This window comes from Methylobacterium sp. WSM2598 (genome assembly GCF_000379105.1).
GTDB lineage: Bacteria > Pseudomonadota > Alphaproteobacteria > Rhizobiales > Beijerinckiaceae > Methylobacterium.
The window spans coordinates 1-110,492 of sequence record NZ_KB900609.1 but is presented as its reverse complement, the minus strand read 5'-3'; the positions used below and the strand labels follow the sequence as shown (position 1 = coordinate 110,492).

109 protein-coding genes and 1 pseudogene (1 of these 110 running past the window's edge) are annotated in these 110,492 nt (G+C 72.8%); 73 read left to right on the top strand and 37 right to left on the bottom strand.

Going from position 1 to position 110,492, the window contains the following annotated elements:
* The 9 genes from MET2598_RS0100560 to MET2598_RS0100520 form a co-directional block, all read left to right on the top strand.
* Positions 1–946, top strand: partial view of a zinc-binding dehydrogenase gene (locus tag MET2598_RS0100560; RefSeq protein WP_012334576.1) — the 3' portion only. The gene continues 77 nt to the left of window position 1, outside the view; 946 of the gene's 1,023 nt are visible here — the last part of the coding sequence; the start codon falls outside the window, past its left edge; the stop codon is at positions 944–946.
* A gap of 101 nt (positions 947–1,047) precedes the next feature.
* Complete coding sequence (locus MET2598_RS0100555; RefSeq protein ID WP_012334577.1) at positions 1,048–2,052, top strand: lipid A biosynthesis lauroyl acyltransferase; 1,005 nt, start codon at positions 1,048–1,050, stop codon at positions 2,050–2,052.
* A 7-nt stretch (positions 2,053–2,059) separates the two neighbouring features.
* On the top strand, positions 2,060–2,800 hold the full coding sequence (locus MET2598_RS0100550) for a DUF1223 domain-containing protein (RefSeq protein ID WP_012334578.1): 741 nt from the start codon (positions 2,060–2,062) through the stop codon (positions 2,798–2,800).
* Positions 2,801–2,988: 188 nt separating this feature from the next.
* A complete protein-coding gene (locus tag MET2598_RS0100545) occupies positions 2,989–3,462 on the top strand; it encodes a MarR family winged helix-turn-helix transcriptional regulator (protein WP_012334579.1) in 474 nt (157 codons plus the stop codon).
* Positions 3,459–5,498 carry an FUSC family protein gene (locus MET2598_RS0100540; protein ID WP_018259514.1) on the top strand — a complete coding sequence of 680 codons (2,040 nt, stop codon included), beginning with the start codon at positions 3,459–3,461 and terminating at the stop codon, positions 5,496–5,498. Before MET2598_RS0100545 ends, MET2598_RS0100540 begins: the two co-directional genes overlap by 4 nt.
* Positions 5,498–5,701 (top strand): DUF1656 domain-containing protein, encoded by a 204-nt coding sequence (locus tag MET2598_RS0100535; protein WP_018259513.1) that lies wholly within the window; start codon positions 5,498–5,500, stop codon positions 5,699–5,701. The genes MET2598_RS0100540 and MET2598_RS0100535 overlap by 1 nt, the downstream gene beginning before the upstream one ends.
* 48 nt (positions 5,702–5,749) lie before the next feature.
* Positions 5,750–6,703 carry an efflux RND transporter periplasmic adaptor subunit gene (locus tag MET2598_RS0100530; protein WP_012334582.1) on the top strand — a complete coding sequence of 318 codons (954 nt, stop codon included), beginning with the start codon at positions 5,750–5,752 and terminating at the stop codon, positions 6,701–6,703.
* 114 nt (positions 6,704–6,817) lie between these two features.
* Positions 6,818–8,155 carry an MFS transporter gene (locus tag MET2598_RS0100525; protein WP_018259512.1) on the top strand — a complete coding sequence of 446 codons (1,338 nt, stop codon included), beginning with the start codon at positions 6,818–6,820 and terminating at the stop codon, positions 8,153–8,155.
* Positions 8,156–8,349: 194 nt separating this feature from the next.
* Complete coding sequence (locus MET2598_RS0100520) at positions 8,350–8,568, top strand: hypothetical protein (protein ID WP_018259511.1); 219 nt, start codon at positions 8,350–8,352, stop codon at positions 8,566–8,568.
* Positions 8,569–8,690: 122 nt separating this feature from the next.
* Here the strand turns inward: MET2598_RS0100520 and cbiB are convergent, their stop codons facing one another.
* A complete protein-coding gene (cbiB, locus tag MET2598_RS0100515; RefSeq protein WP_018259510.1) occupies positions 8,691–9,701 on the bottom strand; it encodes an adenosylcobinamide-phosphate synthase CbiB in 1,011 nt (336 codons plus the stop codon).
* Here cbiB and cobD point away from each other — a divergent pair.
* The 5 genes from cobD to MET2598_RS0100490 all read left to right on the top strand — a co-directional run bounded on the left by cobD (position 9,700) and on the right by MET2598_RS0100490 (position 16,682).
* Complete coding sequence (gene cobD / locus MET2598_RS0100510; protein WP_012334586.1) at positions 9,700–10,689, top strand: threonine-phosphate decarboxylase CobD; 990 nt, start codon at positions 9,700–9,702, stop codon at positions 10,687–10,689. The two genes, cbiB and cobD, sit on opposite strands and share 2 nt — an antisense overlap.
* 207 nt (positions 10,690–10,896) lie before the next feature.
* Complete coding sequence (locus tag MET2598_RS0100505; RefSeq protein WP_012334587.1) at positions 10,897–12,198, top strand: capsule polysaccharide transporter; 1,302 nt, start codon at positions 10,897–10,899, stop codon at positions 12,196–12,198.
* A gap of 11 nt (positions 12,199–12,209) precedes the next feature.
* The gene (locus MET2598_RS0100500; RefSeq protein WP_018259508.1) at positions 12,210–12,464 is read left to right on the top strand and encodes a hypothetical protein; all 255 of its coding nucleotides are present in this window, start codon (positions 12,210–12,212) and stop codon (positions 12,462–12,464) included.
* A gap of 131 nt (positions 12,465–12,595) precedes the next feature.
* The gene (glgX, locus tag MET2598_RS0100495; RefSeq protein WP_018259507.1) at positions 12,596–14,869 is read left to right on the top strand and encodes a glycogen debranching protein GlgX; all 2,274 of its coding nucleotides are present in this window, start codon (positions 12,596–12,598) and stop codon (positions 14,867–14,869) included.
* A 178-nt stretch (positions 14,870–15,047) separates the two neighbouring features.
* Complete coding sequence (locus MET2598_RS0100490; RefSeq protein ID WP_018259506.1) at positions 15,048–16,682, top strand: hybrid sensor histidine kinase/response regulator; 1,635 nt, start codon at positions 15,048–15,050, stop codon at positions 16,680–16,682.
* A 185-nt stretch (positions 16,683–16,867) separates the two neighbouring features.
* Here the strand turns inward: MET2598_RS0100490 and MET2598_RS0100485 are convergent, their stop codons facing one another.
* On the bottom strand, positions 16,868–17,545 hold the full coding sequence (locus MET2598_RS0100485) for a DJ-1/PfpI family protein (protein WP_018259505.1): 678 nt from the start codon (positions 17,543–17,545) through the stop codon (positions 16,868–16,870).
* Between the two features lie 74 nt (positions 17,546–17,619).
* Between MET2598_RS0100485 and MET2598_RS0100480 the strand changes: the two genes are divergently transcribed.
* Positions 17,620–18,585 carry a GlxA family transcriptional regulator gene (locus MET2598_RS0100480; protein ID WP_036270638.1) on the top strand — a complete coding sequence of 322 codons (966 nt, stop codon included), beginning with the start codon at positions 17,620–17,622 and terminating at the stop codon, positions 18,583–18,585.
* Between the two features lie 129 nt (positions 18,586–18,714).
* Here MET2598_RS0100480 and gluQRS read toward each other — a convergent pair whose 3' ends face one another.
* Positions 18,715–19,554, bottom strand: a complete 840-nt coding sequence (gene gluQRS / locus MET2598_RS0100475) for a tRNA glutamyl-Q(34) synthetase GluQRS (protein WP_018259503.1) — start codon at positions 19,552–19,554, stop codon at positions 18,715–18,717.
* Between the two features lie 40 nt (positions 19,555–19,594).
* On the opposite strand from gluQRS, the gene MET2598_RS0100470 reads away from it, so the two are divergent.
* Together MET2598_RS0100470 and MET2598_RS0100465 are read left to right on the top strand one after the other, a co-directional pair.
* Positions 19,595–20,278 carry a DNA-3-methyladenine glycosylase family protein gene (locus tag MET2598_RS0100470; RefSeq protein WP_012334594.1) on the top strand — a complete coding sequence of 228 codons (684 nt, stop codon included), beginning with the start codon at positions 19,595–19,597 and terminating at the stop codon, positions 20,276–20,278.
* A gap of 65 nt (positions 20,279–20,343) precedes the next feature.
* Complete coding sequence (locus MET2598_RS0100465) at positions 20,344–21,027, top strand: alpha/beta hydrolase (RefSeq protein WP_012334595.1); 684 nt, start codon at positions 20,344–20,346, stop codon at positions 21,025–21,027.
* Positions 21,028–21,060: 33 nt separating this feature from the next.
* On the opposite strand, the gene MET2598_RS0100460 is transcribed toward MET2598_RS0100465, so the two are convergent.
* Positions 21,061–21,846, bottom strand: a complete 786-nt coding sequence (locus MET2598_RS0100460; protein WP_018259502.1) for an HpcH/HpaI aldolase family protein — start codon at positions 21,844–21,846, stop codon at positions 21,061–21,063.
* Between the two features lie 374 nt (positions 21,847–22,220).
* Here MET2598_RS0100460 and purC point away from each other — a divergent pair, with 374 nt between their 5' ends.
* Entirely contained in the window at positions 22,221–23,015 is a 795-nt protein-coding gene (purC, locus tag MET2598_RS0100455; RefSeq protein WP_026190434.1) for a phosphoribosylaminoimidazolesuccinocarboxamide synthase, read from the top strand.
* Positions 23,016–23,075: 60 nt separating this feature from the next.
* Here the strand turns inward: purC and MET2598_RS0100450 are convergent, their stop codons facing one another.
* Genes MET2598_RS0100450 through MET2598_RS0100435 form a run of 4 tightly spaced genes read right to left on the bottom strand, consistent with a single transcriptional unit; the run spans position 23,076 to position 27,783 of the window.
* Positions 23,076–24,656, bottom strand: a complete 1,581-nt coding sequence (locus MET2598_RS0100450) for a glycosyltransferase family 2 protein (protein WP_018259501.1) — start codon at positions 24,654–24,656, stop codon at positions 23,076–23,078.
* Between the two features lie 43 nt (positions 24,657–24,699).
* A complete protein-coding gene (locus tag MET2598_RS0100445) occupies positions 24,700–26,661 on the bottom strand; it encodes a glycosyltransferase family 2 protein (RefSeq protein ID WP_018259500.1) in 1,962 nt (653 codons plus the stop codon).
* A 12-nt stretch (positions 26,662–26,673) separates the two neighbouring features.
* Positions 26,674–27,267, bottom strand: a complete 594-nt coding sequence (locus tag MET2598_RS0100440) for a hypothetical protein (protein ID WP_012334600.1) — start codon at positions 27,265–27,267, stop codon at positions 26,674–26,676.
* 15 nt (positions 27,268–27,282) lie between these two features.
* The gene (locus tag MET2598_RS0100435) at positions 27,283–27,783 is read right to left on the bottom strand and encodes an invasion associated locus B family protein (protein ID WP_012334601.1); all 501 of its coding nucleotides are present in this window, start codon (positions 27,781–27,783) and stop codon (positions 27,283–27,285) included.
* A 213-nt stretch (positions 27,784–27,996) separates the two neighbouring features.
* Between MET2598_RS0100435 and MET2598_RS0100430 the strand changes: the two genes are divergently transcribed.
* On the top strand, positions 27,997–28,368 hold the full coding sequence (locus tag MET2598_RS0100430; RefSeq protein ID WP_018259499.1) for a hypothetical protein: 372 nt from the start codon (positions 27,997–27,999) through the stop codon (positions 28,366–28,368).
* A gap of 186 nt (positions 28,369–28,554) precedes the next feature.
* Here the strand turns inward: MET2598_RS0100430 and MET2598_RS0100425 are convergent, their stop codons facing one another.
* On the bottom strand, positions 28,555–29,298 hold the full coding sequence (locus tag MET2598_RS0100425) for a M48 family metallopeptidase (RefSeq protein ID WP_026190433.1): 744 nt from the start codon (positions 29,296–29,298) through the stop codon (positions 28,555–28,557).
* Positions 29,299–29,361: 63 nt separating this feature from the next.
* Positions 29,362–30,636, bottom strand: coding sequence for a polyhydroxyalkanoate depolymerase (locus MET2598_RS0100420; RefSeq protein WP_018259498.1), 1,275 nt, complete (start codon positions 30,634–30,636; stop codon positions 29,362–29,364).
* A 254-nt stretch (positions 30,637–30,890) separates the two neighbouring features.
* Between MET2598_RS0100420 and MET2598_RS0100415 the strand changes: the two genes are divergently transcribed.
* Together MET2598_RS0100415 and MET2598_RS0100410 are read left to right on the top strand one after the other, a co-directional pair.
* Positions 30,891–32,276, top strand: coding sequence for an ActS/PrrB/RegB family redox-sensitive histidine kinase (locus tag MET2598_RS0100415; protein WP_018259497.1), 1,386 nt, complete (start codon positions 30,891–30,893; stop codon positions 32,274–32,276).
* Positions 32,277–32,317: 41 nt separating this feature from the next.
* Positions 32,318–32,914 carry an ActR/PrrA/RegA family redox response regulator transcription factor gene (locus MET2598_RS0100410; protein ID WP_012334606.1) on the top strand — a complete coding sequence of 199 codons (597 nt, stop codon included), beginning with the start codon at positions 32,318–32,320 and terminating at the stop codon, positions 32,912–32,914.
* 146 nt (positions 32,915–33,060) lie between these two features.
* Here the strand turns inward: MET2598_RS0100410 and MET2598_RS0100405 are convergent, their stop codons facing one another.
* On the bottom strand, positions 33,061–34,659 hold the full coding sequence (locus MET2598_RS0100405; protein WP_018259496.1) for a gamma-glutamyltransferase family protein: 1,599 nt from the start codon (positions 34,657–34,659) through the stop codon (positions 33,061–33,063).
* A 179-nt stretch (positions 34,660–34,838) separates the two neighbouring features.
* On the opposite strand from MET2598_RS0100405, the gene MET2598_RS0100400 reads away from it, so the two are divergent.
* Both MET2598_RS0100400 and MET2598_RS0100395 read left to right on the top strand, forming a co-directional pair.
* A complete protein-coding gene (locus MET2598_RS0100400; protein WP_198293045.1) occupies positions 34,839–35,027 on the top strand; it encodes a hypothetical protein in 189 nt (62 codons plus the stop codon).
* A gap of 7 nt (positions 35,028–35,034) precedes the next feature.
* Positions 35,035–36,591 (top strand): glucan biosynthesis protein, encoded by a 1,557-nt coding sequence (locus MET2598_RS0100395; protein WP_018259495.1) that lies wholly within the window; start codon positions 35,035–35,037, stop codon positions 36,589–36,591.
* A 104-nt stretch (positions 36,592–36,695) separates the two neighbouring features.
* On the opposite strand, the gene MET2598_RS0100390 is transcribed toward MET2598_RS0100395, so the two are convergent.
* The gene (locus tag MET2598_RS0100390) at positions 36,696–37,559 is read right to left on the bottom strand and encodes an MBL fold metallo-hydrolase (protein ID WP_018259494.1); all 864 of its coding nucleotides are present in this window, start codon (positions 37,557–37,559) and stop codon (positions 36,696–36,698) included.
* 185 nt (positions 37,560–37,744) lie between these two features.
* Between MET2598_RS0100390 and MET2598_RS0100385 the strand changes: the two genes are divergently transcribed.
* The 8 genes from MET2598_RS0100385 to MET2598_RS0100350 are packed head-to-tail and all read left to right on the top strand — an operon-like array spanning position 37,745 to position 44,820.
* The gene (locus tag MET2598_RS0100385; protein WP_018259493.1) at positions 37,745–38,491 is read left to right on the top strand and encodes a substrate-binding domain-containing protein; all 747 of its coding nucleotides are present in this window, start codon (positions 37,745–37,747) and stop codon (positions 38,489–38,491) included.
* Positions 38,488–39,165, top strand: coding sequence for a cytochrome b/b6 domain-containing protein (locus MET2598_RS0100380; protein WP_018259492.1), 678 nt, complete (start codon positions 38,488–38,490; stop codon positions 39,163–39,165). Before MET2598_RS0100385 ends, MET2598_RS0100380 begins: the two co-directional genes overlap by 4 nt.
* Positions 39,162–39,887: a molybdopterin-dependent oxidoreductase gene (locus MET2598_RS0100375; RefSeq protein ID WP_018259491.1), complete on the top strand. Its 726-nt coding sequence runs from the start codon at positions 39,162–39,164 to the stop codon at positions 39,885–39,887. The genes MET2598_RS0100380 and MET2598_RS0100375 overlap by 4 nt, the downstream gene beginning before the upstream one ends.
* 2 nt (positions 39,888–39,889) lie before the next feature.
* Complete coding sequence (locus MET2598_RS0100370) at positions 39,890–40,621, top strand: TIGR04282 family arsenosugar biosynthesis glycosyltransferase (protein ID WP_012334614.1); 732 nt, start codon at positions 39,890–39,892, stop codon at positions 40,619–40,621.
* Positions 40,618–41,955 carry a DUF2029 domain-containing protein gene (locus tag MET2598_RS0100365; protein ID WP_018259490.1) on the top strand — a complete coding sequence of 446 codons (1,338 nt, stop codon included), beginning with the start codon at positions 40,618–40,620 and terminating at the stop codon, positions 41,953–41,955. The genes MET2598_RS0100370 and MET2598_RS0100365 overlap by 4 nt, the downstream gene beginning before the upstream one ends.
* Positions 41,955–43,010, top strand: a complete 1,056-nt coding sequence (locus MET2598_RS0100360) for a radical SAM/SPASM domain-containing protein (protein WP_012334616.1) — start codon at positions 41,955–41,957, stop codon at positions 43,008–43,010. Before MET2598_RS0100365 ends, MET2598_RS0100360 begins: the two co-directional genes overlap by 1 nt.
* On the top strand, positions 43,007–43,696 hold the full coding sequence (locus tag MET2598_RS0100355; RefSeq protein ID WP_018259489.1) for a glycosyltransferase: 690 nt from the start codon (positions 43,007–43,009) through the stop codon (positions 43,694–43,696). Before MET2598_RS0100360 ends, MET2598_RS0100355 begins: the two co-directional genes overlap by 4 nt.
* Positions 43,693–44,820 (top strand): pyridoxal phosphate-dependent aminotransferase, encoded by a 1,128-nt coding sequence (locus tag MET2598_RS0100350; protein ID WP_018259488.1) that lies wholly within the window; start codon positions 43,693–43,695, stop codon positions 44,818–44,820. Before MET2598_RS0100355 ends, MET2598_RS0100350 begins: the two co-directional genes overlap by 4 nt.
* 96 nt (positions 44,821–44,916) lie before the next feature.
* Here the strand turns inward: MET2598_RS0100350 and MET2598_RS0100345 are convergent, their stop codons facing one another.
* Together MET2598_RS0100345 and MET2598_RS0100340 are read right to left on the bottom strand one after the other, a co-directional pair.
* On the bottom strand, positions 44,917–46,095 hold the full coding sequence (locus MET2598_RS0100345; RefSeq protein ID WP_018259487.1) for a pyridoxal phosphate-dependent aminotransferase: 1,179 nt from the start codon (positions 46,093–46,095) through the stop codon (positions 44,917–44,919).
* Between the two features lie 17 nt (positions 46,096–46,112).
* Positions 46,113–46,319, bottom strand: a complete 207-nt coding sequence (locus MET2598_RS0100340; RefSeq protein ID WP_012334620.1) for a hypothetical protein — start codon at positions 46,317–46,319, stop codon at positions 46,113–46,115.
* A 208-nt stretch (positions 46,320–46,527) separates the two neighbouring features.
* Here MET2598_RS0100340 and MET2598_RS0100335 point away from each other — a divergent pair, with 208 nt between their 5' ends.
* Complete coding sequence (locus MET2598_RS0100335; protein WP_018259486.1) at positions 46,528–48,339, top strand: IlvD/Edd family dehydratase; 1,812 nt, start codon at positions 46,528–46,530, stop codon at positions 48,337–48,339.
* 51 nt (positions 48,340–48,390) lie between these two features.
* Here MET2598_RS0100335 and MET2598_RS0100330 read toward each other — a convergent pair whose 3' ends face one another.
* Positions 48,391–50,430, bottom strand: coding sequence for an NAD(+) synthase (locus MET2598_RS0100330; protein ID WP_018259485.1), 2,040 nt, complete (start codon positions 50,428–50,430; stop codon positions 48,391–48,393).
* A 75-nt stretch (positions 50,431–50,505) separates the two neighbouring features.
* Positions 50,506–51,342, bottom strand: coding sequence for an MFS transporter (locus tag MET2598_RS0100325; protein WP_018259484.1), 837 nt, complete (start codon positions 51,340–51,342; stop codon positions 50,506–50,508).
* Positions 51,343–51,651: 309 nt separating this feature from the next.
* Between MET2598_RS0100325 and MET2598_RS0100320 the strand changes: the two genes are divergently transcribed.
* The 3 genes from MET2598_RS0100320 to MET2598_RS0100310 all read left to right on the top strand — a co-directional run bounded on the left by MET2598_RS0100320 (position 51,652) and on the right by MET2598_RS0100310 (position 57,211).
* Entirely contained in the window at positions 51,652–55,308 is a 3,657-nt protein-coding gene (locus MET2598_RS0100320) for a DNA translocase FtsK (protein WP_018259483.1), read from the top strand.
* Positions 55,309–55,435: 127 nt separating this feature from the next.
* Positions 55,436–56,377 (top strand): outer-membrane lipoprotein carrier protein LolA, encoded by a 942-nt coding sequence (locus MET2598_RS0100315; protein ID WP_018259482.1) that lies wholly within the window; start codon positions 55,436–55,438, stop codon positions 56,375–56,377.
* A gap of 24 nt (positions 56,378–56,401) precedes the next feature.
* Positions 56,402–57,211, top strand: a complete 810-nt coding sequence (locus MET2598_RS0100310; RefSeq protein WP_012334626.1) for an exodeoxyribonuclease III — start codon at positions 56,402–56,404, stop codon at positions 57,209–57,211.
* Between the two features lie 101 nt (positions 57,212–57,312).
* On the opposite strand, the gene MET2598_RS0100305 is transcribed toward MET2598_RS0100310, so the two are convergent.
* The gene (locus MET2598_RS0100305) at positions 57,313–58,143 is read right to left on the bottom strand and encodes an IclR family transcriptional regulator (protein WP_012334627.1); all 831 of its coding nucleotides are present in this window, start codon (positions 58,141–58,143) and stop codon (positions 57,313–57,315) included.
* A gap of 170 nt (positions 58,144–58,313) precedes the next feature.
* On the opposite strand from MET2598_RS0100305, the gene MET2598_RS0100300 reads away from it, so the two are divergent.
* From MET2598_RS0100300 to MET2598_RS0100275, 6 genes are all read left to right on the top strand, one after another.
* Positions 58,314–59,174 carry a fumarylacetoacetate hydrolase family protein gene (locus MET2598_RS0100300; RefSeq protein ID WP_012334628.1) on the top strand — a complete coding sequence of 287 codons (861 nt, stop codon included), beginning with the start codon at positions 58,314–58,316 and terminating at the stop codon, positions 59,172–59,174.
* A 4-nt stretch (positions 59,175–59,178) separates the two neighbouring features.
* A complete protein-coding gene (locus MET2598_RS0100295; RefSeq protein WP_012334629.1) occupies positions 59,179–59,925 on the top strand; it encodes an SDR family NAD(P)-dependent oxidoreductase in 747 nt (248 codons plus the stop codon).
* A 167-nt stretch (positions 59,926–60,092) separates the two neighbouring features.
* Positions 60,093–61,418, top strand: coding sequence for an MFS transporter (locus MET2598_RS0100290; RefSeq protein ID WP_018259481.1), 1,326 nt, complete (start codon positions 60,093–60,095; stop codon positions 61,416–61,418).
* A 199-nt stretch (positions 61,419–61,617) separates the two neighbouring features.
* Positions 61,618–61,887, top strand: a complete 270-nt coding sequence (gene rpsO / locus MET2598_RS0100285) for a 30S ribosomal protein S15 (protein WP_012334631.1) — start codon at positions 61,618–61,620, stop codon at positions 61,885–61,887.
* A gap of 310 nt (positions 61,888–62,197) precedes the next feature.
* A complete protein-coding gene (gene pnp / locus MET2598_RS0100280; protein ID WP_012334632.1) occupies positions 62,198–64,375 on the top strand; it encodes a polyribonucleotide nucleotidyltransferase in 2,178 nt (725 codons plus the stop codon).
* A gap of 193 nt (positions 64,376–64,568) precedes the next feature.
* Positions 64,569–64,808, top strand: coding sequence for a YgaP family membrane protein (locus MET2598_RS0100275; RefSeq protein WP_012334633.1), 240 nt, complete (start codon positions 64,569–64,571; stop codon positions 64,806–64,808).
* Positions 64,809–64,909: 101 nt separating this feature from the next.
* Here MET2598_RS0100275 and MET2598_RS0100270 read toward each other — a convergent pair whose 3' ends face one another.
* The 3 genes from MET2598_RS0100270 to MET2598_RS0100260 all read right to left on the bottom strand — a co-directional run bounded on the left by MET2598_RS0100270 (position 64,910) and on the right by MET2598_RS0100260 (position 66,252).
* Positions 64,910–65,443, bottom strand: coding sequence for an AP2/ERF family transcription factor (locus MET2598_RS0100270; protein ID WP_012334634.1), 534 nt, complete (start codon positions 65,441–65,443; stop codon positions 64,910–64,912).
* 75 nt (positions 65,444–65,518) lie between these two features.
* Positions 65,519–65,872 (bottom strand): hypothetical protein, encoded by a 354-nt coding sequence (locus tag MET2598_RS0100265; protein WP_018259480.1) that lies wholly within the window; start codon positions 65,870–65,872, stop codon positions 65,519–65,521.
* Positions 65,873–65,988: 116 nt separating this feature from the next.
* A complete protein-coding gene (locus tag MET2598_RS0100260) occupies positions 65,989–66,252 on the bottom strand; it encodes a GlsB/YeaQ/YmgE family stress response membrane protein (protein WP_012334636.1) in 264 nt (87 codons plus the stop codon).
* 178 nt (positions 66,253–66,430) lie between these two features.
* Here MET2598_RS0100260 and MET2598_RS0100255 point away from each other — a divergent pair, with 178 nt between their 5' ends.
* The 9 genes from MET2598_RS0100255 to MET2598_RS0100215 all read left to right on the top strand — a co-directional run bounded on the left by MET2598_RS0100255 (position 66,431) and on the right by MET2598_RS0100215 (position 73,133).
* Positions 66,431–66,778 (top strand): RidA family protein, encoded by a 348-nt coding sequence (locus MET2598_RS0100255; protein ID WP_012334637.1) that lies wholly within the window; start codon positions 66,431–66,433, stop codon positions 66,776–66,778.
* A gap of 1 nt (position 66,779) precedes the next feature.
* Positions 66,780–67,877 (top strand): polyamine ABC transporter substrate-binding protein, encoded by a 1,098-nt coding sequence (locus MET2598_RS0100250; RefSeq protein ID WP_018259479.1) that lies wholly within the window; start codon positions 66,780–66,782, stop codon positions 67,875–67,877.
* A gap of 170 nt (positions 67,878–68,047) precedes the next feature.
* Positions 68,048–68,680: a response regulator gene (locus MET2598_RS0100245; RefSeq protein ID WP_012334639.1), complete on the top strand. Its 633-nt coding sequence runs from the start codon at positions 68,048–68,050 to the stop codon at positions 68,678–68,680.
* A gap of 201 nt (positions 68,681–68,881) precedes the next feature.
* Positions 68,882–69,247 (top strand): septal ring lytic transglycosylase RlpA family protein, encoded by a 366-nt coding sequence (locus MET2598_RS0100240; protein ID WP_012334640.1) that lies wholly within the window; start codon positions 68,882–68,884, stop codon positions 69,245–69,247.
* A gap of 141 nt (positions 69,248–69,388) precedes the next feature.
* A complete protein-coding gene (locus MET2598_RS0100235) occupies positions 69,389–70,114 on the top strand; it encodes a hypothetical protein (protein ID WP_018259478.1) in 726 nt (241 codons plus the stop codon).
* Positions 70,115–70,275: 161 nt separating this feature from the next.
* Positions 70,276–70,665, top strand: a complete 390-nt coding sequence (locus MET2598_RS0100230; protein ID WP_026190428.1) for a Rap1a/Tai family immunity protein — start codon at positions 70,276–70,278, stop codon at positions 70,663–70,665.
* A gap of 136 nt (positions 70,666–70,801) precedes the next feature.
* Positions 70,802–71,137, top strand: a complete 336-nt coding sequence (locus tag MET2598_RS0100225; protein WP_012334643.1) for a hypothetical protein — start codon at positions 70,802–70,804, stop codon at positions 71,135–71,137.
* A 264-nt stretch (positions 71,138–71,401) separates the two neighbouring features.
* Positions 71,402–72,289 (top strand): EamA family transporter RarD, encoded by an 888-nt coding sequence (rarD, locus tag MET2598_RS0100220; RefSeq protein ID WP_012334644.1) that lies wholly within the window; start codon positions 71,402–71,404, stop codon positions 72,287–72,289.
* A gap of 76 nt (positions 72,290–72,365) precedes the next feature.
* Positions 72,366–73,133: a 50S ribosomal protein L11 methyltransferase gene (locus MET2598_RS0100215; RefSeq protein WP_018259476.1), complete on the top strand. Its 768-nt coding sequence runs from the start codon at positions 72,366–72,368 to the stop codon at positions 73,131–73,133.
* A gap of 120 nt (positions 73,134–73,253) precedes the next feature.
* On the opposite strand, the gene MET2598_RS0100210 is transcribed toward MET2598_RS0100215, so the two are convergent.
* Entirely contained in the window at positions 73,254–73,694 is a 441-nt protein-coding gene (locus MET2598_RS0100210) for a DUF1489 family protein (protein ID WP_012334646.1), read from the bottom strand.
* A gap of 72 nt (positions 73,695–73,766) precedes the next feature.
* Positions 73,767–74,633, bottom strand: a complete 867-nt coding sequence (locus MET2598_RS0100205; protein ID WP_012334647.1) for a hypothetical protein — start codon at positions 74,631–74,633, stop codon at positions 73,767–73,769.
* Between the two features lie 104 nt (positions 74,634–74,737).
* Between MET2598_RS0100205 and MET2598_RS0100200 the strand changes: the two genes are divergently transcribed.
* From MET2598_RS0100200 to MET2598_RS0100180, 5 genes are all read left to right on the top strand, one after another.
* Positions 74,738–75,973 (top strand): MFS transporter, encoded by a 1,236-nt coding sequence (locus MET2598_RS0100200; RefSeq protein ID WP_018259475.1) that lies wholly within the window; start codon positions 74,738–74,740, stop codon positions 75,971–75,973.
* 14 nt (positions 75,974–75,987) lie between these two features.
* On the top strand, positions 75,988–77,172 hold the full coding sequence (locus tag MET2598_RS0100195; RefSeq protein WP_018259474.1) for an ABC transporter permease: 1,185 nt from the start codon (positions 75,988–75,990) through the stop codon (positions 77,170–77,172).
* A gap of 56 nt (positions 77,173–77,228) precedes the next feature.
* Positions 77,229–77,999 (top strand): ABC transporter ATP-binding protein, encoded by a 771-nt coding sequence (locus tag MET2598_RS0100190; RefSeq protein WP_012334650.1) that lies wholly within the window; start codon positions 77,229–77,231, stop codon positions 77,997–77,999.
* A 51-nt stretch (positions 78,000–78,050) separates the two neighbouring features.
* Positions 78,051–79,130, top strand: a complete 1,080-nt coding sequence (locus MET2598_RS0100185; protein ID WP_012334651.1) for an MlaD family protein — start codon at positions 78,051–78,053, stop codon at positions 79,128–79,130.
* Between the two features lie 122 nt (positions 79,131–79,252).
* Positions 79,253–79,849: an ABC-type transport auxiliary lipoprotein family protein gene (locus MET2598_RS0100180; protein ID WP_012334652.1), complete on the top strand. Its 597-nt coding sequence runs from the start codon at positions 79,253–79,255 to the stop codon at positions 79,847–79,849.
* Positions 79,850–79,939: 90 nt separating this feature from the next.
* Here the strand turns inward: MET2598_RS0100180 and MET2598_RS0100175 are convergent, their stop codons facing one another.
* The 5 genes from MET2598_RS0100175 to MET2598_RS0100155 all read right to left on the bottom strand — a co-directional run bounded on the left by MET2598_RS0100175 (position 79,940) and on the right by MET2598_RS0100155 (position 84,860).
* Positions 79,940–81,262: a pilus assembly protein TadG-related protein gene (locus tag MET2598_RS0100175; RefSeq protein WP_018259472.1), complete on the bottom strand. Its 1,323-nt coding sequence runs from the start codon at positions 81,260–81,262 to the stop codon at positions 79,940–79,942.
* 286 nt (positions 81,263–81,548) lie between these two features.
* Complete coding sequence (locus MET2598_RS0100170) at positions 81,549–82,169, bottom strand: helix-turn-helix domain-containing protein (protein WP_012334654.1); 621 nt, start codon at positions 82,167–82,169, stop codon at positions 81,549–81,551.
* 115 nt (positions 82,170–82,284) lie between these two features.
* Positions 82,285–83,088 (bottom strand): bifunctional hydroxymethylpyrimidine kinase/phosphomethylpyrimidine kinase, encoded by an 804-nt coding sequence (gene thiD / locus MET2598_RS0100165; protein ID WP_018259471.1) that lies wholly within the window; start codon positions 83,086–83,088, stop codon positions 82,285–82,287.
* Positions 83,085–83,786 (bottom strand): thiamine phosphate synthase, encoded by a 702-nt coding sequence (thiE, locus tag MET2598_RS0100160; RefSeq protein WP_012334656.1) that lies wholly within the window; start codon positions 83,784–83,786, stop codon positions 83,085–83,087. Before thiE ends, thiD begins: the two co-directional genes overlap by 4 nt.
* Before the next feature lie 90 nt (positions 83,787–83,876).
* Positions 83,877–84,860, bottom strand: a complete 984-nt coding sequence (locus MET2598_RS0100155; protein ID WP_012334657.1) for a DMT family transporter — start codon at positions 84,858–84,860, stop codon at positions 83,877–83,879.
* 215 nt (positions 84,861–85,075) lie between these two features.
* Between MET2598_RS0100155 and MET2598_RS0100150 the strand changes: the two genes are divergently transcribed.
* Positions 85,076–85,981: a metallophosphoesterase gene (locus tag MET2598_RS0100150; protein ID WP_018259470.1), complete on the top strand. Its 906-nt coding sequence runs from the start codon at positions 85,076–85,078 to the stop codon at positions 85,979–85,981.
* Complete coding sequence (locus tag MET2598_RS0100145) at positions 85,978–87,090, top strand: glycosyltransferase family 4 protein (protein WP_018259469.1); 1,113 nt, start codon at positions 85,978–85,980, stop codon at positions 87,088–87,090. The genes MET2598_RS0100150 and MET2598_RS0100145 overlap by 4 nt, the downstream gene beginning before the upstream one ends.
* Before the next feature lie 95 nt (positions 87,091–87,185).
* Here MET2598_RS0100145 and MET2598_RS0100140 read toward each other — a convergent pair whose 3' ends face one another.
* Positions 87,186–87,662, bottom strand: coding sequence for a MucR family transcriptional regulator (locus MET2598_RS0100140; protein ID WP_012334660.1), 477 nt, complete (start codon positions 87,660–87,662; stop codon positions 87,186–87,188).
* Between the two features lie 402 nt (positions 87,663–88,064).
* Positions 88,065–88,664 (bottom strand): DUF2147 domain-containing protein, encoded by a 600-nt coding sequence (locus tag MET2598_RS0100135; protein ID WP_012334661.1) that lies wholly within the window; start codon positions 88,662–88,664, stop codon positions 88,065–88,067.
* A 291-nt stretch (positions 88,665–88,955) separates the two neighbouring features.
* On the opposite strand from MET2598_RS0100135, the gene MET2598_RS0100130 reads away from it, so the two are divergent.
* From MET2598_RS0100130 to MET2598_RS0100100, 5 genes are all read left to right on the top strand, one after another.
* Positions 88,956–89,138 (top strand): hypothetical protein, encoded by a 183-nt coding sequence (locus tag MET2598_RS0100130; protein WP_018259468.1) that lies wholly within the window; start codon positions 88,956–88,958, stop codon positions 89,136–89,138.
* A gap of 80 nt (positions 89,139–89,218) precedes the next feature.
* Entirely contained in the window at positions 89,219–91,042 is a 1,824-nt protein-coding gene (gene ybaL / locus MET2598_RS0100125; RefSeq protein ID WP_018259467.1) for a YbaL family putative K(+) efflux transporter, read from the top strand.
* A 146-nt stretch (positions 91,043–91,188) separates the two neighbouring features.
* On the top strand, positions 91,189–91,452 hold the full coding sequence (locus tag MET2598_RS0100120) for a hypothetical protein (RefSeq protein ID WP_012334664.1): 264 nt from the start codon (positions 91,189–91,191) through the stop codon (positions 91,450–91,452).
* Between the two features lie 89 nt (positions 91,453–91,541).
* Positions 91,542–91,748, top strand: a complete 207-nt coding sequence (locus MET2598_RS0100115) for a hypothetical protein (protein ID WP_012334665.1) — start codon at positions 91,542–91,544, stop codon at positions 91,746–91,748.
* Positions 91,749–92,531: 783 nt separating this feature from the next.
* Positions 92,532–92,873, top strand: coding sequence for an Arm DNA-binding domain-containing protein (locus MET2598_RS0100100; RefSeq protein WP_018259465.1), 342 nt, complete (start codon positions 92,532–92,534; stop codon positions 92,871–92,873).
* Positions 92,874–92,898: 25 nt separating this feature from the next.
* Here the strand turns inward: MET2598_RS0100100 and MET2598_RS0100095 are convergent.
* Positions 92,899–93,798 (bottom strand): annotated as a pseudogene (locus MET2598_RS0100095) (IS3 family transposase); the annotation flags it as partial.
* A 43-nt stretch (positions 93,799–93,841) separates the two neighbouring features.
* On the opposite strand from MET2598_RS0100095, the gene MET2598_RS0100090 reads away from it, so the two are divergent.
* The 3 genes from MET2598_RS0100090 (at position 93,842) to MET2598_RS0100080 (ending at position 95,383) form a co-directional block, all read left to right on the top strand.
* Positions 93,842–94,036 (top strand): hypothetical protein, encoded by a 195-nt coding sequence (locus MET2598_RS0100090; protein ID WP_018259463.1) that lies wholly within the window; start codon positions 93,842–93,844, stop codon positions 94,034–94,036.
* 89 nt (positions 94,037–94,125) lie between these two features.
* Positions 94,126–94,350 carry a hypothetical protein gene (locus MET2598_RS0100085; protein WP_018259462.1) on the top strand — a complete coding sequence of 75 codons (225 nt, stop codon included), beginning with the start codon at positions 94,126–94,128 and terminating at the stop codon, positions 94,348–94,350.
* A 274-nt stretch (positions 94,351–94,624) separates the two neighbouring features.
* Positions 94,625–95,383 carry an SDR family oxidoreductase gene (locus MET2598_RS0100080; protein ID WP_018259461.1) on the top strand — a complete coding sequence of 253 codons (759 nt, stop codon included), beginning with the start codon at positions 94,625–94,627 and terminating at the stop codon, positions 95,381–95,383.
* A gap of 187 nt (positions 95,384–95,570) precedes the next feature.
* Here MET2598_RS0100080 and MET2598_RS0100075 read toward each other — a convergent pair whose 3' ends face one another.
* Positions 95,571–97,652, bottom strand: a complete 2,082-nt coding sequence (locus tag MET2598_RS0100075; protein ID WP_157182058.1) for a calcium-binding protein — start codon at positions 97,650–97,652, stop codon at positions 95,571–95,573.
* 583 nt (positions 97,653–98,235) lie between these two features.
* Between MET2598_RS0100075 and MET2598_RS0100070 the strand changes: the two genes are divergently transcribed.
* The 7 genes from MET2598_RS0100070 to MET2598_RS35770 all read left to right on the top strand — a co-directional run bounded on the left by MET2598_RS0100070 (position 98,236) and on the right by MET2598_RS35770 (position 104,423).
* Positions 98,236–98,679, top strand: coding sequence for a globin domain-containing protein (locus tag MET2598_RS0100070; RefSeq protein ID WP_018259459.1), 444 nt, complete (start codon positions 98,236–98,238; stop codon positions 98,677–98,679).
* The gene (locus tag MET2598_RS0100065; protein ID WP_018259458.1) at positions 98,676–99,737 is read left to right on the top strand and encodes a DUF1176 domain-containing protein; all 1,062 of its coding nucleotides are present in this window, start codon (positions 98,676–98,678) and stop codon (positions 99,735–99,737) included. The genes MET2598_RS0100070 and MET2598_RS0100065 overlap by 4 nt, the downstream gene beginning before the upstream one ends.
* Positions 99,738–99,788: 51 nt before the next feature.
* Positions 99,789–100,520, top strand: a complete 732-nt coding sequence (locus MET2598_RS0100060) for a response regulator (protein ID WP_018259457.1) — start codon at positions 99,789–99,791, stop codon at positions 100,518–100,520.
* A gap of 146 nt (positions 100,521–100,666) precedes the next feature.
* The gene (locus MET2598_RS0100055; RefSeq protein WP_018259456.1) at positions 100,667–101,374 is read left to right on the top strand and encodes a response regulator transcription factor; all 708 of its coding nucleotides are present in this window, start codon (positions 100,667–100,669) and stop codon (positions 101,372–101,374) included.
* Between the two features lie 25 nt (positions 101,375–101,399).
* On the top strand, positions 101,400–103,352 hold the full coding sequence (locus MET2598_RS0100050) for a hybrid sensor histidine kinase/response regulator (protein WP_018259455.1): 1,953 nt from the start codon (positions 101,400–101,402) through the stop codon (positions 103,350–103,352).
* A 127-nt stretch (positions 103,353–103,479) separates the two neighbouring features.
* Positions 103,480–104,043, top strand: coding sequence for a hypothetical protein (locus tag MET2598_RS0100045; protein WP_018259454.1), 564 nt, complete (start codon positions 103,480–103,482; stop codon positions 104,041–104,043).
* Positions 104,044–104,069: 26 nt separating this feature from the next.
* Positions 104,070–104,423, top strand: coding sequence for a hypothetical protein (locus tag MET2598_RS35770; protein ID WP_157182057.1), 354 nt, complete (start codon positions 104,070–104,072; stop codon positions 104,421–104,423).
* Positions 104,424–104,595: 172 nt separating this feature from the next.
* Here MET2598_RS35770 and MET2598_RS0100035 read toward each other — a convergent pair whose 3' ends face one another.
* From MET2598_RS0100035 to MET2598_RS0100015, 5 genes are all read right to left on the bottom strand, one after another.
* Positions 104,596–105,795, bottom strand: coding sequence for an IS256-like element ISMtsp13 family transposase (locus MET2598_RS0100035; RefSeq protein WP_018259452.1), 1,200 nt, complete (start codon positions 105,793–105,795; stop codon positions 104,596–104,598).
* 365 nt (positions 105,796–106,160) lie between these two features.
* Positions 106,161–106,553 (bottom strand): hypothetical protein, encoded by a 393-nt coding sequence (locus MET2598_RS0100030; RefSeq protein WP_018259451.1) that lies wholly within the window; start codon positions 106,551–106,553, stop codon positions 106,161–106,163.
* Positions 106,554–106,584: 31 nt separating this feature from the next.
* The gene (locus tag MET2598_RS40580; RefSeq protein WP_157182056.1) at positions 106,585–106,929 is read right to left on the bottom strand and encodes a hypothetical protein; all 345 of its coding nucleotides are present in this window, start codon (positions 106,927–106,929) and stop codon (positions 106,585–106,587) included.
* A 397-nt stretch (positions 106,930–107,326) separates the two neighbouring features.
* Positions 107,327–108,397 carry an IS630 family transposase gene (locus MET2598_RS0100020; RefSeq protein ID WP_018259449.1) on the bottom strand — a complete coding sequence of 357 codons (1,071 nt, stop codon included), beginning with the start codon at positions 108,395–108,397 and terminating at the stop codon, positions 107,327–107,329.
* 258 nt (positions 108,398–108,655) lie between these two features.
* Positions 108,656–109,159, bottom strand: coding sequence for a hypothetical protein (locus MET2598_RS0100015; protein WP_018259448.1), 504 nt, complete (start codon positions 109,157–109,159; stop codon positions 108,656–108,658).
* A 196-nt stretch (positions 109,160–109,355) separates the two neighbouring features.
* Here MET2598_RS0100015 and MET2598_RS35765 point away from each other — a divergent pair, with 196 nt between their 5' ends.
* The gene (locus MET2598_RS35765) at positions 109,356–109,703 is read left to right on the top strand and encodes a dihydrofolate reductase family protein (protein ID WP_018259447.1); all 348 of its coding nucleotides are present in this window, start codon (positions 109,356–109,358) and stop codon (positions 109,701–109,703) included.
* Positions 109,704–109,824: 121 nt separating this feature from the next.
* Here the strand turns inward: MET2598_RS35765 and MET2598_RS0100005 are convergent, their stop codons facing one another.
* Positions 109,825–110,286 carry a hypothetical protein gene (locus MET2598_RS0100005; RefSeq protein ID WP_157182055.1) on the bottom strand — a complete coding sequence of 154 codons (462 nt, stop codon included), beginning with the start codon at positions 110,284–110,286 and terminating at the stop codon, positions 109,825–109,827.
* Between the last annotated feature and the right edge of the window lie 206 nt (positions 110,287–110,492).

The following is a 110,492-nucleotide window of genomic DNA, read 5'->3' as shown; positions in this document are numbered from 1 at the left end:
CGAGGTCGAGGTGCGGATCCGCGCGGTCGGCCTCAACTTCATCGACGTCTGGGGCTTCCGCGGCATGGCCTTCGCCAAGCGGCGGCTCCCGCTCACCGTGGGGGCGGAGGCCGCGGGCGAGGTCGCGGCGGTCGGCGAGGGCGTGGCGGGGCTGAGGGCCGGCGACCCGGTCGCCCTCTACGGCGCCCTCACCTGCGGGCATTGCCGCGCCTGCCGGGAGGGCCGGGACAACCTCTGCGAGGAGGTCGGCGGGGTGATGGGCTTCCACATCGACGGCTTCGCGCGCGAGCGCGTGGTGATGCCGGCCCGGCTCGTCGTGCCGGTCCCGGCGGGGGTCGGCCTCGTCGAGGCGGCCTGCGCGCCGATCGCCTTCGGCACCGTGCAGCACATGCTGTTCGACAATGCCCGCCTGGAGCCTGGCGAGTCGATCCTGGTCCATGCGGGCGGCTCGGGCATCGGCACCGCGGCGATCAAGATGGCGAAGGCGATCGGCTGCACGGTCTTCACCACGGTGGGCGACGACGCCAAGGGCGAGAAGGCCAGGGCGCTGGGGGCCGACCACGTCATCAATTACCGCCGCGAGCGCTTCGAGGGCGAGGTGCGGCGGCTGACCAGGCGCAAGGGCGTCGACGTGGTCTTCGAGCATGTCGGGGCCGAGACCTGGAACGGCTCGCTGCTCTGCCTGAAGCGCGGCGGGCGGCTGGTGACCTGCGGCTCGACCTCGGGCGTCTCCGCCACCATGAACCTGATGCAGCTCTTCCAGCAGCAGTACCGGATCACCGGCTCGTTCGGCTGCCGCCTCGCCAACATCGCGGAGGCGCTGGCCAAGATGGCGGCCGGCCTGACCCCGGTCGTCGACACGGTGCTGCCCCTGGCGCGGTTCGAGGAGGGGCTCGCCCGGCTCGAATCCCGCCAGGTTTTCGGCAAGATCATCGCCACCCTGTGAGGCCCGGGGCGCGTCTTCCGCGCGCCCGACCCGCCCCTCTCTGAGCCCGTGCGGCGGACAGGCACCGGCCGGTCCCGCCGCCCCGACCTGCGAGTTCCCCCGTGCTGCGCCTGAAGTTGAGGCTGTACCGCACCGCCTCCCGCCTCGCCGAATGGCCGATGATCGCGCTGGTGCGCCTGCTCTTCGGCATCGCGAGCCTGCTCGGGCCGCGGCGGGCGGGCGGCTTCGGGGCCTGGCTCGGCCGGACGCTCGGGCCGCGCCTGCCCGCGCACCGCACCGCCCTCGACAACCTGCGCCAGGCCTTTCCGGAGCGCAGCGAGGCGGAGATCGCCGCCCTCGCCCGCGGGGCCTGGGAGAATCTCGGCCGCACCGGCGCCGAGTACGCCCATCTCGGCGAGATCTTCGATTACGACCCGCAGGCCCCGGCTCCCGGCCGGATCGAGGTCGAGGGCATCGAGCACTTCTTCGCGCTGCGCGACGACGGCCGGCCGGGCCTGATCTTCTCCGCGCACCTCGGCAACTGGGAATTGCCGGCGATCTGCGCGGCGCGCTTCGGCCTGGAGGCGAGCGCGGTCTTCCGCCCGCCCAACAACCCGGCGGCCAAGCGCCTCGTCGCCGAGGTGCGCCGGGCCACGATGGGCGGCCTCACCGCGGCGGGCCCGGGCGCCGCCTTCGCCATGCAGGGCGTGGTCGAGCGCGGCGGCCATCTCGGGATGCTGGTCGACCAGCACTTCACCCGCGGGGTGGTGGTCGAGTTCTTCGGCCGGCCGGTCCTGGTCAACCCGCTCCTGGCCAAGCTCGCGCGCCACTACGAGTGCCCGGTCCACGGCGTGCGGGTGATCCGCCTCGGCGCGGACCGCTTCCGGCTCGAACTCACCCCGGCCCTCGACCTGCCCCGCGACGCCGCCGGGGCGGTGGACGTCCGCGGCGCCATGCAGGCGATGACGCGGGTGATCGAGGGATGGGTGCGCGAGCATCCCGACCAGTGGATGTGGATGCACCGGCGCTGGCGGCCCGCGATGCTGCCGCGCACGGAGCAGCCGGGCGTGTCCTCGGCCCCGGCTCAAGCTAACGTGACTTCCGTCGGGCCGATCACGGGGGCTTGATGATCGCATGACGCGCGCGGCGGTTCTCCGATGGCTTCTCCCGGCGCTGCTCCTCACCGGGGCGCCGCCGGCCGGCGCGGGCGAGGAGCCGCGGGCGGTGATCGAACTCTTCACCAGCCAGGGCTGCTCGGCCTGCCCGCCCGCCGACCGCATCATCGGGGACCTGTCGCGGGACCCGAGCGTCATCGCCCTGAGCCTGCCCGTCACCTACTGGGACTATCTCGGCTGGAAGGACACCCTCGCCCACGCGGCCTTCACGGAGCGCCAGCGCGCCTATGCGGGGGTGCGCGGCGACCGGCAGGTCTACACGCCGCAGGCCGTGATCAACGGCGCCTCGGCGGTGGTCGGCTCCGACCGCAGCGCCCTCGAGCACACCATCCGCGATCCCGGGACGGCCGTGAGCCTGCCGGTGCCGATCCGCTCCGTGGTCGAGGACGACCGCATCCGGATCGAGGTCGGGGCGGCGCCGGATGCCGGCCGCACCGCCGAATTGTGGCTGCTGCCGGTGTCCCGCTCGCGGGAGGTCGCCATCGCGCGCGGCGAGAACCGGGGCAAGACCGTCACCTACCGCAACGTGGTGCGCGGCATGCACCATGTCGGCCACTGGACCGGCGCGCCCGCCCGCTACGAGGTGCCGCGCGGCCTGCTCCAGGCCTCGGGCGACGCGGATTCCTACGTGCTGGTGCTGCAGGCCGAGTATGGCGGGCCGGGGCGGATTCTGGGAGCCGCCAAGGGCCCGGGCCTGTGAGCGGGCCGGCCGCGCCGCTCGCCGCCCGAGGATCCCGGGCCGGCCCGTCCCTTCCGCCGGCGCATGCGACGTCGCCCGGCTCCGGTGAGGGCGGCGCGCAGCGCATGACCCGGTCGTTGCCGCGCAATCGTTAGGACCCTACTTATCAGCCTCCGCAACGGTCGCCCGGGCCGTCGCAGCGAGGTGCCATGCGCCGGATGCTCCTCCAGACCCTGACCCTCGGCCTCGTGCGGGCCGGCCGCGCCTGGCGGCGCGCCGCCGACGAGGTCGTCACCGCCTTCGGCCTCACCGAGGCCACCGCCCTGCCGCTCCTGATGGTCGGGCGCCTCGGCGGCGAGCCGCGCCAATCGGCCCTGGCCGAGGCGCTCGGTGTCGAGGGACCGACGCTCGTGCGCCTGCTCGATCAGGTCGAGGAGGCGGGCCTGGTGACCCGGCGGGAGGACCCGACCGACCGGCGCGCCAAGGTGATCAGCCTCACCGAGGAGGGCCGGGCCCGGGTCGGCGCGATCGAGGCGGAGTTCGACCGCCTGCGCGGGCGCCTCTTCGCCGAGGTGCCGGACGAGGACCTGCGCGCGACCCTGCGGGTGCTGAGCGCCCTGCGCGAGGGCGCCGGCGAGCGGCTCGGCCCGGCGATCCTGCCCGCCGCGAGGGCCGCCTCATGACCCTGCCCGGCTGGCGCGCGTGGCTCTTCGCGGGCAAGACCGCGGGCGCCGCCCTGCTCGCGCTCTGGATCGCCCTCTGGGTCGACCTGCCCCGCCCCTACTGGGCGATGGCGACGGTGTTCATCACGGCCCAGGCGCTGTCGGGGGCGACCCGCTCGAAGGCCCTCTACCGGGTCGGCGGCACCCTGATCGGCGTGGCGGCGGCGGTCGCCCTGGTGCCGAACCTCGTCGACGCCCCGGAACTCCTCACCGCCGCCCTCGCCCTCTGGACCGCCGGCTGCCTCTACCTGTCGCTCCTCGACCGGACGCCGCGCAGCTACCTGTTCATGCTCGCCGGCTACACGGCGGCCCTGATCGGCTTCCCGGCGGTGACCGACCCGGGCTCGATCTTCGACACCGCGGTGGCGCGGGCCGAGGAGATCACCCTCGGCATCCTCTGCGCCGCCCTGGTGTCGAGCCTCGTTGTCCCGCAATCGGTCGCGCCGGTGGTGGCGCAGCGCATCGCGGCCTGGCTCGGCGAGGCCGGGCGCTGGACCGCCGAGGTGCTCTCGGGCGCCGCCGAGGACCCGCAGGTGCGCGCCCGGCGCCTGCGCCTCGCGGCCGACGCGGGCGAGATCGACGTGCTCGCCTCCCACCTCGCCTACGACACCTCGCGGCAGGCCGCCGCCGCCCCCTGGGTGGCGACGCTGCGGGCGCGCATGCTCCTGCTCCTGCCGGTGCTCTCCTCCCTGGCCGACCGGATCGCGGCCTTGCGGGCCGTCTCGGGCCTGACCGCGGACCTGCGCGACCTGATGGCGGCGCTCGACGCGTGGTCCGAGGCCGGGGCACCGGCCGAGGGCATGGCCGCGCTGACCGCCCGGATCGAGGCCGCCGAGCGCGGGCTGCCGGCCGATCCCGACTGGACGCTGCTGGTGCGGGCGAGCCTGCTCGACCGGCTGCGCGAGCTCGTCGCCCTGTCGCGGGATTGCCGCACCCTCGAGGGGCACATCGCGCGCGGCGGCGGCCCGCTCGCCGCGCCCCTCGCCTACGGGGGCGAGTTCGCGGCCCGCCCGCCCCGCCACCGCGACCACGGCATGGCGCTGCGCTCGGTCCTCGGCCTGCTGGTCTCGGCGGCACTCTGCGTCGGCCTGTGGATCGCCACGGCGTGGCCGGACGGCGCCACCGCCGCCATGATGGGCTTCGTCCTCTGCTGCCTGTTCGCCGCGCAGGACGACCCCACCCCCTCGATCCTCGGCTTCGCGCAATGGTCGGCCGTGGGCGCGGTCGCGGCGGGCCTGCTGCTGTTCGGGGTTCTGCCTCGGGTCCACGACTTCGTCATGCTGACGCTCGCCGTCGGTCCCCCGCTCCTCCTGTGCGGCCTGCTGATGGCGCATCCGCGCACCGCCGCGGCCGGGATCGCCCTCGGGGTCAACGGCAACGCGCTCCTCGCCATCCAGGACAGGTACGATGCGGAATTCGCCGCCTTCGTGAATTCCAGCGTGGCGCTGATCGCCGGGATCTGGATCGCCGCCCTCGTCACCGGCCTGACCCGGTCGATCGGCGCCGAGCAGGGAGGGTGGCGCCTGCTGCGGGCGAGCCGCCGGGACCTCGCCCGGGCCGCCGCGCGGCGCGGGCGCGGCGACCGGGTCGCCTTCGCGGCCCTGATGCTCGACCGCCTCGGGCTGCTGGTGCCGCGCATCGCCGCCGCGGCGCCGGACAGCGCGCTGCGCCGGGTCGACACCCTGGCGGAACTGCGCGTCGGGATGGTGCTGGTCTTCCTGCGGCGCGCCCGCCACGGGCTCCCGGCCGACCACGTCGCCGCCCTCGACCGGGTGCTCGACGGCGTCGCCCGCCACTATCGCGGCGGCCCGGACACGGCCGATCCGATGCTCCTCGTGGAGATCGACGCGGCCCTGCAGCGGATCGGGGCCGATCCCGGGCCGGAGGGGCGGCGCGACGCCCTGCTCGGCCTCGCGGGCCTGCGGCGCGCCCTGTTCCCCGACGCGGCGCCCTATGGGCCGCCCCGCCGTCGCCTCTCCCTCCCGGAGGCCGCCTGATGCCCGATCTCGACCTCTACGGCGTCTTCCTGCCGGCGCTCCTGGTCCAGGCCGTGATCGCCTTCGCGCTCAGCCTGGTCCTGCGCCGCCTCATCGCCCGGGCCGGGCTCTACCGCCTCGTCTGGCACCGCCCCCTCTTCGACGCCGCCCTCACGGTGACCTGCCTGGGCGCCGTGGTCGCCCTCGCCCCGCGCTTCGCCTGAGTCCCGCCGAGTCCCGCCGAGTCCCGCCGAGTCCCGCCGAGTCCCGCCATGACCCGCTTCCTCGCCTTCCTCGGCCGCTTCGCCGTCACGGGCCTCCTGGTCCTGGTCGCGCTGGTGGTCGGCGCCGCCCTCTGGGACTATTACCTGGAGGCCCCCTGGACCCGCGACGGGCGCGTGCGCGCCGAGGTGGTCGGCGTCGCCCCGGACGTGTCCGGGCTGGTCCGCGACGTCGACGTGAAGGACAACCAGGAGGTGAAGCGCGGCGACCTCCTGTTCCGCATCGACCCGGAGCGCTTCACCCTGGCCCTGCGCCAGGCCGAGGCGGTGGTGGCGGGGCGCAAGGCGACGCTGACCCAGGCCGAGGCCGACCTCGCCCGCTACCAGCAGCTCAGCGACAACGTCGTGTCGCAGCAGCGGCTCGAACAGGCGCTCGCCACCGAGCAGGGTGCCCGCGCGGCCTACGACCAGGCGGTGGCGGACCGCGACCTCGCCAAGCTCAACCTCGCCCGCTCCGAGGTGCGCGCCTCGGTCAACGGCCGCATCTCGAACCTCGAACTGCGCCCCGGCAGCTACGTGGCCACCGGCAAGGCCGTGCTGGCGCTCGTCGACCGCGACACGCTCCACGTGGAGGGCTACTTCGAGGAGACGAAGCTCGACCGCATCCGGGTCGGCGACCCGGTGAGCATCCACCTGATGGGCGGCGGCCGCGACCTGGCCGGGCGCGTCGAGAGCGTGGCGGCCGGCATCGAGGATCGGGAGCGCAGCGCCGGGGCCAACCTCCTCGCCAACGTGAACCCGACCTTCGCCTGGGTGCGGCTTGCCCAGCGCGTGCCGGTGCGGGTCACCCTCGACCCGTCCCCGGCGCTGGCGCAGCTGACCGTCGGGCGGACCGCGACCGTGGTGGTGCGGGGCCGCGGCGAGGGCGAGCCGCGCCCCCTCGACGGGCTCTGGCAGCGCTGGCAGGCCCTCCGGAGCACGCTCGCCACCAGCCGCAAGGGTTGACGGGCGAGAAGGGTTGACGGGTTAGGCCTTCTCGCATAGGCGGCATCTCAACCCAAAAGGGGGGGTGCGGCCGCGCGTCGCCCCCTCGGGACAACGGTCCGGGAGGGACGCCCCATGCCTCACGACGCGCCGCAGGCGGCGTCCGACGCGCTCGGCGCGCGCGCGCTCGACCGCATCACCCGCCGACTGATGCCGCTCCTCGGCCTGATGTACCTCATCGCGTATATCGACCGGCAGAACGTCTCCTACGCCAAGCTGCAGATGGTGGGCGATCTCGGCCTCAGCGAGGCCGCCTACGGGCTCGGGGCGTCGCTGTTCTTCATCGCCTACTTCCTGTTCGAGGTGCCCTCCAACGTGATCCTGGAGCGCGTCGGGGCGCGGCTCTGGTTCACCCGCATCATGGCGACCTGGGGCCTGATCACGGTGCTGCTCGGCTTCACCCAGGGCACGGCGATGTTCTACGTGCTGCGCTTCCTGCTCGGCGTGGCGGAGGCGGGATTCTTCCCCGGCGTGCTCTTCGCCCTGACGCTGTGGTTCCCGCAGAGCCACCGCGGCCGGATGGTCGGCTGGTTCATGATCGCGAGTGCGGTGGCCAACATGATCGGCGCGGCGATCGGCGGCGCGCTCCTCGACCTCGACGGCCTGCTCGGCCTGCGCGGCTGGCAATGGGTCTTCGTGGCGACCGGGGTCCCGGCCCTGCTGCTCGCCGTGGTGGTGTTCTTCATCCTGCCGGAGGGGCCGGAGCGGGCGCGCTGGCTGCCGGCCGAGGAGAAGAGGTGGCTGGCGGACGCCCTCGCCCGCGAGGCCGCCGCGACGGCCCATACCGACCATTCCAACCCGTTCCGGATCCTGCTCGACCGCCGGGTGATGATCCTCGCGCTCCTCTACGTGGCCTTCCCGCTCGCGGCCTACGGCCTGAGCTACTGGCTGCCGACCGTCGTGAAGGGCTTCGGCGTCTCCAACACCGTGAACGGCCTCCTCAACGTGATCCCCTGGGCGGTGGTCGGGCTCGCGCTCTGGTGGGTGCCGCGCCACGCGGCGCGGACCGGCGAGACGACCTGGCACATCGCGGGCCCCGCCCTGGTCGGGGCGCTCGCCCTGACGCTCAGCGTGGTGGTGCCGGGCTCGGCCCTGAAATTCGTCTGCCTGTGCGTGGCGGCGGCCGGGATCTTCTCGGGCCAGCCGGTCTTCTGGTCGCTGCCGCCGACCTTCCTGCGCGGCGCCACCGCGGCGGCCGGGATCGCGGCGATCAACTCGGTCGGCAATCTCGGCGGCTTCATCGCCCAGAACGCCGTGCCGTGGATCCGCGACCGCAGCGGCAGCGACCTCACCCCGATGCTGTTCCTGGCCGCCTGCCTGCTCGTCGGGGTCGCGATGGTCTTCGTCGCGCAGGCGATCCTGCGCCGCCCGGCCCCCGAGGCGGCGCCCGCCGCGACCCTGGCGCGCCGCTAGGGCGGCGCCCCATTATCCCTTTTCGGACGCGAACCGGCCCGCGAAGGGATGATCCCTGTTTTCGCAATCGCTTGCATGCGGCATCGATGATGCGCTCGGCCGCCCGGTCCCCGACATGGACGGGCGACCGGACGGCGAAACGGGCATGCGCGGTGTCATCGCGTGGAGCGGCGAGCAGGCTCGCCAACGCGCGGATGCCGAGCAGGTCTTCTGAGGATCGCGCCCCGCTCAAGCGCGCCCGCGATGCAGCCCAGGCGCGCCTGATCGCGCATTTCCTGGCGACGCGCCTGCCGGGCCCGCGCTTCGACGACCCGGCCCTCGGCGCGATGGCGCGCGCGATGCGGGACCATGCAGGGCGGATCCTCGCGGAACCGGAGCCCGAGGGCCCGGGACGTCTCGATCCCGACGGGTGATCCGGGCTCCGCTTGATCGCAGCGGATCCCGTATCCCAATCCCGCGCGGCGCCTGAGCGGCGACGACATCCGCCATCCCGAAGGGACCAAGCGGATGTGGCATGACCCCGCCCCTCGCGCGCTCACGGCCCGGCGGCTCGCCACGCCCAGGTGCCGAGAACCAGCACCACCACCAGCCCCCAGAGCAGCCCGAGCGCCGTCCGATAGAGCGCGAGCGCCCGTTCGATGTCGTCGGCGCCGGCCTCCGCCCGGCCGTCGCCCATCCAGTGATCCTCGACCCGCACCGCGCCGTAGACCCGCGGCCCGGCGAGCGCGAGGCCCAGCGCCCCGGCCATCGCGGCCTCCGGCCAGCCGGCATTGGGCGAGCGGTGTCGCCGCGCGTCCCGGCGCACGGCCCGCAGCGCCCCCCCGGCCGAGCAATCCGTCCGCAGGGCCGCGGCGGCCACGATGAGCGCCGCGGTGAGGCGGGAGGCCGGCAGGTTGACGAGGTCGTCGAGCCGCGCCGCGGCCCAGCCGAAGGCCCGGTGCCGCGCCGTGCGGTGGCCGATCATGCTGTCGGCGGTGTTGACCGCCTTGTAGAGCGCCCCGCCCGCGAGCCCGCCGACCCCGGTCCAGAGGGCGGGCGCGACGATCCCGTCGGAGAAATTCTCCGCCAGGCTCTCGATCGCCGCCCGGCACACCGCCGCCGCGTCGAGGCTCTCGGGGTCGCGCCCGACGATCATCGCGACCGCCCGGCGACCGCCCGGCAGCCCTTCCCGGCGCAGGCCCTCGGCGACGCGGGCGACGTGCTGGTCGAGGCTGCGCTGCGCCGGCAGGCTCGCCGCCAGGAGGCCGCAGGCCAGGAGTCCCGCCCAGCGCCCCGCCCCCGCGGCGGCCAGGGCCAGCGCGAGCGCGGCCGCGCCGGTCGCCGCGAGCACGAGGGCGAGGGCCAGGATCCCGGCCGCCCGCCGCAGGGCCGGCGGATCCTCCTCCCGGTTCAGCCCCCGGTCGAGGGCCGCGATCAGGGCCCCGATCCAGGTGACAGGATGGCCGAGGGCCCGGTAGAGGCGGTCGGGATAGCCGAGGGCCGCCTCCGCCGCGAGGGCGAGGGCGAGCACGAGGAGGCTGTCGGGCGGATGGAGCGTGGCGGGCATGGGGGCTTTCGCGGGGATCCGGCACGGGGGCGACCTCGGCGAGGCGCGGCGGCTCTTCCCCGACGCGCCCCAGCCGTGGTTCGACCTCTCGACCGGGATCAACCCGGTCCCCTATCCGTGCCCGCCCCTCGACGCCAGCCTCCTCACCCGCCTGCCCGCCCCGGCGGACCTCGCCGCCCTCGACGCGGCCGCCGCCGCCGCCTACGGGGCGGACCCGGCCGAGATCGTGGCGGCGCCCGGCACCCAGGCGCTGATCGCGTGGCTGCCGCACCTGCGCCCGGCCGGCCGGGTGGCGGTGGTCGGGCCGACCTACGCCGAGCACGCGGCGGCGTGGCGGCGGGCGGGCCACGCCGTCGCGACCGTGCCGGATCTTCCCGCGGCGGCCGACCACGACGTCGCCGTCGTGGTCAATCCCAACAACCCCGACGGGCGGGTGACGGGGCGCCCGGCCCTCGCGGCCGCGGCCGCCCACCTCGGCGCCCGGGGCGGCCTCCTCGTGGTCGACGAGGCCTTCGCCGACCTGGAGCCGGTCGAGAGCCTCTGCGGCGGCGTGCCGGAGGGCGCCGTGGTGCTGCGCTCCTTCGGCAAGACCTACGGGCTCGCGGGGCTGCGCCTCGGCTTCGCAGTGGCCCCCGCCCCGTTCGCCGCGAGGCTGCGGGCGGCGCTCGGGCCCTGGGCGGTGTCGGGGCCCGCCCTCGCGGCCGGGATCGCCGCCCTGTCCGACCGGCGCTGGCGCGAGGAGGCCGCCGCGGCCCGGCGGGCGGATGCGGCGCGGCTCGACCGGCTGCTCGCGCGCGCGGGCGGGCGACTCGTCGGCGGCACCGCCCTGTTCCGCACGGCGGATTTCCCGGACGCGCCGGCCCTGTTCGACCGGCTCGGCCGGGCGGGGCTGTTCGTGCGCCGCTTCGAGGAGCAGCCGTGCCGGCTGCGCTTCGGCCTTCCCGCCGCGCCGGATGCCTGGGAGCGGCTCGAAGGCGCGCTGGCGTGACACGCCGGACACGCGGGCGCCATCAAAAAGGCCGAAAAAACCGGGATCCCGACCTCGGCCGACAGGGCCGGCCTCGCCCCGCGTCCGGTCCCGGACGCACCTCGTTGACCCCCGCCAGGGTTGGGCCGCATAAGGCCGGCTTGGCCGCACGAGCGGGTCCGGGACGGCGAGGATCGGCCGGGCGAGCGGAAGCGGGGACCAGACGGGATGAGCGTGGACGAGGTCAAGCGGCGCGACAGGCTCGGCGGCGTCATCGCATTCGCGCGGCGCTCGCTGCCCGAACTGCGCCGGGACGCCGAGACGATCCTGCCGGTCGACGCGCCGCGCTCGCGCCGCGCGCTGCAGCTCCTCAACCCGCTGCGCTGGACCCGGCTCACCCGGCCGGAGGTCGACCCGCGCCCCCGCCGCATCGGCGCCGGCCTCGTGCGCAACTTCGTGATCTTCGTCGTCGCGCCGACCTTCGTGTCCGGAATCTACCTGTTCCTGCTCGCCTCCGACCAGTACGTGGTCGAGAGCCGCTTCGCCGTGCGCGGCGAGACCCTGCCGCTCGGCGAGGTCAGGATCGGCGAGTTCTCCGGGCTCATCCAGAAGAACAACAACCAGGACACCTATATCGTCGCGGAGTACATCCGCAGCACGCCGATGCTGGAGAGCGCCCAGCAGGCCCTCGACGTGCGCGCCATGTTCACCCGCCGCGAGGCCGATTTCTGGGCGCGCTACTCCGGCAAGACGCCGATCGAGGAGCTGCTGAAGTACTGGCGCAAGCACGTCCAAACCAGCATCGACCTGGTCTCGGGCATCATCACCCTGAAGGTCGCGGCCTTCACGCCCGAGGACGGCGTGCGGATCGCGCAGCACATCGTCGGCCGGGCCGAGGCCCTGATCAATGGGATCTCGGAGCGCGCGCAGGAGGACATGCTGCGCCACAGCCGCGAGGAGGTGCAGAAGGCGAGCGACCGGCTCACCCAGGCCTACGTCGCCCTGCGGGAATTCCGCAACCGCTGGGGCATTATCGACCCGATCAAGTCGGCCGAGGCGACCTACACCACGATGATCGAACTCCGGAAGGAGAAGATCAAGCTCGAGAACGACCTCCAGGTCTTGCGGTCCTCCTCCCTCGACGAGAAATCCCGCTCGATCCAGGCGATCGTCGCGAACATCGCGGCCCTCGACCAGCAATTGAAGCACCTGCAGGAGAGCCTGACCAGCGACGCGATGGCGGGGGACGCGCCGAACGCCGCCCGGGCCCTGCTCGAATACGAGCGCCTGGTGATCGAGCGGACCGTGGCCGAGCGCCTGCACGAATCGGCGGTCGGCATGCTGGAGCGCGCCCGCATCGCGGCGGGCAAGCAGTCGGTCTACCTCGCGACCTTCGTGCCGCCGGCGCAGCCCCAGTACGCGACCCTGCCGGAGCGGCCCGAGACGCTGTTCGTCATCTTCTTCTGCCTCCTCGTCGCCTGGGGGAGCGCGACCCTGCTGATCGAGGGTGTGAAGGACCACAACATCTGAGGCCCGAGGTGATGGCGGACTCGGATTTCATCGACCTCGTCGCGCGGGCGATCTCGCCCACGATGAGCCGCGAGGAGCGCGAGGCGGTCTACCAGGTCGTGCGCCAGGCGGTGCAGCGGCTGCAGGCGCGCGAGGGGCTCTGCCGGGGCGACCCGCGCACCGAATTGCAGATCCACCTGATCGAGGAGACGATCAGCGAGGTGGAGGGGATGGTCACCCGCTTCATCGCCCGCCGCACCATCGACACGGCCGCGGCCAGGACCTGAGGCGGCACCTGCGCGGGGCGGCCCGCCCGGAGGCGCCGCAGGGGAAAAAATCCGGCCTGGCGGACCCGGAGGGCGGGCGGCGCGTTCAGCGTGCTGTCAGGCTTTGCCCCCGCGACGGATCCCCGCCCACCATGAGCAAGACCAGCCCCGCGACGCCCTCCCTGCCGGAACCCGCCGTTGCGCGCCGCCCGCGGATCCGGGAGGGCCAGCCGTTTCCGCTGGGGGCGACCTGGGACGGGCTCGGCGTCAACTTCGCGCTGTTCTCCGGCCACGCCACCCGCGTCGAACTCTGCCTGTTCGACGATTCCGGCGAGACCGAGATCGCGCGCGTCGACCTGCCCGAGTACACCGACGAGGTCTGGCACGGCTACCTGCCCGACGCGCGCCCGGGCACGATCTACGGCTACCGCGTCCACGGCCCCTACGAGCCCGACGAGGGCCACCGCTTCAACCCCCACAAGCTGCTCCTCGACCCCTACGCCAAGGCCCTGGTCGGGTCGATCACCTGGGACCCGGCCCTGTTCGGCTACCGGCTCGAGAGCGGCGACGACCTCACCTTCGATGACCGCGACAGCGCCCCCTTCACCCGCAAGGGCCGGGTGATCGACCCGGCCTTCACCTGGGGCCGGGACCAGAAGCCCGACGTGCCGTGGGACCGCACGGTCATCTACGAGGCGCACGTGAAGGGCCTCACCAAGCTGCATCCGGGCGTGCCCGAGCGCCTGCGCGGCACCTACGCCGGCCTCGGGACGAAGCCGGTGCTCGACTACGTCCGCAGCCTCGGCGTCACCGCGGTCGAGCTCCTGCCCGTGCACTCCTTCGTGCAGGACGACTACCTGCGCCAGAAGGACCTCTGGAACTACTGGGGCTACAACACGATCTCGTTCTTCGCCCCGGCCCGCCGCTACGCCGCGGTCCCGGACTTCGCCTTCTCCGAGTTCAAGGAGATGGTCGCGCGCCTGCACGGGGCCGGGCTCGAGGTGATCCTCGACGTGGTCTACAACCACACCGCCGAGGGCAACGAGCGCGGGCCGACCCTGTCCTTCAAGGGCATCGACAACGCCTCCTACTACCGGCTGCTGCCGGACCAGAAGCGCTACTACATCAACGACACCGGCACCGGGAACACCGTCAACCTCTCGCATCCGCGGGTGCTGCAGATGGTGACCGACTCCCTGCGCTACTGGGCCACCGAGATGCGGGTCGACGGCTTCCGCTTCGACCTCGCCACCATCCTGGGCCGCGAACCCTACGGCTTCGACGAGGGCGGCGGCTTCCTCGATTCCTGCCGCCAGGACCCTGTCCTCTCCTCCGTGAAGCTGATCGCGGAGCCGTGGGATTGCGGGCCGGGGGGCTACCAGGTGGGCGGCTTCCCGCCGGGCTGGGCGGAGTGGAACGACCGCTTCCGGGACGACGTGCGGGCCTATTGGCGCGGCGACGAGGGCCTGCTGCCCGCCCTCGCGGCGCGCTTCACCGGCTCGGCCGACAAGTTCAACAAGCGCGGCCGGCGCCCCTGGGCCTCGGTGAACTTCCTGACGGCACATGACGGGTTCACGCTGGCCGACACGGTCTCGTACGCCGAGAAGCACAACGAGGCGAACGGCGAGGAGAACCGGGACGGTCACTCGCACAATCTCTCGTCGAATTACGGGGTCGAGGGCCCGACCGCGGATCCCGAGATCCGGGCGGTGCGGTTCCGGCAGATGCGCAACATGCTGGCGACGTTGTTCCTGGCGCGGGGCACGCCGATGCTGCTGGCGGGGGACGAGTTCGCGCGCACGCAGCAGGGCAACAACAACGCCTATTGCCAGGACAACGAGATCTCCTGGCTCGACTGGCAGGCGATCGGGCCGGACGAGCGCCAGCAGGCCGAGTTCGCGCGCCGCCTCCTCACCCTGCGCAAGGCCCTGCCGATGCTCGGGCGCGGCCGCTTCCTCACCGGCGCCTTCGACGAGGAACTCGGCGTCAGGGACGTGACCTGGCTCACCCCCTCCGGGGAGGAGATGACCCCGGAGAACTGGAACGACGGCGAGGCGCGGGCGCTCGCGGTGCTGCTCGACGGCCGCGCGCCGATGAGCGGCCTCCGCCGCCGCGGCTCGGAGGCGACGCTGCTGCTCCTCCTCAACGCCCACCACGACCTCGTGCCCTTCACCCTGCCCGAGGTGGTGGGCGGCCATTCCTGGCTGCGCCTGATCGACACCAACCTGCCGGAATCGGAGGAGGCCGAGCGCTTCGAGATCGGCGAGACCTACGAGGTGACCGGGCGCTCGCTGCTCCTCTTCGTGCTCCGGCCCGACGAGGCCGACCACGCCAGCGAGACGTGGCGCTCCTTCCGGCACGTGGTCCAGGCCTTCGAGCGGGCGACCTCGGATTCCGTCGCCTTCCCGCCCGACGAGGACGGGTGAGGCATCCGGCCCGCGCCGGCCGGGTTGCGGCGCGCCGTCGCGCGCGCCCCGCCGGCCCTCGACCGGCGTGGATGCGCATATACTTGGCGGGGAAACGAGTCGGATCGGCAGCCCGGACAGGCGCGCTTCCGTCCTCTGGGGAACGCACCGCACGGCACCGGGAGCCACCGAGACCGCGATGACGACGACGCCCGAGCTGCCGCCGCCCGGACGCGCACCGACCGTGAAGGACGGCCCGACCGTCCAGGACGGCGCGTCCGGCGAGGTCGCGGATCACCGCAGCGACATCTTCTTCGCCGCGGTCGAGACGACCCGGATGCCGATGATCGTCACCGACCCGCGCCAGCCCGACAACCCGATCATCTTCGCCAACCAGGCCTTCCGGGCCCTGACGGGCTACGACCCGTCCGAACTGATCGGCCGCAATTGCCGCTTCCTGCAGGGTCCCGAGACCGACCCGCAGACGATCGCGGAGGTGCGGCGCGCCATCAAGGAGCGGCGCGAGATCTCGACCGAGATCCTCAATTACCGCAAGAACGGCTCCTCCTTCTGGAACGCGCTGTTCGTCTCGCCGGTCTACAACGACGCGGGCGACCTCGTGTACTTCTTCGGCTCGCAGCTCGACGTCTCGCGCCGCCGCGACGCCGAGGACGCCCTGCGGCAGGCGCAGAATATGGAGGCGCTCGGCCAGCTGACCGGGGGCATCGCGCACGATTTCAACAACCTGCTGCAGGTGGTGGTCGGCTACGCCGACATCCTGCAGGCGGGGCTCGCCCATCCGCGGCCGGATCCCGGCCGGCTGCTGCGGGCGGCGGAGAACATCCGCGGCGCCGCCGACCGGGCGACGACGCTGACCCAGCAGCTCCTCGCCTTCGCCCGCAAGCAGCGCCTGGAGGGGCGCACCGTCAACCTCAACGGCCTCGTCGAGGGCATGCGCGACCTCGCCAACCGCACCCTCGGCGACGCGGTCACGGTCGTCACCGAGCTGGCCCCCGACCTGCGCAACGCCCGGCTCGACCCGACCCAGACCGAGGTCGCGCTCCTCAACGTGCTGATCAACGCCCGCGACGCGATGCCGTCCGGCGGCACGGTCACGATCCGCACGGAGAACCGCGAGATCGGCCCCGACGAGATCGGCCCCGGCCTGCCCCCGGCCGGCCGCTTCGTCGCGATCAGCATCACGGATACCGGCACCGGCATGCCGCCCGAGGTGCTCGCCCGGGTGACGGAGCCGTTCTTCACCACCAAGGAGGAGGGGCGCGGCACCGGCCTCGGCCTGTCGATGGTCTACGGCTTCGCCAAGCAGTCGGGCGGCACCCTCCAGATCGAGTCGCGGGTCGGCGAGGGCACCCGGGTGCGGCTGATGTTCCCGGCCGCCGGCGAGGACGAGCGCCCGGCGCCGGTGCGCCTGCGGGGGACCGAGCGCCCCGGCACCGAGACGATCCTGATCGTCGACGACCGCCAGGACGTGGCCGAACTCGCGCGCACCATCCTGCAGGATTTCGGCTACACGGTCCTGACGGCCGCCAACGGGCGCGAGGCCCTCGACGTGCTCGACGGCCACCGCCGGGTCGACCTGCTGTTCTCCGACCTGATCATGCCGGGGGGCATGAACGGCGTGGTGCTGGCCCGGGAGGCCCGCCGCCGCCAGCCCCGGCTCAAGGTGCTGCTCACCACCGGCTACGCGGAGGCGAGCCTGGAGCGCACCGATGTCGGGGGCAGCGAGTTCGAGGTGATCAACAAGCCCTATCGCCGCCTCGACCTGGTGCGCCGCGTGCGGGCCGTGCTGGACGGCCCGAACGGGGTGAGCTGACGCGGGCCGGTCATCCGACATCCGACGGATCGCGTCGCCATGCGGATGTCGGCTTCGCTCAGGCACCGCGCGGGCTTGGCATTTCGGCTTCGCTCAGGCACCGCGCGGGCTTGGCATTTCGGCTTCGCTCAGGCGCCGCGCGGGCGCGTCATGCGCGTCCCGGACGTGATCGTCCGGACAGCGGATCAGCCGATCCGCGGCAGTCGGGCCAGGATCGCCTCGCGGGCCGCCCGCGATCCGGAGAGCCTGTCCCGGACGAGGGCGACGATCTCCGGCGGGGCCTCCCGCGGCGTTCCGGCCGAGAAGGGCGGCGCCGGCGCGTATTCGAGGGCGAGCTGGATCGCCTCCGCCTGGTCCCGGCCGCGCAGGGCCGCCACCAGTGCGAGACCGAAATCGATCCCCGCCGTGACGCCGCCCGCGGTGATGAGGGACCCGTCCCGCACGATCCGCGCCTCGACCGGCGTCGCGCCGAAATGCGCCAGGAGATCGAGGGCGTTCCAGTGCGTGGTGGCCCGCTTGCCGGCGAGGAGCCCGGCCGCGCCGAGGACCAGCGCCCCGGTGCAGACGGAGGTCACGAAGCGCGCCCCCGCGGCCCGGTCGCGCAGGAAGCCGATCACCTCCGCATCCTCCAGGAGCGCGTTCACGCCCGCCCCGCCCGGCACGCAGAGCACGTCGAGGGGCGGACATTCCGCGAGGGTCGTCGTCGGCGCGAGGATCAGGCCCGTGGCGGAGGTCAGGGGCCGGCGATCCTTCCAGAGCAGGTGGACCTCCGCGTCGCCCGCCGAGGCGAAGACCTCGTAGGGACCGGTCAGGTCGAGCTGCTGGACGGCGGGGAAGGCGAGGATTCCGAAGCGCAGGGGCATGGCGGGGCTCCCGGTTGACGCTCGCGATCTTGCCGGGCCAGGATCTGGCGCAGGCGCCATTCATCCCTCCGATCATGCCAATCCCGCGACGCCGCGTCGAGATCCTGGCCTTCCCGGACGTCCAGCTCCTCGACGTCGCCGGGCCGCTCCAGGTCTTCGCCTCCACCAACGACGAGGCCGGGCCTGACCGGCCCTACGATCCCGTCGTGGTCGCCCGCGAACCCTGCGTGACGGCCTCGGCGGGCCTGGGCCTGGTCGCGGCCCCGCTGCCCCGGGCCGACGCCCCCCTCGACACGCTCGTGGTGGCCGGCGGCCGCGGGGTCGAGGCCGTGAGCCGCGACCCGGCGATGCTCGCCTTCGTCCGGCAGCGCGCCGCGGCGGCCGCCCGCACCGCCTCGGTCTGCACCGGGGCCTTCGTGCTCGCCGCGGCCGGGCTCCTCGACGGGCGCCGGGCCGTCACGCATTGGGACCATTGCGGCCTCTTCGCCGAGCGCTTCCCGCGGGTGCGGCTCGATCCCGATCCGATCTTCGTGCGGGACGGCGCCGTCTGGACCTCGGCCGGCGTCACGGCGGGAATCGATCTCGCCCTCGCGATGGTCGAGGAGGATCTCGGCCGGGCGGCGGCCCTCGCGGTCGCCCGGCGCCTCGTCGTGTTCCTCAAGCGCCCCGGCGGGCAGGCGCAGTTCAGCACCGTGCTGGCCCTCCAGGCCGAGCCGGGCCGCTTCGACGGGCTGCATGCCTGGATCGCCGGCCACCTGCGCGGCGACCTCTCCCTGCCGGTCCTAGCCGCCCGGGCGGGGATGAGCGCCCGCAGCTTCTCGCGCCACTACCGGCAGGCGACCGGCCGCACCCCCGCCCGCGCCGTCGAGGCGATCCGGGTCGAGGCGGCCCGGCGCCTGCTGGAGCAGGGCGCGCCGGTCGCCCGGGCGGCGGCGCGCTGCGGCTTCGGCTCCGAGGAGACGATGCGGCGCGGCTTCCTGCGGGTGCTCGGCACCGCGCCCCGGACCTACCGGGAGCGCTTCGCCGGGCCGTCCGCCTGATCCGGGATCCGCTTGCTCAAGCGGATCCCGGATCACGAGCCCGCGCGGCGCCTGAGCGAAGCCGACATCCGCATGGCCGAAAGGGGAGATGGCGACGCAACCGATCGGATGTCGTACGACGCGCCCGCCTCAGGCGAGGCCGAGCCGCGCGCGCAAGCCCTGCGGCGTCGCGCCCCGCGCCCGCAGGGACGCGAGCGGCTCGGAGCCGCGCGACTTGGCGAGCTTGCCGCCCTCCGGATCGAGGATCAGCCCGTGATGGTGGTAGAGCGGCGCCGGCAGGCCGAGCAGCGCCTGGAGCAGGCGGTGCAGGTCGGTGGCCGCGTCGAGATCGGCGCCCCGCACCACGTGGGTCACGCCCTGGAGGGCGTCGTCGTGGACCACCGCGAGGTGGTAGCTCGCCGGCACGTCCTTGCGGGCGAGGACCGCGTCGCCCCAGCGCTCCGGCCGCGCCTCGCGGTGCGTCACCGCGCCCTCCGGGTCGAAGCTCGCGACGAGGAGCGGCTCCGGGCAGGCGGCGCGGGCGCGCACCATGTCGAGGCGCCAGGCATGGGGCTCGCCGGCGGCGATCCGTGCCGCCGCGTCCGGGCGCCCGCGGCAGGTGCCCGGATAGAGCGGCGCGCCGTCGGGATCGCGCCCCGTGCTCGTTCCCGCCACCTCCCGGCGCGTGCAGAAGCAGGGATAGACCAGGGAGCGCGCGCGCAGGCGCGCGAGGGCGGCCGCGTACTCGGCGAAATGCGCCGACTGGCGCCGGACCGGCTCCTCGAAGGGGAGGCCGAGCCAGCGCAGATCCTCGATCGTCGCGGCCGCGAGCTCCGGCCGGCAGCGCGTGACATCGATGTCCTCGATCCGCAGGATCAGGCGGCCGCGCATCCGCGCCGCGAGGGCGGCGTTGAGCAGGGCCGAGTAGGCGTGACCGAGATGCAGCCGGCCGTTGGGGCTCGGGGCGAAGCGGAAGACCGGAGGGGACACGGGCGCGATGGGGCGGGTCGAGCGTGAGCCTGAGATGGGGATGGCGGGCCCCCGCGTCGATGCCGGCGGGCCGCCGACGCGGCTCCTCGACTCGGAGGCCGTGCTGCGGGAGGGGGTCGCGGCGCTGACCCGGTGCGACCCGCTGATGGCGCGCCTCGTGGCGGAGGGGGCGACCCCGCCCCTGCGCAAGCGCCCGCCGGGCTACGAGGGGCTCGCCGGCATCATCGTGGCCCAGCAGCTCTCGACGGCGAGCGCGGGCGCGATCTGGGGCCGGCTCAGGGCGCTGCTGCGGGACGTGACCCCCGAGACCGTCGCGGCGGCGGCCGAGGCGGATCTCAGGGCCGCCGGCCTGTCCGGGCCGAAGATCCGCACCCTGCGGGCGGTGGCGGAGGCGGTCGCGGCGGGCGACCTGCCGCTCCCCGCGCTCCACACCCTGCCGGCCGACGAGGCGCATCGCCGGATGGTGGCGGTGCGCGGCATCGGGCCCTGGACCGCGGACGTCTACCTGCTGTTCTGCCTCGGCCACCCGGACGCCTTCCCGGCGGGCGACCTCGCGCTCCAGGAGGCGGCGCGGCTGGCGGAGGGGCTCGACGCGCGCCCGAGTGCCGCGGCGCTCGCCGCGCGGGCGCAGGCGTGGCGGCCCTGGCGCGGGGTCGCCGCCAAGGTGCTCTGGGCGTATTACCGCGTGGCCAAGGCGCGCGACGGCGCGCCCCTTGCTCCCTGAGGCGCCGCGGCGCGCCGGTCACCACCTGACGCGCGACGGCGCGCTCCTGCTCCCGAGGTGCCACCATGACGACGCTCACCGGCCCGCGCCTGCCTCCCCGCTCCGGCCGGGCGCCGCGCCAGCTTGTGGTCCTGCTGCACGGCTTCGGCGCGGACGGCAACGACCTGATCGACCTCGCCCACGCGTGGCAGCCGCTGCTGCCGGACGCCGCCTTCGTGTCGCCGCACGCCCCCGAGCCCTGCATCCAGGGCTTCGGCCGGCAATGGTTCTCCCTCACCTTCCGGGACCCGCACGAGCGCTGGCGCGGGGTGAACCGGGCGGCGCCCACCCTCGACGCCTTCCTGGACGCCGAACTCGCGCGGGCCGGGCTCGACGAGAGCCGCCTCGCCCTGGTCGGATTCAGCCAGGGCTGCATGATGGCGCTGCATGTGGGGCTGCGCCGGCCGCGCCGCCTCGCCGCCGTGGTCGGCCTGTCGGGCATGCTGGTGATCGAGGAGGGCAAGGGTAGCGAGAGCTTGGGTCCCGAGAGCCTCAAGCCCGCGATCCGCTCCGTGCCGCCGATCCTGCTGGTCCACGGCGACCAGGACGAGGTGATCCCCGTCGAGGCGCTCTTCCTCTCGGCCGATCTCCTGGCGGCCGCGGAGGTGCCGGTGGAGTGGCACCTCTCGGCGGGCACCGGGCACGGCATCGACGAGGGCGCCCTGCAGCATGCGGGGCTGTTCCTCGCGAGCGGCTTCGCTGGAAGGTAGGGAGGACGCGGGAAGTCCCGGGCCCCGCCCGTCTCACCCCCGCACCTCGTTGAGCGCCGCCTGGGCGCCGAGCCGCAGCAGCGCCCCGTCGCCCATCAGCGCGACGAGGTCGAAGCCCTCCTGCACGTTCTCGCGCCCGCGGGCCGGCGAATGGGCGTAGACGCCGATCCGCTTGCCGGCCGCGCGCGCCCGCGCCTTGGCGTGGTCGAGGGCCGCGCGCACCACGCTGCCGCCCGGATCGAGGGCGGCGCCGCCCGAGAGCGCGATCGAGAGGTCGGAGGGGCCGATGAAGATGCCGTCGATGCCCTCGACCGCCAGGATCGCGTCCACCGCGTCCAGGGCCTCGCGGGTCTCGACCATCGCCAGCGTCAGGCAGAAGCCGTTCGCCTCCTTGAGGTAGTGATCGCCCCCGAGACCCGACAGGGCGAGGGCCGGCAGCGGTCCCCAGCTGCGTGCGCCGAGCGGCGGGTACTTGGCGAAGGTGGCGAGCATGGCCGCCTCCTCGGCGCTGTTCACCATCGGGGCGATCACCGCCGAGACGCCCGCGTCGAGCACCCGCGACACCGTGTTGAAGGCCGCCACCGGCACCCGCGCCAGGGTCGGCTTGCCGCGGGCTGCCACGAGCGGAACCGTGCGCGCGACCGCCGCCTCGTCGAACCCGCCGTGCTGCATGTCGAGCGTGATCGCGTCGAAGCCGGGCTCCGCCGCGAGGAGCCCGGCCACGGCCGGCTCGGGGATCCCGCACCAGGCGGAGACGAGGGGCGTGCCCTCCCGCATCCGCGCCGCGAGCGCCGCCACCGCCCCACCCCGTTCCGCCATGCCGTTCCTCCCCTGCGCCGCCCGCCGCTCCGGGCCGGTCCGGCGGCGAGCTTACGATTGCCCCGCCCGCCCCGTCGAGGCCGGGCGCCCGCCCGCGCCGCGGCTTGATCCGCCGCGACATCCGGCGATTCTTGACAGACGCGGCGCCCGGGACCACATCCCGGAGATTGCAGCGCACGCCAGGGACGGCGGCCCCCTCTCCGCCGGCAGCGAACCCGCAGACCGGCCGCAGAGTCGCGGCCCGGTCGATGCGTTGTGCTGCCTTCCCGCTTCGGGTACTTTGCGACCGGCTGCCGGGACGATGCGTCCCCGGCCCGACCTGGTTTCGGGTCGCCGCGCCGCGGGCCTCACACGTTTTTTGGAGCCACGGCCCCATGGATTTCCTCAAACCACGGTACACGCCTATGAACCGCCGCCGTCGCATCTACGAGGGCAAGGCGAAGGTCCTCTACGAGGGACCGGAGCCGGGCACGCTCATCCAGCACTTCAAGGATGATGCGACCGCCTTCAACGCTAAGAAGCACGAGGTGATCGATGGCAAGGGCGTGCTGAACAACCGGATCTCCGAGTTCGTGTTTCAGCATCTCAACGACATCGGCGTGCCGACTCATTTCATCCGCCGCCTGAATATGCGCGAGCAGCTGATCCGCGAAGTCGAGATCATTCCGCTCGAAGTCGTGGTGCGCAACGTCGCGGCCGGATCCCTGGCGACGCGGCTCGGCCTGGAAGAAGGCACGCAGCTCCCGCGCTCGATCATCGAGTTCTACTACAAGAACGACCAGCTCAACGACCCGATGGTGTCGGAGGAGCACATCACGGCGTTCGGCTGGGCGACGCCCCAGGAGATCGACGACATCATGGCCCTGGCCATCCGGGTCAACGACTTCCTGTCCGGCCTGTTCCTCGGCGTCGGCATCCGCCTCGTCGACTTCAAGATGGAGACGGGCCGGCTCTGGGAAGGCGACCTGATGCGGATCGTCGTCGCCGACGAGATCTCCCCCGATTCGTGCCGCCTCTGGGACATCAAGAGCCAGGACAAGCTCGACAAGGACCGCTTCCGCAAGGATCTGGGCGGCCTGATCGAGGCCTATTCGGAGGTGGCGCGCCGCCTCGGCATCCTGGGCGAGAACGAGAAGGTGCAGAGCGGCGGTCCCCGCCTCGTCCAGTAGGCGACGGCGGGCATCGGCGATCCGGAGCGGGGCCGCCCCTCGGGCGGCCCCGCTTCGCGTTCAGCGGGGGCCGGCGCCGGGCGCGGGGCGCAGCCGCGTGTAGGTCGGGGCCTGCGGGTCGAAGGCCGGATGGTACCAGGGATCGGCGGCGAGCGCCGCCCCCCAGCGCGCCCGCAGGGAGGCGACCTCGGCGGCGTGGCGCCGCGCGGCCTCCGGCGTCCAGCGCCGGCTCGCCGCCTCGCGGTGGTGCAGCACCGCGCCGGGCACGATCAGGGTGCGGTAGCCCGCCCGGTCGAGGCGCAGGCAGAGGTCGACGTCGTTGAAATCGACCGCGAAGGCTGCCTCGTCGAAGCCGCCGACCTCGGCGAATTTGCGCGCCTCGACCACGAGGCAGGCGGCCGTCACGGCGGCGACCCGGTGGGTCGCGGCGAGGCGGTGCAGGTAGCCCGGCGCGTCCCCGGGGAAGTGGCGATGGGCGTGGGTGACGAGCCCGCCCGTGCCGAGCACGATGCCGCCGTGCTGGACGCGGCCGACCGCGTCGAGGAGCTTCGCCCCGACCGCGCCCACCTCCGGCCGCAGCGCCTCCTCGGCCATCCGCCGCAGCCAGTCCGGCCGGAACGCCTCGACGTCGTTGTTGACGAAGCCGAGGAGCCGCCCGCGGGCGATCCCGGCGGCCCGGTTGTTCATCGCCGCGAAGTTGAACGGCCCCGGGCAGGGCAGCACCCGGGCCGCGCCCGCCTCCTCCAGCGCCCGCAGATAGGCGAGGGTCTCGGGCTCGCGGCTGTCGTTGTCGCAGACGATGATGTCGAGGCCCGGCCAGTCCGTGCGGGCGCGCAGGCTGTCGAGGCAGGTGCGCAAGAGGTCGAGCCGGTCGCGGGTCGGCACGATCAGGCTCACGAGCGGCGGCTCGGGGAGCGGGCGGCGCAGGGTCAGCACGCCGCACGGCCCGGTCTCGATCCCCGCCTCCGGCGCGCGGGCGCGGGCGAGCGCCCGGCGGGCTTGGCGGGAGGCGTCGCCGGAGGCGGCCGCGAAGGGCCGCCACAGGGAGAGCACGCGGGGCAGGTGGCGGACGGCGCCGGGGCCGTGCCGATCGTGCAGCCGCAGCAGGAGCGCCGGGACGTCGTCGCCCGCCTCCCCCCGCACCGGGTCGCGCAGGGCGACGACCGGGCCGACGTAATCGACCGCGAGCAGGAAGTCGGGGTCGAAGGCGGGCCGCAGCAGCGGCAGCAGCGGGCGGTCCCCGGGGCCGAGCACCAGCGCGTCGCCGTAAAGGGCCCTCAGGCCCGGATCGCCCGCGAAGGCCTCGGCGACCGCGGCGGCGGCCCCCTCCGCGAGGCAATGCCCCTCCGGGCACAGGATCACCGGGCCGTGCCCGGCGGGCGCGGCCGCCCGCGCGGCGGGCGCGCCCGCGACGGGGCGCGGGCGCAGGCGCGGGTGCGCCCCGAGGAGCGCGGCGGCGCGGTTGCGGGCGCGCACGCGCTTGCCCGTGAGCCACGCCCAGCCGATGGCGAGGGCCTCGCGCGGGTGCGCCAGCAGCCCCGGCAGCGCCGCGAGGGCGTCCCGCCCGGAGCCGCGCAGCGGCTCGGCGAAGCGCAGGGCGTCGAGGGCGGGGGATGGGGGGAAGCGGCGCGCGCGCGTCACGCGGGCCGCCCCGGCGCCCCGGTCCGGGGAGAGCGGGCCTTCCTCACTCCAGATCCTCCCCGAAGGTCGTGACCGAGAAGGCCGGATGATAGTACGGGTCGTCGCGGATGACCGCCCGCCAGCGCGCCGTGAAGCGGGCCGCCTCCGCCTCGAACCGCGCCCGCGCCGGCCCGACCGAGGGGCCGCGGCTCACCGATTCGTGGTGGTCGAGCACCGCGTGCGGGCACCAGAGGTTGCGCAACCCCGCCTCCCGCAGGCGCAGGCAGAAGTCGATGTCGTTGAAATCGACCGCGAAGGCGGCCTCGTCGAATCCGCCGACCCGCTCGAAACCGGCGCGCGTCACCGCGAGGCAGGCCGCGGTGACGCCCGCCACCTCGTGGGTCACGCGGAGCCGCCCGAGATGGCCGGGCGTGTCGGCGGGCCGGTTGCGCAGCGTGTGGCCGGCCCGCCCGCCGAGGCCGACGACCACGCCGGCATGCTGCAGGCGCCCGTTGCCGTAGAGGAGCTTGGCCCCGACGGCGCCGATCCCGGGCCGCACGGCGAGGCGGACCATCTCGGCGAGCCAGCGCGGGTCGCGCACCGCCACGTCGTTGTTGAGGAGCACCACGACGCTGCCGCGCGCGGCCGCCACCCCGGCATTGACCAGGCTGGAGAAGTTGAAGGGGCCGGGCCGGTCGATCCGGCGCACCCGGGGATCGCCCGACAGGTCCGCGTAGAAGGCGTGGACGGCGGGATCGACCGAGCCGTTATCGACGAGGACGAGGTCGAGGGCCGGGTAATCGGTCTCCTCCAGCACGCCGCGCACGGCGGTGCGGATCAGGTCCGGCCGGTCCCGGGTCGGGATCACCACCGAGGCGAGGGGCGGCGGATCGGGGAGCGGCCAGAGCAGATCGGGGGCGCCGCCCTCCTCGCGCACCCGGGCGGGGGAGCCGGCGCGCCGCAACGCCTCGCGCAGCAATCCGGGCTCCGCCGCCTCGGGGCCGGCCGGCCGGCGGCACAGGATGCGGGGGACGTGGCGCACCCGCTCGGGCGCGACGGCCAGGAAGGCGGCGGGGGCCAGCGCGCCCGTCCCCTGCGCCTCCTCCCAGCCGCAGCGCGCGAGGAGGTCGCGGGCGAGCAGCATCGGCCGGCCCGGATAGCCGGTCGCGAGGGCGAGGTCGGGGCTCCAGGCCGGCTTCAGGCGCGGCGCGAGGCCGGAGGGCGTCTCGACCTCCTCGTCCGCGTAGGCGAGGTCGGCGCCGTCGAGGGCGCGGGCGAGCTGGGCGAGGGCGTCCGGGGCGAGCACGTCGCCCGGGTGCAGGAGGCCCACGGCCTCGACCACCTCCGGGAAGGCCGCGCCCTCGCCGATCCGGGGATCGCGCGGCAGCCCGGCCGGCGGCGCGCCGCGCCAGGACAGGGCGAGGCGCCAGTCGCGGTGGCTCTGGGCGAGGAGCGAGGACAGGCTCGTGCGCAGCGCGGCCTCCTCGCCGGGCGCGGCCGCGAGCAGGAGGCCGATCCGCCGCGGCACCGGGACGAGGCGGTCGAGGGCGGGCTCGAAGGGCCGGGCGCGCTCGGCCCGCCAGGCCGGGTAGGCGGAGAGCGGCGTCACCGCCGCGGCGATGCGCAGGGTGTTGCGGAAGCGCCGCCCGTCGCGCTGGGCGGCGCGGAGCAGCGCGACCGCGAGGGTCGCGGGCCGCCGCCGCGCCGCGCGGGCGAGCACGGCCGGGAGCCCGAGGAGCCGCGCCGCCTCGACCCGGAACCCCGCGGGCGGGGCGGCGAGCAGGATCGCCGTCGTGCCCGGCGGCACCGGCCCGAGCCACGCGGCGCGGCCGAGCACCGGCCCGGGCAGCAGCGCCTCCGACGGGTCGGGGCCGAGGAAGCGCAGCATCGGCCGCGGCGCCGGGGCGAAGCGGTCGGCCGCGTAGGTGAGCGAGAGCCAGCGCCCGCCGGGCGCGCCCGGCAGGACCAGGCGGCGCGTGAAATCGGGGTCGTCGTGGGGTTCGAGGCGAACAGGGGGCGGGGACACGTGGCCGGCGGCTCAGCCCGCCGGTGCGGAGCCGGCCCCGCGGCCGCGCTTGGCGGGCTTGCCCGCGCCGCCGAGCCCGACCTCGATCTCGAACTCGTTCGCCGCGCGGGCCGGCACCGTGATGCCGTCCTCCACGACGGCGAAGCTCGCGCTGGCGGCGCCTGCCGGGATCGTCACGCTCGCCCGCCGGGTGCGGCGGGCGAAGACGGTGCCGCCCTGCTTGACCGTGACGGTCACGGGCGCCTCGAACCGCCCCGGCGCGCCGGCCGGGCCGAGGAGCACCCGTCCCTGGACGCCGACCTTGACCAGGACGGAGCCGCCCGGCCCGGGGCCGCATTCGCGGCTCACCTGCGCCAGGGAGATCTGGTGGCGGATGCCAGTCCCCGTGCCCGACTGGATCGAGGAGCCGCCCTCGGTGATGTCGATGATCGGGCAGTAGACGTCGTCGGGGTTCGCCGGCGCCTCGGGCGGCTTGGTGGTGCCGCCGTAGCGGAAGATGTTGAGGAGCGGGTTGCTCCCGTCATCCTCCTGGGCCGCGGCCGGCCCGGCCAGGGCGACGGCGCAGAGCAGGACCGCGCAGCCTCTCAGGGATGTGCCTGCTGTCACGATGGCGGCTCCCGGCTATTGCAGCTTGTCGAACCCGGCCGCGAAGCCCTTGAGCGAGAGCGGGATGCCCACGCCCTCCTCGGGCGTCTGGAAGACGATGAAGGTGGCCTGCTGGCCGGTCTTGAGCTGCCGGATCAGGTTCTCGTCCATCACCACCTCGGCGACGCAGCCGGTGGTCAGGCAACGCACGAACAGGGTGCGGCCGATATCGGCCTGATCGATCTTCAGGCCGAGGCCGGAGGGAAGCAGGATGCCGAGGGGCGCCACCACGCGCAGCAGGGTGCCGCGGTTGTCGGCCGTCCTCAGCACGATGACCGCGAGGGTGAGGTTCGGCCGGTCCTCGGCGGCGACGTACTGGACGAGGGCGCATTGCTCGGCCTTGGCGCCGGCGGGCGTCTCGCAGCGCAGCTGCCAATCCTCGAAGGTCTGCTTGACCGCACCCTGGGCGGCGGCCCGGCCGGCCGGGAGGCCCGCCGCGAGCAGGAGGGCCGCCAGGAGTACGGCCCGTCGCACCATGTCTCGCACCCTCGCCGGCTCCTTCCCGCGCCCCCGTCGAGCGCCACGACCCGCGGCTTCCGACCACGGGGAGTCGTGGCTGTCAAGCGACGCCGCGTCACGGCCCCGAAGACACAGGCGGGCCGCGACCCGTCCCGGTCGCCGCGGAACGGCTTCCTCCCGGGCCGGCTCGGCCCTAGATTTGCCGGGATCCGTCCGACCGAAGGACCGCCGATGCGCCCGCCCCTGAGTGCCGTCTCCCTCGCCCTGCTGCTCCTCGCCCCGCTCGCGGCGCGGGCCGAGCCCCTGCCGATGGAGGAGACCACCTACGTCGAGCGCTCGCTCAACCGCTACGGCCCGCTGACGATCGAGCACCCGCCGGTGCAGCGCAACCCGCGCGGGCGGCGCGCCTCCCGCTCGGCCGCGATCGCCGGCTTCTGCCGCGAGGGCGGCGTGATCCGCCGCCACGACGAGGCCGGCGTGGTGATCATCCGGCAGCGCGAGGTCTGCGACGCGATCGCGCCGCGCACCCTCGCCCCGGGCCAGGTCGATCCGCGCCCGACCTGGCCGGCGGTCACGCGGGTGGTGGTGCGCAGCAGGGGCTGATCCGGGATCCGGTCGATCACAGCGGATCCCGGATCACCAGCCCGCGCGGCGCCTGAGCGACGCCTACATCCGCCATCCCGAAGGGATCGAGCGGATGTGGGATGAGCCCGGCGCGGCGCCGCCCGGCCGAGCGGCGCCGGCATCGCGAGCGGGGCGCCGGGGCGGTTTCGCCGAGGCGCCTCCCCCTCACCCGTAGCGGTGCAGCTCGGTCCCGTGCCGCTTGAGCCAGCGCTCGGCCTCCTCGACGCGGGGGTAGAGGCGGTCGAGCAGGGACCAGAAGCGGTCCGAGTGGTTCATCTCCGCGAGATGGGCCACCTCGTGGGCGGCGAGGTAGTCGAGCACGAAGGGCGGCGCCAGGATCAGCCGCCAGGAGAAGTTGAGGTGCCCGCTCGCCGAGCAGGAGCCCCAGCGGCTGCGCGTGTCGCGGACGGTGAGGCGCCTCGGGCCGCGGCCGAGGGCCCGGGCATGCCGGGCCACGGCCTCGCGCAGGTCGCCGCGCGCCTCGGCTTCCAGGTAGTCGCGCACCCGGCGCCCCACATGCGGCACCTGGCAGGCCACCGCGATCACCGGCGCCTCCTCGGCGTCCCGGGTGGCGACGGTCGCGCCCCCGGCCAGCGACCAGTGCAGGATCCGGTGCGGCACGCCCCGCAGCGGAACCAGGGCCCCCGGCTCCAGGGCGACCCGGGCCGGCACCCTGGCGACGCGGGCCGCGACCCAGTCCGCGTGCGCGTCGGCGAAGCGCTGGGCCACCGACACCGCCGTGCGCTCGGGCAGCGTCAGCACGACCTCCCCGGTCGCGCTCGACACCCTGAGCGTGATCCGCCGGGCGCTGGCGCGCCGCCGCATCGCCACCCGGAAGGTGGTTCCGTCGTGCGCGACCGTCAGGTGAGTGGGATCGGGCGCCGACCGGCGCAGCAACGCGACTCGCATGGCGCCACTCTAGGCGGTCGGCGGGCCTGCTGCCAGCGTGCCGGTCGCGCTCCCTTCGCCACCTCAGCTCGCCTGAAGCAGCCGCGGCGGCGCCATCGTGGTGCCCTGCATCTCGTGCATGAAGGCGGAGATCCGCGGCAGGATCTGCGCCCGGAAGCGCGAGCCGTTGAACACCCCGTAATGCCCCACCCCCTGCTGCAGGTGGTAGAGCTTGCGCGCGTCCGGCAGGTTCGGGGTGAGGTCCAGGGCCGCCTTGGTCTGGCCGACGCCGGAAATGTCGTCCTTCTCGCCCTCGACCGCCATGATGGCGCAGCGGCGGATCGCCGTCGGGTCGACCGGCGCACCGTGATGGCGCATCTCGCCCTTCGGCAGGGCGTGCTGGACGAACACCGTCTCGACCGTCTGCAGGTAGAAATCCGCCGTGAGATCCATCACGGACAGGTACTCGTCGTAGAATTCGCGGTGCTTCTCGGCCGAGTCGCCGTCGTTGCGCACGAGGTGCTTGAACATGTCCCAGTGCGCCGTCAGGTGACGGTCGAGGTTCATGCCCATGAAGCCCGAGAGCTGGAAGAAGCCGGGATAGACCTGGCGCCAGGTGCCGGGATAGCCCGGCGGCACGACCGTGATGCAGTTGCGCTTGAACCACTCGATGCCGCGCTCGGCCGCGAGGCAGTTCACCGCGGTCGGCGAGCGGCGGGTGTCGATCGGGCCGCCCATCAGGGTCATGGAGGTCGGCACGCCGGGCATGCCCTCCGCCTCCATCCGGGCCACCGCCGCGAAGACCGGGACCGCGGGCTGGCACACCGCCATCACGTGCAGGTCGGGACCGAGATGCTGGAAGATCTCGATCAGGTAGTCGATGTAGCTGTCGAGGTCGAAGCGCCCGACCTCGAGCGGCACCATGCGGGCGTCGATCCAGTCGGTGATGAAGACCTCGTGGCCGGGCAGCAGCGCCTCGACGGTGCCGCGCAGCAGCGTCGCGTAGTGGCCCGACATCGGGGCGACGACCAGCACCTTCGGCTGGGCCTGGGCGGGCGGGAGGCGCAGCGCCCGCTCGAAGGCGACGAGCCGGCAGAAGGGCTTCTCCCAGACCACGCGCTCGCTCACCGCGACCGTCATGCCCTCGACCACCGTCGTCGGGAGCCCGAAGGCGGGCTTCCCGTAGCGCCGGGTGGTGCGCTCGAACATCTCGCAGGCCGCCGAGACCGTGCGGCCATAGGGCGTGTAGGAGATCGGATTCACCGGGTTCTGGAACACGAGCTGCGTCGCGTCCGCCGCGACCCGCGCCGGCGTCAGCATCCAATGCGCCGCTTCGTACAAGAAATAAGACAGATCCATGCCGCACCGCCCGTTCTCGGATCCGGCGGCGCCGCAGCGCCGCGGGAGACGCCCGCATCCAACCGACTGTCAGAGGTTATGGTTCCGGTCGGCGCACGCAAGGGCATCCCGTTGACCCAAAGTGCAATATGATACCAAAGAAAGCGGGCTGTGCCATTTTGGTCGCAGGGCTGCCCGGAAAAGTGGCATTATCTTGCAGGGGGCGCGGGGGGCCGGGGCCTGGGCAGAGCCCCGTCGCGCGCTATCGTGGTGGCATGACGAATGAGGCTTCGCCGATCGACCTGGTGCACGACGCGCGTCACCTGCGCCTGGACACGCTCGTGCGCCTGCGCTGGCTCGCCATCACGGGCCAGAGCGCCGCGGTGGCGGGCGCGCATCTCGGGCTCGGCCTGCCCCTGCCCTTCGGCTGGTGCTTCCTCGTCATCGCGGCCTCCTCCTGGCTGAACCTCATCCTGCGGGTGCGCTTCCCGGCGAGCTACCGGCTGAGCGACACGTCGGCGGCGCTGCTGCTCGCCTTCGACATCGTCCAGCTCGCCGCGCTCCTGTTCCTCACCGGCGGGCTGCAGAATCCCTTCTCGCTCCTCTTCCTCGCCCCGGTCCTGATCTCCGCGACGGCCCTGCCCCCGGCCCACACCCTGGCCCTCGGCCTGTTCGCGGTCGGCCTGTCGACGCTGCTCGCCCTCGTCCACCGGCCGCTGCCGTGGTTCTCGGCGGAGCGGATGGAGATCCCCTTCCTCTACGTCTCGGGGGTCTGGACCGCGATCCTGCTCGGCATCGCCTTCACGGGCGTCTACGCGTGGCGGGTCGCCGAGGAGGCGCGCCAGCTCGCCCAGGCGCTCGCCGCGACCGAGCTGGTCCTCGCCCGCGAGCAGCACCTGTCGCAGCTCGACGGGCTCGCGGCGGCGGCCGCGCACGAACTCGGCACGCCGCTCGCCACCATCACGGTGGTGGTCAGCGAACTCGACCGGGCGCTCGGCCCCGCCGCCACGCCCGCGGTCGCCGAGGACCTGAAGCTCCTGCGCGAGCAGGTCGAGCGCTGCCGGGGCATCCTGTCGAAGCTCACCTCCCTGGACGAGGACCAGTCGAGCTTCCTGGAGACGATCTCGCTCAGCCACCTCGTCGAGGAGCTGGTGGCGCCCCAGCGGGCGCTCGGGATCATCCTCGACGTCTCGACCCGCGGCGAGGGGACGGAGCCCCGCTGCCGGCGCAATCCCGGCGTGCTCTACGGGCTCTCGAACATCGTCGACAACGCGGTGGACTTCGCCGAGAGCCGCGTCGTCATCGAGGCGCGCTGGAGCGCGGACCGGGTCTGGCTGGAGATCCGCGACGACGGCCCGGGCTTCGCCCCCGACGTGCTGCTGCGGGTCGGCGAGCCCTACGTCACGACGCGGGGCGCCGGGCGCTCGGGCAGCGGCGAGGAGGGCGGATCGGGGCTCGGGCTCGGCCTGTTCATCGCCAAGACCCTGATCGAGCGCTCGGGCGCCCAGATCGCCCTCGCCAACGCGGCCGATCCCTCGACCGGCGCCATGGTGCGCATCGCCTGGCCGCGTCACGTTTTCGAGAGGGACGTGGCGGCGCGCAAATTCGGGGGAACGAGCGGCGCTCTCCCCCTGACGACGGCCCGCGACGTTCCTATATAACGTTTTGAAGAGACTGAACGAATAGTGAGGAGCGTCTCTTGATGACGCAGTACGGAACCCAGACTCCACCGAGCTCCGGACTCGTACCGGAAGGCGATCCGCTCGCGGCACACGCGGATCGCAGCCTGCTGATCGTGGACGACGACAAGCCGTTCTCGACGCGGCTCGCCCGCGCGATGGAGGCCCGCGGCTACCAGGTGCAGGTGGCCGAGAGCGTGGCGGAGGGCGTCTCGCTCGTGGACGCGCATCCGCCGGCCTTCGCGGTGATCGACATGCGGCTCGCCGACGGCAACGGCCTCGACGTGATCGCCCGGCTCAAGGAGCGCCGCCCGGAGGCGCGGGGCGTGATCCTGACGGGCTACGGCAACATCGCGACGGCGGTGACGGCCGTGAAGCTCGGCGCCTTCGACTACCTGGCCAAGCCCGCCGACGCGGACGAGATCCACGGCACGCTGATGGCCCAGCCGGGCGAGCGGGCGGACCCGCCCGAGAACCCGATGTCCGCCGACCGGGTGCGCTGGGAACACATCCAGCGCGTCTACGAGCTGTGCAACCGCAACGTCTCCGAGACGGCCCGCCGCCTCAACATGCACCGCCGCACCCTGCAGCGGATCCTCGCCAAGCGCGCGCCGCGGTAGGCGCGCGTGACTCCGGGGGACGAGCCACCCCGCTCCCGCGCGCGCCAGTTCCGCGCGCGGGAGCGGGGTTTTTGGTGCCGGCGGCGAGGCGGCGCACCCTCCTCATCCGAGATCCGCACGGACGCGTCGCGCGGGCCTGCCCCGCGTCAGATCCCGGCCGCCCCGCCGTCCGAGCGCGGATCATGGGTCGCCTCCACCCGCCCGTTGCCGGGATGGCGAACCAGCAGCCCGGCATGGCCGAGGGAATCGACGTAGGCGCCGCCGAGCTCCTCGATCTCGTGGCCGCGGCGGCGGAGCTCCGCGATGCAGGACGGGTCGAAGCGGTCCTCGACCTTGACGGTCATCGACTCGGCGCCCCAGGTGCGGCCGAACAGGAGCCGCGGCGCGTCGACCGCCTCGGCCACGCCCATCCGGTGGCCGGCGTAGCGGGTGAAGACCTGGGCCTGGAATTGCGGCTGACCGTCCCCGCCCATGCTGCCGTAGGAGAGCACCCGCCCGTCGTCGAGCACGGCGAGCGCCGGGTTGAGGGTGTGGAAGGGCTTGCGGCCTGGCTCGAGCGGGTTCGTGGCCTTGGGATCGAGCGAGAAGGAGGTGCCGCGGTTCTGCCACGCGATGCCGGTCGCCGGCAGGACGAGGCCGGAGCCGAATTCCCAGTAGACCGACTGGATGTAGGAGACGGCGAGGCCCGACCCGTCGATCGCCCCCATCCAGACCGTGTCGCCGTCGCCGAGCGGGCGCAGGGGGTAGGGGGCGGCCCGGTCCATGGCGATCGCGGCGGCCTCGCGGGCGAGGCGGTCGGGGGTCAGGAAGGCGGCGGGATCGTGCCGCAGCCGGTCGAAGTCGGTGACGACGCCGTCGCGCACCCGGAAGGCGCGCTTCGTCGCCTCGATCAGGGCGTGGCACCAGGCGGGTGATTCGGGCGGCAGCCTGCCGAGCCGCTCGACGATCCCGAGGATCATCAGGGCCGCGAGCCCCTGGGTCGGCGGCGGGCAATTGAAGACGGTGCCCTGGGCGAGCCGCACCGACAGGGGGGCCCGCCGCACCGCCCGGTAGGCGTCGAGGTCGGCGCGGGTCACCGGGCTGCCGGCCCGGTCGAGATCGGCGGCGATCTCGCGCCCGACGTCGCCCCGGTAGAAGTCGTCGAGCCCCGCATGGGCGAGCTGGTCCAGGGTCGCGGCCAGGGCCGGCAGGGCGCGGACCGCGCCGGCGGCGGGCGCCTTCCCGCCGATCAGGAAGGTCCCGGCGAAGCCCGGCTGATCGTAGAGCGTGTCGAGTTCCTTGGGGACGTAGCGGGCCTCCGAGGCCGACACCGCGACGCCCTCCCGGGCGAGGCGGATCGCGTCGCCGAGCAGGACCGGGAGGGGCAGCCTGCCGCCAAGGGCGGCGGCGAGATCGCGCGCCAGGGCCCAGCCGCCGACCGCGCCCGCGACCGTGACGGCGGCATCCGCCCCGCGGTCGGGGATCCGCTCGTGGCCCTTGTCGCGGTAGCGCCGGATCGTGGCGAGCCGGCCGGCGGGCCCGCAGGCCTCGATGGCGTGGACCCGCCCGCCGGGCTCGCGCACGAGCCAGAATCCATCGCCGCCGATGCCGTTCATGTGGGGGTAGACGACCGCGATCGTGGCCGCCATGGCGAGCATGGCTTCGACGGCGTTGCCGCCCTCCGCCAGCACGGCGCGGCCGCTCGCGGCGGCGAGGTGGTGGGGAGCCGCGCAGGCGGCGTGGTCGAAGACGGGGGTCTCGGGCATCGGGCTCGGGGGATGGCGTGACGATGGGGCCGGTTGCGCCCCGGGGGGCCTTCAGGCTATCGCCCGCGGGCGCCGAACGGAATATGGTCCGGCCCCCTCGTCCCACAGCCAAGGTCCCGCCCGTGCCCGCCAGCTCCGGCTCCCTCAGCACCCGCAACCTCGTCACGCTCCTCAGCATCATGGTGCTGGTCGGCACGGAGGTGTTCGGCGTCGCGATCGCGGCCGGCTGGGCCATCGCCGGCCTGTTCGAGCTCGGCGACCTCGTCGGCCACGTCCTGATGGGCGCCTTCAGCCTGGTCGCGCTCTCCATCATGGTCCAGCTCTGGCGCCGCGCCTCCAGCATCGAGCCGGTCCGCCCCCGGCGCTGAGACCGTCATGCTCGACCGCCGCCGCTTCCTCGCCGCCGCCGCGCTCCTGGCCGGCGGCCTCCCCGCCCGCGCGGCCGGCCTGCCGCTCGGGGCGCCGAGCCCCTTCGACTTCGAGGCGCTGAAGGCCCGCGCCCGCGACCTCGCCGCCGCGCCCTACCGGCCCCCGGCGATCCCCGACCGGGAGGTGCTGCAGGCGATCGACTACGACGCCCACGGCAAGCTGCGCTTCAAGCCCGACCACGCCCTCTGGGCCGAGGGCCCGGGCGCCTTCCCGGTGACCTTCTTCCATCTCGGCCGCTACTTCCAGAAGCCGGTGCGGATGCACCTGGTCGAGGGGGGCGAGGCCCGCGAGATCGTCTACGTCCAGGACGCCTTCGAGATGCCGGCGGATTCGCCCGCCCGGCGCCTGCCGCCGAATCCCGGCTTCGCGGGTTTCCGCTTCCAGGAGCGGCGCGGCGGCGCCCTCGACTGGCGGCGCAACGACTGGGTGGCGTTCCTCGGCGCCTCCTATTTCCGGGCGATCGGCGAACTCTACCAGTACGGACTCTCGGCGCGGGGCCTCGCCCTCGACACCGTGATGCCGGACCGGCCGGAGGAGTTTCCCGACTTCACCCATGTCTGGTTCGAGACGCCGGCGCCGGATTCCGACACCGTCACGGTGATGACGCTCCTCGACGGCCCCTCGGTGGCGGGCGCCTACCGGTTCCGGATGCGGCGCGGCAAGGCCGTGGTGATGGAGATCGAGGCGCGGCTGCACCTGCGCCGGGACGTCGGCCGCTTCGGGCTGGCGCCGCTCACCTCGATGTACTGGTTCTCCGAGACGGCCAAGCCCAGCGCCGTCGACTGGCGCCCCGAGGTGCACGATTCGGACGGGCTGGCCCTGTGGACCGGGAGCGGCGAGCGCCTCTGGCGGCCCCTGCGCAACCCGCCCCGGACCATGGTCTCGGCCTTCGTGGACGCGCGGCCGCGCGGCTTCGGGCTGATGCAGCGCGACCGCCTGTTCGACCATTACCAGGACGGGGTCTACTACGACCGCCGGCCCTCGCTCTGGGTCGAGCCGCTCGGGGATTGGGGCCGGGGCAGCGTGCAGCTCATCGAGAACCCGACCGACGACGAGATCCACGACAACGTCGTGGCCATGTGGGTGCCGGAGGAGCCGGCCCGGGCCGGCTCCGTGCACGACCTCGCCTACCGGCTGCACTGGGTGGCCGACGAGCCCTATCCGTCCGCGCTCGCGCGCTGCGTCGCGACCCGCGAGGGCAATGGCGGGCAGGCCGGGACGGAGCGCCCGAAGGGCCTGCGCAAGTTCGTGGTGGAGTTCCTGGGCGGGCCGCTGGCGCAGCTCCCCACGGGCGTGAAGCCCGAGCCGGTGCTCAGCGCCTCCCGCGGCAGCTTCCCGCTCGCCCGCACGGAGGCGGTGCCGGACGACGTGCCGGGCCATTGGCGCGCCGAGTTCGACCTCGCGGTCACCGGGTCCGAGCCGGTGGAATTGCGGCTCTTCCTGCGCCAGGGCGACCGCACGCTCAGCGAGACCTGGACCTACCAGGTCATCCCGGCGACCTGACCGCGGGATCGGGGCGATCCTGCGCCCCTCGATCGACCGCCGCGCGTCGCCCCCTCCGGGGAAGGGTGCGCGCCGGCGCGAGGGCGGGGCCGCCCGTCCGGGCGCTACCCGAGTTCGGCGAGCGGCACCGGATAGGCGTGCGGCCGCCCCGCCAGCATCGAGTCGATCAGGGCCAGCACCTCGCGCCGGCCGACATTCGCGGCCTGCTCGAAGGGCGTCCAGGTCTGGACGAAGTCGAGGCCGGCGAAGACCTCCCGGTAGCGCCGCAGCTCGGCCGGGGTGAGCGGCACGCCGCGCACGAAGGCCTTGTGGGCGGAGATCGTCAGCGCCCGGCGCGGATCCTCCGGATCGAGTTCGAACTTGAGCGCGTCGCCGCAGAACAGGATCCCGCGGGCGCGGTCGAACAGCACGGCGTGGCCGTCGAAATGGCCGGCCGTGCGGTGCAGGACGAGGCCCGGCAGCGGCTCCAGCTGGTCGTCGTAGGGCCAGGACACCCGGAGGGCGGCGCTCCAGGCGAAATCCGCCGCCGGCAGGGCGAGTTCGGGGTCGAAGCGGTCCTGGAGCTGCGGCAGCGCGGCGTAGCTGTGGGGATGCGAGGCCGAGAGCACCGCCACGCCGCCGAGCGCCGCGACGTGGTCGAGCGCCGCGTCGCTGAGCACGGTGCAGCCCTCGAAGCCCAGATTCCCGTGCGGGGTGGTCACCAGGTAGGCGCTCGGCCCGATCCCGGTCACCGGGTCGTTCCAGAACTTCCACACGCCGGGCTCGACCTCGGCCCAGTGACACGGGAAGGCGGCCTGCGCCTCCGCGACGGTGCGGAAGCGCCAGCCCTGCTGCGGCACGACGTGGCGGGCGTCCAGGCAGAGCGGGCAGGCGGGCGGGGCCGCGACGTGCCGCTGCCAGAAACCGCAATTGTCGCACAGGAAGGCCGGGAGCTTGAGCGCGCCCGCGAAGGGCAGGTAGCCGGGCAAGGTCGGGTCCTGGTCAAGAGGGCTGGGCAGACAGCGCTCGGCGGGAGATAGTGCGGCGGCCGCACGGGTCGATCTCCGGCGGGTTCTCGAAGCCGCGGCGTAACCGCCGGGCGGGCGGCGGCGAAACACGGGGCAACGGTCAAGGCGGCGGGCGGGCGCCCGGCGGCACGATCGGGGGGACCCGCATGACGCTTCTTCGCCGACGCCTCCTCCTCAGCCTCCCGCTCCTCTCGCTGGCCGCCGCCAAGCCCCAGAGCAAGCCCCAGAGTCCGGGAGGAGAGGTCACCACCACCGACCTCGTCCTCAACTGCGACACGGCCCTGGGCCCGGTCCTCGCCCGGGCGGCGGAGAGGTTCCGGTCCGTCTCGGGCGTCACGGTCCGGGTCTTCCCGACCAGCCCCGGCCTCCTGGTCCCGCAGCTCGCCCGCAAGGTCCAGAACGACCTCCTGGTCACCCAGGACGGGATCGTGGCGCAGGCGGCCGCCGCCGGGCTGATCGACGGGGCGCCGGTCGGGGCGTGGCGCAACCGCCTCGTCGTCGCGGCCCGCAAGGGCGCCGCCGCCGACGCGCTGAGGGGCCGGATCGCGGTCTGCGACCCGACCCCGGCCGCCGACATGGACGGGCCCGGGATCCTGCGAGCCCTGCAGCTCGGCGAGAGGAGCGTCGTCGGCGTCCTCGACACGGACGAGGTGCTGGACCTCGTCCTGCGCGGCGAGGCGGAGGCGGGGTTGCTGCACGCGAGCGACCTCGCGCAGCGCCCCGCGCTCGAGGTGATCCGCCCGGTCCCGGAGCGCGTCGCGCCGCCGATCACCTACCGGGCGGCCGTGACGCGCCTCGCCCGTCGGCCGAATCCGCGGGCCTTCCTCGACTTCCTGACCTCGCCCGCCGGAAGCGGAGCGCTCGCCGCGCAGGGACTGGAGACGACCGCATGAGCATGCACGGCGTTCAGACCCATGCCTGGCCGGTGCGGATCGCGCACTGGACCATGGCGGGCGCGATCCTGGTGATGATCGGCAGCGGCTGGCGCATCTACAACGCCGAGCCGATCCTGCCCTTCCGCTTCCCGCTCTTCGCCACGCTCGGCGGCGACGTCGAGGCGGCCCTCGCCCGGCACGGAGACCCGGGCGTCGCCACCGCGATCGCGTGGCACTTCGCCGGCATGTGGGTCCTCGCCGGCGCCTACCTGCTCTTCGTCGGCTACGGCCTCGCCTCGGGCCATTTCCGCCGCGACTTCCTGCCGGTGGGGCCGCGCAGCGTCCTGCGCGACCTCGCAGCGGCGCTGCGCTTCCGGCTGGAGCACCGGCTCGGCGAGTACAACGCCGTGCAGAAGCTGTTCTACTGGGGCGTCCTCGCGGCGGTCCTGGTCGTCATCCTGTCAGGCGTCGCGATCTGGAAGCCGGTGCAGACCTACCCGCTCGAACTCGCCTTCGGCGGGTTCCAGGGCGCGCGCGTCGTCCACTTCCTGGCGATGACGGCGATCGTCGGCTTCCTCGTCATCCACCTCGCCCTGGTCGCCCTCGTGCCGAGCACGCTCGTGGCCATGATCACCGGCCGCTCCGGCCGGCCCGCTTCGGACACGTCCCTCGGGACCGGAGACGCGGCATGACCCTGCTCCCGCGCGACTTCACCTTCGACCGGCGCCGCCTCCTCGGCGGCAGCCTCACGCTCGGCGCGCTCACCCTGCTCACCGGCTGCGACGTGAGCGACGGCGACGCGGTCCAGGCGGCGCTCGCCCGGGTCTCGGCCTGGAACGACCGCGTGCAGGCGAGCCTGTTCGGCCCCGACCGGCTCGCCCCGACCTTCCCGGATGCCCTGGCGGTGAAGGATTTCCGCTACAACGCCTGGTACGGGCCGCAGGATGCGCCCCGCCTGGACCCGGCGACCTATCGCCTGCACCTCGCGGGCCGGATCGCCGACAAGCGGCCCTGGACCGTGGATGCCCTGGCGGCGCTCCCCCAGGTCACCCAGGTGACGCGCCACGTCTGCGTGGAGGGCTGGAGCATGATCGGCCAGTGGAGCGGCACGCCGCTGCGCACCTTCCTGGAGCGCGTCGGCGCCGACCTGACGGCCCGCTACGTCGGCTTCGAGTGCGCGGACGGCTACTACGAGGGCCTGGACATGCCGACGGCGCTGCACCCGCAGACGCTGATGGCCTTCCGCCTCCACGGCGAGACGCTTCCGGTCCGCCACGGCTTCCCGTTCAAGCTGCGGGTGCCGACCAAGCTCGGCTTCAAGAACCCGAAATTCGTCACCACGGTCTACGTCACCGACAAGCAGCCGCGGGGCTACTGGCCGGACCGGGGCTACAATTGGTTCAGCGGGCTCTGAACATGGGCCGCCCCGCCTCCTCCACCTGCGCCGTCGGCGTCATGGCGAAGGCGCCGCAGGCAGGCCGCTCGAAGACCCGCCTCTGCCCGCCGCTCACGCCCGCGCAGGCCGCCGCCCTCTCGGCCGCCTTCCTGCGCGACACGACCGCCGCGCTCGCGCGCGCCGCCGCGCGGGCGCCGATCGCGCCCTACGCGGCCTACGCGCCCCGCGGCGCGGAGGATGCCGTGCGGGCCGGGATCGCCCCCGGCACCGCGCTGATCCTGGCGGACGGCTCGCCCCCGATGCCGCCCGGCGTCGAGGGGTTCGGGCGCTGCCTGCTCCACGCCGTCGACGGGATGCTGGCGCGGGGGCACCCGGCCGTGGGCGTGCTGAGCTCCGACTGCCCGACCCTGCCCGCCTCCGTCCTGGTCGAGGCCGCGCGGCTGCTGCTCGCTCCCGGCGAGCGGGCCGTGCTCGGGCCCTGCGCGGATGGCGGCTACTACTTCCTGGGGCTGAAGGGACGGCACCCGGCGCTCTTCGCGAACATCGCCTGGAGCACCGGGACCGTGGCGCAGGCGACCCGGGCGCAGGCGCGGCGGATCGGGCTCGCCCTCGTCGAACTGCCCGAATGGTACGATGTCGACGACGCCGACGCGCTCGCGCGGCTGCGCGGCGAGGCGGGCGCCGGGTCCCCGGCGACGGCGGCGGCGCTCGCGCGGCTCGCCGCCGCCCCGCGGGCGGAGCCGGCCGCGTGAGGACCCCGCTCGCCCGCCTCGCCCTGCTCGCCGGGCTCCTCGTCGCGCTCACCCTCGGCGGCCTGTCCCTCCATGTTCCGGGCGCCGACACGGTGGGCACGCCGCTGCGGGCGCAGATCCTGGTCGGGCTGCTCGCCGTCTCGGTGGGGATCTACCTCCTGGCGGTGCGGCTCGTCCTGCGGGGAAGCGTGCCGGCGCGGGCCCTCTGGCTGGTGATCGGCGTCGCCCTCCTGCTGCGGCTCGCGCTTCTGCCCGCCCCGCCCTTCCTGTCGAGCGACATCTACCGCTACGTCTGGGACGGGCAGGTCCAGGCCGCCGGGATCAACCCCTACCTGTACGTCCCGGCGGACCCGGCCCTGGCGCAGCTGCGCGACCCCGCCATCTTCCCGCTCATCAACCGGGCCGACTACGCCCGGACGATCTACCTGCCCGCCGCGCAGCTCGCCTTCGCGGCGGTCGGGCGGCTGAGCGCGAGCGTCACCGGCATGAAGGCGGCGATGCTCCTGTGCGACGGCGTCGCGATCCTGTGCGTCCTGCGCCTCCTCGGGGGCGCCGGCCTGCCCCCCGCCCGCGTGCTCATCTACGCCTGGAATCCGCTGGTCCTGTGGTCCTTCGCCCTCGACGGCCACGTGGACGCGCTCGCGGTCGGCCTCCTCGCCCTCGCGCTCCTCGCCCGGGCGCGGCACCGGGAGGGCCTCGCGGGCGCGCTCCTCGCCGCCGCGAGCCTCGTGAAGGTGCTGCCCGTCGTGGTGGCGCCGGCCTTCCTGCGCGGGGGCGGCTTCGGGCGCCCGGCCGCGGCGGGCCTCGCGACCCTGGTCGTCCTCTCCCTGCCCTACCTTTCGGCCGGCCCGCTGATCCTCGGCTTCCTGCCCGCCTACGGGGCCGAGGAGGGTTTCGACACCGGCCGGGGCTTCTGGCTGCTCGCCGGACTGGCGCATCTCGTGCCGCTCCCGGCGGCGGCGGGCCGCCTCTACGGCCTGTGCGCGGCGCTCGGCTTCGCGGCGCTCGCCGCCTTCGTGGCCACGCGGCGCGCCGGGCCGCCCGACGCCGTCCGCCTCTGCCGCGACGCCGGCCTGCTGGCGGCCGTCGCCACCGCGGCGGCGAACCCGCACTACGCCTGGTACTATCCGTGGCTCGCGCTGCCGGCCGCGATCGCCCCGACGCCCGCCGTGATCTGGCTCTCGGCGGCGCCGGTGCTGTTCTTCATCGACCCCTTCAACGAGCGCTTCGTCTGGCCGGGCCTGGTCTTCGGTCCGGCCGTCATCCTCGCCCTGCGCGACCTGCGCCGGGCCCGCAGCACGGCGCTCGCCCTCGCGCCGAAAGGAGCGTCCTGATGTCGGCCTCCCCCGGGATCGCGAATCCGCGCCGCTACTTCGAGGCGGTCGGCGACGCCCGCGACGCGGTCGCGACCGCGCCGCCCGTCTGCCTCTACCTGGAGGTGACGAACCGCTGCAATCTCCTCTGCGAGACCTGCCCGCGCACGTTCGAGACGCTCGAACCCCCGGCCGACATGAGCTGGGACCTGTTCACCCGCATCGTCGATCAGGTCCCCGGCATCGCCCGGGTTGTGCTGCACGGGGTCGGCGAGCCGATGCTGGTCGACGACCTGCCGCGGATGATCCGCCACCTCAAGGCGCGGGGCACCTACGTGCTGTTCAACACGAACGGCACCCTGATGCAGCCCAAGCGGTTCCGGGACCTGATCGAGACCGGGCTCGACGAGCTGCGCGTCTCCCTCGACGCGGCCGACCGCGCCTCCTACAGGCGGGTGCGCGGCAAGGACTTCTTCGATCGCATCGTGCGCGACGTCGGCCGGTTCACGGCCTTCCAGAGGGAGGCGGGCGCCGCGACCCCGAGGGTCTCGCTCTGGCTCACCGGTCTCAAGGAGACGATCGACCAGTTGCCGGACTTCGTGCGCCTCGCCGCCCGGATGGGGGTGCGCGAGGTCCACCTGCAGCGGCTCGTCTTCGACGAGGCCGGCTACGGCATGGCCCGCGCCGACCTCTCGCTGTTCGAGCGCGCGCGGGAGGAGGAGCATGCCGCCATCGCGGCCGCGCAGGCGATCGGGGCCGAACTCGGCGTCAGCCTGGACGCGTCGGGCGCCACCGAGCCCGGCCTCAGCCTCAGGCGGCAGGCCGAGGACCGGCCCTGGGCGACCTGCCGGCGGCCGTGGTCGCTGATGTACATCACCGCCCACGGCCGCGCCCTGCCCTGCTGCATCGCGCCCTTCTCGGTGCGGGGCTACGACAGCTACACGCTCGGCGACGCGACGCAGGCGAGCCTGCGCGAGATCTGGAACGGCGAGGCCTACCGGGACTTCCGCCGCGCCCTCCTGTCCGAGGCGCCCCCGGCGCCGTGCCGGAATTGCGGGCTGCGATGGAGCCTGTGAGCGTCGTCATCCCGACCCTCGACGAGGGGGAGACGATCGGCGCCGTGTTGCGCGAGATCCCGCGCGCCTACGCGGGCGACCTCATCGTGGCGGATGGCGGCAGCCGCGACGACACCCGGGCGATCGCGGGGGCGGCCGGCGCCCGGGTGATCGAAGCCGGGCGCGGCTACGGCCGGGCCTGCGCGGCGGGTGCGGCGGCGGCGCGGCCGGAGAGCCGGGTCGTCGCCTTCCTCGACGGGGACGGCGCCGACCGGGGCGACCTGATCGCGCGGATCGCCGACCCGGTCCTGCGGGGGGAGCGGGACCTCGTCCTCGCCTCGCGCACCCGCGGCGCGCGCGAGCCCGGCGCGATGCTCTGGCACCAAGTGCTGGCCGGGCGGCTCGCCGGCCTCGGCATCGGGGCGCTCTACGGGGTGCGCTACAGCGACATGTGCGCCTTCCGGGCGATCGGCCGGGACGCCCTCGCGCGGCTGAACCTGCGGGAGATGACCTATGGCTGGAACATCGAGATGCAGATGCAGGCGGCCCGCGCCGGCTACCGCATCGCCGAGGTGCCGGTTCCCTATCGGTGCCGGGCGGGCGGCCGGTCGAAGGTGGCGGGATCCCTGACCGGGACGCTTCGGGCGGGCAGCCGGATCGTCTCGACCTTCCTGCGCGTCGCGGCCGGGCCGGCGCCGCCGCCATGACCGAGGCCTTCCTCCTCGCGGACTACCTTGCGCGCTGGTCCGGCGAGGCGCCGAACGACCTCGCCGCCTCGGATTCCGAGACGCTGCCGGTGGCCTCGCTCCTGGCCCTCGCGGACGAGGAGGATCGGCGCCGCTGGAACGCCCTCGATCTCGGCTACGCGGATCCGCGGGGCGCCCCCTGGCTCCGGGCCGCCGTCGCCTCCCGCTACGCGGGTCTCGCCCCCGAGGCGGTGCTGGCCTGCGCGGGGGCGCAGGAGGCGGCGACCTGCGTGCTGCGGGCCCTGCTCGGCCCGCAGGACCACGCGGTGATCGTCCTGCCGCTCTACCAGCCCTCCGAGCGGGCGGTGACGGCACGCTGCGCGGCGACCGGCGTGCCGCTCGCCGAGGCGGGCGGGAGCTGGGCCCTCCGGGTCGACCGGGTGGCCGCCGCCCTGCGGCCGAACACCCGGGTGGTGCTGACGAACTTCCCCAACAGCCCGACCGGCGCCACCCTCGACGGCGGGACCCTGCGCGACCTCGTCGGGCTGTGCCGGGCCCGCGGCCTCTGGCTCGTCAACGATGAGGTCTACCGCGAGACCGCCACCGACGAGGGCCCGCCCGCCTGCGTGGAGGCCTACGAGCGGGGCGTGTCGGTCGACGGGCTCTCGAAGGGGTTCGGCCTGCCGGGCCTGCGCGTCGGCTGGGTGGCCTGCCGCGACCCGATCCTCATGGCGCGCACGCTCGCGGTGAAGAGCACCCTGTCGAGCTGCCTCTCCGCCACCAGCGAGGTGCTGGCCCACATCGCCCTTCGCCACCGGGCGCGGATCCTGGCGCGGACGCGGGCGATCGGCCTGCGCAACCGGGCCCGCCTGGACGACCTCCTGGCGCGGCACCGGGGCCGCCTCGCGGAGGACGGCTCGCGCAATCTCGCCTTCGGCTTCCCGCGCTATCTCGGGCCGGAGGGGGCGGAGCGTTTCGCCGTCGACCTCGCGCGGCGGGGCCGCTGCCTCGTGCTGCCCTCGACGCTGTGGCGCTCGCCCCTCGCGCCGCTCCCCGCCGACCGCCTGCGCATCGGCCTCGGCCAGGCGCGGGCCGGGGCGGCGCTCGACGCCCTCGACGCGCATCTGGAGGAGGTGCGGGCGTGATCCGGGATCCGGTTGATCACCGCGGATCCCGTCTCACGAGCCCGCGCGGCGCTTCACGGGTCGCGCCCGCGCGCCCTCCGGTCCTGGTCGGGACGGTCAGCGCCGATTCGCCGCCAGGAACCCGCCCATCCGCTCCAGGGCGCGGGCGATGTTCTCCGCCGAGTTGGCGTAGGACAGCCGGAGGTAGCCCTCGCCGTGGACCCCGAAATCCGGGCCGCCGATCGCGGCGATCCCGGCCTCCTCCAGCAGCGCCGAGGCCAGGGCCTTGGCCTTCCAGCCGGTCCGCGCGATGTTCGGGAAGGCGTAGAAGGCGCCCTTCGGGGTGATGCAGGAGACCCCCGGCAGGCGGTTCAGCCCCTCGACCACCAGGAGGCGGCGCCGGTCGAACTCCGCCATCATGGCGGCCACCGCGTCCTGCGGCCCGTCCAGGGCCGCGATGCCGGCCCATTGCGTCGCCGCGTTCACGCAGGAGAAGGAATTCACCGCGAGCTTGCGCGCCGCCTCGTAGAGGGGCGCGGGCCAGACCGACCAGCCGAGCCGCCAGCCCGTCATCGCGTAGGTCTTGGACGCGCCGTCGAGGTAGATCAGCCGGTCGCGAATCTCCGGATAGGCGAGCAGCGTGTGGTGCCGCGCGCCGTCGTAGGTCATGGTGCCGTAGATCTCGTCCGAGAGCACCGCCACGTCGGGATGCGCCGCGAGCCCCGCCACCAGGCGGTCGATCTCCGCCTTCGGAGTCACGCCGCCGGTCGGGTTGGCCGGCGAGTTCACGATCAGCAGCCGGGTGCGCGGCGAGATCAGCGCCAGCGTCTCCTCGGCCGAGAAGGCGAAGCCGTTCGCCTCGCGGATCGGGATCGGCACCGGGGTCGCGCCGGTGAACTCGATCATCGAGCGGTAGATCGGGAAACCCGGATCCGGATAGAGGATCTCGGCCCCCGGCTCGCCGAACATCAGGATCGCGGCGAACATCGTGACCTTGCCGCCCGGCACGATCATGACGCTGTCGGGCGAGACCTCGACCTCGAGCCGGCGATGGAGGTCGCGCGCCACGGCCTCGCGCAGGGGCAGGATGCCGGTCGCGGGCGTGTAGCCGTGATGGCCGTCGCGCAGGGCCTTGATCGCCGCCTCGACCACGTGGGGCGGGGTCGGCATGTCGGGCTGGCCGATGCCGAGATTGATCACGTCCCGCCCGGCCTGCGCCAGGGCCGTGGCCCTGGCCAGCACCGCGAAGGCGTTCTCCTCGCCGATGCGCGCGAAGGCCGGAACCGGGCTCGGCATCGCGGCCGTCGCGCCCGTCAGCGCTCGCTCTTGGCGGCCAGCCGGCTCGCGCCGTAGGACAGGGCGCCGCCGAGCACGATGAGCAGGATCCCGACCTTGACCGCCGCCCACAGGAGCGAGCGGTTGACGCCCTCGTCGGTGAGCATGATCAGCAGGCAGGCCAGCACCGGCAGCGACACCACGATGCCGATCGGAATCAACGGGTTGGTGCTCTTCTCGGTCATGAATCCGGTCCCACGGGTCGACGTTGCGCCGGCGTCATAGCACCCTCGTGCGGCGGTGGGGACACCCGGCCCGAGGATTCTTTCGTCCTGCGACGACGCGCGCGGCCCGCGCGCCGCGCGGCCCGCGCGCCGCGCGGCCCGACTCTGTTGCCTTCCCGCACCGGCCGGGTCCAATGTCCGCCGCCAATCGTGAATGGAGGAACGCCCGATGGCCCCCACGCCCCGCCCCCGGATCGATCCGAGCCGTCTGCGGTCGCGGCTGTGGTTCGACAATCCCGACAATCCCGGCATGACCGCGCTGTACCTGGAGCGCTACCTGAACTACGGCCTCACCCTGGCCGAGCTGCAGGCGGGCAAGCCCCTGATCGGCATCGCGCAGACCGGATCCGACCTCTCGCCCTGCAACCGCCATCACATGGAACTCGCCAAACGCGTGCGCGACGGCATCACGGCGGCGGGCGGCGTCGCCTTCGAGTTCCCCTGCCACCCGATCCAGGAGACCGGCAAGCGCCCGACCGCCGCCCTCGATCGCAACCTCGCCTACCTGTCGCTGGTCGAGGTGCTGTACGGCTACCCGCTCGACGGCGTCGTGCTGCTCACCGGCTGCGACAAGACCATGCCGGCCTGCCTGATGGCGGCCGCCACGGTGAACATCCCGGCGATCTCGCTCAATGTCGGGCCGATGCTGAACGGCTGGAGCCGCGGCGAGCGCACGGGCTCGGGCACCGTCGTCTGGAAGGCCCGCGAGCGCCACGCGGCGGGCGACATCGACTACCAGCAATTCCTCGACATCGTGGCCTCCTCGGCGCCCTCCACGGGCCATTGCAACACGATGGGCACCGCCTCGACCATGAACGCCCTGGCGGAGGCGCTCGGCATGGCGCTGCCCGGCTCGGCGGCGATTCCCGCCCCCTATCGCGAGCGCGGCCAGGCCGCCTACGCCACCGGCCAGCGCATCGTCGAGATGGTCTGGGAGGACCTGAAGCCCTCCGACATCCTCACCCGCGAGGCCTTCGAGAACGCCATCGTGGCCAACACCGGCATCGGCGGCTCGACCAATGCGCCCATCCACATCAACGCCATCGCCAAGCTGATCGGCGTGCCGCTGAGCTGCGACGACTGGGAGCGCGTCGGCTACGACATCCCGCTGCTCGTCAACATGCAGCCGGCCGGGGCCTATCTGGGCGAGGAATATTATCGTGCGGGCGGGCTGCCGGCGGTGCTGGCCGAGCTGATCGAGGCCGGCAAGATCCACGCGGACGCGCTCACCTGCAACGGCCGCACCGTCGGGGAGAATTGCCGCGAGGCCAGGACCTGGGACCGCGAGGTGATCAAGCCCTATTCCGAGCCCCTGCGCGAGCGGGCCGGCTTCCTCAACCTCAAGGGCACGCTGTTCGACTCGGCGATCATGAAGACGAGCGTGATCAGCCGCGAGTTCTACGACCGCTACCTGTCGAACCCGGGGGATCCCTACGCGTTCGAGGGCCGGGTCGTGGTGTTCGACGGGCCCGAGGATTACCACCACCGGATCGACGACCCCGCCCTCGACATCGACGAGAACACGGTGCTGATCATGCGCGGGGCGGGCCCGATCGGCTATCCGGGCGCGGCCGAGGTCGTGAACATGCAGCCGCCGGGGGCGCTGATCCGGCGCGGCGTGCTCTCGCTGCCCTGCATCGGCGACGGGCGCCAGTCGGGCACCTCGGGCACGCCCTCGATCCTCAACGCCTCCCCGGAAGCGGCGGCGGGCGGCGGGCTGGCGCTGCTGCAGAACGGCGACCGCGTCCGCATCGACCTCAACACGCGGCGGGCGGACATCCTGCTGCCCGACGAGGAGCTGGCGCGGCGGCGCGAGGACCTGGCGGCGCGGGGCGGCTACCCGTTCCCGGCGAGCCAGACGCCCTGGCAGGCGATCCAGCGGGCGATGGTCGAGCAGCTCTCCGAGGGCATGATCCTGCGCGGGTCGGACGCGTTCCAGAAGGTCGCCCAGACCATGGGGCCGCCGCGGGACAACCACTGATCCGCGGTGCAGAGGCCGCGAGGGGCCGCGCCCCTCGCGGGAGACCGCGCCCTACGCCTCGGGGACGTTCCGCTCCAGCTCCTCCAGCCAGGCGCGCGCGTTGCCGTCCGAGGGCGCGCGCCAATCGCCGCGGGGCGAGAGGGAGCCGCCCGCCGCCACCTTCGGGCCGTTCGGCAGGGCCGAGCGCTTGAACTGGCTGAAGCCGAAGAAGCGCTGCAGGAACACCTTCATCCAGGCGCGGATCTCCGGCAGGGCGTAGGCGCCCCGGCTCGCCTCGGGGAAGCCGGGCGGCCAGGGGCCGCGCGCGGGGTCCTCCCAGGCGCGGGCCGCCAGGAAGGCGACCTTGGAGGGCCGGAACCCGTAGCGCAGCGTGTAGAACAGGGTGAAATCCTGCAGCGCGTAGGGGCCGATCTTGGCCTCGGTGCTCTGGAGCTTCTCGCCCTCCTTCACGGGCACGAGTTCGGGCGAGATCTCGGTGGCGAGGATCGCCTCCAGGGTGCGGTTCACCTCCGCGTCGAACTGGCCGGAGGCGACCACCCAGCGGATCAGGTGCTGGATCAGGGTCTTGGGCACCCCGGCATTGACCCCGTAATGGGACATCTGGTCGCCGACGCCGTAGGTGCACCAGCCGAGGGCCAGCTCCGACAGGTCCCCGGTGCCGACCACGATCGCGTCGTTCTGGTTGGCGAGGCGGAACAGGAAGTCGGTGCGCAGGCCCGCCTGCACGTTCTCGAAGGTCACGTCGTAGACCGGCTCGCCGCGCCCGAACGGGTGGCCCATGTCGGCGAGCATCTGGCGGGCCGCCGGGCGGATGTCGAGCTCGACCGCCGCCGTGCCGAGGGCCGCCATCAGCCGGTGGGCATTGCCCTTCGTCTCCGCCGAGGTGGCGAAGCCCGGCATCGTGTAGGTCAGGATGTTGGTGCGCGGAAGCCCCAGCCGGTCGAAGGCCTTGGCGGCCACGATGAGGGCGTGGGTCGAATCGAGGCCGCCGGAGATGCCGATCACCACCTTCTCGGTGCGGATGGCGCGCAGGCGCTGGGCGAGGCCCGCGACCTGGATGTTGTAGCCCTCGTAGCAATCCTGCGCGAGGCGGGCGGGATCGGCCGGCACGAAGGGGAAGCGCTCGACCGTGCGGGCGAGGCCGAGATCCGCCGAGGGCGGCGAGACCGTGAAGGGGACGCGCCGCCAGGGCCGCTCGCCCAGCACCGCGCGGGCATTGTCGTCGAAGCTGCCCATCTGCGCCCGCTCCTGGCGCAGGCGGTCGAGGTCGATGTCGGCCAGGGTGACGAGGGGGCCGGCCGGGAAGCGCTCGCCCTCGGCGATCAGCGTGCCGTCCTCGTAGATCACGGTCTGGCCGTCCCAGGCGAGGTCGGTGGTCGATTCGCCCGGGCCGGCCGCCGCGTAGACGTAGGCCGCGAGGCAGCGGGCGGAGGCCGACTGGCACAGGAGCTTGCGGCTCTCGGCCCGCCCGATGGTGATCGGGCTCCCGGACAGGTTCACGAGCACGCTCGCCCCCGCGAGCGCCGCCAGCGCCCCGGGCGGGACCGGGATCCACATGTCCTCGCAGACGTCGACGCCGATGACGAGGCCCGGCAGATCCTCCGCGCCGAACAGCAGGTCGGTGCCGAACGGCACCTCCTCGCCGCCGAGCCGGATCGCCGCCCCGGCGATCCCGGCGCCGGGGGCGAAGTGGCGCTTCTCGTAGAATTCCCGGTAGTTCGGCAGGTAGCTCTTCGGCACCACCCCGAGCACGCGCCCGCGATGCACGAACACCGCCGCATTGTAGACCCGGTTGCGGTGTCGCAGCGGGGCGCCGACCACGAGGAGCGGCAGCAGGTCCCGGGTCCGCGCCGCGAGGTCGGCGAGGGCCGCCTCGACCGCGTCGAGCAGGGTGTCCTGCAGGAGCAGGTCCTCGATCGCGTAGGCGGAGAGGCAGAGTTCCGGAAACACCGCCAGCGCGACGCCCTGGTCGTGGCAGCGCCGCGCCAGCGCCAGGATCTCGTCCGCGTTGGCGGCGGGCTCCGCGATGTGGCTCTGCCCGACGCAGGCCGCGACCCGGACGAAGCCGTGCTGGTAGAGGGAGCGGAACATCGAGGATGAACCTCCGGCGATGACGACGCTTCGTTAATGCGGCGAGACCGGGCGCGGTGCCAGCGTCTCCCGTGATCAGGCCGCGGGACGACGCGCATCGGCGCGCCGGAGCAGGCCGCCCATCCCGACGAACAGGGCGGCGGAGGCGGCCGCGTTGGCCAGGAAACCGGGATCGGCGGCGTAGAGGGCGGCGCCGGCGAGCGCGCCGACCGCGCCGCCGAGCTGAAAGGTGGCGTTCAGGATCGCGCCGAGCCTGCCGCGCTCCGCCGCCGGCACGACGGCCATCGCCCCCTGGAGCAGCAGCGCCGTGATCATGTCCCGGCCGAACGCGTAGGCCGCGTAGGCCAGCGTCTGGAAGGGCAGATTGCCCTGGCCGAAGGGGACGGAGGCGACGATGAGCGCGGTCGCGAGAACGACGCCGGTGCAGAGGCCGAGCGGCCTCGCGACGCGCTTGGCGACCCAGCCGGAGACCATCGCGCCCGCGAAGCCTCCGACCTCGCCCACGAACAGCATCGCCCCGATCACCGCCGGCCCCCGGTCCGGCAGGTCGTCTCGGAGGATCCAGGTCGGATAGAGGCCGATGAACGCGAAGGTGCCTGTGCTGCGTGCGACATAGGCCATGAGCAGCGGGCCCGTGCCGCTCGCGAGGGACAGGACGCGTTCGCGGTCGGTCGCGAGCGTGACCCGGCTCGCGGCGCGCCCCTCGCGCGGCGTCGGAGGAAGACGCGCCGCCGCAAGACAGAAGCCGCTCGCGAGGAGCGCGGTCGGAACGAGGGGCAGCTGCCAGGCCACGGTGCCGGCGAGCCGCACGCCGAGCGACATGGCGCTCATCAGGGCGACCGAGGCGGCGGTGATCGCGGCGTTGAAATTGATGAGGAAGAACGCTCCCCACAGCACGGCCACGGCGCGCATCGATGCGTCCTTCCCGCTGCGATCCCGCGGCCACGCGAGTCGTTCATCTTCCCTGGCGTCAACAACATATCATGAACGTGGACCGGCGCACGGGTCGGACGACCGGACCGGCGATCCCGCCCTGCGTCATGGTGGGAGGCGGCGCGGGACAGGTCCCGCCCGGCTGCCTAATCGGGTGTTAACGATACCCCGCCTAACTGGTGGAGAGCAGCGGCCGCGGGCGGCGCGGCCCGCCTCCAACCAGCCAGCATCATGAGATCTTCGGGACGGCCCCCCTACCTCGAACCATCCGCTCGCCCGCTGCAGTCGATGCGCGGCGCGCCCGCTCCGGTTGCCCGCCGCGGGTTCTCGCTCGCGGCGGTCGCCGAGACCCTGATCCGCCTGAGGGCGCTGATCGCCCGGCGCCTCCTGGTGCCGGCGGCGCCGCAGCGCCTCGCCCTGCCGCCGCCGCCCAAACCCGCGGCGCTGAGCCCGCGCGCGACGCCGAGCTGGATGACGGAGCCCGCCCCGCGCCAAGCGCCGCCCTCGTGGTCGCCCGACCTCGTGCGCGCGGCGGCGCCCGCGCCGGCCGAGGCGCCGCCGGTCGCGACCCCGCCCGCCGTCGCGCCGCGGCAGGAGGTCGCCGAGGCCCCGCCCCCGCCGCGTCCTGCGGCGCCCCTCGACCATCTCCCCGCGCCGGCCGCCTTCGTCCCGGCACCGGCGCCCCCCGTCATGGCCGCGCCGCCCCCGCCGGCCCCCCCGCCGCGGCCTGTCGACCTGCCGCGGCACGCCGGGCCGGGCCCCGACATGGAGGATGCCTGGCTCGCGATCCCGCCCGCCGGTCCGGCCCGGACCGTGCTGACGCGGGTGCGCCGACAGGCCGAGGCCGCGCGGCGCGGCGAGGAGGCGCGGCCCGCGAGCCCGGCCCCGCAATCCGAGCAGCCCGCCGAGGCGCCGGTCCTGCGCTTCACCCGCACGCCCGACCACGTGCTGCAGGCGCGCCGCCGCAAGCGCGAGGAGGAGGCGCGGGCGCGCGAGGCCGAGCGCCTCGCCGCCGAGGAGCGCGACGCGGCCGCGCGCGAGGCGGCGCGCGCCGCCGCGGAGGCCGCCGCCGAGGCGGAGCGCCTCGCCGCCGAGGCCGCGTCGGTGCCGCCGGTCCCGCGCTGGCGCCAGCCCTACGTCCTGCCGCCCGGGGTGAAGTTCACCCGGACGCCGGACCACCTGCTGCGCCACGCCCCCGACGAGACCCCGCCCCCGTCGCCGCCCGCCTTAACGCCGGACGAATCGGCGCCGTGCGATTCCGCGCCGGACGAGCTGGCCGCCGAGCCCGCCGCGCCGGCGGAGGCCGCACCGGAAGCCGCGACCGCGCCCGAGGAGGCGCGGCCCGCCCCCGAGTCTCCCGCCGAGCCCGAGGCGGCCGCCCTCGCGGCGACCGATCCGGCTTGCGTCGCGCCGCCGGCCGTCCCGACCGGGGCGCCCGCCGAGGAGCCGGCTCCGGTCACGGCGGCGCAGGAGGAGACCGCCCCCGCTCACGAGCCCGCGCGGGCCGAGGAGCAAGCCCCGCCCGAGGAGCAGGCCCCGCCCGAGGAGTCGATCCAGGCCGAGGAGCCGATCCAGGCCGAAGGGGCGGCCCCGGAACCGCTCGGGCGAATCACGTTCCCCCTCGACATCTCCTACCTGCGCGCGCTGCCGCGGCGGCCGCTCTATTCCCTGGACGGGCTGCTGCGCCACGACTGGTCCATGCCCCTCGGGGTGGCGGAGGTGCAGGACAACCGCCCGGAGCCGGACGCCGCCGACCTCGCGGCGACCGAAGCCTCTCCCGAGGCGACGAGTGCCGCCGTCGCGGAGCCTCTGGCGGCGCCCGCGCCGGAGCCGGCCGGGGCCGCGCCGGCCGCCGGGATCGCCCCGGACCTCGCCGATCCAGCCCCGACGGAGCCGGTCCCGGCCGCCGTCGCGCCGGCCCCGGCCGCGCCCGCGGCGGAGATTCCGGCGCCGGCCGCACTCGTGCCGGTCCCGGCGCCCGCGATCGTCCCGGCCGCGGAGGAGCCGGCCGCGGCCGAGATCCTGCCCGCGCCGCAGATCGCCGCGGTCGCGGAGCCCGTCGCCCTCCCCCCTGCCGAGAGCCAGGCAGCGACGCCCGAGGCCGCGACCGCGGCCGAGGCGCCCGCCCCGGCGGCCTCGGCGTTCGACCCGGCGGCCGCGGTCGCGGCCGCGCCCGAGGAGGCGCCGCCCCTCGCGCCCCTCGCCCTCACCCTCGTCCCCGCCGGCCCGGTGGAGCCGATCGTGCCCGGACGCCCGTGCGCGGCCGAGGCGCCGAGCGTGGTGATCGGCAACGAGGGCCTGGATTCGGATCTCGGCCTCGACGCGGAGGATCCGGAGGACGAGGACGACATCCTGGCCCTGGTACCGCTGCCGCCGCCGCCCAAGCGGCTCGTCGCGGCCGAGCCGGACGCGCCCTACGAGTTCCCGTCCCTGGCGCTCCTGGCCGAGGCGCGGGCCTCCGACGGGAGCAGCCTCGACGCGGACGTGCTCCAGGCCAACGCCGTGCAGTTGCAGCAGGTGATCCACGATTTCGGGGTGCGCGGCGAGATCCTGGCCGTGCGGCCCGGCCCCGTCGTCACCCTCTACGAGATGGAGCCGGCGCCGGGCACCAAGTCGTCGCGGGTGATCTCGCTCGCCGACGACATCGCCCGCTCGATGTCGGCGATCTCCGCCCGCGTCGCCGTCGTCCAGGGCCGCAACGCCATCGGCATCGAGCTCCCCAACGCCAAGCGCGAGACCGTCTACCTGCGCGAGATCCTCAGCAGCCCCGCCTTCGCCGAGACCAAGCAGAAGCTCGCCCTCTGCCTGGGCAAGAACATCGGCGGCGAGGCGATCATCGCCGACCTCGCCCGCATGCCCCACCTGCTCGTCGCCGGCACCACCGGCTCGGGCAAGTCGGTGGCCATCAACACCATGATCCTCTCCCTCCTCTACCGCATGAAGCCCGAGGAGTGCCGCCTGATCATGGTCGATCCCAAGATGCTCGAACTCTCCGTCTACGACGGCATCCCCCACCTGCTCTCGCCCGTGGTGACCGATCCCAAGAAGGCGGTGATCGCCCTGAAATGGGCGGTGCGCGAGATGGAGGAGCGCTACAAGAAGATGGCGCGCCTGGGCGTGCGCAACATCGACGGGTTCAACGCGCGGGTGGCGGAGGCGCGCGAGCGGGGCGAGGTGATCACCCGGACGGTGCAGACCGGCTTCGACCGGGAGACCGGGGAGGCGGTGTACGAGGACGAGGTGATGGACCTCGGGGCGCTTCCCTACATCGTGGTGATCGTGGACGAGATGGCCGACCTGATGATGGTGGCCGGCAAGGACATCGAGGGGGCGATCCAGCGGCTGGCCCAGATGGCGCGGGCGGCGGGGATCCACCTGATCATGGCCACGCAGCGCCCGTCGGTGGACGTGATCACGGGGACGATCAAGGCGAACTTCCCGACGCGGATCAGCTTCCAGGTGACGAGCAAGATCGACTCGCGCACGATCCTGGGCGAGATGGGGGCCGAGCAGCTGCTGGGCCAGGGCGACATGCTGTTCATGGCCGGGGGCGGGCGCACGACGCGGGTGCACGGCCCGTTCGTGTCGGACGACGAGGTCGAGGCGGTGGTCGCCCACCTCAAGCGCCAGGGCCGCCCCGCCTACCTCGACGCCGTCACGGCGGACGAGGAGGAGGCGGCCGAGGCCGCCGCGGCCGAGACCGCGGTGTTCGACCAGGGCAGCTTCGCCGATCCGGGGGCCGACCTCTACGAGCAGGCGGTGGCGGTGGTGCTGCGGGACAAGAAGGCGTCGACGAGCTACATCCAGCGTCGGCTGCAGATCGGCTACAACCGGGCGGCCTCGCTGATGGAGCGGATGGAGAAGGAGGGCATCGTCGGCCCCGCCAACCACGCCGGCAAGCGCGAGATCCTGGTCGAGGCCCAGGCTCAGGCGGAGGAGGCATGAGGCGCCACCCGCAACGGCGGCCCGGCGTCCCATATTCGCCACAGGGTCCGTCTCTAACGGCGGGGCCTCGGCCGCGCCGCCCCACCGGCCTGCGCGCCGCCCCCCGCCCTCAGGGAGACACCTGCCGATGACCGGCCGCCCCCGCTCCGGCCCGCTCGCCCTCCTCGCGGCGCTCCTCTGCCTCGCCGGCGCGGCGCCTGCCCAGGCGCAGGTGACGTCCTTCCTCGACAGCCTGTTTGGGACCAAGCGTGACCAGGGCCCGCAGGCGCAGCCCGATCCGGCCCAGGCCGCTCCGGGCGGCGCGCCAGGTGCCGCGGGCGGCGCACCGACGCTGTCGCGCGCGCCGCTGCCGCCGCGGCGCCCCACGGCGCTCGGGGGCGCGAAGGCGCCCGTCGAGGCCGGCGAGACGGTGGCGGTCCCCGCGGCCGCGCCGGCCCCGGCCGCGCCGCCGCAGCAGGTCGCCGCCGTGACCACGCCGGCCGCCGTCGACCTCAGCAACCCCGCCGCGGTGGTCGAGCGGGCCAACGGCTACTTCAACAGCGTCTCGACGCTGACCGGCAACTTCGTGCAGATCGCGGCGGACGGCCGCAAGATCGGCGGCAAGCTCTACCTCGCCAAGCCCGGCCGCCTGCGCTTCGACTACGACCAGCCCTCGCCGCTCGAAGTGGTGGCGGACGGCACCTCGGTGGCGGTGCGCGACCGCAAGCTCGCGACCCAGGACCTCTACTTCATCTCGCAGACGCCGCTGAAATTCCTGCTGCGGGACAGGATCGACCTCGCCCGCGACCTCTCGGTCACGGATGTCTCGACGGAGCCCGGCGGCGTGCGCATCAGCCTGGAGGACCGCTCGACGCTGGGCGGCACCTCCCGCATCGTCCTCGTGTTCGACGAGGCGATGAAGAGCCTGAGCCAGTGGCGGATCACCGACCCGCAGGGCTACCAGACCACCGTGCTGCTCTCGAACCTGCAGCGCGGCCGGCCGATCGACGGCATGATGTTCGTGATCAATTACGGCCGGCCCGAGGACAAGGAGCTGGAGCAGCGCATGCGGCAGACGCAGCAGCGCTGAGCCCCCACCCGAAGAGCTGATCCGGTGCGCCTCACCGTCTCGACCTGGAACATCAATTCGGTGCGCCTGCGCATCGACCTCGTGCGGCGCTTCCTGGACGAGGCGCGGCCCGACGTGCTGTGCCTGCAGGAAACGAAGTGCCCGAACGACCGCTTCCCGCTGAAGGAGCTGCAGGGCTTCGGCTACCCGCACGTCGTGTTCGCCGGGCAGAAGGGCTACAACGGCGTCGCGATCCTGTCGCGGCTGCCGCTCCTGTCGCAGGAGGTGATGAGCTTCTGCGACCGGCCGGACGCGCGCCACATCTCGGCGGTGCTGGGGCCGGAGGCGGGCGAGGCGGCGGGGATCGTGCTGCACGACTTCTACGTCCCGGCCGGCGGCGACGTGCCGGACGCCGCGCTCAACGACAAGTTCGCCCACAAGCTCGCCTTCATGGACGAGCTGCGGGCCTGGGGCGGGAAGCGCCCGACCGGCCCGGCGATCCTGGTCGGGGACCTCAACGTGGCGCCCCTCGAACACGACGTCTGGTCGCACCGGCAGCTGCTCGACGTGGTGAGCCACACGCCGGTGGAGACCGAGCGGCTGGAGACGCTGCGGGGCGAGGCCGGATGGGTCGACACGATGCGCCATCTGCGGCCGGAGCCGGAGAAGATCTACACGTGGTGGAGCTACCGCTCCCCGGACTGGGCCGCCGCCGACAAGGGACGGCGCCTCGACCACATCTGGGTGACGGCCGATCTGGCCGGCAGCGTGAAGGCCGTGACGGTGGCGCGGCACGCGCGCGCCTGGGAGCGGCCGTCCGACCACGTGCCGGTGACCGTGGAACTCGACCTGTGATCCGGGAGCCGCTTGATCGCAGCGGATCCCGGATCACGAGCCCGCGCGGCGCCTGAGCGACGTCGAGATCCGCATTGCCGAAATGGGAGATGGCGAAGCAATCAGTCGGATTTCGTAGAAGACGCGCGGTCCAGTCCTCCCGTCCGCGGCCGCCCGCCGTCCCAGCCCAGCGCCCGGCTGATCGCGTCCGCCGCCTCCCGCACGGCGGCGGCGAGCGGCGGCACCCGCGCGTCGTCGAGGTACTGCATCGTGCTCGACACGCTCAGCGCCGCCACGATCGCCCCGCTCGCGGCGCGGATCGGGGCGGCGACGCAGCGCACCTCCGGCTCGTTCTCCTCCTCGTCGAAGGCGATCCCGTCCGCCGCGTAGGCGCGCATGCGGGCGAGCCAGGCCGCGAGGTCGCGGTCGCGCCGCGCCCCGCGCGCCTCCCCCACCGCGAAGAAGCCGCGCCAGCCGGCCTCGTCGAGGTCGAGGATCAGCGCCTTGCCGAGCCCCGTCGACCAGACCGGCTGGCGCTCGCCCACCCGCGAACTGATCTCGATCCGCCGCCGCCCGGGGATCTTGTCGAGGTAGAGCGCGAAGCTGCCGTCGAGCACGCCGAGATGGATCGTGTCCTCGCAGATGGCGGAGAGCCGCTCGAGATGGGGCCGCGCCACCCGCGTCAGCGCCACCGATTGCTGCGCCCGGAACCCGAGCTCCAGCAGCTTCGGCCCGAGGCTGTAGCCCTCGCGCGGCACGAAATTGAGGTAGCGCCGCTCGACCAGGCTCGCGGCGAGGCGATGGGTGGTGCTGCGGGTCGTGCCGAGCGCCGCCGACAGGGCCGCCAGATCCGTGGCCCCCGCCGCCACCGCCTCCAGGACGTCGAGGCCGCGAAGCAGCGTCTGACTTCCCGGCGCCGGCCCGCGGCCCGGCGTTGACGCCTTCCCGGTCATCCGCGTATGATCCCACATAAAGAAACTGAATCCCAATATATGGGATTTTGTACCGCCCGCCACCGGGCATCGGGAGGAGATCGCGACCGTGATGTCGCAGGCCGGCGGGTTCCGCCAGCCCCTCCTGGCGCCGGGCGGGCTCCCGCGCCACCAGTCAGGATCACCGCGCCATGAAGCTCTTGCGTTACGGCCCCGCGGGCCAGGAGAAGCCCGGCCTCCTCGATGCGGAGGGCCGCCTGCGCGACCTGTCGGGACACGTCGCCGAGATCGGTCCCGACACGCTCTCGCCCGCCGGCCTCGCGGCGCTCGCCAAGCTCGACCCGGCCGGCCTGCCCCGCGTCGAGGGCTCGCCGCGGCTCGGCGTGCCGCTCGCCGGGGTCGGCAAGTTCATCGCCATCGGCCTGAACTACGCGGACCACGCGGCCGAATCGAACCTGCCGATCCCCAAGGAGCCGGTGGTGTTCACCAAGGCGATCAGCTCGCTCTCCGGTCCCAACGACCCGGTGATGCTGCCGCGCGACTCGGTGAAGAGCGACTGGGAGGTCGAGCTCGGGATCGTGATCGGTCGCCGCGCCGCCTACGTCGAGCAGGCGGAGGCGCTCGACTACGTCGCCGGCTACTGCGTGGTGAACGACGTCAGCGAGCGCGAGTACCAGATCGAGCGCGGCGGTACCTGGGACAAGGGCAAGGGCTGCGACACGTTCGGGCCGGTCGGGCCCTGGCTCGTCACCGCGGACGAGGTCGGCGACCCGCAGAGCCTCGACATGTGGCTCGATCTCAACGGCCGGCGCATGCAGACCGGCAACACCCGGACGATGATCTTCCCCTGCGCGGAGATCGTCTCCTACGTCAGCCGCTTCCTCACGCTGATGCCGGGCGACATCATCACCACCGGCACGCCCCCGGGCGTCGGCATGGGCATCAAGCCGGAGCCGGTCTTCCTGAAGCCCGGCGACGTGATGACGCTCGGCATCGAGAAGCTCGGGACCCAGCGCCAGGACGTGGTGGCGTGGCGCCGGCAGGAGGGCTGAGGCGATGACGCCGTCCGATCGATTCCAGGGCCGGCGCGCCATCGTCACCGGCGGCGCCTCCGGCATCGGGCTCTGCGTCGCCGCGCGGCTCGCCGCCGAGGGCGCGGCGGTCAGCCTGTGGGACGTGAACGCGGAGGCCCTCGGGCGCGCCCGGACCGAGGCCGGGGCCGCCGACGTGCAGGCCCTCGACATCGCGGACCCGGCCCGCGTCGAGGCCGCCATGCAGGCGAGCGTGGCGGCCCTGGGCGGGCTCGACGTGCTGGTCTGCAGCGCGGGCATCACCGGCCCCAACGGCCCGGTGCGCGACTACCCCGTCGAGGCGTGGCGGCGGGTCTTCGACGTGAACGTCCACGGCCTGTTCTACTGCAACCGGGCCGCGGTGCCGGTGCTGGAGCGGACGGGCTACGGCCGGATCGTCAACGTCGCCTCGATCGCCGGCAAGGAGGGCAACCCGAACGCCTCGGCCTACAGCGCCTCCAAGGCGGCGGTGATCGGCCTGACGAAGTCGCTCGGCAAGGAGCTCGCCAGGACCGACATCCGGGTGAACTGCGTCACCCCGGCGGCGGTGCGCACCGCCATCTTCGACCAGATGACGCAGGAGCACATCGACTTCATGCTCTCGAAGATCCCGATCGGCCGCTTCGGCACGATCGAGGAGGTGGCCGCGCTGATCTGCTGGCTGGCGAGCGAGGAGGCCTCCTTCTCGACCGGCGGCGTCTTCGACGTCTCGGGCGGCCGCGCCACCTACTGATCCGGCGCCGCGACCCGCCGGCCATCCCACGACATCGCAGGGTGCGGGGCGCGGTGCCCCGCGCCCTCCCGGTTCCGCCCGCCCGCGCCGCGCTCCGAGCGGCGCGCGCGGCCGGCCGCGCGTCCGGCGGAGGGCCGGGCCCGGCCGGATCCGTTCAGGAGCGCCCCATGAGTGCGGCCCATCTCAGCCTGGCGGGCGCCGGCGATGCCGGCGCGGACGACCCGATCCGCCGGCGCGTGCTCGGCAAGCTGCGCACGCGCATCGTCCTCTACTGCTTCGTCCTCTTCATCATCAACTATCTCGACCGGGTGAACGTCGGCTTCGCGGCGCTCCACATGAACCGGGATCTCGGCTTCTCGTCCACGGTCTACGGGCTCGGCGCCGGCATCTTCTTCCTCGGCTACATCGCCTTCGAGATCCCGAGCAACATGATCATGCACCGGGTCGGGCCGCGGCGCTGGATCGCCCGGATCATGGTGAGTTGGGGGCTCGTCTCCTGCGGGATGGCGGCGATCCAGGGCGAGACGAGCTTCTACCTGATGCGGTTCCTGCTCGGCCTGGCCGAGGCGGGCTTCGTGCCGGGCGTGCTGCTCTACCTCACCTACTGGTTCCCGGCCCGCGACCGGGCCAAGGCGACGGCCGGGTTCATGACGGCGACCGTGCTCTCCAGCGTGATCGGCGCGCCGCTCTCGGGCTGGATCCTCTCCGCCAACCCGACCTGGTTCGGGCTCGCGGCCTGGCAGTGGCTGTTCATCCTCGAGGGCGCGCCCGCGATCCTGCTCGGGATCGTCACCTACCTCTACCTCGTCGACCGCCCGCAGGACGGGCGCTGGCTCGACGCGGAGGAGCGCGCGTGGCTGATCGCCACCCTCGCGCGCGAGAACCGGGACGTGGCGCGGACGGGCTCGCACGAATTCGCGGCGATCTTCCGCGACCCGCGGGTCTGGGTCCTGACGCTGATCTACCTGTTCAACGCGGTCGCGGTGTACGGGGTGGTGCTGTGGCTGCCCCAGATCGTGCGCAGCATCGGCGGCCTGTCCGATTTCCAGACCGGGCTCGTCACGGCCCTGCCCTTCGCGGTCGCGGCGGTCGGCCTCGTCGTGGTCGCGCGCAGTTCCGACCGCACCGGCGAGCGCAGGCTCCACACCGCCCTCGCGGCCCTGTGCGGCGGCGTCTTCCTGGGCCTGAGCGCGCTCGCCCCGAGCCCGCTGGCGGGCCTGCTGCTGCTCTGCGTCGCGGCCTTCGGGGTCTGGGCCGTGCTCGGCGTGTTCTGGACCCTGCCGACGCAGTTCCTCACCGGGGCGGCGGCGGCGGGGGGCCTCGCGATGATCAACGGCTTCGCGCAGGTCGGGGGCTTCGCCGGCCCCTACCTGGTCGGCTGGATCAGGGACGCCACCCAGAGCTTCACGCCCGCACTCCTCGCGTTGGCGGCCGGACCGGTGATCGCGGCTTTGCTCTGCTTCGCGCTGCGGCTGCGGCCGGCCGCGCCGTGACGAAACCGCGCGTGCCGCACGCGACGGGAGAGTGGCGCGGCGCCCCGGATCGTGTATAGGAGGAAGCCCCCGCCAGTGTATGGCGGGGCTTTCGGCTTTGGACGACCGCGCTGGACGACATCCCGGCCCGGCCGAATCCGAAGCGGGAGCGGCTGTCGAGGGCCGCGCCCATCCTGAACCCTGACCAGAAGGACACGCGATGTCGATCACGGCAGAGCGCAAGACCGCGCTCATCAAGGATTACGCCCGCGGCGGGACCGACACCGGCTCGCCCGAAGTGCAGGTCGCGATCCTCACCGAGCGGATCGCCAACCTGACCGGGCACTTCAAGACCCACACCAAGGACAACCACTCGCGCCGCGGCCTGCTCAAGCTGGTCTCGCAGCGCCGGTCGCTCCTCGACTACCTGAAGCGCAAGGACGAGGGGCGCTACCGCACCCTGATCGAGCGCCTCGGCATCCGCCGCTGAGGCGCTCGCGACGCGGCCCGGATCCCCGGGCCGCGTTTTCGCTTGGGGGTTCGCGGACCCGCCGAGCGCGGCCGCCCCGGCCTCCGAGGCCGGCGGCGCGCCCTGAGTGGGCCGGAATGGGTCCGGCCGCTCGCCCTCCGGGATCCTGAGGCGTGATCGCCAGGGCAGGATCGCCAGGGGCTCTGCCGGCCGCCGCCGGCGCGCCGGGGTCGGCAGCGACCCCGCCCGGGGTCGACAGGCCCCGCAGAGCCTCTCGCCGTCTTGCACTGGCGCCGCCCCGCCCCGGACGACCGCATGAAGGCATGACGAAATGTTCGATACACAACGCGAAGAACTGCTCTGGGGTGGACGCAAGCTGGTCCTGGAGACGGGCAAGGTCGCCCGCCAGGCCGACGGGGCCGTGGTCGCGAGCTACGGTGAGACCACCGTGCTCGCCACCGTCGTGTCGATGAAGGAGCCCAAGCCCGGCATCGACTTCCTGCCGCTCACGGTGAACTACCAGGAGCGCGCCTACGCGGCGGGTCGCATCCCGGGCGGCTACTTCAAGCGCGAGGGCCGGCCCTCCGAGAAGGAGACGCTGGTCTCCCGCCTGATCGACCGCCCGATCCGCCCCCTCTTCGTCGAGGGCTGGCGCAACGACACCCAGGTCGTGGTCACGGTGCTGTCGCACGACCTCGAGAACGATCCCGACATCGTCTCGATGGTGGCCGCCTCCGCGGCGCTGACCCTCTCGGGCGTGCCCTTCATGGGCCCGATCGGCGCCGCGCGCGTCGGCTACCTGGGCGGCCAGTACAAGCTCAACCCGACCGTCCAGGAGATGGAGGAGTCGAGCCTCGACCTGGTCGTGGCCGGCACCGACGCCGCCGTGCTGATGGTCGAGTCCGAGGCCAAGGAACTGCCCGAGGACGTGATGCTCGGGGCCGTGATGTTCGGCCACAAGCACTTCCAGCCGGTGATCGAGGCGATCATCCGCCTCGCCGAGAAGGCCGCCAAGGAGCCGCGCGACTTCCAGCCGACCGACCTCACCGAGGTCGAGAAGGCGGTGCTCGAGATCGGCGAGGCCGACCTGCGCGAGGCCTATCGGAAGACCGTCAAGCAGGAGCGCTACGCCGCCGTCGACGCCGTCAAGGCGAAGGTGATGGCGGCGCTCGTCCCCGAGGGCGGCGAGGCGAAGTTCGAGCCCGAGAAGGTCAAGGCCGCCTTCAAGGAGGTCCAGGCCAAGGTCGTGCGCTGGAACATCCTCGACACCGGCTCCCGCATCGACGGCCGCGACGTGCGCACCGTGCGCCCGATCCTGTCGGAGGTCGGCGTGCTGCCGCGCGCCCACGGCTCGGCGCTGTTCACCCGCGGCGAGACCCAGGCCCTGGTGGTGGCGACGCTCGGCACCGGCGACGACGAGCAGTTCATCGACGCGCTCGAAGGCACCTACAAGGAGACGTTCCTCCTCCACTACAACTTCCCGCCCTATTCGGTGGGCGAGACCGGCCGCATGGGCTCGCCGGGCCGGCGCGAGATCGGCCACGGCAAGCTCGCCTGGCGCGCCGTCCACCCGCTCCTGCCGCCGGCGCACGAGTTCCCCTACACGCTGCGCGTCGTGTCGGAGATCACCGAGTCGAACGGCTCCTCCTCGATGGCGACGGTCTGCGGCTCGTCGCTGGCGCTGATGGATGCGGGCGTGCCGCTGCGCCGCCCGGTGGCGGGCATCGCCATGGGGCTGATCCTGGAGGGCGAGCGCTACGCGGTGCTGTCCGACATCCTGGGCGACGAGGACCACCTCGGCGACATGGACTTCAAGGTGGCCGGCACGGAGGAGGGCGTCACCTCCCTCCAGATGGACATCAAGATCGCCGGCATCACCGAGGAGATCATGCGGGTCGCCCTCGACCAGGCGAAGGAGGGCCGCGCCCACATCCTCGGCGAGATGGCCAAGGCGCTGACCGCCGCGCGTCCGGAGCTCGGCGAGCACGCGCCCCGGATCGAGACCATGCAGATCCCGACCGACAAGATCCGCGAGGTCATCGGCACGGGCGGCAAGGTCATCCGCGAGATCGTGGAGAAGACCGGCGCCAAGATCGACATCCAGGACACCGGGGTGGTCAAGATCGCCTCGTCCGACGGCAAGGCCATCAAGGCGGCCTACAACTGGATCCGCTCGATCGTGGCGGAGCCGGAGGCGGGCATGATCTACGACGGCACGGTGGTGAAGACGATGGAGTTCGGCGCCTTCGTCAACTTCTTCGGCGCCAAGGACGGCCTCGTCCACATCTCGGAACTCGCGCCCCAGCGCGTCGCCAAGGTCACCGACGTGGTGAAGGAGGGCGACAAGGTCAAGGTGAAGTTCCTCGGCCAGGACGAGCGCGGCAAGATCCGCCTGTCGATGAAGGTCGTCGACCAGCAGACCGGCGAGGATCTGACCGAGAAGCTGAAGGCCGAGCGCGAGGCCGACCGCAACCGCGAGCGGCAGGCGCGCCAGAGCGCGGGCGAGTAGGCTCGCGTAAGCGGGCGCCCCGCGGGGCGCCCGATCCGACCGGCGCGGCCCCGCGAGGGGCCGCGCTTTTTTCATGACGGCTCTCCCCTCGCGCGCCGCCGCGGGCGCGCGGCTGCGGGCACGGAACGGCGCCGCTTCTCCCGCGTTCGCCTGTCGACCCCCCGACAGTACGGACGCGAGGAACCAGCGCATCATGTCGAACGCGATCACGGACGTCTTCCACGGCGACGTCAACCTCAGCACGAAGGAGCGCGCGATCTCCGTCGTGCTCGGCCTCGGCCTCGCCGCGGCCGCGGCGCAGCCGCGCCCGAACAAGTGGCTGAGCCTCGCGGTGCTGGTCGGCGGCGCCATGCTGGCGATCCGCGGCGCCACCGGCCACTGCGCCGCCAAGGCGCTCCTGGAGCAGGCGCCGGACCGCATCGAGCACGCCTGACCTTCCTCGGGGCTTTCCGGGGCCGAGCGGTCCCGGGGTCACGGCGTGGGACGAAGGGCGCCCCCGGGAGGGGGCGCCCTTCGCGCGTCAGGCATAGGGCGTCAGGCATGCGGCGAGAGCGCGACGCCCCCGACCTGCAGGGCCACCGACCGGTCGATGTGGTCGCGCACCGCGGCGAGGCGCGCGTCGATGGCGAGGCGGCGGGCCTCCTCCTCTCCGTGGACCGAGACGGAGAACTTGCGCTGGATCTTTCGGCCCTGCGCATCGTCCCAGTAGGCGACCCAGAAGGCGGTGCCGCTCGCCTTGCGGACGAAGCGCGACACGCCGGGCAGGCCGGAGCGGCAATTCCGCCGCGGCCGCAGGCGCCGCATCAGGGCGAGACCCTCGCGGTCGGTCGCGGCCGGAGCGGCGACGAAGCGCTCGGCCTCCGCCCGCGCGGCCGCCTCGCCGCCGAAGGTCTCGTCCGCGAAGTGGCGGGTGACCGCGCGGCCCGCGCGGTCGGAGGTGGCGAGCCAGCCAATGCGGCCGGCGGCGTCGGTGCCGCGGGAGATGCGGGCGGCCGGGCTGGGCGTCGAATCGGACACGGGCCGGGCGCGCCGCGGCAGCGCCTCGGCGGAGGAATGGAACAGGGACATCGGGATGGGCTCCGCGCAGGCCGTCCGCAATCGAGCGGAGGCCCGCCAAGGGGGTTTCGTTCGCGTGGGGAGCGGTCACGAAACCCGCGGCGGCCCGCGGGGCGAGGCAGCGGAGAGGAGGATCGGCCGATGCGGCGGGTCCCGGCGGACCGGAAGCCGCGCCCAGGCGCAGGCGTGGGGTGGAAGGATCTGGGCGGGGAGCGCAAGGTCCGCGGCACCGGAGCCATGCGATCCGGGCAGGCCCCGCTCGTCGTCGTCGGCCAGGATCGCGCTGAGCAGGGCCCAGGGCGTCCCGCCCCCGTACGAGCGCTGCGCCACGGCGGCGTGCCCGGGAGGCGCGCCGACCGGCAGGCCCGACCACCCGTCGAGGGACGCGGCGAGCGCCCCGATCAGGAAGACGAGGTTGAGGATCAGGGGGCTGCGCCGCAACGGCCGGCATCCTTCGCGGGTCAGCCGGAAGTCTACCGTTTCCGGGCCGGCGCCATCAAGCCGGGACGTGCGCCGGGCGGGAGGGCTGCGACCTCCCGCCCGGGCCCGCCTGCGGCTCAGTAGGTCGTGGTGCGCCGGCTCTGGATCATGCCCCAGATCCCCAGGACGATCACGGCGCCGACCACCGAGGCGATCAGGCCGGCACCCTGGTTCGGCCCGTACCAGCCTACGGCCTGCCCCAGAAAGGTGGCCACGAAGGCCCCCACGATGCCCAGGATCGTCGTGAGGATGAACCCGCTCGGCTCGTTCGGGCCGGGCATGATGAACTTCGCGATGACGCCGGCGACGAAGCCGATGATGATGGTCCAGAGGATCGACATGGAGGGTGCGCCTTTCGGCCTCGCTTGAAACTACCCGAGCAACGCGCGGAACGCCCCGGGGTTGCGTGGCCGTAAGCTTGTCCGCGCGCCCCGCGGGTCTTTACGCGGTGCCGCGCGGGGCGGCACAAGGCGCAGCGCCGCTCCGGCGGCGAATTCGGCACTCACCCAGGAAGCCAGCATGACCATCCAACGGATCGAGACCGGCGCGCGCATGAGCCAGGCGGTCGTGCATAACGGCACGGTCTACCTCGCCGGCCAAGTGGCCGAGGGCGACGACGTCGCCGCCCAGACCCGCGCGATCCTCGCCCAGATCGAGGCGCTGCTGGCGCAGGCCGGCTCCGCCAAGGAGCGGATCCTCTCGGCCACGATCTACCTCGCCGACATCGGCGCCTTCGCGGACATGAACCGGGTCTGGGACGCCTGGGTCCCGGCCGGCCAGGCGCCGGCCCGGGCCACCGTCGAGGCGAAGCTCGCCGGGCCGCAATACCGCGTCGAGATCGCCGTCATCGCCGCGGCGGGAGCCTGAAATGGCGCGCCCCCTCCTCGGCGGCCTGTTGGCCGCCTGCCTCGCCCTCGCCTGGCCCGCCGCTGCCGCCGAGGAGCGGGTCGTCAACATCTACAACTGGTCGGACTATATCGACCCCAAGATGCTCGACGCCTTCACGCGCGAGACCGGCATCAAGGTGGTCTACGACACCTACGACACGAACGAGATCCTCGAGACGAAGCTGCTCGCCGGCAAGTCGGGCTACGACGTCGTGGTGCCGTCCGGGCCCTTCCTGCAGCGCCTGATCCGGGCCGGGGCGTTCCAGCCCCTCGACAAGGCCAAGCTGCCGAACCTGAAGAACGCGTGGCCCGAGGTGACGGCGCGGCTCGCCGTCTACGACCCGGGCAACGCCTACGCGGTCGACTACATGTGGGGCACGACCGGCATCGGCGTGAACACCGCGCTGGTGCGCGAGCGGCTCGGCCCGAACCAGCCCCTCAACACCTGGGACATCGTCCTGCGGCCCGAGCTGATCGCCAAGCTCAAGGATTGCGGCGTCACCATGCTGGACGCCCCCGAGGACATCTTCCCCAACGTGCTGGCGGCGCTCGGCCTCAAGCCCGACTCGAAGCGCGTCGACGACCTCAACCAGGCCGGCGAGGCGCTCTTCCGCATCCGCGGGGCGGTGCAGAAGTTCCACTCCTCCGAGTACATCAACCAGCTCGCCAACGGCGACGTGTGCCTCTCGGTCGGCTATTCGGGCGACGTGCTGCAGGCCCGCAGGCGCGCCCAGGAGGCGAAGAACGACGTCGACATCGCCTACTACATCCCGCAGCAGGGGGCGCTGATGTGGTTCGATTCCTTCGCGATCCCGAAGGACGCCGCCCATCCGGCCGAGGCGCACGCCTTCATCGACTTCATGCTCCGGCCCGAGGTGGCGGCGGCCAACACCAATTTCGTGTCCTACGCGAGCGGCAACCTCGCCGCCAAGGCGCTGGTGAAGCCCGAGATCCTGTCGAACCCGGGCGTCTACCCGGACGAGGCGACCTTCAGGCGCCTGTTCACCAACACCGCCTACGACGACCGCACCCAGCGGGTCGTCACCCGGCTGTGGACGCGGGTGCGCACCGGCAAGTGAATCCGGCAACTGAATCCGGCAAGTCAGTCCGGCAAGTCAGTCCGGCAAGTGAGTCGAGTGCCGGGCCGGAACACCGACCGGACCGGGTCGCGGCGGCTCCGGCTTCCGCGGCCCGCGCCGGTGCCCTAGGGTCGATCGCCCCGCGAGGGCGGACCGGGAGGAGGCGGAGCGTGAACGTCCTCGTCGTCGACGACCACCCCATCGTGCTCCAGGGCTGCCGCCGCGTCCTCGAGGATGCCGGCGTCGAGGCGGTCCACGAGGCGACCTGCATCCGGGCGGGCTACCGCAGCTTCCACCGCCACCGGCCGGACGTCGTCGTGGCCGACCTCACCTTCCACGGCGCCGCCCTCAAGGGGCTCGACCTCATCCGGCGCATCCGGGCCGTGGCGCCCGGGACCCGGATCCTCGTCTTCACCATGCACGACGACCCGGTGATCGTCGCCCGCGCCCTCGACAGCGGGGCGCTGGGCTACGTCCTCAAGGACACGGCCTCGGCCGAGCTGCACCAGGCCTTCGAGCGCGTGCGCGCCGGCGAGCCCTACCTCGACCCCTCGCTCGCCGCCGAGGTGGCGCTGCTGCGCGCCCGCCCGAGGCCCGAGCCCCTGGCCGGCCTCACCGCGCGGGAGCGCCAGATCCTGGCCCTGCTCGGCGCCGGGCGCTCGCACGGGGCGATCGCGGCCGAACTCGCGCTCAGCTACAAGACCGTGGCCAATGCCTGCTCGCAGATGCGCCACAAGCTCGGCGCGCGCAGCCTCGCCGACCTCCTGCGGATCGCGCTCCAGGCCGCCGACCGCGCCCCCTGAGGCGCCCGGGGCCGGCCCGGGGCCGCCCGGCGCAGGCCGCCGGGCTCTCGGGGAAATCAGTCAACCCAAGATGTTGCACCGCAACGCGGGCCGTTCGGGTACTAATAGATCTCCGTTAATACTTCGCGATTCGGCAGTCACATTCCTGCCCAGATCAGCCCTATGTTGCGCCGCCTCAGCATATCAAAACGGGAATGTGAAATGTTTTCGAAGGCCAAGCTGGCGCTGATCTGTCTTGCCGCGTCCGTCGGCGGTAGCGCGACGCTCCAAGCCAGCACGCCTGCCCTGGCTCAGACCGGGGGTGCCTCGTGGTACGGGCCCGGGTTCCAGGGCCGGCGCACCGCCAACGGCGAGCGCTTCAACACCCACGCGCTCACGGCCGCCCACCGCAGCCTGCCCTTCGGCAGCCGGGTGCGGGTCACCAACACCAGCAACGGCCGCTCGGTCGTGGTGCGGATCAACGACCGCGGGCCCTACGTGGGCGGCCGCGTCATCGACCTGTCGCAGGCCTCCGCGCGGGCGATCGGCATCAGCGGCGTCAGCAAGGTCCAGCTCAGCCGCCTCTGAGGCGCCGGCGCCGCACTGTCCCCCGGCGGGATCGATCAGACAACGTCAAGTTTTCCGGACGGCAGCGGAACTGTTCGGGCACAGTCGAGGTTGGAGGACACAAGACCTTCGCCGTTCCGATAGTGCCCGGGGAGAGGCTCCATGCCGTCGCATCGTTCCCGCTCGGCCGCGCCCCGGCGCGGCCTGTTCCTGGCCCTGGTTTCGGGATGCCTGCTGATCTCGACGGCCGGCGCGGGCCGGGCGACCGAGGGGGACGGGCTCGGCGGCCTGTTCGGGGCCCTGTTCGGCGGCGCCGCCGCTCGCAGCACGGCCCCCGCGGCGATCCCGCAGCCCCTCGCCGAGCCGACGACCCGGCTGCGGCGGCGCCTCGCGGGGCGCAACCGGGCCGACGCCCGGGCCGCCCTGCGCCACCGGGCCCGCTACGCCGCCCTGCCCAAGGCCCCGGCCGAGGACAAGGCCGGGGCCCTCAAGGTCCTGGTCCCGGCCGAGCGGATCACCAATCCCTCCGAGGCCCGGGCCGCCCTCCTGCGCGACCCGACCCTGCGCCACGGCGACATCGTCATCATGCCGGAGGGACCGCGCGTCTTCGTGGGCGCGGCGGGCTCCGCCACGCACCGCCCGGGCGAGTTCGAGGATGTGCGCCGCTCGCGGGTCGTCAACGACCAGACCCGCCGCGAGTTGCTCGCCCGCACGGCCCCGATCGGGGCGCTGCCGGCCGACGAGGCCCGCAAGCTGATGGCCCGCCTCGTCCGCCACGCCCCGAAACCGTGGACCGCGCCGGAGGAGGCGCGGACCGAGACCGCCATGCGGTCCGAGAGCGACGCGCGGGCGGAGACCGCCATGCGGGTGATCTACCCGGCCCGCTGACGCGCCCGCGCTCGGCCGCGCCCCTGCCGGGTGCGGCCCGCGCGCCACGGTGCGTCAACGCGGCCGTGGGATCCGACACCGTGGGTTGCGTCCCCGCCGCCTCCGCTTGCTAGGCTGCGCGCCCGCGGTCGCTCGCGACCGCCTCGTGTCAGGGATCCCCCATGGTGAGATGGATGCTGGTCGTGGCCACCGCGGCGTGCCTCGCGGCGTCGGACGCGTCCGCGGCGGATGGCGACCAGATCGTGACGCAGTGCAAGAGCCTCCTGCGGACCGCCAAGCAGCGCGGCGACACCCTCGACTACCGGCAGGACCCCGACACGGTGAGCTGCTTCGCCTTCATGAGCGCGGTGCAGAACCTCGCCGTGGTGGCCGAGCGCGCCGACGCGCCGCCCCTGCTCGGGGCCTGCCTGCCGCCCGAGGGGACGCTCCTGCAGCTGATCCGGGCGGTGGTCGCCTACGGCAAGGCGCACCCGCCCGCCCTGCGCGAGAGCGCGGGCGTGCTGGCGCTCCTCGCCCTCCGGGACGCGTATCCCTGCGACAAGAAGGGGTGAGCGCCGGCATCGCGCGCGGGGCCGAAAGGTTCCAGCGCGATATTTCCGCCCGCGACGCTTGCCGGCCGCGCCCCGCCTGCTCATCTCAGGTACCCCGATGGGGTATTTGGCCCCGCTCGGCAGCCGGAGGAGCAGGATGGCGAAGGCCGACAAGCACCACATGGGTCCCGGGACGCAGGGCAAGGGCTCGGGGACCGGCGCGATGACCGAGTTGCCGGAGGGGATCCTCCCGGAGAACATGGTGCTGAGCAACCGCGACAAGTCCCGCCACAGCCACGAGCGCGGGCTCGACAGCAAGAACGTGCAGACCGAGCAGTACCAGGACCATTCCGCGAACCGCCGGGACTTCGACGAGACCGGCGCGCCGCGGGGCGGTCAGCCGACCGGCGGCGACAACACCAGCGGCGCCGAGGCGCCGATGACCACCGTCTCGGGCAACGACAGCAGCCTGTCGAGCCAGCATCGGCGCTGAGCGCCATGCGCCGAACCGGTCACCGGCTCGGCGGCGAAACAGGATGCGGACCAAGAGACCCACCAGGCAAGAGACTCACAAGGCAAGGGACTCACCAGAATTGCCTCGTGCGATTCCGGTGAGGGCTGCGGCCCGGGACCGGCACCGGTCATGCGCCGGGCGGATGCCGGTCCCCCGCCGCGCCCCGTGGCGTCGCTCCCCCCGCTCGGGCAGAGAGGGCAGGGTCTCCCGGGAACGGCCGCGGGGACGTCTCGGGAGGAGGCGGTGGGACTCGTCTACGCGCTCGGCGCCTATCTGTGCTGGGGCCTCCTGGTCCCGCTGCACTTTCGCCTCCTCGGCAGCCTGCCGCCCTGGACGATCCTCGCCCACCGCATCCTGTGGTCGAGCCTGTTCGTGCTCCTCCTGCTGGTGGTCCTGCGCGGGCGCCGCGCGCCCTTCGTGCCCGCGCGGCGGCACGCGCTGCTCGCCGTCTCGGCGCTGCTGATCGCGGTGAACTGGTCGCTCTATCTCTGGGCGGTCCAGAACGGGCACATGGTCGAGGCGAGCCTCGGCTACTTCATCAACCCGCTGGTGGCCGTGGCGCTCGGCGCCGCGGTGCTGGGCGAGCGGCTGCGCCCGCTCCAGGCCTGGGCGGTGGGGCTCGCGGCGGCCGGGGTCGCCGCGGCGGTGGCGCTCGCCGGAACCCTGCCCTGGCTCGCCCTCGCGCTCGCCACGAGCTTCGCCCTCTACGCGCTGATCCGCAAGCTGGTGCCGATCGACCCGATCCTCGGCTTCGGCGCCGAGACCGTGCTGCTGCTGCCGGCGGCCTTGGCCTACCTCGCCGGTGCCGCGCCCGAGTCCGCCGCCCTCCCGGCCCTCGACGGGCGCACGGCCGGGCTCCTGCTCCTGACCGGCATCACGACCTCGCTGCCGCTGATCTGGTTCGCGGCCGCGGCGCGGCGCCTGAAGCTGGCGACGCTCGGGCTGATGCAGTACCTCTCGCCGACCTGCACCCTCCTGCTGAGCGTGACGGTGTTCGGCGAGAGCCTGGACCCGGCCCGGGCGGCCGTGTTCGGGTTCACCTGGATCGCCCTCGCCCTCTACGCCGCCGACGCGGTGCGCCTGTCGCGCAGCCCGGCCCCACCCCTCGCGCCCCAGCGCTGCCCGGGCTGAGGCAGGACCGCGTTTACACGTCCACGTCGGTGCTCTATCGCGGCCACAACACGGGCGGGAGGGGCGGCCGGCGGCCATGCGCGAGATCCTGGAGAAGGCCGCCTTCCTGCGGGCGGAGCGCGGCCTCGCCGGCCTCGCCGCCAAGGCCGCCTCCGTCGCCTACGACCGGGCCCTGCGCCGTCACCTGCCGTGGGCGGAGCCGGTCCTCTACGCGGGGCTGCCGACCGGCCGCTACCGCCGCTGGGGCGACCGCTGGCTCCCCGCCGCCCTGGTGGCGCAGGACATTCCCGATTTCGAGGAGGGGCTGGTCCGGGCCCTGCGCGCCCATCTCCGCCCGGGCGACGCCGTGACGGTGGTGGGCACCGGGAGCGGCGTCACGACCGCGGTCGCGGCCCTCGGGGTCGGCGCGGAGGGCACGGTCACCGCCTACGAAGGCGACCCGGGCGGGATCGCGGCGACGCGCCGGATGCTGGAGGCGAACGGGGTCGCCGCGCGGGTGCGGCTGCACCACGCCGTCGTCGGGGCGCCGGTCCGGGTCTATGGCGGGGCCGGCGGCGCCCGGATCGTGGCCCCGGCCGACCTGCCCCCGACCGACCTGCTCGAACTCGACTGCGAGGGCGCCGAGACGGTGATCCTCGGCGCCATGACGATCCGCCCGCGGGTCGTCGCGGTCGAGACCCACGGCTGCTACGGCGCGCCCTCCGCGGCGGTCCGCGCCCTCCTCGAAGGGCTCGGCTACGCGGTCACCGACACGGGGCTGGCCGAGCCCCGGATGGCGCGGCTCTGCCGCGAGGGGGACGTGCGGGTGCTGGTCGGGCTTCGCGGCGCGGCGGCCGGGGCTTGAACGGGCCGGGAACCTCGCGGACGGGGAACGGCGCGGGCGCCATGCGTCTCCCGCCCCACGGTTCACCCTTCGCGGCAGGGCCAAGCCGGGCAGGCCGCACCTCGCACCGTCCCCACCCTCTCAGAGCAGCCCCAGGGCCGCGAGTTCCCGGCGCATCGCCTCGGGCATCGCCGAGAGGCTCACCGCCGCGTCGCGGCCGAGGTCGCGGGGCGCGTCGGCCTCCGCGAGGTAGCGCCAACCCTGGAACGGCCGGCAGGGGCGCGGCTCGACCGGCACCACGGACGGATCGAGGACGAGGTGGCAGCGGCCGATCCCGTCCCCGTCCACGAAGGGCCGGATCGCCCGGATCGGCTGGCGGCAGGCGACGAGCCCCTTGATCACCCAGTAGAGCGAGCCCGCTCCCGCGATCGCGTCGGCGCGCTTGGGGACCATGCGGGTGGTGTGGACCTGCTCGAAGGCCGTCCCGGCCCGCCGCGCGCCGTCGCGCCGCTCGGCGATCCACGCCTCCAGGTCGCCGATCGAGTCGCAGCCGACGCAGAGCTTGAGGAGGTGAAGGGGCATAATCGTCTCGCGGGAGGGGCCGCTCTGCCGCCCGATCGTGGCACCCGCGAGGCGCGGCCCGGGCGCGCCCCGTCAGCTGAAGCGGATGATCTTCTCGGTCGGCGGGAGCCCGTCGAGGTCGGCGAAGGCCGCGCCGAGCGCGAGGTTCTCGCCCTCGAAGGGAGCCGGCTCGGCCGGGGGCGCCGGCAGGCTCGGCACGAAGGCGATGTCGTCCGAGGCCAGAACCGGGTCCTCCAGGTCGCGGCGGCGCACCGGCGGAGGGGGCGGCGCCGACGTCGCGATCATCGCGTCGACGTCGCTCTGGGCGAGTTCGGGCGAGGGCGCCACCGGCTCCGGCGGCGGCGGGGCCGCGTCGGCGTCGCCGCCCCAGATCTCGATCATGGCGGTGAGCCGCTGCTCCAGGTAGCGCAGCGTGTTGACGATCCGGCTGGTGCGCTGGGCGGTCAGGTCCTGGAACGAGCAGGCGGTGTAGATCCGGGTCGCGTTCTGGTCGAGCATGTCGCAGACCCGGCTGTCGGCGCCGCTCTCGCGCAGGGTCCAGGCAACCTCCTGCATCTCCTCGGCCGCGGCGAGGATGTCGGAGGTGGCCCGCTCCGTGGTGCGCACGATCGCGTCGAGGGCCTCCGAGGCGGCTTCGAGGCGGCTCTGGTCCTGGTCCGGCGACTGGATCGCCGTGATCTCGTCCTTGGTGCGGCTGATCGCCTTGACCATCTCGACGAGGTCGAGGCGCATGCGGTCCATCTCCGGCACCTGCCGGTCCGCCGCGATGGTGGATTCCAGGCGTCCGATCGCCGCGAGCAGGCGCTCGGTGTCGTCCCCGCGCTGGCGCCGGGCGAACTCGGCCAGGAACCACCGGCCCCGCGCCGTTTCCATCAGCGCCGACTCGATCACGCCATACTCGTCCGCGCCGGGCGTCGGGAGCGAGGTGAAGCCTGCCATGGTGCGTGTCCCGGGACTGTGAGGGCGCCCGATGGCCCGTTTTCATGGCTTGACATCCCCACGTTAACGGCCGCTTACGCGACGTCCGTTGTCAACCGGAGGCGATGTCCCTGCTCCCCCTCGCCGCCGGCCCGCGCCTCGGCCTGCTCTACGCCCTGATCTTCGCGGGGATCGGCGTGGCGATGCCGTTCCTGCCGCTCTGGCTCGCGAGCCTCGGGCTGCCGCCGGAAGTGATCGGCGCCCTGGTGGCCCTGCCGATCGCCGTGAAGATCGTCGCCACCGCGCCGCTGGTGGCGCTGATCGACCGGGGCGTCACCGCGCGGGCGCTCCTCGTCGCGGGCAGCCTCGGGCTCGCCCTCACCTACGCGCTGATGCCCGCGGCGGCGGCGCGGGGCTGGCCCGTCCTCGCCGGGGCGATCGCGCTCAACGCGGTGGCGGGGGCGCCGCTCGTGCCGGCGCTCGACTACCTCTGCCTCGCGGCGGTGCGGCGCGACCCGCGCCTCGCCTACGCGCGGATCCGGCTCGGGGGCTCCCTCGGCTTCCTGGCCGCGAGCCTCGCCGGCGGCTGGCTGCTCGGGCTGGTCGGCGAGCGGGCCGGGGTCACGGCCTTCCTGGCCGGCCTCGGCCTCGTCTCGGCGCTGGGCAGCGCGGCGCTGGCCGCCGGAACCGCGGCGGAGCCGGCGCGCCGGACGCCGCCGGGCTCCGCCCGGCTCCCCCTCGCGCTGCGGCTCGCCATGGCGGCGGCCGCGTCGGCCCAGGCGAGCCACGCGGCGGTCTACGCCTTCGGCAGCATCCACTGGACGTCGCTGGGCCTCACTCCGCCCCTCATCGGCGCCGCCTGGGCGACCGGCGTCGTCGCCGAGATCGCCTTCTTCGTCCTGGTCGGACGCGTCGCGGCCCTGCGCGACGCGCCCTTCCGGCTCCTCGCCCTCGGGGCAGGGGCGGCGCTCCTGCGCTGGGCCGGGCTCATTGGCCTCTCGGGCCTCTCGGGCCTCTCGGACCTCTCGGGCCGCTCGGGCCCGGGCCTGGCGGCCGCCCTGCTGCCCCTCCAGGCGCTGCACGGGCTCACCTTCGGGGCGACCCAGCTCGGCGCGATGGGGGCGCTGGCGCGGCTCGCCCCGGAGGCGGCCCGCGGCCGGGCGCAGGGGATCTACGCGGCGAGCGCCTCGCTCGCCTCCGCGGCCGCCACCCTGGCGAGCGGGGCGGCCGTCCGGCAGGGCGGGCCGCTCCTCGCCTTCGCCCTGATGCTCCCGGTCGCCGCCCTCGCGCTCGTCCTCACCGCGGCGGCGGCCCGGGCCGGGGCGGCGCGGTTTGTCACGCGCGGCGAGCCCAGGCTATAAGGCCGCCCGAGGGGATGTCGAGCAACCAGGAGGCCGGGCCCGTGTCGACCGAGGCCAGCGCGCACCTGACCGTGGCCGGCGCCACCCTCCTGCGCTTCCGCGACGGCGTCCAGGCGCGGCTCACCGGGTCCTGGACCGCCGACCAGGCGCCCGCCGTCGAGGCCGCCGCCGCCGCGATCGCGGCGCCGGGCGAGCCGGGGCCGCGCGTGCAGGTCGATCTCTCCGGGCTGGTCCGGCTCGACACGCTCGGGGCCTTCGTGCTGGAGCGCACCCGCAGCGAGATCGAGGCGGCGGGCCGCGCCGTCGACTACGCGGGCGCCCGGCCCGAGCACCGCATCCTGCTTCGCGAGGTCGCCTACCGGCGGGACCCCCCCCCTCCCCCGCGCCGCCGCCGCCTCGGCCTCCTCGACGGGCTCGAGGCGCTCGGGGCCGGCCTGCGCCGGCTCGGGGCGGAGGGCCTGTCCTGGCTCGGCTTCCTCGGGGAGGTGGTGGCGGCCTGCCTGCGGGTCCTGGCCCGGCCGCGCCGCTTCCGCGCCGCCTCCTTCGTCAACCAGATGGAGCAGATCGCCTATCGGGGCACGCCGATCATCATGCTGATCGCCTTCCTGGTCGGCTGCATCGTCACCCAGCAGGGCATCATCCAGCTGCAGCGCTTCGGGGCGCAGTCCTTCGTCGTCAACATGATCGGCATCCTCACGCTGCGCGAACTCGGGGTGCTGCTCACCGCCATCATGGTGGCGGGCCGCTCGGGCTCGGCCTTCACGGCCGAGATCGGCTCGATGCGGATGCGCGAGGAGGTCGACGCCCTGCGGGTGATGGGCCTCGACCCGATCGAGATCCTGATCGTGCCGCGCATCCTCGCCCTGATGCTGGCCCTGCCGATGCTCGGCTTCCTCGCCGACGTCGCGGCCCTGCTCGGCGGGGCCCTGACCTCGATGGCCTACGGCAACCTGTCCTTCGACGCCTTCCTGGCGCGGCTGCAGGCGGTGATCTCGGTCCGGCACGGCCTCGTGGGCATGCTGAAGGCCCCCTTCATGGCCCTGATCATCGGCATCATCGCGACGAGCGAGGGCTTCCGCGTCGAGGGCTCGGCGGAATCGCTCGGCCGCCACGTCACCGCCTCAGTCGTCAAGTCAATCTTCATGGTCATCGTGCTCGATGGCGTCTTCGCCATCTTCTTCGCGGCCATCGACCTGTAGAAGCGGCTCCCGTGCAAGCTCACGCCCAACCCCTTGCCTCCCCGGGAGGCGACGCGGTGATCCGCGTGCGCGACCTCGTGGTCGGCTTCGGCGAGCGGACGGTCCTGAAGGGCCTGAACCTCGACATCCGCCGGGGCGAGATCCTGGGCTTCGTCGGCCCCTCCGGCCAGGGCAAGTCCGTCCTGACCCGGACCCTGCTCGGCCTCGTGCCGAAGCGCTCGGGCACGATCGAGGTCTTCGGGGAGGATGTCGACCGCCTCTCCCCGGCCCGGCGGCGCCTGATCGAGCGCCGCTGGGGCGTGCTGTTCCAGCAGGGCGCCCTGTTCTCCGCCCTCACCGTCAAGCAGAACATCCAGGTGCCGATGCGCGAGCACCTGACCCTGTCCGAGCGCCTGCTCGACGAGTTCGCGCGGCTCAAGATCGAGCTCGTCGGCCTCAAGCCGGACGCGGCCGACAAGCTGCCCTCCGAACTCTCGGGCGGCATGATCAAGCGCGCGGCCCTCGCCCGGGCGCTGGCCCTCGACCCGGAGGTGCTCTTCCTCGACGAGCCGACCTCGGGCCTCGACCCGATCGGCGCGGGCGAGTTCGACGACCTTGTCGCCACCCTGCAGCGCACGCTCGGCCTGACCGTGTTCATGGTCACGCACGACCTCGACAGCCTCTACACCGCCTGCGACCGCATCGCGGCGCTCGGCGACGGCCAGATCATCGCGGCGGGCCCGATCGAGGAGATGCTCGCCTCGGACCACCCCTGGCTGCGCTCCTACTTCCACGGCAAGCGCGCGCGGGCGATCGTGCCCGGCGAGCCCCGCGCGGCGGCGCGATGACGCGATCCCGCGCGGCGGCGCCCCCCAGCTCCTCCGGAGGACCCTGACGGCATGGAAACCCGCGCCAACAACGTCCTGATCGGGACCTTCACCCTCGCGGTGATCGCCGCCGGCTTCCTGTTCGCGTTCTGGATGCGCGGCCCCGTCTCGAACGACGGCCGCATGCCCCTGCGCATCGTGTTCTCGGGCGGCGTCGGCGGGCTCGCCAAGGGCTCGGTCGTCACCTTCAACGGCATCCGGGTCGGCGAGGCGACGGAGGTCGAGCTGCTGCCGCAGGACCCGCGGCGGGTGATGGCCCTGGTCGAGGTCGAGCGCAGCACGCCCCTGCGCGCCGACACCCGTGCGCGCCTCGACATGACGATGCTGACCGGCGTCGCCTCGATCGCCCTCGTGGGCGGCAGCGCCGATGCCCCGCCCCTGAAGGCGCCGGAGGGCGACCGGATGGCGACCATCTTCGCCGATTCGTCGGACATCCAGGACCTGATGCAGAGCGCGCGCACCATCGCGCAGCGCGCGGACGACATGCTGCAGCGCCTCGACCGGGTGGTGGCGGGCAACGAGGGGGCGATCAACCGCACCCTCGCCAATGTCGAGCAATTCTCGAAGGCGCTGAACGACAGCGCCCCCGCCCTCGACGCCCTGGTCAAGGCCGTGGACGGCCGCAAGCTCGGCAGCCTGATCGACAATGCGGACCGCTTCTCGGCCGCCCTCGCGGCGGCGGCGCCCGACATCCAGGACGGGCTGCACGACGCGCGCCTCCTGGCGGCCAAGCTCAACGCCTCCGCCGACCGCGTCGACGCGGTGCTCAAGGGGGCCGAGGGCTTCCTCGGCTCGGCCTCCGGCGAGGCCGGCAAGAGCACCTTCGGCGAGATCCGCGAGGCGGCGATCTCGATCCGCGAGGCGGGCCGGGCCTTCCGGACCATGTCGGAGAACCTCGACAAGCGCACCGCGACCATCACGACGAGCTTCGGCCGCCTGAGCGGGGCGGGCCGGCGCGAGGTCCAGAACCTGTCCACCGAGGGCCAGCGCACCCTCAACAGCCTCAACAGCGCCGCCCGCACCATCGAGCGCGACCCCTCGCAGGTGATCTTCGGCGGCAAGCCGTCGTTGCCCGAATACAACGGTCGCTGACCGAGTGACCGGGCACGGCGGGTGCCCATGTGCGCTGCGGCACCACCGGGGCCCGGGCGTCGATGTCCGGTCAAGGTTTCCGGCCTATATCGGTGCGACGAACAGCCAGCCCATCCGTGCTCATGCCGCCTGTGTTCCTCCGGATCCCGCACGTCCCGACCGCGAGCGCCCTCGCCCTGGCGCTGGTGCTCGGCGGCTGCGGGGGTACGGTGCCCACGACCTTCGATCTCACGGCCCTGCCGGGCGCGGCCCGCGCGGGCAGCGCCCGCCGGAGCCTGATCGTGGCGGAGCCGGTCGGCCTGCAGCCCTTCGAGGCGGACCGCATCATCGTGCGCGAGCCGGGCGGCTCGCTCTCCTTCCTGGGCGGCGGGCAATGGGTGGACCGGCTGCCGCGCCTGATCCAGGCCCGGCTGATCCAGAGCCTGGAGAACGCCAGGAGCCTGCGCGCGGTGAGCCGGCCGGGAGACAAGATCGCCGCCGACACCCTGCTGGTGACCGAGATCCGCGCCTTCGACATCGCGGCCGGGAGCCGGGAGGCGGTGGTGGACCTGTCGGCCAAGCTGGTGTCGGAGGCGACCGGGAGCGTGGTCGCCGCGCGGGTCTTCGCGGCGCGGGTCCCGGTGGCGGACCTGAGCCCGGGCGCCTCCGCGAACGGCCTCGACCGCGCCCTCTCCCTCGTGCTCGCGGACGTGGTGCGCTGGGTCGGGGCCGGCGGCTGATCGGCCGCATCCCGCGCCCGCGCCGCGAAGACCCGCGCGGCGCCTGAGCGAGCCCGACCCGCATGGCGACGCAATCCGTCGGATGTCGGATCACTGCACGAGCTTGACGGTGCGCTTCAGGGTATTGCCGACGCCGTCCGGGACCGGGATGTCGCTCGACCCGTAATTCGAGTTGAGATAGAGGCTCGGCCCGTCGAAGAACTCGACCTGCCGCGCCACGATGATCGTGTAGGCCGAGCGGTCGGCCACCGGATTGTTCGCGTCGACGATGAGCCGACCGGCCGGCAAGTAGATCGTGCCGAGCAGGTTGCGGGCGTTGTTGCTGATGATGCGGTACTGGCGCATCGGGGGCGAGCCCGGCGGCGGCGGCGGCGGCGGCAGCTTGGTGTCGGACTGGACGGCGACCGGCGCGCTGACCGAGCGGTTCTCGAAGAACAGCAGCCCGGCCATCGGGCCGTCCTTCGGCGCCGTCAGGTCGATGCTGCTCTTGACGTCGAACAGCACCCCGCCCGCGTCGCCCGTGAAGTAGAAGCCGACGTTCTGCCCGGTGATCACGCCGTTCTTGTCGACGACCAGCGGACCGTCGTTGATCACGTAGATGCCGGCCGCGAAGGTCACCGCGGCGCCGTTGGTGATCTTGAGGCCCCCGCAATAGACGCCGGGCATCAGCAGGGCCGTCGGGGTCCTGGTGCCGTCGATGAGGGTCTGGGTAGTGGAGTAGCAGGGCGGGATCGCGGGGCCGGCGCGGCTCGCCAGGGGGTCGGTGCGCGGCGGGCAGCCGCTCTGGGTGACCCCGCGGATCGTGGCGCGGCCGAGGGCGATGCCCCCGACCGAGCAGATCAGCGCGGCGTCCACGAAGGCCCCGTCCTCGATGTGGATGCCGGCCCGGTCCGCCGAGGCGCCGAACAGGCCGCAGCTCGTCGCCACGACGTTGGCGTTCTTGTGCAAGTGCATCGCGTCCGGGCGGGCCTCGTCGAGGGTCAGGAGGCAGACCCGGGTCGAGCCCGACGATTCGGCCGTGGCGCTCGCGCCGATCTCCATCGAGGGCAGGGTCAGGAGCCGTCCGAACAGGCTCTGCACCGTCTCGTTGATCGCCACCGTGACCGAGGTGCCGCGGCCGACCACCGCGGCGCTGACGCGCGTGATGCCCGGATCCGTGGCGCGGGCGGAGTCGAAGGCGAGGCGCCTGGCCATCGCCTCGACGGAGACGTCGGAGCCCGCCACGCTGAGCTCGCCGGCCGCGCCGAGGGCCGCGACGTCGACCGCCTTCTGCAGCTCCGCCCGCCGCTTGTGGATGCGGGCGTACTCGACCGCGGCGCCGCTCCCGGCCACGAGCAGCGGCAGGCTGAGACCGATGATCAGCGCAACCGCCCCCGTCCGGTCAGCGAGAAAGCGCCTGATCGCTCTCATCATCCGTTGAACCCCCTCCCCGATCAGGTTTGCGAGGGGGCCGTGAAGATTCCATTACTAAACCGGGGCGGCATCCCCACCGGATTGACTGTCCACGACGAGGAAGATGTGGGCGAAGATGTCGAAATCCAAGTTGCGCGACTGCCGTACCGTTGCGCGCCCGACATCTCGGCGGCGGGCCAGGGGCGCAGCGGCAGGTTGCAGATGTCGCGGGCCTCCGCTTGCACCCGCGCGGGAGGTCGCGCCCGCCGGACCGGGAGGGAAGGCCGTCCTCGCGGGGCGCCCGCCCCTACTCCATCACGGCGGCCTTCATGATCACCACCATCGTGGCCCGCCCGGGCCGGTCGCCGACGCAGCGCACCGTGTGCGGCCGGTCGCAGCGGTAGCGCAGCGTCTCTCCGGCCTTGGCCCGCTGCAGGCTCCCCGCCACGTCGACCTCGAACTCGCCCTCCAGCACCGAGAGGCACTCGACCGAGCCGCGCTGGTGGGCGTCCGAATCGAGCTCCCCGCCCGGCTCCGCGGTGAGGTCGTACCATTGCAGCCATTCCACCGTCTTGATCCAGCCGGTGATGGCGAGCCGCACCTTGCCGTCCTCCGAGACCAGGATCGGCGTGTCGGCCCGGGACGACTTCTCGATGAACGGTTCCTCGTCCCCCGTCGCCAGCACCCGCTCGATCGAGACGTCGAGCGCCTGGCTGAGGCGCCAGATCGTGGCCAGGGTCGGGTTGGTCTCGTTGCGCTCGATCTGGCTGATAATCGACTTCGCGACGCCCGACTGTTCGGCGAGTTCGGACAGCGACAGATTGTAGGCCTTGCGCAGGCGCTGGATCGTCTTGCCGAGTTGCCCCGAAAGGACCTGGGCGCCCGTCATCAGGTCCTTGGCCCGCTCTCGTCCCCGCTCGACGCCCATCGCCCGCTCACGCCCGCCGTCGTTCCGCATTCCGAACGACCGTACGCTCCATCAAACGCAATCGCGGCGCAAGGGCAAGGGGCAAGGGGGCCGGCGCCGAGGTTTTCGGGGATCCCTACCAGAGGGCGTGGAAGTGGTGGACCGGCCCGTGGCCCCGGCCGACGGCGAGCCGCTCGGCCGCCGCGAGCGCGGCCGCGAGGTAGGCCTTCGCCGCCCGCGCGGCGTCCGGCAGGGGCAGCCCGCGCGCGAGGCCGGCCGCGAGCGCGGCCGAGAGCGTGCAGCCGGTCCCGTGCGTGTGCCGCGTCGCCAGCCGCGGGCCGGTCAGGCGCAGGACGTCCTCCCCCGGCCCGACCAGGAGGTCGGTGCTCTCCTCGCCCGCGCCGTGGCCGCCCTTCATCAGCACCGCGCCCGGGCCGAGGGCGAGGAGGCGGCGCCCCTGCGCCAGCATCGCGGCCTCGTCGGCGGCCAGCAGCTCGCCGAGGAGGATGGCCGCCTCGGGCAGGTTCGGCGTCAGCACGCTCGCCCGCGGGATCAGGCGATCGCGCAGGGAGGCGACCGCGTCCGCGGCGAGGAGGCGGTCGCCGCTCGTCGCCACCATCACGGGGTCGAGCACCACCGGGATGCCGGCCGCGTGCGCCGCCAGCCCCTCGGCCACCGCGGCGATCACCGGCTCCCGCGCCAGCATGCCGATCTTCACCGCGCCCACCGCGAGGTCACCGAAGACGCTGGCGATCTGGCGCGCCACGAAGTCGCCCGGCACCTCATGGACCGCCTGGACCCCGAGGGTGTTCTGGGCGGTCAGGGCCGTGACGACGCTGGCCCCGTAGACGCCGAGCGCCGAGAAGGTCTTGAGATCCGCCTGGATCCCGGCCCCGCCGCCGGAATCCGAGCCCGCGACGGTGACGGCGATCGGGGTCACGCCGCCCCCCGCGCCGCGAGCGCCCGATCGACCAGCTGGCGCAGCGCGCGCGCCCGCGCCTCGACCTCGTCGGGAGCGCCGAACAGGGCCGAGATCAGCGCGATGCCGTCCGCCCCCGCGCCGATCACCGAGGCGGCGTTGCCGGAATCGATCCCGGCGATCGCCCCGATCGGCAGGCCGCCCCGGGCGAGCCGGGCCCGGAAGGCGATGCGCGCGAGGCCTTCCAGCCCCACCGGCGGGTCCGGGTTGCGCTTGCTCGCGGTCGCGAAGACGCCGCCGATGCAGGCGTAGTCCACCGGCAGGCGGTAGAGTTCGTCCGCCTGGGTGCCGGTCTTGACGGTGAGGCCGATGATCGCCCCGGGCCCGAGCAGCCGGCGGGCCTCGGCCGGGTGCAGGTCCTCCTGGCCGAGATGCACGCCCTCGGCCCCGGCCGCCAGCGCGAGGTCGACCCGGTCGTTGACGAGGAGCGGCACGCCGCTGCCCGACAGGGCCGCCCGGATCGCCCGCAGGCGGGCGAGGCTCTCGCGGGCGTTCGGGATCGCCTTCTCGCGGTACTGGAGCAGGGTGCAGCCGCCCGCCGCGGCCGCGCCGGCCATGCGCGCGAGCAGCGCGGGATCGCCGCCGCTCACCCCGACGTCGAGGATGCCGTAGAGCCGCAGGTCGACCGGAACGGTGCCATCCATGCCCACGGGGCGCATCGCCTTCCTCCCGGCCGGCCGCTCCGGCCCCGCCCCGAGTAAGCGTCGGCCGCGCCGGGCGTCAACCTGCGCGCGACTTCGCGCCCGGCCTCAGGCCGCGCGGGCGCCGCCGGCCGCCTCGCGGGCGCGCTCCAGCGCGACCCTGCGCTCGCGCCACACCGTGTAGACGCCGGCCGCCGCCACGATGCTGCCGCCGAGCGCCACCGCCGGCTGCGGCAATTGCCCGAACACGAACCAGCCGATCAGCAGCGACCACAGCATGGTGGTGTACTCGAAGGGCGCCACCAGCGAGGCGTCGCCGTGGCGGTAGCTCTCGGTGAGCAGGATCTGGCCGATGCCGCCCAGCACGCCGACGAGGACGAAGAGGCCGAATTCGGGCAGGCTCGGCAGGCTCCAGCCGAGGACCAGCGTCGAGAGGCCGAGCAGCGAGGTGAACAGGAAGAAGTAGAGGACGATCGCGCCCGTGCGCTCGGTCATGGTCAGGCGCCGGACCTGGATCGTCGCCGCCGCGGCGCAGACCGCCGCCAGGCAGGCGAACAGGGCCCCGATCGAGCCCGCGGCCCCGCCGGCCCCGAATTCGAGGTGCGGCGCCAGCATGATCAGCACGCCGAGGAAGCCCACCAGCACCGCCGCCCAGCGATAGCCCTGGACCCGCTCGCGCAGCACCAGGGCCGCCAGCACCACCACCAGGAGCGGCGAGGCGTAGCCGATCGCGATCGAATCGGAGAGCGGCAGGAAGGACAGGCCGGCGAAGCCCGCGAACATCCCGCAGGCGCCGATCAGGCTGCGCAGGACGTGGCCGCGCAGGTTGCGGGTGCGCACCGCCTCGACCACGCTCCCCTGCCAGCGCAGCCAGATCACGAGCGGCAGGATCGCGAAGGCCGAGCGGAAGAACACGATCTCGCCGGTCGGGAAGTGCCGGTCCGAGAGGCCCTTCACCCCCGCCGACATCAGCGTGAAGGCGAGCGCCGACAGCACCTTGAGGCCGATCCCGAGATAGGGCCGGCCGGACGAGGCGGGGCGCGCGGCATCCCCGCGCAGCGGGCGCTCGGGGAGGACGACGGGGGCTGCCATGGGAGGGTCGCACGCAGGACGAGAGGAAATTCTCCACACCACTTTTCGAATGGCCGAGCCAGCGGCCGCGGCGGTGCTCAGACCTGCAGCCCGCGCATGTGGACCTTAATCGAACCGCAAGAATGGCCTGAACCTGGTTTTCGCGCGGTCGAGACCGCCCAATTCCGCTCCGGGGGGAGCTTCGTCATCAAAGTGATACGGGAATGCGGTTTGGCATGGCGGCCATCGACCGCAAGGAGACGGATGTGGCCGACGACGCCGATGCGCTGCGTGTCCGCTCGCTCTTCCTGTCCGATATCCATCTCGGCACGAAGGGCTGTCAAGCGGAACTCTTGCTCGATTTCCTGCGGGAGGTCGACGCCGACGAGATCTATCTGGTCGGCGACATCGTCGACGGCTGGAAGCTGAAATCCGGCTGGTACTGGCCGCAGGCCCACAACGACGTCGTGCAGAAGCTCCTGCGCAAGGTGCGCAAGGGCTCCCGGCTGATCTACGTGCCGGGCAATCACGACGAGTTCCTGCGCGACTTCCTCGACCTGCATTTCGGCGGCATCGAGGTCCACGACCAGATCCTGCACGAGGGCGCCGACGGCAAGCGCTACCTCGTCATCCACGGCGACCAGTTCGACCTCGTCGTCCGGCACGCCAAGTGGCTCGCCCTGCTCGGGGACGGCGCCTACACGGCGGCCCTGTTCGTCAACACGCACCTGAACTGGGCGCGCCGGCGCCTCGGCCTGACCTACTGGTCTCTCTCGGCCTGGGCCAAGCTCAAGGTGAAGAACGCCGTCAACTTCATCGGCCGCTTCGAGGAGCTGCTGGCGGCGGAGGCCAGGCGCGCGGGCGCCGACGGGGTGATCTGCGGCCACATCCACCACGCGGCCAACCGCGAGATCGAGGGCCTGCGCTACCTCAATACCGGCGACTGGGTCGAATCCTGCACGGCGATCGTCGAGCATTACGACGGCCGCATGGAGGTGATCCGCTTCGCCGAGATGCGGGCCGAGGCGAGCGGCGCGCGGCGGGTCCTGCCCCGGCCCGAGCCGGTCGCGGCGGTCGAGCCCCTGTCGGTCCCCCGGCAAGCCGCCGAGCGGACCTCGTCCAACGCGCGGGCCGTGGCGTGAGGCTGCTCATCGCGACGGATGCGTGGCATCCGCAGGTCAACGGCGTCGTGCGCTCCCTGGAGCAGATGGCCAAGGCCGGGCCCGGCCTCGGCGTCTCGCCGAGCTTCGTCACGCCGCTGCTGTTCCGGTCGGTCCCGCTGCCCGGCTACCGCGAGATCCGCCTCTCGCTGGTGACGTCCCGGAGCATCGCGCCCCATTGGCGCGCCTTCGGCCCCACCCACGTGCACATCGCCACCGAGGGGCCGATCGGGCTCGCCGTGCGCCGCCTCTGCCTCTCCGAGCGCAGGCCGTTCACCACGAGCTACCACACGCGCTTTCCGGAATACCTCGCGGCGCGCCTGCCGGTCCCGCCCGCGCTGAGCTACGCGTGGCTGCGCCGCTTCCACAACGCGGCGAGCGGCACGATGGTGAGCACGCCGTCCCTGGAGCGCGACCTCGCGGATCGCGGCTTCCGCAACCTGATGCGGTGGACCCGGGGCGTCGACACCGAGCTGTTCCGCCCCCGCGCCGCGCCGGAGCCCGAGGCCCTGCGCGGGCTGCCCCGGCCGCTCTTCCTGTTCGTCGGCCGACTCGCGGTCGAGAAGAACGTCGCGGCCTTCCTGTCCCTCGACCTGCCCGGCACCAAGGTGCTGGTGGGCGACGGGCCGGACCGGGCCCGGCTCCAGGCGGAGCACCCGGGCGCGCGGTTCCTCGGCACGCTCACCGGCGAGGCGCTGGCCCGGGCCTACGCGGCGGCGGACGCCTTCGTGTTCCCGAGCCTCACCGACACGTTCGGGATCGTGTTGCTGGAAGCCCTGGCGAGCGGCCTGCCGATCGCCGCCTACCCGGTGACCGGCCCCCTCGACGTGGTGGGCGAGACCCGCGTCGGCGTCCTCGACCGCGACCTCCGGCAGGCGGCCCTCGGCGCCCTGCAGATCCCGCGCGAGCGCTGCCGGGCCGAGGCCCTGCGCTACACCTGGGCCGAGAGCGCGAGGCAGTTCTACCGCAACATCGAGGTCGCCCACGCCAAGGGCCCGGCCGGCCGGCGCGCGAAGGGCCCGGCCGGCGGGCGCGCGATGCGCCCGGCCCCCCTCGCCGCGGATCCGGGCTCCCGCCCGCGCGAGGGCTGATCCCGACGCGCATCGGGCAAGACGCGCATCGGGCAAGACCGTCGGCCCCCCCGGGCCGGCGCGCGCGACGCCGAGACGCCCCGGCCCTCTTCGGCTCAGGTCGCCTTGCGCGGGCGCCCGCGCTTGCGGGGCGGCTGGGCCGGCTCGGGCTTGCGCGCCGCGCGCTCGCGGCGCAGCTGGCCGAGGCCGAGGCTCTTGGCGAGTTCGGAGCGCTGGGCCGCGTAGGTCGCCGCCACCATCGGGTAGTCCGGCGGCAGGCCCCACTTCTCCCGGTACTGCTCGGGGGTGAGCCCGCGCCCGGACAGGTGCCGCTTCAGCGACTTGTAGGGCTTGCCGTCCTCCAGCGAGATGATCGCGTCCGGCGTCACCGTCTTCCTGATCGGGATCGGCGGCACCGGCTTGGCCGGCTCCGGCGGCGGCGGCGACACGATCGTCGCCAGGGACTTGTGCACCGACACGATCAGCCCGCCGAGATCTCCCAGCGGCACCGAATTGTTCGCCACATACGCCGACACGATATCGGCCGCGAGATTGACCAGGCCCGCCTGGTCCGCCGATGGGTCGCTGGTCATGAGGAATGCCCCGCCGAGAAACTCCTTTTCAGGTGCGGGAAAAAGCTGCGACCGTCAATCGTTATCTGGATCCGCTCTGTGCTTACCCGACCTTCCGATTACCGCGGTGCGGGCTCATCATTTCGGTTCAGCCAAACTAAAGTTGTTACGAAGCGACGAACCGACGACCTCTCGGCGAAAGCTGACCTGCGGCGGATCTTCCCCGGGGCGAGCGGCGCCCGGAGGGCGGTGCGGAGGGCGGACCGGCGCCGCAAACCTCCGCGCCGACAAGCGTTTGGGTCGGGCGCGGAACGGCCCGCGCCGGCCGCCCGGGCGATACAACCAATGAGAGAGGCGGGCCGGCCGCGCCCGGGCCGCAATGGGGTGTGGATGGGTGGCGGGAGCGCCCCCGGGGCCGGGTCGTCAGGGCTTGGCCGAGGGCTCCGGCCGAGCGGCCGAGGGCGTCCCGGCGGGTGCGGCCGCGGACGGCTTCGGGGCCGGCGGCTTGGGCGTCCACTCCGCGTCGGCGCGCGGGCCGCCCGCGCCGTTGGTCGGGCCGGTGAGCTGGCCGGGCGCAACGTCGGCGGTCTTCTTCCAGGTCTGCGAGCCGCACAGGAAGCCGAGCAGGCAGCCGCGCACGGTCAGCTCGGACGGATCGTCCACCCAGATCGCGACGTCGTAGTTCTTTCCGTCCTCGGAATTGTAGATCTGACCCTCGTAATGGTCGTCGGCATTGGGCTTGAGGCCCATGATCAGCTGGTGCCCGAGGGAGGGGCGGTTGCGCTTCTTCGGATCGGTGTTCTTGAAGTCGATGCGCGGCTGGCCCTGGTCGTTGAGCGGGGTCTTCAACCAGACCACGTAGCCGCAGACCCGGTCGCTGCGGGTGAGGCACTTCTCGACCCGGATCCGGGCCCGGCCGTCCTCGGTCAGCCAGACGCCGCTCGGATCTTTCGGCGCGGCGAGGACCGCCGTGGGGACGAAGAGGCCGAGGGCGGCAAGGCCCCGGCTCAAGGGCTTCATCATGCAGGTCTCCTCCGGTGCGGCCGTGCGCGGAAGTACGACGCGACCGCCCGCACCGCAACCCGCGCGCCGCGGCGCGGGAGGGCCGACGACCCCGGCGGGGGCGGGGCGTCGCCTGCCTCGCCGTCGCCTGCCTCGCCATCACATGGCGGGATGTCACATGGCCGGATGTCACATAGGCCGCCGCGGCGGCGCCGCGATAGAGCGGCGAGGCCGGGGGCGAGCACCCGCGGCGAGGGAGCGGCCCGCGCCGCGGCCCGCCCGGCTCCGCCCGCCCCCCAGCAAGGCCCACGCATGATCCCGATCGAGATCCTCGTGATGACCTCCGGCCTGGTCGGCGCGATCGTGATCGTCGTGGCGGCGCGTCCGGGCCGGCTGTCCCTGCGCTGGCCGCGCCACGGCGCGGCGGCGGCGCCCGGACCGGCCCCCGAGGCCGAGGACCCGATCCGCTCCGGCGCGTCCCTGCCCCCGCGCTGATCCGCGGCAGGATCCGCACAAGGCGGGCCCGAAGCTGCTATCCTGGCCCCGACACCACGAGTTGAGGAGGCCGACGCACCGTGCCGCACGCCACCGAGCTGATCGCCATCATCGCCCTCGGCCTCGTCTTCGCCTTCGCCGGGGGCATGCTGGCGCAGCGCCTGCGCCTGCCGCCGCTCGTCGGCTACCTGATCGCCGGCATCGCCATCGGCCCGCACACGCCGGGCTTCGTCGGAAACGGGGAACTGGCCGGCCAGCTCGCCGAGATCGGCGTGATCCTGCTGATGTTCGGGGTCGGGCTGCACTTCTCGATCGGCGACCTGATGGCCGTGCGCGCCATCGCGCTGCCCGGGGCCGTGGTGCAGATCGCCGTCGCCACGCTGATGGGCCTCGCCCTGGCCCTCGGCTTCGGCTGGAGCGCGGGCGCCGGGATCGTCTTCGGGCTCGCGCTCTCGGTCGCCTCCACCGTGGTGCTGCTGCGGGCGCTGGAGGAGCGCGGCCTGCTCGACAGCGACAAGGGCCGGATCGCGGTGGGCTGGCTCATCGTCGAGGATCTGGCGATGGTCCTCGCCCTGGTGCTGCTCCCGGCGCTGGCGGGTCCCCTCGGCGGCGAGGGGGCGGGCGCCGCGCACGCGGCCGGCGGGCCGCTCTGGCTGACCCTCGGCCTGACCCTGGCCAAGGTCGCGGCCTTCGCCGGGCTGATGCTCGTCGGCGGGCGGCGCCTCGTGCCCTGGCTCCTCGACCAGGCGGCCCGGACGGGGTCGCGGGAACTCTTCACCCTCGCCGTGCTGGCCCTCGCCCTCGGCATCGCCTTCGGCTCGGCGGAGCTGTTCGGCGTCTCCTTCGCGCTCGGCGCCTTCTTCGCCGGGATGGTGCTCGCCGAATCCGACCTGAGCCACCAGGCCGCCGCGAATTCGCTGCCGCTCCAGGACGCCTTCGCGGTCCTGTTCTTCGTCTCGGTCGGGATGCTGTTCGATCCCGGCATCCTGCTGGCGCAGCCCCTCGCGGTGCTCGCCGTGCTCGCCATCATCCTGATCGGCAAGTCCATCGCCGCGGTCGCGATCGTGCTGGCCTTCCGCCACCCGCTCGACACCGCGCTCACCATCGCGGCGAGCCTCGCGCAGATCGGCGAGTTCTCCTTCATCCTGGTGGGGCTCGGCATCGGGCTGAAGCTGCTGCCGCTCGAGGGACGCGACCTGATCCTGGCCGGCGCGCTGCTGTCCATCACCCTCAATCCGCTGTTCTTCGCCGGGATCGGGCGCTTGGTGGCGCTCCTCGACGCCCGGCCCGGCCTCGCCGCCCGCTTCGAGCGGCGCGGCGCCGGGCCGCTGCCGCAGGTGAGCGGTGCGCGCGGGCGGCGGGCGGGCCACGCGGTCGTGGTCGGGTTCGGACGGGTCGGCAGCAGCATCGGCCGCGCCCTCGACGCCTGGGACCTGCCCTACGTGGTGGTCGAGCGCGATCGCCGCCGGGTCGAGGAATTGCGCAAGGCCGGGCGCGAGACGGTGTTCGGCGACGCGGCGGCGCCCGGCATCCTGGAGGCCGCCGGGATCGGGCGCGCCCGGCTCCTCGTCGTGGCGAGCCCCGACGCGCATCAGGCCCGCCACCTCATCGCCATCGCCCGGGAGGCGAATCCCGGCATCGACACGCTGGTGCGCACCCACAGCGACGCCGAGCGCCGGCACCTGGAGGCGGAGGGGGTCGGGCTCGTCCTGATGCCCGAGCGCGAACTCGGTTTCGGCATGACCCTCTACGCCCTGCGCAGCCTCGGCATCAGCGAGGGCGAGGCGCGGGTCTTCGTCGATTCGAGCCGCGCCGAGAGCCGGTCCGACCCGGTCCCGGAGGCCGCCCCCGCCCTCGGCGCGCCGGAACTGCGCCCGCATCGGGAGGCGCTGGGGGGCGAGTGATCCGGCGGCGAGTGATCCGGCGGTGAGTGATCCGGCGGCGCGCGGACCGGCCCCGCCGCATTACGGGATGGCAATGCGGCGGTCATCATGGCCAGAGCCGCCACGGCGCATCATCGGCGCGACCTTCGGAAGATGGAGCGCTGCCGATGTCGCAGATGGATCGTCCGGCCGAGCTGATGATCTGGCACGCGAACCGTGCCGCGCCGCCCGGGGAGGCGCGGATCTACCCGACCCTGGAACAGGCGCTCCTCGCGGCCGCCGACTGCGCGGGCGACCCCGACGCGCTGCCCTGGATCGTCACCGAGGACGGCGAGATCCTGAGTCCGCACTGGATCGACCAGCACCTCGCCGGGCGCCGCGACCGGCCCGCCGCCGGCCGGCTGCGCAGCTGGCTCACCCACTGGGCATGACGCCGCAGCGGCCGGCGCCGCCGTGAAATCGCCGAAAGACGCTGGCAAGAAGGGCTCCCGTTCGACGCCCTCCGTGGTAAACTGTCTTCATGTCGAGCCTGCGCAAGTCCGTCCCACCGCGTCGCGACCCGGTCGCGACGACCTACGGCTACGGCGTGCTGCGCGGGCGGCCGCCGCGGCCCGGCAACGACAACCGGCGCGCGGCGCGCCGCCGGTCGGTGCCCCTGCTGCTCGGGGCGTGGTTCATGATCCTGGCATCGATCACGGCCCTGTTCTGGCGCTCGGCCGGACTCTGACCGGCCGGCCGATCCCGGCCGGGCCATAGGGTTAAGGCATCCGCGGGCGAGCGCCGAGTCCGTCAAGCATGGCGCGCGTCGCGTGTGGATGACGGGGCCGCCGGGACGGGGCGCCGCCGCGGAGGGGCGGTCACCCGGCACACTCGCCGCCATGCAGGCCGAGTCATTTCGGCCGAGGCGCGCAGGCCAGGTCGTGAAACCCGGGATCGTGAGCATCACTCAGGCCGTGCGGCGGCGAGCGGGAGGACCCGGCGCGCACCAGGGCCTCGGCGACGAGGCCGCGCGGATGATCGCCCTGCGGCGGCGCTTCCTTCCCGCCGTCCAGGCGCTGGGTGCCGCCGGCCCGGCGCTGTCTCGCTGATCCGGACCTCGCGCGGCACCGTTCGGGCCGGTCATCGAGTCAGCCAGCCGATGTCGGCCTTGCCGGATGGCGAGGCTGAACCGCTCGATCGAGAACCGCATGGCGCCCGGGCGGCATGCGCGCGGTGCGGGCCCGACACCGGACCGCCGCGCTGACGGCGGCTCGGACCATCCTGCGGGCCAGGGGGTGGATTGGTGCCGGCGGAGGGGATCGAACCCCCGACCTTCGGTTTACAAAACCGTTGAAAATGCCGAAATCACGGCAACAATGTCTCACAGGGTGGCTCTCTGGCAAGATGCTGATACGGCTTGTTTTTCTCGCTCTGTGGGCTAGTGTTACTCCCTAAGCCTAACAGGACTTAACGCGCGTCCGATTTTACCCCGGCGCTACCCGCATCAGACCAACGGTTCCGGAGCGAACCTATGCCGAAAGCCCTTACCGTCCGGGCGATCGAAGCCCTGAAGGGCGGCCCTGTCCGGGCGGAGATCCGGGACGGGCTGATCCCGGGGCTGTACCTCGTGTGCCAGCCCTCCGGCTCAAAATCGTGGGCCGTCCGCTACCGGGCCGGCAGCCGTAGCCGGAAGTACACGATCGGCGGTTATCCGGGCATCGACCTCGCCAGCGCCCGCGAGCTCGCCCGCCACGCCCTGGTGGCAGTGGCGTCCGGCCGGGATCCTGGCACCGAGAAGATTGAGGCGCGCAGGGCCAGCGACCTTCGCTTGGCCGACCGTGACCGGTTTGACACCGCTGCGGCCCTGTTCTGATCCTCCACCGTTTCGGTGGACGCAGTTAGCTCACCATCTGCCGCTCGGCCTGCTCGGGTGTCGTATATTCGAGGGCCGCGTGGATCCGTTGCCGATTGGCGTAGCCCTCGCTGTCGGAGAAGAGCTCGCGCCGCGCCTCGTCCCGGGTTGCCCAGCGGCGCTGATGGACGAGCTCGACCTTAAGCGTGTGGAAGAAGCTCTCCATCGGTGCGTTGTCCAGGCCGTTGCCACGGCGGCTCATGGAGGCCTTGAGGCCTGCCGCGTCCAGGAGCCGCCGGTACTCGCCCGACGCATATTGGCAGCCGCGGTCGGTGTGTTGGATCAGCCCCGGCGCGGGGCGCTGCCGCTGAACGGCCATCAGGAGAGCGGCTGCTGCCAGCTCCGTGCGGAGATGCTCGCGCATCGCCCAGCCCACGACCTTGCGCGTCGCGAGATCGAGAACGGCGGCGAGGGAGAGCCAGCCCTCACCGGTGGGCACGTAGGTGATGTCCGCCAGCCAGATCTGGTTGGGAGCCGAGGCGGTGAAGCGCTGCTCGAGCAGGTTGGGGGCAACCGGCAGGCCGTGACGGCTGTCGGTCGTGCCGGGCCGGTCGCGGCCTGCCGCCGTGGCGCGGATGCCGTGTCGCCGCATGAGCCGCTCGATGCGACCACGGCTGACGCCCCGGCCCTCGGCACGCAAAGCCGCGTGCATGCGGGGCGAGCCGTAGCGGCCGTGATGACGCGCATGCAGGCGGCGCACCTCCTCGAGGAGCACGCGGTTCTCGGCTGCCCGGGTGCTCTCGGGCCGCGAGCGCCACGCGTCGTAGCCGGATGGCGAGACCCGCAGCGCGCGGCAGAGGGTGCACACGGGCCAAGTGCCCTGGTGGTCATCGATGAAACGGAACTTCATCGCGGCGTCTCCGCGAAGATGCCGATGGCCTTTTTTAAAATGTCGGACCGAAGCCAAGCACCGTCCCGACTGGAAGGAGATGTTCGCCCGCGAGATCTATCGCCGAGGCGAGATCACCCTCAAGGAACGGAATCGCATTATCGTGGGCGCGTGGCAAGATCCTGATCTGACCGAGGATGAGATCGAGACCGCGCGCGCCCGTCTCGTTGAGCTATTCTCTGAAACAATGCTGTGGATGAATGTCAAGACTCGCAACCTGTTCCTGGAGAACTAGCTCCAGATATCGAACAGCGACCTCGCCATCGCGATCGGCGACATCATTGAGGAGCGCAGCCTTCGGCGGTCTCGTACGGGGAGTGCACAATGAGCAGCAGGAGGACGCGCCGAAAGGCGCACGCAGAGGCCCTGGCTGCGTACCAGTTCGCGGTCTTTGAGCGGATGTTTGCGACCTATGGCGACGCTCGTGCCGCGATGCTCAACTCCGACGAGATCAAGTTCAAGGAGGGGGCGCCGCCCCAATCCACCGCTGACATGATCTACGAAGCACAGATTGAGCACGACAGGTGGCTGCGCGAGTGCGCCGAGTAGAGGCGCATCCTTCCCTCAGCGGCTGAGATCTAGGTGATGCCCGGATCAGCCATAGCACTTGGCTCGAAGGGATGAGAGTGACCCAAAGCGGCCCCTCACAGTGTGGGTCGGGAATGTCCGGTTCCGAGTGCGTCCGGACACTCGGCACTGACCGCGCGTCGGACACGGTCATAGAGAGCAGCAAATTCATCGCCCGACCCAGGAGCAGCCCTACCAGCCAGCACTCTCATGGCTGTACGAAGCGAACACCGCGAGATGATGGGAGAGACCGAGCATGCCGCGAAATATCGAAGGGCAGGTCGCCTGGGTCACGGGGGCGGGCTCCGGTATCGGCCGGGCCGCCGCGGTCGCACTCGCGAAGGCCGGGATGCGACTCGCGTTGACGGGACGCGGCCGGGAGACACTCGAGGCGACGGCCGATCTTGTCCGCGAGGCGGGGGGTGAGGCGCTCGTCGCGCCCGCCGATATGGGCCGGGCCGACGAGGTCGAGCGCGCCTGGGAGGCGGTTCGCGCCCATTATGGCCGCTGCGACATCCTGGTGAACTCCGCCGGCCTGAACGTCCCGAAGCGGAGTTGGAGCGAGATCGACCCGACTGGCATCGACACGGTCATCGGGGTCGACCTCAACGGGCCCTTCTACGCCTCGCGCCTCGTGCTGCCGACCATGCGGACCCAACGCGACGGCCTGATCATTCAAGTGTCGTCCTGGGCCGGACGCTACGTGTCCAAACTGACGGGGCCGGCCTACTCGGCCGCGAAGCACGGTCTCGTGGCCCTCTCGGAGAGCTTGAACCAGGAGGAATGCGGCCATGGCATCCGGTCCTGCTGCATCTGTCCCGGCGAGGTCGCGACGCCCATCCTCGACAAGCGTCCGGTTCCGGTCACGGCGGAGGACAAGGCGCGCATGCTTCAGGCAGACGACCTCGCGGAGACGATCCTGTTCGTGGCCCGCCTGCCCCCGTCCGTGTGCGTCAACGAGATCCTGATCAGTCCGACGTGGAACCGCGGCTACCTGGAGGGTGTCAGGCTCTGAGGTGCTCGGGGCCGACCCCGGACGTAGCCTCATGCAGCCTGTCGCCGCGGCTTGCATGAAGGCACGATGTCTCAAAAGCTGGAGCAGGCTGCGTTGGTGGCATAGCGCAGCCTGCTCCAGAACTCACGCAGTGGCAACTCTAAAGATTCGAGATCATCCCTCCTAGAGGGCGTACAGGTAATTCAACTCAGGACAGCAGGATATCTCCGACCGTGACTGTCGGTGCGACACCGCCAACCTTGCCGAGCGTCGCGATCAGGCTCGCGCCACCCACCGCCGCACCGTTGTCGTCGAACCAGAGCGTGCCATCGGTTGTGTTGTACACGACTTGGGGCATCCAGCCTTTGGCCGCCCCGGTTGCGTTCGCCTCAAACCAATGGTCAGGATAGTACTGATGCTTCAGATCCACGAAATTCTTCAGTTCGATAGAGATGAAATCCTCGCCGTGCTTGAAGTCGTGTAGGCGATCTCCACCTTCGGCCGGATTGCGGAAGGCGAAGTTGTCTGCGCCGGCACCGCCCCAGAGATCGTCCTTGCCGGCACCGCCCTCCAGATAGTCATTGCCGCTCCCGCCGCGAAGCGTGTCGACCCCGGCGCGACCGAAGAGGTAGTCGGCGCCGTCGTTGCCCCACAGCTCGTTGGCCTCCCCGTTGCCGCGCAGGTTGTCGCCATGGGCCGAGCCGTCGAGCGCCTCGATGCCCGTGAGGACGTCACCTTTCGCTTCACCCTGGTTCGCCGCTTGGTTGACGAGGTCAACCGTCACGCCAGACGAGGCGTTGCGGTAATCCGCCCAGTCGAAGCCGATGCCGCCATCGAGCACGTCGCCGCCTTCGCCGCCCTCCAGCCGGTCGTCACCCCCGCCGCCGTAGAGGTTGTCCACGCCGCCCCGCCCGGACAGGTAGTTCCGCTCAGCGCCGCCGAAGACGGAATCGTCGTACTGGGAGCCGAACACGTTCTCGATCGAGACAAGCGTGTTGCCCTCCGCGTCGCCGCCTGAGCCCTTGCCGGTCATGAGGTTGACGAACACGCCGGCCTCCGACTGCGCGTAGGTGACGCTGTCCCAGCCGTAGCCGCCGTCCAGCGTGTCCGCGCCGCCGCGCCCGTCGAAGAAGTCGTCGCCCAGGCCGCCCACCAGCTTATTGGCAACGTGATCCCCGAGGCCGAGGAGGACGTCGGCGAAGCTCGTCCCGACGATGTTCTCGACGTCGGAGAGCTGGTCAGTGCCCGTGCCGCCGGTCACTCGGCCATCTGCGTGCACGACGATACCGGTGTAGAGACTGGGACTCCAGGAGTAATCGACGGTGTCGTTTCCGCTGCCACCAAAGACCATGTCGCCGTCGGCATCAGCGCGGATCAGATCGTTGCCCAGGCCGCCATCGACGGTGTCATGGCCATCCTGGCCGGCCAGGATGTCGTTGCCATCCCACCCAACAACGATGTCGTTGCCGAGCCCACCCCAGAGCTCGTCGGCACCGGTGCCGCCGATCAGCGTGTCGTCGCCGCCGTCACTCTGTAGGTAGCCACCGTCGTTGTTCAGCACCATGAAGTTGTTGGACTCGTTGCCGTAGCCCCACAGGTACCCGCTGACCAGCTCCCCGTGCGCGTCGAACCGCAGGTTCTCGACGTTGTCAGGCAACTCGTACATGCGGAGCGAGGTATGAACCGTATCCGACCCGCTCCATTGGCCGGCCTTTTCTATGATGACGTCCTTCACTGTGTCGACGGTATAGCTGTCATTACCGTTACCGCCGACCATCGTGTCGGCGCCTGTGCCGCCATCGAGGCGGTCGGAGTACCCGTCGTCCCCGCTGGCATCACCACCATAGAGGACGTCGTCACCCGCCCCGCCGAACAGATCGTCGAACAGGTTGCCGCCCTTGAGCACGTCGTTGCCAGCGCCGCCCTGCAGCGTGTCCCATCCGTCACCGCCGTCCAGCGTGTCGTTCCCGATGCCGCCGACCATCAGGTTAGATAGACTATTGCCCGTGCCTTGGAAATCATCGAGACCGCCGAAGATCAGATCCTCAAGATCATCTCCGAGTGTGTAGGTCGTCAGCTTGCTGATAACCGTATCATGGCCTCCAGTATAGGTCTCAACGATTTTGTCTCCGATTGAGTCGATAATGTAAACATCATGGCCGTTGTAGCCAACCATGACATGATCGCCGCCAGCTCCGCTGATGGTGTCGTTGTCATCTGTGCCATATAAGGCATTGTTGCCCGTGCTGCTGACCAGCTTGCCGGGCGTCTTCTTGTATCCTGTCGGCATTAGTCTCACTCTCTCGTCTCAAGCTCAATCAGGTGAGCATTGAGAGAGGGATAGTCGCGTCGTGTTGCGGCTGCGTCTTGCGCGCAAGCGGATCGATGAGCTGATTGTGTCGTCACGTGTCGATGCACGGTGTTCTCGACGCAACAGAGTGCTTCATCCCTGCTGCCGGGGGGCTCCGGTGCGCGGGCGCGGGATGGGACGGTCAGTGTCGGCCGCGCTAAGGACCGGGCGCACATGGCCGCTCTCCCGCACCGGACCGTGACGAGCATGCCCCTCTCGCTGCGGCTCGAGCGGTCGCGGGCCTGCGTGCGCCTTCCGGCTCTCTGCCCACCGCCAGGAGGGAAGCGGCGTCCTGTGGGCTGTCGGCGATTGCGGCGCTGAGACCGCGATCGCCCGCAGCGTCGGGTGCCACGGGGGCGACAGCACGGTCGGTCCGGACGGTGACGAGTTCCTCATCTTCCTCGACCGGCCGCGCTGGTCCGTGAGCGCCGCCTCACCGGCACGACACAATTCCCGAGCGTGGGCGGCACGGGCCTGAAACCGTCGCCGGCCACTCTCTCCCGACACCGCGCGGAGCCCGTCCATGAACCCCGACGCCATTGCGATCATCCGCTTCGGCTTCCGGCACCTCGCCGCGGAGCCCGACCACCTCGCCGTCAACTTCTACGCCCGCCTTTTCGACCTCGGTCCTAGCTTGAGGCCCCTGTTCAACGACGACCTCACGCGCCAGGGGCGCAAGCTCGTGGCGATGCTCGCGCAGGTGGTCCAGGGTCTCGACCGGCTCGGCACCATCGTGGCGGACGTTCGGGCTCTCGGGCGGCGCCACGTCGGTTACGGCGTCGTGCCGGCCCACTACGCCACGGTCGGTGCAGCGCTCCTGTCCACGCTCGCGGACCGGCTCGGCGCGACCTTCGACGCCGAGGCCCGGTCCGCCAGGACGCAGGCCTACACTCTGCTGGCCGAGGTCATGCTGGAGGCCTCGCGGGAAGCCGCCCCGGCGCATCCCGCGCTGGAGGCCGTTCCGTGAGCGGCCGGCGCCTGCTGGCTTTGTGCGTCCTCGGTGCATCCAGCCAGGGCGTCGCGGCGCAATCCCTCGACGCATTCCAGGATTGGTTGCTGGGCTGCGATAATCGACGGGCCTGCACGGCGATCAGCCTTGAGCCGAGCAGCGACGTCACGGGCGTCCACCTGAGCGTCGCGCGTTCGGGAGAGGGCGCGGCCGAGCCCGTCCTCCGCGTCCGGGCCTACGACGGACGCCGCGGCCCGTGGCGCATCCGTCTGACGCTCGACGGCAGCGCGTGGCCGGATCTCGACGCAACGGCACGGGACGGGACGGGTGAGATCGAGGCCGCTCTGCCCGCCGAGCGGGTACGGCCGCTGCTCGCCGCGCTCCGGGATGTCGGGCGGGCCTCCGTCACGGTGCTGAAGGGCGCCGAGGCCGGACCCGAGGTCCCGCTGCGATCCCGCGGCTTGGCCGCCGCGTTGCGCGCCATGGACCAGGCGCAGGGTCGGAGCGGTACGGTGACGGCGCTCGTGCAGCCGGGCCCACGTCCGGCCGCGAGCCTGCCGGCTCCGCCGCCGCTCCCCGTCATCGCCCAGGCGCGGGCGGGCACCGCTCCCCTTCCGGAACGCATGCCGGTTCCGATCGCCAGGGCCGTCGCGGCCGCCGACTGCGACGAACCGCCCGACACGAACCCGATCCGAGGATGGCTCGACGAACGCACCTTGCTGTGGGGCGTCCTTTGCACGCGCGGGGCGACGCGCGAGACCTTCGCGCTGTTCTCGCACCGCAAGGGCGACGCCGCGGCCCGCCCGGTCGCGCTCGTCACGCCGGGCGTCGCGGGCGGGCGCGAGGCGCCGAATCTCCTCGCCGGCGCCGCCTTCGACGCGAGGACAGCCACGCTGTCGTTCCACGATGCGGGCCGCAGCTCGGGCGATTGCGGCAGCCTCGGCCGCTTCGTGTGGGACGGCGCGCGGTTCCGGGCGGTGCACGTCTCCGCGATGCCCGATTGCCGGGGCGTGTCCTCCGCGGACTGGCCGGTCACGTGGCGCGCCGCGGTGCGCGCTGGACCACCGACCCGCTGAGCCGCCACAGTGGCTGTTGCGGATGTCCCGACCCACGGAGAAGACGACGCCATGCCGACGATCGCACTCGTGGACGACGAGGCCGACCTGCGGGACGCGCTCGCCGAGTACCTCACCGAGCGCAATCTGCAGGTCCTGGCCGCAGGCAGCGCCGCGGAGTTCCGCACCCTCGCGGCGCGGGAGGCGATCGACGTGGTCGTGCTCGACATCGCCATGCCGGGCGAGACCGGCCTCTCGCTCGCCCGCTGGCTCACCGGCCAGGATTGCCCACCCGGCATCATCCTGGCGACCGCCGCTGGCTCGCCGCTCGACCGGGTGGTCGGCCTGGAGGCCGGCGTCGACGACTACCTCGTGAAGCCCTACGACCCGCGCGAGTTGCTGGCGCGCATTCGCAGCGTCCTGCGCGGCAGGGCCCATCGGGGCGCCTCGCCACCGGCACGCAGCCCGGCGGCCGGGACGGGTGCGGCGATCCTGAGGGCCGGAATGTATCGCCTCAACCTCGACAGCCGTCAGCTCATCGCGCCGGACGATCGGGAGGTCGCCCTGACCGCGTCCGAGTTCGACCTCCTCAAGGTCTTCGCCGAGCGGCCGAATCGGATCCTCCCACGCAGCCACCTGCGCGACCTCGCCCCCGCGAATCAGGACAACGAGAGCGACCGCAGTATCGACGTGCGCATCACGCGCCTGCGCCGCAAGCTCGAGCGGGATCCGGAGCGCCCAGCCCTGATCCGGACGGTCCGGGGCGAGGGCTACATGTTCGTGCCGCAGCAAGACCAGGACTGAATGCGGGATAGTCGAGGCCCGATCATCCCCGTCCGATCCGCGATCGCGGCGACGCATCTCTCGACCCTATGCTCCCGATGCGCTAGTCATGATCGGCCGTTCAGCCTGACACGCAGCACCGTCGCGGTTCAGTACGGAGATCGACCGTGGGACAGCACGCGCAGATCGTGATCGTTGACGACGAGGTCGACCTCGCGCTCGCCTACGCGGAGTACCTGTCCGATCTCGGCCACGAGGTGACCGTGGCGCAGTCCGGGGCGGAGCTCGATGCGCGCGCGGCGCGCGGCCCGATTGACCTCGTGCTCCTGGATCTCACCATGCCGGGCGAGCGGGGCCTCGACGTGCTACGGCGGCTGCGGGCTGCCGCGCCGGTTCCGGTCCTGATCCTCACCGCCAATCCCGATCCGATCGAGCGGGTGCTCGGGCTCGAACTCGGGGCGGACGATTTCGTGGTCAAGCCCGTCGATCCGCAGGAACTCGCCGCGCGCGTCGCGAGCCTGCTGCGGCGCTACGGGCGCGGACGGCGGGAGGTGGTCGCCTTCGAGCGCGCGAGCGTCGACCTCACCGCCTCGCGGCTCCTGCGCATCGGCGCGCCGCCCGAGCGGCTGGGGCCCGGCGAGGTGCTGCTGGTGCGCACCCTCGCCGCCCACCCGAACCGGGTGCTCACCCGGGATGAATTGCTGCGGCTCGCGCCCGGCGACAGCCACGACACGCTCGACCGGGCGATGGACGCGCGCATCGCGCGCCTGCGCCAGAAGCTCGGCACCGCCTGCATCGTCACGGTGCGCGGGCGCGGCTACATGTTCGTGCCGCGCGATCACGCTGTCGGCGCCGAGGGCGCCGCGCACGGCTGACGGCCGCTGCTGCGGGCTGACCCCGATGGACGAGAGCGCAGACAGGATTGATCCCGACCCGTTCGGTCCCGAGGGGCCCGACGCCGTCCTGCTCCGCGCGATCATCGACTTCATTCCCGCGCGGGTCGTGTTCGTCGACGCGGCGCACCGCTACCGCTACGTCAACAAGGCCTTCCTGGCCTTCGTGGGACGGCGGCCCGAGGAGGTGGTCGGTCGGCCCGTGGCCGAGATCGTCGGGGAGGCGATCTACCGGTCCTACGAGCCGGTCATCGCGCGGCTCGCGTCCGGCGAGGTCGTGTGGCGCGAGGGGTGGTTCGACTATCCGACCTTCGGGCGCCGCTACGTCCAGGAGGGCCTGATTCCATACCGGGCCGGCGCCGTGACCGGCATCCTCGCCTTCGCCCGAGACTTCACGGAGCTGAAGGCGCACGAGGAGGAGCTGGCGCGGCAGATGGCGGCGCTGCGGGCGAGCGAGACGCTCAGCGCCGCGATCGTGACCTCCGCCCTCGACTGCATCATCGTCATCGACGAGCAAGGCTGCGTCGTCGAGTTCAACCCGGCCGCGGAAGCCACGTTCGGACGCACCCGCGAGGCCGTGCTCGGCCGGCAGATCGGCGACCTGATCGTGCCGCCCCACCTGCGCCACCGCCACGCGGAGGGCTTCCGGCGCTACCTCGCGACCGGCCAGGGAACGGTGATCGGGCAACGCATCGAGATCGAGGGCATGCGGGCCGACGGAACGGTGTTCCCGCTCGAACTCGCCATCACGGAGGTGCGGCTGCCGGAGCGACGGCTCTTCACTGCCTACCTGCGCGACCTCACGGCGGCCCGCCGCGCGGCCGGGGAGATCGAGGCGCAGCGCCAGCGTCTGCACCAGATGGAGAAGCTCTCCGCCATGGGCTCGCTGCTCGCGGGCGTCGCGCACGAGCTGAATAACCCGCTCGCCATCCTGATCGCCCAGGCCACCCTCCTGCGCGACAAGGCCCCGACGGCGGACGTGCAGCAGCGGGCCGCGCGCATCCACGCCGCCGCCGAGCGGTCCGGCCGGATCGTCAAGAGCTTCGTCGCCATGGCGCGGCAGAAGCCGCCACAGCGGGAGCCGGCGGACCTCAACGCGATCGTGCGCGCCGCCGCCGAGATGACGGCCTATGGCCGGCGCAGCGCCGGCGTGTCACTCGACCTCGGCCTCGAGCCGGATCTGCCGCCCATCCTCGCCGATCGAGACCTGATCGGTCAGGTCGTGGCGAACCTGCTGATCAACGCCACGCAGGTGCTGCTCGACCGCCAGGGCGACCGGTGCATCACACTGCGTACCCTCTGCGGGGCCGGGATCGTGACGCTGACGGTCGGCGACAACGGCCCGGGCGTTCCGCCGGCGCTGCGGGAGCGGATCTTCGAGCCCTACTTCACCACGAAGCCCGTCGGCGCCGGCACCGGGATCGGCCTGTCGATTTCCCGCAGTGTGGTGGAGTCTCACGACGGCCGGATCACCGTGGCGGACCAGCCCGGCGGGGGCGCGCTGTTCCGCGTGGATCTGCCCGCACACGATGCGGGACCGGACCAGGCTGGGGCGGCCGCGCCGGAGCGGGCACCAGGCCTCTCGATCCTGGTGCTCGACGACGAGATCGACGTGGCGCGCTCCCTCGCCGAGATCCTCGACGACATGGGCCACGTGACTTGCGTGCACGATTCCGCGGGCGAGGCGCTGGCCGAACTCGGGCGGCAGCGGTTCGACGCGGTGTTCGTGGACCTGCGCATGCCGGGCCTCAGCGGCGCCGAGGTGCGGGCGCGCATCGCGGAGAGCGATCCGGCGCTCGCCACGCGCACCGTCATCGTCACCGGGGACACCGTGGCCGGAGCGAGCGCTACCCGCGCCGGTGCCGATCCGCCGATCGTGATCGAGAAACCGTTCACTCCGGACGACGTGCGCGAGGTGCTGATGCGCCTCCGTGAGCGGGGCGACGACCTTAAACCCTGACCTCCACCCGATCCTGCGCCTGGATGGAGCATCAGCCGATGAGCGTAGACTCGCAACAGGCGCATCACCCAGGTCACGTCTGCGGAGGCTTACCCTGACATTCAGAGCGCCGCTGAGCTGCCGCATCGTGCTCCTCGCCGTCCTCACGTTCCAGCCGACGGTCCCGGTCTATGCCGCTTGCCGCGCTTGGCGCGCGGCCACGGACGTGAACGGCATCCAGATCGGAATGAACGGGACCGGGCGCGCGATCCTCGGCCGCTGGGATGCGCCCGACTACCCGAGGCCGGAATCCGACGAGCCCAGCGCTGAGCCAACCTTCGTGCGCTTTGCGACCCGGGACGGTCGCGAGGAACTGCGGCTCGTCCACTACCCCGGCGCCGTCGTGGACGATTACGACGCGCTGGAGGTCCGGCGTCCGGCCGGGGGAACGAGCCCCGGCAAGCGCCTGCCCTTCGCGCAGTTCGCGACCGAGCGGGGAATCCGGCTGGGAATGACGGAGCGCGACCTCGTCGCGCTCCTCGGCGCCTGCTTCACGCGTGAGCGGAAGGGGGACGCCGCCCTCCTCACGTATCGCATCGCGGATAAGGCCCATCCGGCGCTGAAGCGCTCGGGCATGCCGGCCTACGAGGCGACCTACGAGTTTCGCAACGGGCTGTTGGCGCGTTTCGCGCTCGGCTTCGAGATGCCCTGATGCCCGAGAACCCAGCGAGGATTCCCATGTGCGCGCGCACCGCCCTGTGCGCCCTCACGGCGCTTGCCCCGTTCGCCGCCGCGGCAAGCGGTGCGACGGGAGAGCGGCTGGCGTGGCGGATCGTGCGCGAGCACCGGCTCCTCACCAGCAAGCAGCTGTCCTGCAGCGTCTCGATGGTGCGCGAGGACAGCACGCAGCGCCTCATCAAGATCGGCTTCTACGAGAAGCACGACGTCCGCTGCGGTGGCGACCCGTCCGTCGTCCACCGCCTCTTCGATCTTGAGATCGATGTACGGACCGGCCGCGCTCGCTGGGACAACACCGAGGATCTTCAGATGCGGCCTGTGCCGTCCCGAGCGGAGGGCGCGCGGGTTCGCTGAGCGCTATGGGGCCGCTCACCACGGTTCCGTCCACGCCGCATCCGAGGTGTCGGTCGAAACGGGAGCAACCGGTTGAGAGTAACCCTGACCGGAAGAGGCGGTGAGGGTCGTGTCCCCAGGCGTGGTGTAGCTGCGGCGTGGCCACCACGGTCACCGGGCGGGGCCGGGACGATCAGGCTGCCAGGGTGGGCAGGCTGACAAGAGGATCATCGCTGATCGGGGCGATGCTTTCCAGGGTCAGGTAGCGGGCGCGCTGGACGGCCCACTCNTCGTTCTGTTCGAGCAGGAGCGCGCCGACCAAGCGGGTGATGGCCGCCTCATTGGGGAAGATGCCGACCACCTCGGTGCGCCGCTTGATCTCGCCGTTGAGGCGCTCCAGCGGGTTCGTGCTGTGAAGCTTGACCCGGTGGGCGGCCGGGAAGCCCATGTAGGCCAGCACGTCGGGTTCCGCCTCATCCATCAGGGCTGCGAGCTTGGGCACCTTGGGTCGGAGTTGGTCGGCCACGCGTCGCCATTGCTGACGGGCGGCCTCGGCGTCGTCCTGGGCGAAGGCGGTGGCGATGAAGGCCGACACGACGCGCCGCCCGCTGCGGCCAGCGTGGGCGAGCACGGTCCTCATGAAGTGGACGCGGCACCGCTGCCAAGTCGCGTTCATCACCTTGGCGACCGACGCCTTGAGGCCCGTGTGGGCGTCCGAAATCACCAGCTTCACACCGCGCAGGCCGCGGCGCGCCAGCTTGCGCAGGAACCCGGTCCAGAACGTCTCGGCCTCGGAGGGGCCGACGTCCATGCCGAGCACCTCGCGTCGGCCATCGCTGTTCACACCGACCGCCACGATCACGGCGACGGAGACGATGCGCCCGGCTTGGCGCACCTTCACGGAGGTCGCATCGATCCAGAGATAGGGCCACTCCCCCTCGAGCGGCCGGTCGAGGAACGCGCCCACGCGCTCGTCGATCTCCTGGCAGAGCCGGCTGACCTGGCTCTTGGACACGCCCGTGCCGCCCATGGCTTGGACGAGGTCATCCACCGAGCGGGTCGAGATGCCCTGGATGTAGGCCTCCTGGATCACCGCCGTGAGTGCCTTCTCGGCCATCCGGCGCGGCTCCAGGAAAGCCGGGAAGTACGAGCCCTTGCGCAGCTTGGGGATGCGCAGCTCGACCGTGCCGGCCCGCGTCTGCCAATCCCGGTCACGATAGCCGTTGCGCTGGNCCAGCCGCTCGGCGCTCTTCTCGCCGTGGGCCGCCCCGGTCAGGCCGCCCACCTCCAGTTCCATCAGCCGCTCGGCCGCAAAGCCGATCATCTCGCGCAGCAGGTCGGCGTCGGCGCTCTTCTCCAGCAGCCCGCGCAGGCTCATCATCTCGTCGGTCATCGGAGGTCTCTCGGGTTCGAGGTTGGTGCTCGCACCCCGACCCTACCCGGCAACCGCCGATGACCACCCCGCGAGAGATCCCGCCTGCTTCGGCGCTGTGGAGGGCGCGCAGACGGGCTCTCTCGCTCCCGTCGAGCTACACCACCACCAGGGACACGACCGGCGGTGAGCCGTCATTGGGCTGCTGCCCGAAAGCCGACATTCGGCTTTGCGCCCATTTCGGCCGTTCCACGAGGCAGTCGGCTTACTCCGAAGCGGACGTCTATTATCCCGGGGTCATATTCGCCATTGGCCAGACGCCAGAAAGCGGCCGTTCGGCAAGGCGCCCAGCGCGGCCATTCGTCCACCCGCTGAGGCCAATCCAATCAATCGTCTACGGCAAAATCCGTCAATTTCCAGCCGGCATTATCCTTGCCGAACATGTAGATGAGAGAGCCGCAGAAAGCAGAATAACTGATCTTGCCCTCGTGGGTGTCCTTGACGGGCTTCTGCTTGGCAAGACACGTCCGCTGCACCGGTTTGAAAGCACCTTTCCAGATCACAGGGAAATCAGCCGCTTGCCGTTGATCGATATAGAAGACCGGAAATTTGACCATTTGCGATACGGCCTTCTGGTCGCTCTTGCCGACGGCAGCTTTGAATTGCGTCCAGAACGCTGCAAAACCGTCATTGCTCCCCGCCGCCAGCGCCGAACCCGCCGATATCAGCAAACCGGCCACGAGCAGTCCGCTGCCGATCATCGATCTGATCGAACTCATGTTCGCCCCTCCATGCTCTAGACTGCAGGTCTCATCGAGGAAGCAGCCTCGATAGGACCCGCGAACGCGCCTCCTTGATGACGCAGCATCGTTTCAGGCCGATGATGCAAGCGCCTGCGTCGTGTTTCGAGGCGGGAGATTCGGCAGGGTGCCGGCAAGCAGACCCTCTGAAAGCCTGAAAGGGGTCGAGATCTGCAAGCAGAACGACGTCCGCTTCGCTGCGAGTGAGCTTCAACGTCGTCAGATCGGACCCGAACAGCACTCGCGTCTCGGGGGCAACCGTGAACAGGTGCGCGTAGAAGCGGTCGGCAAAACGCCCGCCGACGAACACGACCTCTGCAGTTTGCTGAACCAGGGTTCGCTGTTCGAACGTCAAGGCTGCTCGTCTGGACCGATGCCGAGGCCTTCTATGTGAACGGCGCCGCATTCATCAACGGATGAGCGCGCGGCGTTGCAGGACCGACAGCGCATCCGTTCGTGGATAGAGCCGGGCGTCGAACCGCCGGCCGACGCTGGTCTCGACACCCCCGCTGGATCGGCTGGCCGACATGGCTGCGAGAGCGGTCTGTCCATGCTCGTCCGTCAAGCGAATGACGCAGCTCCAGAAAACATGCTTGTGGCGGTCCATCGAGGCGGGTCTGTCGGAGCGGCAATCGGCCTCCTCAATGCTTCGGTAGCGGTGTACGATCACCGCTCAGCCGGCAGAATCGAAGGCCGGGTTGGCCTTGCCATCGTGGAAGCCGACGCGAAACAGGAAGATCGCCTCCGACGAGTCATTCGAATGGTGCAGCGTTGCCATTGATGGCGTCGAGGATGGCGGCGGCCGGCTTGGTCCAGATGAAGGGCTTTGGCCTGTCGTTGTGCTCGGCGATGTAGCGGTTGATCGCCGCCTGGAGATCGACGATCCCGCTGAAGCTGCCCCGCTTCAGCCTGCGCCGGGTCAGGGCCGAGAAGAAGCCCTCGACCGCGTTCATCCACGAGGCCGAGGTCGGGGTGAAGTGGAAGGTCCATCGCGGATGCCGGGCCAGCCAAGCGCGCACCTTCGGGTGCTTGTGGGTGGCGTCGTTGTCCAGGATCACGTGGATCAGCTTGCCGGCTGGCACCGCCGCCTCGATGGTGTTGAGGAAGCGCAGGAATTCGTCGTGGCGGTGGCACTGCATGCAGCGACCGATCACCGTGCCCTCCAGCGCGTCGAGCGCGGCAAACAGCGTCGTCGTGCCGTGCCGAACGTAGTCGTGGGTCTGGGTCTCGGGGCGACCTGGCTTCACGCCTCGGCTCGGGCGGGTGCGCTCCAGGGCCTGGATCTGGCTCTTCTCGTCGAGCGAGAGCACGACAGCGTGGCGCGGTGGATCCATGGAGAGGCCGACGATGTCCTCGACCTTCGCCGCGAAGGCAGGATCGTTCGAGCGCTTGAAGCTGCGCACCCGATGCGGCTGGAGGCGATGGGCGTCCCAGATGCGCTGGACCGACCGCAGGGAGATCCCGACGGCTTGTGCCAGGGCGCGACCTGTCCAATGAGTGACCTCGCCGGGCGGCTCGGAGCAGGTGAGGGCGAGCACCTCGGCGACGGTGTCGGTGGAATGGGGCAGCTTGCCGGGCGGGCGGGTCTTGTCGCGCAGCAGACCCTCGACACCCTCCTCGGCGTAGCGCTGCTGCCAGCGCCACACCGCCGGTCGGCTGACGCCGGCTTGCCGAGCGACGTCCAGGACGGGGAGGCGCTCGGCCGAGAGCAGGACGATACGGGCGCGCTGGATGTGCTTGAGGGGCCGCGCCCGATCGGTGACGATGGCGGACAGGCGCGCCAGATCGGCCGCGCCCAGGATCACGCAGACAGTCTGAGCCATGCCTCAAACTCGCACGGCCCACGCCCCATGTGAATCCTCTGAATGCGTCAATGCACTAGCAGGAAACGGGCGGTGGCGAGGAACAGGCTGCCCATTGCGGCCGCGGCCCATAGTCGATGGCCGAAGTCGCCCTTCGAAGCGGTGGCCCTTCGAGGCATCAGCAGAAATCGCACTGTCGATACCGTTGCGCATCACTGGCGAGGTAACAACAGCTTTCATGACCGAATGGCGCAGGTGGCGAACTGCAACTGACCGGCTTCAGCCACGCCGCACGCGTTGAACCGTGATCGCGCGAGCCGCGCACGCCACCGGCGCGTACAGCGCCGACCAGATCGGCATCAGCATCCAGGCGGCGAGCACCACGAAGCGGTTGATCGCTCCCGGACGCGGCCCGGGCAGGGCGAGGGCGACCTCCGTCCAGAGCCAGATCAGGGCTGTCGCGATAAGCCCACACAGCAGGGTCATGCCGACGACCCTGACCAGGCGCAATCGCCCCTGCAGGGCATAGGAGGCGCACCAAGCGGCGATGGCGAGGGGCAGACCGACGAACGGGGTGAGGAGCGCGAGGACGAAGACCCGGGTGCGCGGCTCGGCAATCTGCCGCGGCAAGGCCGAGAGCGAGCGGGCGAGGCCCGTCCAGCTGCCTTCTGTCAGGAGGGCGAGCGCCGGCAGAAGCACGGCAAGCATCCCAGCCGCGATGGCGACATGGATCGCGGTGCCGCGCAGCCATCCCGCCCGTTCGTGCGACCGGGCCCGCGTCACATGCTCCGCCGTGCGTATGGGCTGTCGGCTCCCGGTCCCCACCGGCAAGCTGGCGAAGCGTAGCGACTAGTCGGGCCGCTGGCGGGCCTTTGCAGCGCGCGAGACAGGCGCGCCGCGGCTGCAGGATTTTGGACTGCCTGCGGTGCATATCGGCCGTTGGCCCGCAGTTGCCCACGGCGGTGACAAGGCGCCGCCGATGATGCGCGAATGGGCCGTCAAGCTGGAGGCCAAGCCCGATTACGTAGTTTCGGGTACGCGAGCGGCCCACCCTTGGACCAACAACCACCACATCGCCGGTGACCTGCGCGAGGGCGTGCAGAGGCTCAAGGACACGACCCTGGCCGGCGTACTCCTCGGCAGCCGCAAACTCGCAACCGAGCTGGATCTGATCGATGAGTGCAGGCTCCTCGTCCATCCCAGGATCGCAGGCTACGGCTCGACCCTGTACCTTGAAGGACTGGCCAGGACGCGACAGCTCGAGCTGGTCTCGGTGAAGCCGCTCCGGAATGGCGTGGTCGCCATGCACTACCGGCGCGAACGGTGACGCACCGCAGGCCCTCGTGCCCAGCCGAGAGGCAAACATCAGCACGACGCACTGTCGATCGTTCACAGCCCCGACCGGACCCTCGCAAGGCCGCCTCGCAGAGACCTTCATCAACTGGCGCCTAGAAGAATAGAACGCCGTCATGGCGCACGGCCGCGCAGATCGCCAACACGACCTGGAGCAGGATTGCCGATAGGCCCCAAAACCGAAAGCGACCGTGGGGCCATAGCTTCAGACCCGAGACCCCCAAACCCGCGAAACAGCACAGGACCATCACGTACGGTGCTGTGAATGCCACCTTTTCCCAGGCAGACACAGGCCCGGAGTAACCAGCGAACCCGAATACGATAAGCACCAGGAAGGATGTCCATCCCACGAGGTAGATCGTCGCGAGGAAGCCTGCCAGCCAGATGAGGTCAGGCACGAAGGCTTCACCGCATGGCCGGTCAGAGCCGTCGCCCTCGTCAGACAAGTCTCCGTTCGCGGAGTTGATCATTGAGGCGTCAGGTCCTGCTAAACCGTTGGGACCATGCATCCTGAGCATTGCAACGGGATTGCGCGCGATCGAGCGCTCAAGAAACATGATCGTCTATCCTATTCCGCATTGAGCCCAGTACGACGCGCGCGTGTTATCCGGAGCGACGGCTCCGCGTCCGATCCTGAGCCAAAGATGCCCGACGTCTGCGTATTCCGACGAAGCCGGCCGGGGGTTCCAAGTTGAAGCCGGCCGTCATTCCGAGGCGAAGCCGGCCACCGTTCCGATCTGAAGCCGACCGGCGACGGGGCGCT

Excerpts from the sequence above, each read along its gene's own strand:
- MET2598_RS0100235 (WP_018259478.1), top strand. The coding sequence starts at position 69,389 with ATGCCGTCGCATCGTTCCCGCTCGGCCGCGCCCCGGCGCGGCCTGTTC.
- MET2598_RS0100320 (WP_018259483.1), top strand. The coding sequence starts at position 51,652 with ATGCGCGGCGCGCCCGCTCCGGTTGCCCGCCGCGGGTTCTCGCTCGCG.
- MET2598_RS0100100 (WP_018259465.1), top strand. The coding sequence starts at position 92,532 with ATGCCGAAAGCCCTTACCGTCCGGGCGATCGAAGCCCTGAAGGGCGGC.
- MET2598_RS0100395 (WP_018259495.1), top strand. The coding sequence starts at position 35,035 with ATGCTCGACCGCCGCCGCTTCCTCGCCGCCGCCGCGCTCCTGGCCGGC.
- MET2598_RS35765 (WP_018259447.1), top strand. The coding sequence starts at position 109,356 with ATGATGCGCGAATGGGCCGTCAAGCTGGAGGCCAAGCCCGATTACGTA.
- MET2598_RS0100545 (WP_012334579.1), top strand. The coding sequence starts at position 2,989 with ATGCGCCGGATGCTCCTCCAGACCCTGACCCTCGGCCTCGTGCGGGCC.
- MET2598_RS0100490 (WP_018259506.1), top strand. The coding sequence starts at position 15,048 with ATGACGACGACGCCCGAGCTGCCGCCGCCCGGACGCGCACCGACCGTG.
- MET2598_RS0100480 (WP_036270638.1), top strand. The coding sequence starts at position 17,620 with ATGCCAATCCCGCGACGCCGCGTCGAGATCCTGGCCTTCCCGGACGTC.
- MET2598_RS0100060 (WP_018259457.1), top strand. The coding sequence starts at position 99,789 with ATGCCGACGATCGCACTCGTGGACGACGAGGCCGACCTGCGGGACGCG.
- glgX (WP_018259507.1), top strand. The coding sequence starts at position 12,596 with ATGAGCAAGACCAGCCCCGCGACGCCCTCCCTGCCGGAACCCGCCGTT.
- MET2598_RS0100410 (WP_012334606.1), top strand. The coding sequence starts at position 32,318 with ATGACGCAGTACGGAACCCAGACTCCACCGAGCTCCGGACTCGTACCG.
- MET2598_RS0100500 (WP_018259508.1), top strand. The coding sequence starts at position 12,210 with ATGGCGGACTCGGATTTCATCGACCTCGTCGCGCGGGCGATCTCGCCC.
- MET2598_RS0100075 (WP_157182058.1), bottom strand. The coding sequence starts at position 97,652 with ATGCCGACAGGATACAAGAAGACGCCCGGCAAGCTGGTCAGCAGCACG.
- MET2598_RS0100270 (WP_012334634.1), bottom strand. The coding sequence starts at position 65,443 with ATGTCCCTGTTCCATTCCTCCGCCGAGGCGCTGCCGCGGCGCGCCCGG.
- MET2598_RS0100425 (WP_026190433.1), bottom strand. The coding sequence starts at position 29,298 with ATGCGAGTCGCGTTGCTGCGCCGGTCGGCGCCCGATCCCACTCACCTG.
- MET2598_RS0100185 (WP_012334651.1), top strand. The coding sequence starts at position 78,051 with ATGGAAACCCGCGCCAACAACGTCCTGATCGGGACCTTCACCCTCGCG.
- MET2598_RS0100345 (WP_018259487.1), bottom strand. The coding sequence starts at position 46,095 with ATGCCGAGCCCGGTTCCGGCCTTCGCGCGCATCGGCGAGGAGAACGCC.
- MET2598_RS0100540 (WP_018259514.1), top strand. The coding sequence starts at position 3,459 with ATGACCCTGCCCGGCTGGCGCGCGTGGCTCTTCGCGGGCAAGACCGCG.
- MET2598_RS0100150 (WP_018259470.1), top strand. The coding sequence starts at position 85,076 with ATGGCGGCCATCGACCGCAAGGAGACGGATGTGGCCGACGACGCCGAT.
- MET2598_RS0100315 (WP_018259482.1), top strand. The coding sequence starts at position 55,436 with ATGACCGGCCGCCCCCGCTCCGGCCCGCTCGCCCTCCTCGCGGCGCTC.
- MET2598_RS0100435 (WP_012334601.1), bottom strand. The coding sequence starts at position 27,783 with ATGGTGCGACGGGCCGTACTCCTGGCGGCCCTCCTGCTCGCGGCGGGC.
- MET2598_RS0100080 (WP_018259461.1), top strand. The coding sequence starts at position 94,625 with ATGCCGCGAAATATCGAAGGGCAGGTCGCCTGGGTCACGGGGGCGGGC.
- MET2598_RS0100375 (WP_018259491.1), top strand. The coding sequence starts at position 39,162 with ATGACCCTGCTCCCGCGCGACTTCACCTTCGACCGGCGCCGCCTCCTC.
- purC (WP_026190434.1), top strand. The coding sequence starts at position 22,221 with ATGGATTTCCTCAAACCACGGTACACGCCTATGAACCGCCGCCGTCGC.
- MET2598_RS0100415 (WP_018259497.1), top strand. The coding sequence starts at position 30,891 with ATGACGAATGAGGCTTCGCCGATCGACCTGGTGCACGACGCGCGTCAC.
- MET2598_RS0100195 (WP_018259474.1), top strand. The coding sequence starts at position 75,988 with ATGTCGAGCAACCAGGAGGCCGGGCCCGTGTCGACCGAGGCCAGCGCG.
- MET2598_RS0100385 (WP_018259493.1), top strand. The coding sequence starts at position 37,745 with ATGACGCTTCTTCGCCGACGCCTCCTCCTCAGCCTCCCGCTCCTCTCG.
- MET2598_RS0100380 (WP_018259492.1), top strand. The coding sequence starts at position 38,488 with ATGAGCATGCACGGCGTTCAGACCCATGCCTGGCCGGTGCGGATCGCG.
- MET2598_RS0100005 (WP_157182055.1), bottom strand. The coding sequence starts at position 110,286 with ATGTTTCTTGAGCGCTCGATCGCGCGCAATCCCGTTGCAATGCTCAGG.
- MET2598_RS0100400 (WP_198293045.1), top strand. The coding sequence starts at position 34,839 with ATGGTGCTGGTCGGCACGGAGGTGTTCGGCGTCGCGATCGCGGCCGGC.
- MET2598_RS0100020 (WP_018259449.1), bottom strand. The coding sequence starts at position 108,397 with ATGGCTCAGACTGTCTGCGTGATCCTGGGCGCGGCCGATCTGGCGCGC.
- MET2598_RS0100030 (WP_018259451.1), bottom strand. The coding sequence starts at position 106,553 with ATGAGTTCGATCAGATCGATGATCGGCAGCGGACTGCTCGTGGCCGGT.
- MET2598_RS0100130 (WP_018259468.1), top strand. The coding sequence starts at position 88,956 with ATGATCCCGATCGAGATCCTCGTGATGACCTCCGGCCTGGTCGGCGCG.
- MET2598_RS0100250 (WP_018259479.1), top strand. The coding sequence starts at position 66,780 with ATGGCGCGCCCCCTCCTCGGCGGCCTGTTGGCCGCCTGCCTCGCCCTC.
- MET2598_RS0100240 (WP_012334640.1), top strand. The coding sequence starts at position 68,882 with ATGTTTTCGAAGGCCAAGCTGGCGCTGATCTGTCTTGCCGCGTCCGTC.
- MET2598_RS0100135 (WP_012334661.1), bottom strand. The coding sequence starts at position 88,664 with ATGATGAAGCCCTTGAGCCGGGGCCTTGCCGCCCTCGGCCTCTTCGTC.
- MET2598_RS0100180 (WP_012334652.1), top strand. The coding sequence starts at position 79,253 with ATGCCGCCTGTGTTCCTCCGGATCCCGCACGTCCCGACCGCGAGCGCC.
- MET2598_RS0100335 (WP_018259486.1), top strand. The coding sequence starts at position 46,528 with ATGGCCCCCACGCCCCGCCCCCGGATCGATCCGAGCCGTCTGCGGTCG.
- MET2598_RS0100255 (WP_012334637.1), top strand. The coding sequence starts at position 66,431 with ATGACCATCCAACGGATCGAGACCGGCGCGCGCATGAGCCAGGCGGTC.
- MET2598_RS0100205 (WP_012334647.1), bottom strand. The coding sequence starts at position 74,633 with ATGGCAGGCTTCACCTCGCTCCCGACGCCCGGCGCGGACGAGTATGGC.
- MET2598_RS0100535 (WP_018259513.1), top strand. The coding sequence starts at position 5,498 with ATGCCCGATCTCGACCTCTACGGCGTCTTCCTGCCGGCGCTCCTGGTC.
- MET2598_RS0100460 (WP_018259502.1), bottom strand. The coding sequence starts at position 21,846 with ATGGCGGAACGGGGTGGGGCGGTGGCGGCGCTCGCGGCGCGGATGCGG.
- MET2598_RS0100070 (WP_018259459.1), top strand. The coding sequence starts at position 98,236 with ATGAACCCCGACGCCATTGCGATCATCCGCTTCGGCTTCCGGCACCTC.
- pnp (WP_012334632.1), top strand. The coding sequence starts at position 62,198 with ATGTTCGATACACAACGCGAAGAACTGCTCTGGGGTGGACGCAAGCTG.
- MET2598_RS0100530 (WP_012334582.1), top strand. The coding sequence starts at position 5,750 with ATGACCCGCTTCCTCGCCTTCCTCGGCCGCTTCGCCGTCACGGGCCTC.
- rpsO (WP_012334631.1), top strand. The coding sequence starts at position 61,618 with ATGTCGATCACGGCAGAGCGCAAGACCGCGCTCATCAAGGATTACGCC.
- MET2598_RS0100155 (WP_012334657.1), bottom strand. The coding sequence starts at position 84,860 with ATGGCAGCCCCCGTCGTCCTCCCCGAGCGCCCGCTGCGCGGGGATGCC.
- MET2598_RS0100210 (WP_012334646.1), bottom strand. The coding sequence starts at position 73,694 with ATGCCCCTTCACCTCCTCAAGCTCTGCGTCGGCTGCGACTCGATCGGC.
- MET2598_RS0100420 (WP_018259498.1), bottom strand. The coding sequence starts at position 30,636 with ATGGATCTGTCTTATTTCTTGTACGAAGCGGCGCATTGGATGCTGACG.
- MET2598_RS0100295 (WP_012334629.1), top strand. The coding sequence starts at position 59,179 with ATGACGCCGTCCGATCGATTCCAGGGCCGGCGCGCCATCGTCACCGGC.
- MET2598_RS0100290 (WP_018259481.1), top strand. The coding sequence starts at position 60,093 with ATGAGTGCGGCCCATCTCAGCCTGGCGGGCGCCGGCGATGCCGGCGCG.
- MET2598_RS0100225 (WP_012334643.1), top strand. The coding sequence starts at position 70,802 with ATGGCGAAGGCCGACAAGCACCACATGGGTCCCGGGACGCAGGGCAAG.
- MET2598_RS0100230 (WP_026190428.1), top strand. The coding sequence starts at position 70,276 with ATGGTGAGATGGATGCTGGTCGTGGCCACCGCGGCGTGCCTCGCGGCG.
- MET2598_RS0100275 (WP_012334633.1), top strand. The coding sequence starts at position 64,569 with ATGTCGAACGCGATCACGGACGTCTTCCACGGCGACGTCAACCTCAGC.
- MET2598_RS0100085 (WP_018259462.1), top strand. The coding sequence starts at position 94,126 with ATGAGCAGCAGGAGGACGCGCCGAAAGGCGCACGCAGAGGCCCTGGCT.
- cbiB (WP_018259510.1), bottom strand. The coding sequence starts at position 9,701 with ATGCCCGCCACGCTCCATCCGCCCGACAGCCTCCTCGTGCTCGCCCTC.
- MET2598_RS0100505 (WP_012334587.1), top strand. The coding sequence starts at position 10,897 with ATGAGCGTGGACGAGGTCAAGCGGCGCGACAGGCTCGGCGGCGTCATC.
- thiE (WP_012334656.1), bottom strand. The coding sequence starts at position 83,786 with ATGCGCCCCGTGGGCATGGATGGCACCGTTCCGGTCGACCTGCGGCTC.
- MET2598_RS0100330 (WP_018259485.1), bottom strand. The coding sequence starts at position 50,430 with ATGTTCCGCTCCCTCTACCAGCACGGCTTCGTCCGGGTCGCGGCCTGC.
- MET2598_RS0100300 (WP_012334628.1), top strand. The coding sequence starts at position 58,314 with ATGAAGCTCTTGCGTTACGGCCCCGCGGGCCAGGAGAAGCCCGGCCTC.
- MET2598_RS0100200 (WP_018259475.1), top strand. The coding sequence starts at position 74,738 with ATGTCCCTGCTCCCCCTCGCCGCCGGCCCGCGCCTCGGCCTGCTCTAC.
- MET2598_RS0100370 (WP_012334614.1), top strand. The coding sequence starts at position 39,890 with ATGGGCCGCCCCGCCTCCTCCACCTGCGCCGTCGGCGTCATGGCGAAG.
- MET2598_RS0100405 (WP_018259496.1), bottom strand. The coding sequence starts at position 34,659 with ATGCCCGAGACCCCCGTCTTCGACCACGCCGCCTGCGCGGCTCCCCAC.
- MET2598_RS0100465 (WP_012334595.1), top strand. The coding sequence starts at position 20,344 with ATGACGACGCTCACCGGCCCGCGCCTGCCTCCCCGCTCCGGCCGGGCG.
- MET2598_RS0100170 (WP_012334654.1), bottom strand. The coding sequence starts at position 82,169 with ATGGGCGTCGAGCGGGGACGAGAGCGGGCCAAGGACCTGATGACGGGC.
- MET2598_RS0100525 (WP_018259512.1), top strand. The coding sequence starts at position 6,818 with ATGCCTCACGACGCGCCGCAGGCGGCGTCCGACGCGCTCGGCGCGCGC.
- MET2598_RS0100050 (WP_018259455.1), top strand. The coding sequence starts at position 101,400 with ATGGACGAGAGCGCAGACAGGATTGATCCCGACCCGTTCGGTCCCGAG.
- MET2598_RS0100340 (WP_012334620.1), bottom strand. The coding sequence starts at position 46,319 with ATGACCGAGAAGAGCACCAACCCGTTGATTCCGATCGGCATCGTGGTG.
- MET2598_RS0100120 (WP_012334664.1), top strand. The coding sequence starts at position 91,189 with ATGTCGCAGATGGATCGTCCGGCCGAGCTGATGATCTGGCACGCGAAC.
- MET2598_RS0100090 (WP_018259463.1), top strand. The coding sequence starts at position 93,842 with ATGTTCGCCCGCGAGATCTATCGCCGAGGCGAGATCACCCTCAAGGAA.
- MET2598_RS0100260 (WP_012334636.1), bottom strand. The coding sequence starts at position 66,252 with ATGTCGATCCTCTGGACCATCATCATCGGCTTCGTCGCCGGCGTCATC.
- MET2598_RS0100140 (WP_012334660.1), bottom strand. The coding sequence starts at position 87,662 with ATGACCAGCGACCCATCGGCGGACCAGGCGGGCCTGGTCAATCTCGCG.
- MET2598_RS0100470 (WP_012334594.1), top strand. The coding sequence starts at position 19,595 with ATGGCGGGCCCCCGCGTCGATGCCGGCGGGCCGCCGACGCGGCTCCTC.
- MET2598_RS0100305 (WP_012334627.1), bottom strand. The coding sequence starts at position 58,143 with ATGACCGGGAAGGCGTCAACGCCGGGCCGCGGGCCGGCGCCGGGAAGT.
- MET2598_RS0100215 (WP_018259476.1), top strand. The coding sequence starts at position 72,366 with ATGCGCGAGATCCTGGAGAAGGCCGCCTTCCTGCGGGCGGAGCGCGGC.
- MET2598_RS0100175 (WP_018259472.1), bottom strand. The coding sequence starts at position 81,262 with ATGATGAGAGCGATCAGGCGCTTTCTCGCTGACCGGACGGGGGCGGTT.
- MET2598_RS0100115 (WP_012334665.1), top strand. The coding sequence starts at position 91,542 with ATGTCGAGCCTGCGCAAGTCCGTCCCACCGCGTCGCGACCCGGTCGCG.
- MET2598_RS0100325 (WP_018259484.1), bottom strand. The coding sequence starts at position 51,342 with ATGCGCGCCGTGGCCGTGCTGTGGGGAGCGTTCTTCCTCATCAATTTC.
- MET2598_RS0100485 (WP_018259505.1), bottom strand. The coding sequence starts at position 17,545 with ATGCCCCTGCGCTTCGGAATCCTCGCCTTCCCCGCCGTCCAGCAGCTC.
- MET2598_RS35770 (WP_157182057.1), top strand. The coding sequence starts at position 104,070 with ATGTGCGCGCGCACCGCCCTGTGCGCCCTCACGGCGCTTGCCCCGTTC.
- MET2598_RS0100520 (WP_018259511.1), top strand. The coding sequence starts at position 8,350 with ATGCCGAGCAGGTCTTCTGAGGATCGCGCCCCGCTCAAGCGCGCCCGC.
- cobD (WP_012334586.1), top strand. The coding sequence starts at position 9,700 with ATGGGGGCTTTCGCGGGGATCCGGCACGGGGGCGACCTCGGCGAGGCG.
- MET2598_RS0100360 (WP_012334616.1), top strand. The coding sequence starts at position 41,955 with ATGTCGGCCTCCCCCGGGATCGCGAATCCGCGCCGCTACTTCGAGGCG.
- MET2598_RS0100430 (WP_018259499.1), top strand. The coding sequence starts at position 27,997 with ATGCGCCCGCCCCTGAGTGCCGTCTCCCTCGCCCTGCTGCTCCTCGCC.
- MET2598_RS0100550 (WP_012334578.1), top strand. The coding sequence starts at position 2,060 with ATGACGCGCGCGGCGGTTCTCCGATGGCTTCTCCCGGCGCTGCTCCTC.
- MET2598_RS0100350 (WP_018259488.1), top strand. The coding sequence starts at position 43,693 with ATGACCGAGGCCTTCCTCCTCGCGGACTACCTTGCGCGCTGGTCCGGC.